Annotated in this window: 105 protein-coding genes, 1 other RNA gene and 2 pseudogenes (2 of these 108 cut by a window edge); 67 read left to right on the plus strand and 41 right to left on the minus strand. The window is 60.1% G+C overall.

All coding sequences use genetic code 11. The features are described from left to right. Positions 1-250, plus strand: partial view of a CDP-6-deoxy-delta-3,4-glucoseen reductase gene (locus AC1DXW_RS02070; RefSeq protein WP_477754651.1) — the final stretch only. The gene continues 719 nt to the left of window position 1, outside the view; 250 of the gene's 969 nt are visible here — the last part of the coding sequence; its start codon lies beyond the left edge, outside the window; it ends in the stop codon at positions 248-250. 12 nt (positions 251-262) lie between these two features. On the opposite strand, the gene AC1DXW_RS02075 is transcribed toward AC1DXW_RS02070, so the two are convergent. After that, positions 263-739, minus strand: coding sequence for a sn-glycerol-3-phosphate transporter (locus tag AC1DXW_RS02075; protein ID WP_477754652.1), 477 nt, complete (start codon positions 737-739; stop codon positions 263-265). A gap of 313 nt (positions 740-1,052) precedes the next feature. Between AC1DXW_RS02075 and AC1DXW_RS02080 the strand changes: the two genes are divergently transcribed. Continuing rightward, positions 1,053-1,721 (plus strand): gamma-glutamylcyclotransferase, encoded by a 669-nt coding sequence (locus tag AC1DXW_RS02080; RefSeq protein ID WP_477754653.1) that lies wholly within the window; start codon positions 1,053-1,055, stop codon positions 1,719-1,721. Positions 1,722-1,844: 123 nt separating this feature from the next. On the opposite strand, the gene AC1DXW_RS02085 is transcribed toward AC1DXW_RS02080, so the two are convergent. After that, a complete protein-coding gene (locus tag AC1DXW_RS02085) occupies positions 1,845-2,822 on the minus strand; it encodes an NADPH:quinone oxidoreductase family protein (RefSeq protein ID WP_477754654.1) in 978 nt (325 codons plus the stop codon). A 150-nt stretch (positions 2,823-2,972) separates the two neighbouring features. Here AC1DXW_RS02085 and AC1DXW_RS02090 point away from each other — a divergent pair, with 150 nt between their 5' ends. Next, complete coding sequence (locus tag AC1DXW_RS02090) at positions 2,973-3,380, plus strand: flagellar basal body-associated protein FliL (protein WP_477754655.1); 408 nt, start codon at positions 2,973-2,975, stop codon at positions 3,378-3,380. A gap of 156 nt (positions 3,381-3,536) precedes the next feature. On the opposite strand, the gene AC1DXW_RS02095 is transcribed toward AC1DXW_RS02090, so the two are convergent. After that, complete coding sequence (locus tag AC1DXW_RS02095) at positions 3,537-3,989, minus strand: EVE domain-containing protein (protein WP_477754656.1); 453 nt, start codon at positions 3,987-3,989, stop codon at positions 3,537-3,539. Positions 3,990-4,184: 195 nt separating this feature from the next. Between AC1DXW_RS02095 and AC1DXW_RS02100 the strand changes: the two genes are divergently transcribed. Beyond that, positions 4,185-4,340: a hypothetical protein gene (locus AC1DXW_RS02100; RefSeq protein WP_007978897.1), complete on the plus strand. Its 156-nt coding sequence runs from the start codon at positions 4,185-4,187 to the stop codon at positions 4,338-4,340. A 35-nt stretch (positions 4,341-4,375) separates the two neighbouring features. Here the strand turns inward: AC1DXW_RS02100 and AC1DXW_RS02105 are convergent, their stop codons facing one another. The 4 genes from AC1DXW_RS02105 to AC1DXW_RS02120 form a co-directional block, all read right to left on the minus strand. Continuing rightward, positions 4,376-4,981, minus strand: a complete 606-nt coding sequence (locus AC1DXW_RS02105) for a 5-formyltetrahydrofolate cyclo-ligase (RefSeq protein WP_477754657.1) — start codon at positions 4,979-4,981, stop codon at positions 4,376-4,378. Positions 4,982-5,067: 86 nt separating this feature from the next. Then, positions 5,068-5,246, minus strand: a non-coding RNA gene (gene ssrS / locus AC1DXW_RS02110) — 6S RNA. A 30-nt stretch (positions 5,247-5,276) separates the two neighbouring features. After that, complete coding sequence (locus tag AC1DXW_RS02115) at positions 5,277-5,594, minus strand: cell division protein ZapA (RefSeq protein ID WP_477754658.1); 318 nt, start codon at positions 5,592-5,594, stop codon at positions 5,277-5,279. Beyond that, a complete protein-coding gene (locus AC1DXW_RS02120; protein WP_007982902.1) occupies positions 5,591-5,800 on the minus strand; it encodes a TIGR02449 family protein in 210 nt (69 codons plus the stop codon). Before AC1DXW_RS02120 ends, AC1DXW_RS02115 begins: the two co-directional genes overlap by 4 nt. Before the next feature lie 240 nt (positions 5,801-6,040). On the opposite strand from AC1DXW_RS02120, the gene AC1DXW_RS02125 reads away from it, so the two are divergent. The 9 genes and pseudogenes from AC1DXW_RS02125 to gcvH all read left to right on the plus strand — a co-directional run bounded on the left by AC1DXW_RS02125 (position 6,041) and on the right by gcvH (position 15,194). Then, positions 6,041-6,595 carry a YecA/YgfB family protein gene (locus AC1DXW_RS02125; protein WP_477754659.1) on the plus strand — a complete coding sequence of 185 codons (555 nt, stop codon included), beginning with the start codon at positions 6,041-6,043 and terminating at the stop codon, positions 6,593-6,595. Between the two features lie 26 nt (positions 6,596-6,621). Then, positions 6,622-7,956 (plus strand): Xaa-Pro aminopeptidase, encoded by a 1,335-nt coding sequence (gene pepP, locus AC1DXW_RS02130; protein WP_477754660.1) that lies wholly within the window; start codon positions 6,622-6,624, stop codon positions 7,954-7,956. Beyond that, the gene (gene ubiH / locus AC1DXW_RS02135; protein ID WP_477759738.1) at positions 7,953-9,140 is read left to right on the plus strand and encodes a 2-octaprenyl-6-methoxyphenyl hydroxylase; all 1,188 of its coding nucleotides are present in this window, start codon (positions 7,953-7,955) and stop codon (positions 9,138-9,140) included. The genes pepP and ubiH overlap by 4 nt, the downstream gene beginning before the upstream one ends. Before the next feature lie 38 nt (positions 9,141-9,178). Beyond that, a pseudogene (locus AC1DXW_RS02140) lies at positions 9,179-9,289 on the plus strand (tetrameric acyl-CoA thioesterase); the annotation flags it as partial. Between the two features lie 9 nt (positions 9,290-9,298). Beyond that, positions 9,299-10,516 (plus strand): 2-octaprenyl-3-methyl-6-methoxy-1,4-benzoquinol hydroxylase, encoded by a 1,218-nt coding sequence (locus tag AC1DXW_RS02145; RefSeq protein WP_477753095.1) that lies wholly within the window; start codon positions 9,299-9,301, stop codon positions 10,514-10,516. 247 nt (positions 10,517-10,763) lie between these two features. Continuing rightward, a complete protein-coding gene (locus tag AC1DXW_RS02150; protein WP_477753092.1) occupies positions 10,764-11,768 on the plus strand; it encodes an extracellular solute-binding protein in 1,005 nt (334 codons plus the stop codon). Positions 11,769-11,906: 138 nt separating this feature from the next. Further along, positions 11,907-13,523, plus strand: a complete 1,617-nt coding sequence (locus AC1DXW_RS02155; RefSeq protein ID WP_477753091.1) for an ABC transporter permease — start codon at positions 11,907-11,909, stop codon at positions 13,521-13,523. A 155-nt stretch (positions 13,524-13,678) separates the two neighbouring features. Next, on the plus strand, positions 13,679-14,761 hold the full coding sequence (gene gcvT, locus AC1DXW_RS02160; RefSeq protein WP_477753090.1) for a glycine cleavage system aminomethyltransferase GcvT: 1,083 nt from the start codon (positions 13,679-13,681) through the stop codon (positions 14,759-14,761). A gap of 49 nt (positions 14,762-14,810) precedes the next feature. Beyond that, positions 14,811-15,194, plus strand: a complete 384-nt coding sequence (gene gcvH, locus AC1DXW_RS02165) for a glycine cleavage system protein GcvH (protein ID WP_477753089.1) — start codon at positions 14,811-14,813, stop codon at positions 15,192-15,194. 113 nt (positions 15,195-15,307) lie between these two features. Here gcvH and AC1DXW_RS02170 read toward each other — a convergent pair whose 3' ends face one another. Further along, positions 15,308-16,447, minus strand: a complete 1,140-nt coding sequence (locus AC1DXW_RS02170; RefSeq protein WP_477753088.1) for a DegT/DnrJ/EryC1/StrS family aminotransferase — start codon at positions 16,445-16,447, stop codon at positions 15,308-15,310. A gap of 154 nt (positions 16,448-16,601) precedes the next feature. Between AC1DXW_RS02170 and gcvP the strand changes: the two genes are divergently transcribed. After that, positions 16,602-19,475 carry an aminomethyl-transferring glycine dehydrogenase gene (gcvP, locus tag AC1DXW_RS02175; RefSeq protein ID WP_477753087.1) on the plus strand — a complete coding sequence of 958 codons (2,874 nt, stop codon included), beginning with the start codon at positions 16,602-16,604 and terminating at the stop codon, positions 19,473-19,475. 110 nt (positions 19,476-19,585) lie between these two features. Here the strand turns inward: gcvP and AC1DXW_RS02180 are convergent, their stop codons facing one another. The 5 genes from AC1DXW_RS02180 to AC1DXW_RS02200 all read right to left on the minus strand — a co-directional run bounded on the left by AC1DXW_RS02180 (position 19,586) and on the right by AC1DXW_RS02200 (position 23,648). Beyond that, complete coding sequence (locus AC1DXW_RS02180) at positions 19,586-19,903, minus strand: DUF2388 domain-containing protein (protein ID WP_477753086.1); 318 nt, start codon at positions 19,901-19,903, stop codon at positions 19,586-19,588. 68 nt (positions 19,904-19,971) lie between these two features. Beyond that, on the minus strand, positions 19,972-20,421 hold the full coding sequence (locus tag AC1DXW_RS02185; RefSeq protein WP_477759739.1) for an NfeD family protein: 450 nt from the start codon (positions 20,419-20,421) through the stop codon (positions 19,972-19,974). 8 nt (positions 20,422-20,429) lie between these two features. Beyond that, positions 20,430-21,350 (minus strand): SPFH domain-containing protein, encoded by a 921-nt coding sequence (locus tag AC1DXW_RS02190; RefSeq protein ID WP_046039079.1) that lies wholly within the window; start codon positions 21,348-21,350, stop codon positions 20,430-20,432. An 84-nt stretch (positions 21,351-21,434) separates the two neighbouring features. Further along, a complete protein-coding gene (gene tfpB, locus AC1DXW_RS02195; RefSeq protein ID WP_477753084.1) occupies positions 21,435-23,219 on the minus strand; it encodes a type IV pilus assembly ATPase TfpB in 1,785 nt (594 codons plus the stop codon). 90 nt (positions 23,220-23,309) lie between these two features. After that, entirely contained in the window at positions 23,310-23,648 is a 339-nt protein-coding gene (locus AC1DXW_RS02200; protein ID WP_477753083.1) for a hypothetical protein, read from the minus strand. Between the two features lie 126 nt (positions 23,649-23,774). Here AC1DXW_RS02200 and AC1DXW_RS02205 point away from each other — a divergent pair, with 126 nt between their 5' ends. After that, positions 23,775-24,245: an Lrp/AsnC family transcriptional regulator gene (locus AC1DXW_RS02205; RefSeq protein WP_007993158.1), complete on the plus strand. Its 471-nt coding sequence runs from the start codon at positions 23,775-23,777 to the stop codon at positions 24,243-24,245. An 87-nt stretch (positions 24,246-24,332) separates the two neighbouring features. On the opposite strand, the gene AC1DXW_RS02210 is transcribed toward AC1DXW_RS02205, so the two are convergent. Next, positions 24,333-25,700 (minus strand): CYTH domain-containing protein, encoded by a 1,368-nt coding sequence (locus AC1DXW_RS02210; protein WP_477753082.1) that lies wholly within the window; start codon positions 25,698-25,700, stop codon positions 24,333-24,335. Between the two features lie 157 nt (positions 25,701-25,857). Here AC1DXW_RS02210 and argE point away from each other — a divergent pair, with 157 nt between their 5' ends. Beyond that, positions 25,858-27,015 (plus strand): acetylornithine deacetylase, encoded by a 1,158-nt coding sequence (gene argE / locus AC1DXW_RS02215; protein WP_477753081.1) that lies wholly within the window; start codon positions 25,858-25,860, stop codon positions 27,013-27,015. A 150-nt stretch (positions 27,016-27,165) separates the two neighbouring features. Beyond that, the gene (gene argA / locus AC1DXW_RS02220; protein ID WP_477753080.1) at positions 27,166-28,464 is read left to right on the plus strand and encodes an amino-acid N-acetyltransferase; all 1,299 of its coding nucleotides are present in this window, start codon (positions 27,166-27,168) and stop codon (positions 28,462-28,464) included. Positions 28,465-28,514: 50 nt separating this feature from the next. On the opposite strand, the pseudogene tauA reads toward argA, so the two are convergent. After that, positions 28,515-28,649 (minus strand): annotated as a pseudogene (gene tauA, locus AC1DXW_RS02225) (taurine ABC transporter substrate-binding protein); the annotation flags it as partial. Between the two features lie 433 nt (positions 28,650-29,082). On the opposite strand from tauA, the gene AC1DXW_RS02230 reads away from it, so the two are divergent. The 10 genes from AC1DXW_RS02230 to AC1DXW_RS02275 all read left to right on the plus strand — a co-directional run bounded on the left by AC1DXW_RS02230 (position 29,083) and on the right by AC1DXW_RS02275 (position 38,853). Beyond that, the gene (locus tag AC1DXW_RS02230) at positions 29,083-30,423 is read left to right on the plus strand and encodes an OprD family outer membrane porin (protein ID WP_477753079.1); all 1,341 of its coding nucleotides are present in this window, start codon (positions 29,083-29,085) and stop codon (positions 30,421-30,423) included. Between the two features lie 412 nt (positions 30,424-30,835). Then, a complete protein-coding gene (locus tag AC1DXW_RS02235; protein WP_477753078.1) occupies positions 30,836-32,179 on the plus strand; it encodes an OprD family porin in 1,344 nt (447 codons plus the stop codon). A 292-nt stretch (positions 32,180-32,471) separates the two neighbouring features. Further along, on the plus strand, positions 32,472-33,110 hold the full coding sequence (locus tag AC1DXW_RS02240) for a peroxiredoxin (RefSeq protein ID WP_477753077.1): 639 nt from the start codon (positions 32,472-32,474) through the stop codon (positions 33,108-33,110). Positions 33,111-33,441: 331 nt separating this feature from the next. Continuing rightward, complete coding sequence (ssuE, locus tag AC1DXW_RS02245) at positions 33,442-34,035, plus strand: NADPH-dependent FMN reductase (RefSeq protein WP_046039099.1); 594 nt, start codon at positions 33,442-33,444, stop codon at positions 34,033-34,035. A gap of 90 nt (positions 34,036-34,125) precedes the next feature. Next, positions 34,126-35,091 (plus strand): sulfonate ABC transporter substrate-binding protein, encoded by a 966-nt coding sequence (locus AC1DXW_RS02250; protein WP_477753076.1) that lies wholly within the window; start codon positions 34,126-34,128, stop codon positions 35,089-35,091. A 25-nt stretch (positions 35,092-35,116) separates the two neighbouring features. Further along, positions 35,117-36,265, plus strand: a complete 1,149-nt coding sequence (gene ssuD / locus AC1DXW_RS02255; RefSeq protein WP_477753075.1) for an FMNH2-dependent alkanesulfonate monooxygenase — start codon at positions 35,117-35,119, stop codon at positions 36,263-36,265. A gap of 9 nt (positions 36,266-36,274) precedes the next feature. Then, positions 36,275-37,057 carry an aliphatic sulfonate ABC transporter permease SsuC gene (gene ssuC / locus AC1DXW_RS02260; protein WP_477753074.1) on the plus strand — a complete coding sequence of 261 codons (783 nt, stop codon included), beginning with the start codon at positions 36,275-36,277 and terminating at the stop codon, positions 37,055-37,057. Beyond that, entirely contained in the window at positions 37,054-37,860 is an 807-nt protein-coding gene (gene ssuB, locus AC1DXW_RS02265; protein WP_477753073.1) for an aliphatic sulfonates ABC transporter ATP-binding protein, read from the plus strand. Before ssuC ends, ssuB begins: the two co-directional genes overlap by 4 nt. A 33-nt stretch (positions 37,861-37,893) precedes the next feature. Beyond that, entirely contained in the window at positions 37,894-38,109 is a 216-nt protein-coding gene (locus AC1DXW_RS02270) for a TOBE domain-containing protein (protein ID WP_007967989.1), read from the plus strand. Between the two features lie 126 nt (positions 38,110-38,235). Further along, entirely contained in the window at positions 38,236-38,853 is a 618-nt protein-coding gene (locus tag AC1DXW_RS02275) for an LbetaH domain-containing protein (protein ID WP_477753072.1), read from the plus strand. Between the two features lie 4 nt (positions 38,854-38,857). On the opposite strand, the gene AC1DXW_RS02280 is transcribed toward AC1DXW_RS02275, so the two are convergent. Further along, positions 38,858-39,496 (minus strand): TetR/AcrR family transcriptional regulator, encoded by a 639-nt coding sequence (locus AC1DXW_RS02280; RefSeq protein WP_477753071.1) that lies wholly within the window; start codon positions 39,494-39,496, stop codon positions 38,858-38,860. 143 nt (positions 39,497-39,639) lie between these two features. Beyond that, positions 39,640-41,016 carry a glutamine synthetase family protein gene (locus AC1DXW_RS02285; protein ID WP_015097275.1) on the minus strand — a complete coding sequence of 459 codons (1,377 nt, stop codon included), beginning with the start codon at positions 41,014-41,016 and terminating at the stop codon, positions 39,640-39,642. A gap of 667 nt (positions 41,017-41,683) precedes the next feature. Here AC1DXW_RS02285 and AC1DXW_RS02290 point away from each other — a divergent pair. The 7 genes from AC1DXW_RS02290 (at position 41,684) to AC1DXW_RS02320 (ending at position 50,051) form a co-directional block, all read left to right on the plus strand. Then, the gene (locus AC1DXW_RS02290) at positions 41,684-43,042 is read left to right on the plus strand and encodes a glutamine synthetase family protein (protein WP_477753070.1); all 1,359 of its coding nucleotides are present in this window, start codon (positions 41,684-41,686) and stop codon (positions 43,040-43,042) included. Positions 43,043-43,101: 59 nt separating this feature from the next. Beyond that, positions 43,102-44,466, plus strand: a complete 1,365-nt coding sequence (locus AC1DXW_RS02295; RefSeq protein WP_477753069.1) for an aspartate aminotransferase family protein — start codon at positions 43,102-43,104, stop codon at positions 44,464-44,466. A gap of 171 nt (positions 44,467-44,637) precedes the next feature. Next, positions 44,638-45,747, plus strand: coding sequence for a polyamine ABC transporter substrate-binding protein (locus AC1DXW_RS02300; RefSeq protein ID WP_442096317.1), 1,110 nt, complete (start codon positions 44,638-44,640; stop codon positions 45,745-45,747). Between the two features lie 187 nt (positions 45,748-45,934). Continuing rightward, positions 45,935-47,032 carry a polyamine ABC transporter substrate-binding protein gene (locus AC1DXW_RS02305; RefSeq protein WP_477753068.1) on the plus strand — a complete coding sequence of 366 codons (1,098 nt, stop codon included), beginning with the start codon at positions 45,935-45,937 and terminating at the stop codon, positions 47,030-47,032. A 72-nt stretch (positions 47,033-47,104) separates the two neighbouring features. Next, a complete protein-coding gene (locus AC1DXW_RS02310; RefSeq protein ID WP_477753067.1) occupies positions 47,105-48,247 on the plus strand; it encodes an ABC transporter ATP-binding protein in 1,143 nt (380 codons plus the stop codon). A gap of 35 nt (positions 48,248-48,282) precedes the next feature. Further along, positions 48,283-49,164 (plus strand): ABC transporter permease subunit, encoded by an 882-nt coding sequence (locus tag AC1DXW_RS02315; RefSeq protein WP_477753094.1) that lies wholly within the window; start codon positions 48,283-48,285, stop codon positions 49,162-49,164. Continuing rightward, positions 49,161-50,051: an ABC transporter permease subunit gene (locus AC1DXW_RS02320; RefSeq protein ID WP_008015386.1), complete on the plus strand. Its 891-nt coding sequence runs from the start codon at positions 49,161-49,163 to the stop codon at positions 50,049-50,051. Before AC1DXW_RS02315 ends, AC1DXW_RS02320 begins: the two co-directional genes overlap by 4 nt. Positions 50,052-50,140: 89 nt before the next feature. Here the strand turns inward: AC1DXW_RS02320 and AC1DXW_RS02325 are convergent, their stop codons facing one another. Further along, positions 50,141-50,782 carry an HD domain-containing protein gene (locus AC1DXW_RS02325; RefSeq protein WP_477759740.1) on the minus strand — a complete coding sequence of 214 codons (642 nt, stop codon included), beginning with the start codon at positions 50,780-50,782 and terminating at the stop codon, positions 50,141-50,143. A gap of 305 nt (positions 50,783-51,087) precedes the next feature. Here AC1DXW_RS02325 and AC1DXW_RS02330 point away from each other — a divergent pair, with 305 nt between their 5' ends. Beyond that, positions 51,088-52,053: a GlxA family transcriptional regulator gene (locus tag AC1DXW_RS02330; RefSeq protein ID WP_477755149.1), complete on the plus strand. Its 966-nt coding sequence runs from the start codon at positions 51,088-51,090 to the stop codon at positions 52,051-52,053. A 144-nt stretch (positions 52,054-52,197) separates the two neighbouring features. Here the strand turns inward: AC1DXW_RS02330 and AC1DXW_RS02335 are convergent, their stop codons facing one another. Further along, positions 52,198-54,597, minus strand: a complete 2,400-nt coding sequence (locus AC1DXW_RS02335; protein ID WP_477755148.1) for a penicillin acylase family protein — start codon at positions 54,595-54,597, stop codon at positions 52,198-52,200. Between the two features lie 103 nt (positions 54,598-54,700). Then, a complete protein-coding gene (locus AC1DXW_RS02340) occupies positions 54,701-55,282 on the minus strand; it encodes a DUF6436 domain-containing protein (protein ID WP_477755147.1) in 582 nt (193 codons plus the stop codon). A 96-nt stretch (positions 55,283-55,378) separates the two neighbouring features. Between AC1DXW_RS02340 and bipL the strand changes: the two genes are divergently transcribed. Then, on the plus strand, positions 55,379-56,326 hold the full coding sequence (bipL, locus tag AC1DXW_RS02345; RefSeq protein WP_477755146.1) for a phospholipase BipL: 948 nt from the start codon (positions 55,379-55,381) through the stop codon (positions 56,324-56,326). 143 nt (positions 56,327-56,469) lie between these two features. Here the strand turns inward: bipL and AC1DXW_RS02350 are convergent, their stop codons facing one another. Beyond that, positions 56,470-57,222 (minus strand): DUF2059 domain-containing protein, encoded by a 753-nt coding sequence (locus tag AC1DXW_RS02350; RefSeq protein ID WP_477755145.1) that lies wholly within the window; start codon positions 57,220-57,222, stop codon positions 56,470-56,472. Positions 57,223-57,330: 108 nt separating this feature from the next. Between AC1DXW_RS02350 and AC1DXW_RS02355 the strand changes: the two genes are divergently transcribed. Both AC1DXW_RS02355 and AC1DXW_RS02360 read left to right on the plus strand, forming a co-directional pair. Continuing rightward, entirely contained in the window at positions 57,331-57,963 is a 633-nt protein-coding gene (locus tag AC1DXW_RS02355; RefSeq protein WP_150757513.1) for a 2OG-Fe(II) oxygenase, read from the plus strand. A gap of 2 nt (positions 57,964-57,965) precedes the next feature. After that, positions 57,966-58,451, plus strand: a complete 486-nt coding sequence (locus AC1DXW_RS02360) for a 2-thiouracil desulfurase family protein (RefSeq protein ID WP_477759741.1) — start codon at positions 57,966-57,968, stop codon at positions 58,449-58,451. A 122-nt stretch (positions 58,452-58,573) separates the two neighbouring features. Here AC1DXW_RS02360 and AC1DXW_RS02365 read toward each other — a convergent pair whose 3' ends face one another. Next, positions 58,574-59,164 (minus strand): transporter substrate-binding domain-containing protein, encoded by a 591-nt coding sequence (locus AC1DXW_RS02365; RefSeq protein ID WP_477755143.1) that lies wholly within the window; start codon positions 59,162-59,164, stop codon positions 58,574-58,576. 135 nt (positions 59,165-59,299) lie between these two features. Between AC1DXW_RS02365 and AC1DXW_RS02370 the strand changes: the two genes are divergently transcribed. Continuing rightward, positions 59,300-59,725, plus strand: a complete 426-nt coding sequence (locus AC1DXW_RS02370) for a DUF4399 domain-containing protein (protein ID WP_477755142.1) — start codon at positions 59,300-59,302, stop codon at positions 59,723-59,725. 61 nt (positions 59,726-59,786) lie between these two features. Here the strand turns inward: AC1DXW_RS02370 and serA are convergent, their stop codons facing one another. Then, positions 59,787-61,016: a phosphoglycerate dehydrogenase gene (gene serA, locus AC1DXW_RS02375; protein WP_056854035.1), complete on the minus strand. Its 1,230-nt coding sequence runs from the start codon at positions 61,014-61,016 to the stop codon at positions 59,787-59,789. A 206-nt stretch (positions 61,017-61,222) separates the two neighbouring features. Here serA and AC1DXW_RS02380 point away from each other — a divergent pair, with 206 nt between their 5' ends. From AC1DXW_RS02380 to AC1DXW_RS02395, 4 genes are all read left to right on the plus strand, one after another. Further along, positions 61,223-62,617: an FAD-binding oxidoreductase gene (locus AC1DXW_RS02380; protein ID WP_033052123.1), complete on the plus strand. Its 1,395-nt coding sequence runs from the start codon at positions 61,223-61,225 to the stop codon at positions 62,615-62,617. Between the two features lie 39 nt (positions 62,618-62,656). After that, positions 62,657-63,322 carry a fumarylacetoacetate hydrolase family protein gene (locus AC1DXW_RS02385; protein WP_008026071.1) on the plus strand — a complete coding sequence of 222 codons (666 nt, stop codon included), beginning with the start codon at positions 62,657-62,659 and terminating at the stop codon, positions 63,320-63,322. Positions 63,323-63,579: 257 nt separating this feature from the next. Further along, positions 63,580-64,506, plus strand: a complete 927-nt coding sequence (locus AC1DXW_RS02390; protein WP_477754007.1) for an SdiA-regulated domain-containing protein — start codon at positions 63,580-63,582, stop codon at positions 64,504-64,506. Positions 64,507-64,612: 106 nt separating this feature from the next. After that, positions 64,613-65,530, plus strand: a complete 918-nt coding sequence (locus tag AC1DXW_RS02395) for an SdiA-regulated domain-containing protein (RefSeq protein ID WP_477754008.1) — start codon at positions 64,613-64,615, stop codon at positions 65,528-65,530. Between the two features lie 120 nt (positions 65,531-65,650). Here the strand turns inward: AC1DXW_RS02395 and rpiA are convergent, their stop codons facing one another. Then, the gene (gene rpiA, locus AC1DXW_RS02400) at positions 65,651-66,325 is read right to left on the minus strand and encodes a ribose-5-phosphate isomerase RpiA (RefSeq protein WP_477754009.1); all 675 of its coding nucleotides are present in this window, start codon (positions 66,323-66,325) and stop codon (positions 65,651-65,653) included. Between the two features lie 295 nt (positions 66,326-66,620). On the opposite strand from rpiA, the gene ilvA reads away from it, so the two are divergent. Then, positions 66,621-68,135, plus strand: a complete 1,515-nt coding sequence (ilvA, locus tag AC1DXW_RS02405) for a threonine ammonia-lyase, biosynthetic (RefSeq protein WP_007982951.1) — start codon at positions 66,621-66,623, stop codon at positions 68,133-68,135. A 39-nt stretch (positions 68,136-68,174) separates the two neighbouring features. Then, entirely contained in the window at positions 68,175-68,600 is a 426-nt protein-coding gene (locus tag AC1DXW_RS02410; protein ID WP_477754010.1) for a DUF2269 domain-containing protein, read from the plus strand. A gap of 120 nt (positions 68,601-68,720) precedes the next feature. On the opposite strand, the gene AC1DXW_RS02415 is transcribed toward AC1DXW_RS02410, so the two are convergent. Further along, positions 68,721-69,377: a histidinol-phosphatase gene (locus tag AC1DXW_RS02415; RefSeq protein WP_477754011.1), complete on the minus strand. Its 657-nt coding sequence runs from the start codon at positions 69,375-69,377 to the stop codon at positions 68,721-68,723. A 143-nt stretch (positions 69,378-69,520) separates the two neighbouring features. Here AC1DXW_RS02415 and AC1DXW_RS02420 point away from each other — a divergent pair, with 143 nt between their 5' ends. Further along, positions 69,521-70,000, plus strand: coding sequence for an RNA pyrophosphohydrolase (locus AC1DXW_RS02420; protein WP_003229203.1), 480 nt, complete (start codon positions 69,521-69,523; stop codon positions 69,998-70,000). Between the two features lie 22 nt (positions 70,001-70,022). Beyond that, complete coding sequence (gene ptsP / locus AC1DXW_RS02425; protein ID WP_477754012.1) at positions 70,023-72,302, plus strand: phosphoenolpyruvate--protein phosphotransferase; 2,280 nt, start codon at positions 70,023-70,025, stop codon at positions 72,300-72,302. 129 nt (positions 72,303-72,431) lie between these two features. Here the strand turns inward: ptsP and AC1DXW_RS02430 are convergent, their stop codons facing one another. Beyond that, the gene (locus AC1DXW_RS02430) at positions 72,432-73,178 is read right to left on the minus strand and encodes an NRDE family protein (RefSeq protein WP_477754028.1); all 747 of its coding nucleotides are present in this window, start codon (positions 73,176-73,178) and stop codon (positions 72,432-72,434) included. 134 nt (positions 73,179-73,312) lie between these two features. On the opposite strand from AC1DXW_RS02430, the gene AC1DXW_RS02435 reads away from it, so the two are divergent. The 3 genes from AC1DXW_RS02435 to AC1DXW_RS02445 all read left to right on the plus strand — a co-directional run bounded on the left by AC1DXW_RS02435 (position 73,313) and on the right by AC1DXW_RS02445 (position 76,025). Continuing rightward, positions 73,313-74,095: a sulfite exporter TauE/SafE family protein gene (locus AC1DXW_RS02435; protein ID WP_477754013.1), complete on the plus strand. Its 783-nt coding sequence runs from the start codon at positions 73,313-73,315 to the stop codon at positions 74,093-74,095. A 97-nt stretch (positions 74,096-74,192) separates the two neighbouring features. Beyond that, on the plus strand, positions 74,193-75,005 hold the full coding sequence (lgt, locus tag AC1DXW_RS02440) for a prolipoprotein diacylglyceryl transferase (RefSeq protein ID WP_047534642.1): 813 nt from the start codon (positions 74,193-74,195) through the stop codon (positions 75,003-75,005). 48 nt (positions 75,006-75,053) lie between these two features. Further along, positions 75,054-76,025, plus strand: coding sequence for a thymidylate synthase (locus AC1DXW_RS02445; RefSeq protein WP_477754014.1), 972 nt, complete (start codon positions 75,054-75,056; stop codon positions 76,023-76,025). Between the two features lie 122 nt (positions 76,026-76,147). On the opposite strand, the gene cadR is transcribed toward AC1DXW_RS02445, so the two are convergent. After that, on the minus strand, positions 76,148-76,597 hold the full coding sequence (cadR, locus tag AC1DXW_RS02450; RefSeq protein WP_477754015.1) for a Cd(II)/Pb(II)-responsive transcriptional regulator: 450 nt from the start codon (positions 76,595-76,597) through the stop codon (positions 76,148-76,150). 93 nt (positions 76,598-76,690) lie between these two features. On the opposite strand from cadR, the gene AC1DXW_RS02455 reads away from it, so the two are divergent. The 8 genes from AC1DXW_RS02455 to AC1DXW_RS02490 all read left to right on the plus strand — a co-directional run bounded on the left by AC1DXW_RS02455 (position 76,691) and on the right by AC1DXW_RS02490 (position 86,421). Next, positions 76,691-78,952 (plus strand): heavy metal translocating P-type ATPase, encoded by a 2,262-nt coding sequence (locus AC1DXW_RS02455; RefSeq protein WP_477754016.1) that lies wholly within the window; start codon positions 76,691-76,693, stop codon positions 78,950-78,952. Positions 78,953-78,968: 16 nt separating this feature from the next. Further along, positions 78,969-79,832, plus strand: a complete 864-nt coding sequence (locus AC1DXW_RS02460; RefSeq protein WP_477754017.1) for a LysR family transcriptional regulator — start codon at positions 78,969-78,971, stop codon at positions 79,830-79,832. A 221-nt stretch (positions 79,833-80,053) separates the two neighbouring features. Beyond that, positions 80,054-81,130 (plus strand): putative 2-aminoethylphosphonate ABC transporter ATP-binding protein, encoded by a 1,077-nt coding sequence (locus AC1DXW_RS02465; RefSeq protein ID WP_477754018.1) that lies wholly within the window; start codon positions 80,054-80,056, stop codon positions 81,128-81,130. Continuing rightward, positions 81,130-82,854, plus strand: a complete 1,725-nt coding sequence (locus AC1DXW_RS02470; RefSeq protein WP_477754019.1) for a putative 2-aminoethylphosphonate ABC transporter permease subunit — start codon at positions 81,130-81,132, stop codon at positions 82,852-82,854. Before AC1DXW_RS02465 ends, AC1DXW_RS02470 begins: the two co-directional genes overlap by 1 nt. A gap of 38 nt (positions 82,855-82,892) precedes the next feature. Then, positions 82,893-83,918: a putative 2-aminoethylphosphonate ABC transporter substrate-binding protein gene (locus AC1DXW_RS02475; RefSeq protein WP_477754020.1), complete on the plus strand. Its 1,026-nt coding sequence runs from the start codon at positions 82,893-82,895 to the stop codon at positions 83,916-83,918. A 142-nt stretch (positions 83,919-84,060) separates the two neighbouring features. Beyond that, a complete protein-coding gene (locus AC1DXW_RS02480) occupies positions 84,061-85,194 on the plus strand; it encodes a TIGR03364 family FAD-dependent oxidoreductase (protein WP_477754021.1) in 1,134 nt (377 codons plus the stop codon). Between the two features lie 17 nt (positions 85,195-85,211). Then, positions 85,212-85,772 (plus strand): phosphonate degradation HD-domain oxygenase, encoded by a 561-nt coding sequence (locus AC1DXW_RS02485; protein WP_477754022.1) that lies wholly within the window; start codon positions 85,212-85,214, stop codon positions 85,770-85,772. Positions 85,773-85,887: 115 nt separating this feature from the next. Then, positions 85,888-86,421: a hypothetical protein gene (locus AC1DXW_RS02490; protein ID WP_477754023.1), complete on the plus strand. Its 534-nt coding sequence runs from the start codon at positions 85,888-85,890 to the stop codon at positions 86,419-86,421. Positions 86,422-86,455: 34 nt separating this feature from the next. Here the strand turns inward: AC1DXW_RS02490 and AC1DXW_RS02495 are convergent, their stop codons facing one another. After that, positions 86,456-87,832: a GTPase/DUF3482 domain-containing protein gene (locus tag AC1DXW_RS02495; protein WP_477754024.1), complete on the minus strand. Its 1,377-nt coding sequence runs from the start codon at positions 87,830-87,832 to the stop codon at positions 86,456-86,458. After that, on the minus strand, positions 87,825-89,195 hold the full coding sequence (locus AC1DXW_RS02500; RefSeq protein ID WP_477754025.1) for a DUF2868 domain-containing protein: 1,371 nt from the start codon (positions 89,193-89,195) through the stop codon (positions 87,825-87,827). The genes AC1DXW_RS02495 and AC1DXW_RS02500 overlap by 8 nt, the downstream gene beginning before the upstream one ends. 85 nt (positions 89,196-89,280) lie before the next feature. Here AC1DXW_RS02500 and AC1DXW_RS02505 point away from each other — a divergent pair, with 85 nt between their 5' ends. Next, positions 89,281-89,793 (plus strand): dihydrofolate reductase, encoded by a 513-nt coding sequence (locus AC1DXW_RS02505; RefSeq protein ID WP_477754026.1) that lies wholly within the window; start codon positions 89,281-89,283, stop codon positions 89,791-89,793. Between the two features lie 116 nt (positions 89,794-89,909). Here the strand turns inward: AC1DXW_RS02505 and AC1DXW_RS02510 are convergent, their stop codons facing one another. After that, positions 89,910-91,301, minus strand: a complete 1,392-nt coding sequence (locus AC1DXW_RS02510; RefSeq protein ID WP_477759742.1) for an L-cystine transporter — start codon at positions 91,299-91,301, stop codon at positions 89,910-89,912. A 255-nt stretch (positions 91,302-91,556) separates the two neighbouring features. On the opposite strand from AC1DXW_RS02510, the gene AC1DXW_RS02515 reads away from it, so the two are divergent. The 4 genes from AC1DXW_RS02515 to AC1DXW_RS02530 all read left to right on the plus strand — a co-directional run bounded on the left by AC1DXW_RS02515 (position 91,557) and on the right by AC1DXW_RS02530 (position 95,694). Further along, positions 91,557-92,612, plus strand: coding sequence for an HAD family hydrolase (locus AC1DXW_RS02515; protein WP_477753559.1), 1,056 nt, complete (start codon positions 91,557-91,559; stop codon positions 92,610-92,612). A gap of 554 nt (positions 92,613-93,166) precedes the next feature. Next, on the plus strand, positions 93,167-93,454 hold the full coding sequence (locus AC1DXW_RS02520) for a DUF6124 family protein (RefSeq protein ID WP_477753560.1): 288 nt from the start codon (positions 93,167-93,169) through the stop codon (positions 93,452-93,454). A gap of 186 nt (positions 93,455-93,640) precedes the next feature. After that, positions 93,641-95,080 (plus strand): PAAR domain-containing protein, encoded by a 1,440-nt coding sequence (locus AC1DXW_RS02525; RefSeq protein WP_477753561.1) that lies wholly within the window; start codon positions 93,641-93,643, stop codon positions 95,078-95,080. Next, positions 95,077-95,694 carry a hypothetical protein gene (locus tag AC1DXW_RS02530; protein ID WP_477753562.1) on the plus strand — a complete coding sequence of 206 codons (618 nt, stop codon included), beginning with the start codon at positions 95,077-95,079 and terminating at the stop codon, positions 95,692-95,694. The genes AC1DXW_RS02525 and AC1DXW_RS02530 overlap by 4 nt, the downstream gene beginning before the upstream one ends. A 521-nt stretch (positions 95,695-96,215) precedes the next feature. On the opposite strand, the gene ilvD is transcribed toward AC1DXW_RS02530, so the two are convergent. From ilvD to AC1DXW_RS02550, 4 genes are all read right to left on the minus strand, one after another. Further along, positions 96,216-98,057, minus strand: a complete 1,842-nt coding sequence (gene ilvD, locus AC1DXW_RS02535; RefSeq protein ID WP_477753563.1) for a dihydroxy-acid dehydratase — start codon at positions 98,055-98,057, stop codon at positions 96,216-96,218. 354 nt (positions 98,058-98,411) lie between these two features. Then, on the minus strand, positions 98,412-98,870 hold the full coding sequence (locus AC1DXW_RS02540; protein ID WP_477753564.1) for an REP-associated tyrosine transposase: 459 nt from the start codon (positions 98,868-98,870) through the stop codon (positions 98,412-98,414). 193 nt (positions 98,871-99,063) lie between these two features. Beyond that, complete coding sequence (locus AC1DXW_RS02545) at positions 99,064-100,260, minus strand: MFS transporter (protein WP_477753565.1); 1,197 nt, start codon at positions 100,258-100,260, stop codon at positions 99,064-99,066. A gap of 277 nt (positions 100,261-100,537) precedes the next feature. Continuing rightward, positions 100,538-101,734 carry a class I SAM-dependent rRNA methyltransferase gene (locus tag AC1DXW_RS02550; RefSeq protein WP_477753566.1) on the minus strand — a complete coding sequence of 399 codons (1,197 nt, stop codon included), beginning with the start codon at positions 101,732-101,734 and terminating at the stop codon, positions 100,538-100,540. A gap of 153 nt (positions 101,735-101,887) precedes the next feature. Between AC1DXW_RS02550 and AC1DXW_RS02555 the strand changes: the two genes are divergently transcribed. Further along, positions 101,888-102,757, plus strand: coding sequence for an HDOD domain-containing protein (locus AC1DXW_RS02555; RefSeq protein ID WP_477753567.1), 870 nt, complete (start codon positions 101,888-101,890; stop codon positions 102,755-102,757). 32 nt (positions 102,758-102,789) lie between these two features. Then, positions 102,790-103,602 (plus strand): bifunctional DNA-formamidopyrimidine glycosylase/DNA-(apurinic or apyrimidinic site) lyase, encoded by an 813-nt coding sequence (mutM, locus tag AC1DXW_RS02560; RefSeq protein ID WP_477753568.1) that lies wholly within the window; start codon positions 102,790-102,792, stop codon positions 103,600-103,602. Positions 103,603-103,745: 143 nt separating this feature from the next. Here mutM and AC1DXW_RS02565 read toward each other — a convergent pair whose 3' ends face one another. The 5 genes from AC1DXW_RS02565 to AC1DXW_RS02585 all read right to left on the minus strand — a co-directional run bounded on the left by AC1DXW_RS02565 (position 103,746) and on the right by AC1DXW_RS02585 (position 108,476). Further along, positions 103,746-103,997, minus strand: a complete 252-nt coding sequence (locus AC1DXW_RS02565; protein WP_003195146.1) for a YfhL family 4Fe-4S dicluster ferredoxin — start codon at positions 103,995-103,997, stop codon at positions 103,746-103,748. A gap of 205 nt (positions 103,998-104,202) precedes the next feature. After that, positions 104,203-104,682: a pantetheine-phosphate adenylyltransferase gene (gene coaD, locus AC1DXW_RS02570; protein ID WP_046039203.1), complete on the minus strand. Its 480-nt coding sequence runs from the start codon at positions 104,680-104,682 to the stop codon at positions 104,203-104,205. Between the two features lie 115 nt (positions 104,683-104,797). Next, entirely contained in the window at positions 104,798-106,393 is a 1,596-nt protein-coding gene (locus AC1DXW_RS02575) for a GMC family oxidoreductase (protein ID WP_477753569.1), read from the minus strand. A 78-nt stretch (positions 106,394-106,471) separates the two neighbouring features. Further along, positions 106,472-107,017, minus strand: a complete 546-nt coding sequence (locus AC1DXW_RS02580; protein WP_477753570.1) for a twin-arginine translocation pathway signal protein — start codon at positions 107,015-107,017, stop codon at positions 106,472-106,474. 28 nt (positions 107,018-107,045) lie between these two features. Beyond that, positions 107,046-108,476 (minus strand): coniferyl aldehyde dehydrogenase, encoded by a 1,431-nt coding sequence (locus AC1DXW_RS02585; protein WP_477753571.1) that lies wholly within the window; start codon positions 108,474-108,476, stop codon positions 107,046-107,048. Positions 108,477-108,621: 145 nt separating this feature from the next. On the opposite strand from AC1DXW_RS02585, the gene AC1DXW_RS02590 reads away from it, so the two are divergent. Both AC1DXW_RS02590 and AC1DXW_RS02595 read left to right on the plus strand, forming a co-directional pair. Next, positions 108,622-109,293, plus strand: a complete 672-nt coding sequence (locus AC1DXW_RS02590) for a TetR/AcrR family transcriptional regulator (RefSeq protein WP_223546881.1) — start codon at positions 108,622-108,624, stop codon at positions 109,291-109,293. A gap of 34 nt (positions 109,294-109,327) precedes the next feature. Then, positions 109,328-110,182 carry a sulfurtransferase gene (locus AC1DXW_RS02595; protein ID WP_477753572.1) on the plus strand — a complete coding sequence of 285 codons (855 nt, stop codon included), beginning with the start codon at positions 109,328-109,330 and terminating at the stop codon, positions 110,180-110,182. A 131-nt stretch (positions 110,183-110,313) separates the two neighbouring features. Here the strand turns inward: AC1DXW_RS02595 and AC1DXW_RS02600 are convergent, their stop codons facing one another. Together AC1DXW_RS02600 and AC1DXW_RS02605 are read right to left on the minus strand one after the other, a co-directional pair. After that, complete coding sequence (locus AC1DXW_RS02600; protein WP_477753573.1) at positions 110,314-111,153, minus strand: helix-turn-helix transcriptional regulator; 840 nt, start codon at positions 111,151-111,153, stop codon at positions 110,314-110,316. Positions 111,154-111,157: 4 nt separating this feature from the next. Further along, positions 111,158-111,838, minus strand: the 3' portion of a protein-coding gene (locus AC1DXW_RS02605; protein ID WP_477753574.1) for a hydrolase. Its footprint extends 339 nt past the window's final position; the window shows 681 of its 1,020 coding nt (coding positions 340-1,020); the start codon falls outside the window, past its right edge; its stop codon occupies positions 111,158-111,160.

Raw genomic sequence — 111,838 nt, forward strand, 5'->3', positions numbered from 1 at the left:
TTGGGACGAATGGCTGAAACTGCCCAACCTGTTCCTGCACAAGGTCGTCAGTGATCAATGCGGTTGGGAAGGGCGTTGCGGCATGTTGCATGAAGCGGTCTGTGAAGACTTCCCTGACCTCAAGTCGCTGCATGTGTACGCCAGTGGCTCTCCGGCCATGGTCTACGGCACGCTGGATGCGCTGGTGGAAGCGGGAATGGATGCGCATCAGATGCGTGCCGACGTTTTTGCCTACGCGCCACGCTCGTAGGTCAGCGTGGGATCAGAAGCGCACGCCAGTGGTCACCATGGCGGCGTTGAAGCCGAGCAACACCAGCTCGGCTGCCACCGGACCGTAATGTGTGCCCAGTGAGGGGATGATCACCGGTGCGACCCCGAAGCGATTCAGGGGGATCTTGTCCTTATGTTTGCCACGGTAGCCTTCCAGCAGGCCGCCCGTGAATTTGATATACACGGGATAGGAGGCGCTTTCGTAGCGTTTACCCGCGTAGACATAATGTGAGCGCTGACTGTACGAATTGCGAAAAGTGGCAGCGCCAAACAGCCAGTCGGACGCGTCGATACGTTCAAGACCAATAAGATCCTGATTGTTGTTGTGCCTGGGGTCGGGCGAATAGTGCTTCGTATAAACACTGGTCTGCAAATACCAGGAGCCGGTGTCCTTTGAGCTTGCATGCTGTGCCAGCGCCAATGGCGCCAAGACCATCAATAGCACTGCGTAAAACCATGGTTTTTTCATCGGCGGCCCCCTGTGAAGGCAGTCTGGCTTGCGCCTGTGTGGCCGTTATACGCGACGCCCGATGGAGGCCAGAAGGCGGCAAATCTGAAGGGGGAGTAGGACGTTTCTGATAAGCGGCTTTATTCCCGGAAGGACTCAATGCTTATGCATATTTCATTCTGGTATTTAAGATATTTGCAGAATGACATTAGGGTATATAAACAGTCAGGCAAACGTCCTTTATCACTTTTCGTTTTACCTTTACTGCTATATGTTCTATTACATTAATAGTGTTTACATTTTGTAATGCTTGCGGGGCCGAACAACTGTTGCCATGAGCGCCATTGAATCTGCTTTTTTGAATCTGGCTTACCCTCCGCGGCTCGATCTGGGGCCGCAACTCACTCACGAACAACTGCTCAGCTCGATGCAATCGACCATGGCGCGCCACAAGGGCGGGCCGGTCTGGTTGTTTGCGTATGGTTCGCTGATCTGGCGCCCTGAATGCACAGCGGTTGAGCGGGTTCGCGGCCGGGTGCATGGCTATCATCGCGGGTTGTACCTGTGGTCCCACGAACATCGTGGCACCCCGGAAATGCCCGGCCTGGTGTTTGGCCTGGATCGCGGTGGCTCTTGCAGCGGTTTCGCCTATCGCTTGCCCGAAGAGCAACTCGAAGCGTCGCTGTACGCACTTTGGCAGCGCGAGATGCCATTCCCTTCCTACCGCCCGCACTGGCTCAACTGCCGTCTCGAAGATGGCAGCCAGGTACAGGCATTGGGCTTTGTGCTGGAGCGACACCTGCCCAGCTATGCCGGCAACCTGCCGGACCATGTGCTGAGCCATGTGTTCGAAAACGCCTGCGGGCGCTACGGCACCACTCGCGATTATGTCGAGCAGACCGCGCATGCCCTGCGCAGCCACGCCATGCCAGACCGGAATCTGGAGGCGCGGCTCAAGCGCTGTAAATCAAAGTCCGCCTGGACGAATGCCACGCTGCCCTGACTGGCGACTGGTTCGTAACACATGAGCTTTTTGCCTGAGTATCTTCGCAAGGTGCTTGGGTCCACGCGCCAATGAAAAGCGATCTGAACGGCGTCTTTCGAAGTTCAGATCGCTTGCCTCGGCTCAGCGAACCTGCACAACAACCTTCCCGACAGCCTTGCGCTGACCAAGATCATTGATGGCCTGCGCCGCATTGTCCAGCGGATAAACCTGTGACACCAGCGGCTTCAATTTGCCTTCGGCAAACCAGCCAAACAGTTGCTGGAAGTTCGCGGCGTTGTCCTGTGGCTGACGTTGGGCGAAGGAGCCCCAGAACACACCGAGTACCGCTGCGCCTTTGAGCAGCGCGAGGTTCACCGGCAATTCGGGAATGCGCCCGCTGGCGAAGCCGACCACCAGCAGGCGGCCGTTCCAGGCGATGGCACGGATGGCCTGGTCGAACAGGTCACCGCCCACCGGATCGTAGATCACGTCAGCGCCCTGGCCATCGGTCAGGCGCTTGATTTCGTCCTTCAGGCTGGTTTCGCTGTAGTTGATCAGTTCGTCGGCGCCGGCGGCCTTGGCCACGGCGAGTTTCTCTGCGCTGCTGGCTGCGGCGATCACCCGGGCGCCCATGGCTTTGCCGATTTCCACCGCCGCCAGGCCGACACCGCCGGAGGCACCAAGCACCAGCAGGGTTTCGCCCTGTTGCAGGTTGCCGCGCTGCTTCAGGGCATGCATCGAGGTGCCGTAGGTCATGCTGAAGGCGGCGGCGGTGTTGAAGTCCATGGACGGCGGGATCGGCAACACGTTGTAGCCCGGCACGGCGACCTGTTCGGCAAAGCTGCCCCAGCCGGTCAGGGCCATGACCCGGTCACCGACTTTCAAGTGGCTGACCTTTTCGCCCACAGCGCTGACCACACCGGACGCTTCGCCACCGGGAGAGAACGGGAAGGGCGGCTTGAACTGGTATTTGCCCTCGATGATCAACGTGTCGGGGAAGTTGACCCCGGCGGCGTGCACGTCCAGCAGGATTTCATTCTTCTTCGCGACAGGACTGGCGACGTCTTCCAGCACCAGCGATTCGGCAGGGCCGAAGGCTTTGCACAGCACGGCTTTCATCAGGGCTATTCCTTTGGAAGTGATGGCCGATAAGTGTAGGTGTGTGAGTTGATGGGTCAACGAGCATGCCTGGCCCTGATAGTCAGCCATAAGCTTGTGCTGGCGTGACGGGTCGTTATGCTAGGCCGCAAACCGGATAAGGAGCGAATTTTGAAAGCGTGGATCATGTTGATGCTGGCCCTGTCTCTGCCTGTGACAGCGGTGGCCGAAGAAGCCAAAGAGGATACAGCTCCGAAGGTCAGTTACATCACCCTGAGCCCGCCGTTCGTGGGTAACTACGGGCTGGACGGCACGCCGAAACTGAAGGTCTACAAGGCCGATGTGGCGTTGCGGGTGACCGGTGACGAGGCGGCCAAAGCGGTGAAGGCCAATGAACCTTTGATCCGCAATCAATTGGTCGCGCTGTTCGCCCAGCAGACTACCGAGACGATGAACAACGTCGAGGCCAAGGAAAAGCTGCGTCAGGAAGCCTTGAAACAGACCCGGCAGATCATGAATGATGAAACCGGTAAGCCGGTGGTTGAGGATTTGTTGTTCAATAACCTCATCATTCAGTAAGTCTTCTATTGCGTGAGCTGGCGTCATCGTCGGAACGCCGCCCGGAGCAAGCTCGCTCCCACATTGGATTTGTGTTGCAGCACAATTACATGTCCACTGCAGAATCCTGTGGGAGCGAGCTTGCTCGCGATGAGGCCAGTCCAGGCGATAAATGACTCAAGGCTTTAAGGCAATCACCGCCGCCCATTGCTCCGGCGTCACCGGCATCACCGAAAGCCGCGAGCCTTTCTGCACCAGCGGCAACTCGGCCAGCGCCGTCTGCTGCTTCAGGTAATCCAGCTTCAACACCCGGACAAACGTCTCGACATGCGCGACATCGATCGCGCTCCAGGCATTTTTGTCCGGGGTGGCCTTCGGGTCAAAATAATGGCTCTCCGGCTCCAGTGCCGTCGGGTCCGAATACGCGGCTTCGACAATTTTGCCGATTCCGGCGATGCCCGGCTCAGGGCAGCTGGAATGGTAGAAAAAGAACTCGTCCCCCACTGCCATGGCCCGCAGGAAATTGCGTGCCTGATAGTTGCGAACTCCGTCCCAGCGCGCTTTTCCGAGCTTTTCCAGTCCTTTTATCGAGAGTTCGTCGGGCTCGGATTTCATCAGCCAATAGGCCATGTCTTTTGCTCCTTGCGAGGTGATTGAGCCGCTTGTCGGCGATTTTATGACAAACCGACAGTCGGTTGACGTCAGCATTTGCGCAGCGGTTCACGTTGTCGCAAAATGCCGGCCTTTAAAGCTTGACGCTGCTGCACGGCCTATAAACGGAAACCGCTGCTGTCATCGTGTAGATATGCCTTTGGGGGGTAATCGATGAAACGCAAACCGGATTTACTATGGATTTTGGTCATTTTGTTTGGCCTTGGCGTCGTGACCACTGGCTATGCCCAAAGCCTGTGGGCCAGCAAGACCGATGCACCAGTCGAGCTCGCCCAATTGCAGCAACAGTCGACCGCCTTCAAGCGCTGATCCTGTTGCCTCGGCGCCGCTGATCGAAGTGGCGCCTAGCCTGCGTAATACCAGGCCTTGTCCGTCACCGTTCCTTGCAGCGGCACATCCCAGCTTGCCTGAGCCAATCGCCCCACCTTCTGACATTCATGGGCCAGCCCCAACAGCGTCGGCTTGCGCCAGTCATTTCGTCGCGCCAGGTAGGCCAGGCTCCGATCGTAGAAGCCGCCGCCCATTCCCAGACGTCCGCCGACATCGTCAAACCCCACCAATGGCAACAGCACCAGGTCCAGCGCCCAGATCTTGCGTTGCCGGGCGAGGTTGGCCCGTGGTTCGAGAATGCGGAAGCGGTTGGGTTTGAGTTTTTCCCCGGGACGGATGCGCTGGAACACCATTTTGGTTCGCGGCCAGGCGCTCAGCACCGGTAGATAGGTGGCTTTGCCCCGGCGCTGCGCGGCGCGCAGCAACAGGCGCGGATCGATTTCACCGTCGGTGGGCAGGTAGAGCGAGATGTGTCTGGCGCGGCGGAACAGCGGTTGCTGGGCCAATTGCTTGTACAGCCCGCGAGCGGCCTGGCGCTGCTGACTGGGTGTCAGTGCGCGGCGGGCCTTGCGCAGCATGCGTCGAAGTTGCGGGCGGGGGAGCAGCGCAGGTTCGGTCATGTATTCGGGCTTCAACAATGCGGATACGTGGAGCGTACCCGTAAAAACGCCAATGCCGGTATCAAAACCGGCATTGGACTGAAATCAGGCTCCCCGAATGTGCCGCTGTCGACTTAGCCCTTGAACCCGAAAGTTCAAGGTGGAAGATGCAGTAGGCTTTAAGGCTTTCCGTCTAGCGGACATGCACACCAGCCCAACGTGCAACCTCCAGGGTATAGCAAATCGGCTCAGGGACATCGCCAACTGGCAAGCACCCCAGGGAGTGAGGGGATTATACCGCAAGTGGTGGCGCGAATCAGCCTTTGGTGACGTCCGGATCGGTGGCAAGCGCCAGATCGACGCGATCGAGCAGGTCGCGCACCTGTTCGCGGGTCGAACCGCTGGCCTGGATATCCGGGCGATCTTCCTTGTGCAGCAGGTCGTGGGTGATGTTCAGCGCTGCCATCACGGCGATACGGTCAGCGCCGATGACTTTGCCGCTGCTGCGGATCTCGCGCATCTTGCCGTCCAGATAACGGGCGGCGCTGATCAGATTACTGCGCTCTTCCTGAGGGCAGATGATCGAATACTCTTTGTCGAGGATCTGCACGGTGACGCTATTGCTTGAACTCATGAGTCTTGCTCCAGGGCCTTGAGGCGCGAAATCATCGATTCGACCTTACGCCGGGCGATTTCGTTTTTTTCAATGAGGTGCGCGCGTTCCTCGCGCCAGGTCTTTTCCTGAGCTAGTAAGAGTCCGTTTTGACTCTTAAGTTGCTCGACTCGGGTAATCAGTAGTTCGAGTCTGGCCATCAGCGCTTGCAGATCGGTGTCTTCCATTGTGTCCACTGAGTTCGTGTCTGACCGGAGGTAGCGGGCGGACCCCTGTAGGAGCGAGCTTGTTCCGGGCGGCGTTCCGACGATGAACTTGAGAACGCCGCGGAGTGTCAGGTACCCAGCGTTATCGTTGACGACCATCGTCGGAACGCCGCCCGGAACAAGCTCGCTCCTACAGGGGTAGTCGATGTAGGATACAAGGCCTTCATTCTAGACATAGCGCCGTCTGGCGCCTAGCTACCCATGACCATTCAGAATTCCCCGTACCAAGCCTTCGCCACCCTGCTGACTTCCAGCGGTCACAACGTCTCGCCTGCCGAACTGCACGGCCTGCTGCTCGGTCGCAGTTGCGCCGGTGCCGGTTTCGATGCCGAAGGCTGGCTGATCGACGCCGCCGAACTGCTCGAAAGCGAGCCTCAAGCCAACGTTCGCAGTGCCCTGATCGGCCTGCAAGAGATGGTTGAAGGCGAGCTCACTGGTGATGACGTGACGGTCGTTCTGTTGCTGCCAACTGACGACGCTCCGCTCATCGAGCGTGCCGCCGCACTGGGCCAATGGTGCCAGGGCTTCCTCAGCGGCTTCGGCCTGAACTGCCGTGACAGCAGCGCACTGAGCACCGAGGCCACCGAAGTGCTGCAGGATCTGGCCGCCATTTCCCAGGTGCAAGACGCGCTGGAAGAGTCCGAAGACGGCGAAACCGACTATATGGAAGTCATGGAGTACCTGCGCGTCGCGCCGTTGCTGCTGTTCTCCGAGACCAAAAAAGACATGCCGGCCGCCAAACCGTCGCTGCACTAATCGTTGCCAGGGAACGCCATCTGCCCATGATCCACATCCCGAAATCGGAATACAGCCGTCGCCGCAAGGCCCTGATGGCGCAGATGGAACCCAACAGCATCGCCATCCTGCCCGCCGCCGCGGTGGCCATTCGCAACCGCGACGTCGAGCACGTCTACCGCCAGGACAGCGACTTCCAGTACCTCAGCGGTTTTCCCGAGCCCCAGGCCGTACTGGTGTTGATGCCGGGGCGAGTGCATGGCGAATACATTCTGTTCTGCCGCGAGCGCAACGCCGAGCGTGAGTTGTGGGATGGCCTGCGTGCCGGGCAAGAAGGCGCGATTCGCGACTTCGGCGCCGACGACGCCTTTCCGATCACCGATATCGACGACATCCTGCCGGGCCTGATCGAGGGCCGTGACCGGGTGTATTCGGCCATGGGCAGCAACCCCGAATTCGACCGCCACCTGATGGAGTGGATCAACGTGATCCGCTCCAAGGCCAACCTCGGTGCCCAGCCGCCGAACGAATTCGTTGCCCTGGATCATCTGCTGCACGACATGCGCCTGTATAAATCGGCGGCAGAAGTGAAAGTGATGCGCGAGGCGGCGCGGATTTCCGCCCGGGCGCACGTGCGGGCAATGCAGGCCTGTCGCGCCGGGTTGCACGAATTCAGCCTGGAAGCCGAGCTCGATTACGAATTCCGCAAGGGCGGGGCGAAGATGCCGGCCTACGGGTCGATCGTCGCGGCGGGGCGCAACAGTTGCATCCTGCATTACCAGCAGAATGACGCAGTGCTCAAGGACGGGGATCTGGTGCTGATCGACGCCGGTTGCGAGATCGACTGCTACGCCAGCGACATCACCCGGACCTTTCCGGTCAGCGGCAAGTATTCAGCGGAACAGAAAGCGATTTACGAATTGGTGCTGGCTTCCCAAGAGGCTGCCTTTGCCGAAATCGCCCCGAACAAACACTGGAATCAGGCGCATGAAGCCACGGTCCGGGTCATCACGGCCGGGCTGGTCAAGCTGGGACTGCTCCGGGGCGACGTCGACGAACTGATTGCCAGCGAAGCCTACAAAGCGTTTTACATGCACCGCGCCGGCCACTGGCTGGGTCTGGATGTACATGACGTCGGCGAATACAAGGTCGGCGGCGAATGGCGCGTGCTGGAAGTCGGCATGGCGCTGACCGTGGAGCCGGGGATCTATATCGCTGCGGACAACCAGAGCGTGGCGAAGAAATGGCGCGGCATTGGCGTGCGCATCGAGGACGACGTAGTGGTCACCAAAACCGGTTGTGAAATATTGACGGGCGGCGTGCCGAGAACGGTCGCCGAGATCGAGGCCCTGATGGCCGCCGCGCGGACACAAACGGCATGAGTCGAGTCAATCTGGCAATTATCGGTGGCGGGCTGGTCGGTGCGAGTCTGGCGCTGGCCTTGCAAGCTGGAGCCAAGGCCCGGGGCTGGAAAATCGTGCTGATCGAACCGTTCGCCCCCGGCGACACGTATCAACCGAGTTATGACGCCCGTTCTTCGGCGTTGTCCTTCGGCTCCCGGCAAATTTATCAACGGCTGGGTGTCTGGCAGGAAATCTCCCGCCGCGCCGAGCCGATCAAGCAGATTCATGTTTCCGACCGTGGGCGTTTCTCGACGGCGCGGTTGTCGGCGATGGAAGAGGGCGTTCCTGCGCTGGGTTATGTCGTTGAAAACGCCTGGCTCGGCCAATGCCTTTGGCAAGGCGTGGACAAGGACGTGATCAGTTGGCGCTGCCCGGCGGAAGTCACCCGCATGGAGCCGCTGACCGATGGCTATCGCCTGACCCTCAACGATGAAACCACTCTGGAATGCGACCTCGCGGTGCTCGCCGATGGTGGCCGCTCCGGTCTGCGCGAGCAATTGGGGATCGGCATCAGGAAGCGTCCGTACAACCAGAGCGCGCTGATCGCCAACATCACTCCGAGCGAAGCCCACAACGGCATGGCTTTCGAGCGTTTCACCGACGAAGGCCCGATGGCGTTGCTGCCGCTGCCGGAAAACCGCTGCGCACTGGTCTGGACCCGCCTGGGGATGGATGCGCAACGTTTGGCTTCGCTGGATGAACGCAGTTTCCTTAGCGAGTTGCAGGCGGTGTTCGGATATCGCCTTGGTACGTTGAAACAGGTCGGTGCGCGGCATCTGTATCCGCTGACACTGGTCGAGGCTGAAGAACAGGTGCGCCCGCATTTGGCGATTCTCGGCAACGCGGCGCACAGCCTGCATCCGATTGCCGGCCAGGGGTTCAACCTGTCCCTGCGCGATGCCCAGGCCCTGGCCGATACCTTGCTCGCCAGCGAAAAACCATTGGGCGACTTCGCCACGTTGCAGGCCTATCGCGAACGCCAGCGTCTCGATCAGGACCTCACCGTGGGTTTCTCCGATCAGGTCACGCGCCTGTTCGGCAGTACCCAGCCGCTGGTATCCCTGGGGCGCAACATCGGACTGCTCGGCCTCGACCTGTTGCCACCGGCCAAACGCTGGTTTGCCCGACAGGCGATGGGTTTGGGTACGCGTCCAGGTGCGTAACTGGTTGATCCGCCGATTCGGCAAGGCGCGATTGATAAAAATACCTGCCGCAATTGCAGGTCGACATTCATGACGGCGCCGGCCACTTGGTGGCGCGGGTCGGAAAAACCCTTTACGTGCGGCTCAAGCCGCAAGAGAGACAGGCTTAAAGCATGGAAATGCGCGCAGATCTGCTGATTGTCGGAGCCGGAATGGTCGGCAGCGCCCTGGCGCTGGCGTTGCAGGACAGCGGGCTGGAAGTCCTGCTGCTGGACGGCAGCCCCATGAGCGTCAAACCGTTTAACGCTCAGGCCGCGTTTGAACCGCGGGTGAGCGCCCTGTCGGCCGCCAGCCAGCGGATTCTCGAACGCCTCGGCGTCTGGGATGGTATCGCCGGGCGGCGCAGCAGCCCCTACACCGACATGCAGGTCTGGGATGGCAGCGGCACCGGGCAAATCCACTTCTCGGCGGCCAGCGTGCATGCCGAGGTGCTGGGGCATATCGTCGAGAACCGCGTGGTCCAGGATGCCTTGCTCGAGCGCCTGCACGATTGCGATTTGGGGTTGCTGGCCAATGCGCGCCTGGAACAGATGCGCCGCTCCGGCGATGACTGGCTGCTGACCCTGGCCGATGGCCGCACCCTGCGCGCGCCGCTGGTGATCGCAGCGGATGGCGCCAACTCGGCGGTGCGGCGCCTGGCCGGGGTCGTGACTCGCGAATGGGATTATCTGCACCATGCCATCGTCACCAGCGTGCGTTGCGCCAAACCGCATCAAATGACGGCTTGGCAGCGTTTCACCGACAACGGTCCGTTGGCATTTCTGCCCCTTGAGCGCGATGGCCAACAGAATTGGTGTTCGATCGTCTGGTCAACCACGCCCGGCGAAGCCGAACGTCTGATGGCAATGGATGACCAGGGTTTCTGCAAGGAGCTGGAGCGGGCCTTTGAAGGTCGGCTCGGCGAAGTACTGAGCGCCGACCCGCGCCTGTGTGTCCCCCTGCGTCAGCGGCATGCCAAACGTTATGTGGCTGAAGGTCTGGCGTTGATCGGTGACGCGGCCCACACCATTCACCCGTTGGCTGGGCAGGGTGTGAATCTCGGATTCCTCGATGCCGCCGTGCTGGCCGAAGTGTTGCTGCAAGCGGCAACACGAGGCGAACGTCTGGCAGATGTGAAAGTCCTCAGTCGTTACGAGCGTCGGCGCATGCCTCACAACCTGGCACTGATGGCGGCGATGGAAGGCTTCGAGCGACTGTTCCAGGCCGATCCGTTGCCGGTGCGTTGGTTGCGTAATACCGGGTTGAAAATGGTTGAGAAAATGCCGGAAGCCAAGGCGCTGTTCGTGCGTGAGGCGTTGGGGTTGACCGGGGATTTGCCGGCGTTGGCCAAGGCCTGAAATTTTTGTTGAGGTTAAAGGCCCCATCGCGAGCAAGCTCGCTCCCACAGGAATTCAGGTGTTAATGCAATTTGTGTGAACGCTGGAGAACCCTGTGGGAGCGAGCTTGCTCGCGATGGTGGCAGCTCGGTCACCTCATACTCCAGCTCAAGCAACATCTCGTAACTCCTCCGCTGGCAGCTTCGATTGAGAACCTAAATGTGAGTCCTTATCATTTGCCCTCATTTTCAATCGAGGGACCGCTCCCATGTTGGCACCAACGCGTCTACTGACCGCACTGGCCCTGACCCTGATCGGCAGCACCGCCGCCCAGGCCGCTGACGAGGTGGTGGTCTACTCCTCGCGAATCGACGAGCTGATCAAGCCAGTATTCGATGCCTACACCGCCAAGACCGGTGTGAAGGTGAAGTTCATCACCGACAAGGAAGCGCCGCTGATGCAGCGGCTCAAGGCCGAAGGCGCGAATACGCCGGCCGACCTGCTGCTCACCGTCGATGCCGGCAACCTCTGGCAGGCCGAGCAGATGGGCATCCTCCAGCCGTTCACCTCGAAAACCATCGACGCCAACATTCCGCTGCAATACCGGGCCGCCTCTCATGCCTGGACTGGCCTGAGCCTGCGGGCGCGGACCATTGCCTACTCCACTGATCGGGTAAAGCCGGGTGAACTGACCACCTACGAAGCGCTGGCCGACAAGCAATGGGAAGGCCGCCTGTGCCTGCGCACGGCGAAGAAGGTCTACAACCAGTCCCTGACCGCGACCATGATCGAAGTGCACGGCGCCGAGAAGACCGAGGAAATCCTCAAGGGCTGGGTCAAGAACCTGTCCACCGACGTGTTCTCCGACGACACCGCCGTGCTGGAAGCGATCAACGCCGGCCAGTGCGACGTTGGAATCGTCAACACCTACTACTACGGTCGCCTGCACAAGCAGAAACCAGACCTGCCGGTGAAACTGTTCTGGCCGAACCAGGCTGACCGTGGCGTACACATCAACCTGTCAGGTATCGGCCTGACACAACACGCGCCACACCCGGAAGCGGCCAAGGCCCTGGTGGAGTGGATGACCACCCCTGAAGCGCAGAAAATCTTTGCCGACGTGAACCAGGAGTTCCCGGCCAACCCGGCGGTGGCACCGTCTGAAGAAGTGGCGGCCTGGGGCAAATTCATTGCCGATACCTTGCCGGTGGAAATTGCCGGCAAGCGCCAGGCTGAAGCGATCCGCATGATGGACAGGGCTGGCTGGAACTGAGTCGGTTTTAAAAAAGCTAAAGATCGCAGCCTTCGGCAGCTCCTACAGGGTGATCATCAACCCAATGTAGGAGCTGCCGCAGGCTGCGATCTTTTTGCGTTTTCCCTAAACTCCAAGATTTATCCAGAGAGCTTTTCCTTGGCCCATCCCGCCCAACGCCGCTGGTATCCAGTCGTCTTCGCCATCGCGGCTTTGGTCCTGTTGCCCCTGAGCGTTCTGCTGCTTTCCTGGCAAACCATCGACGTTCAAATCTGGTCCCACCTGTGGGACACGCAGATGCCGCGCCTGCTGGGCAACACGCTGACGCTGGTGCTTGGTGTCGGTGCGGGAGTCACCCTGCTGGGCGTCAGCCTCGCCTGGCTGACCAGCCTTTGTGAATTCCCCGGCAGGCGCTGGCTCGATTGGGCGCTGATGCTGCCCTTCGCGATACCGGCCTACGTGCTGGCGTTCGTGTTTGTCGGCCTGCTGGATTTCGCCGGGCCCGTGCAAAGCCTGCTGCGCGAGTGGTTCGGTAGTGGTCTGCGACTGCCACGCGTGCGCTCCACGGGCGGGGTGATTGTGGTGTTGGTGCTGGTTTTCTATCCCTATGTATATCTGCTGGCCCGCACGGCCTTCCTCGCCCAGGGCAAAGGCCTGATGGAGGCGGCGCGGGTCCTTGGCCAATCGCCCTGGCAAGCGTTCTGGCGGGTAGCTCTGCCCATGGCGCGGCCAGCCATCGGTGCAGGGGTGGCATTGGCACTGATGGAAACCCTGGCGGACTTCGGCGCCGTGTCGGTGTTCAATTTCGATACCTTCACCACGGCCATCTACAAGACCTGGTATGGTTTTTTCAGCCTGTCATCCGCCGCGCAACTGGCCAGTCTGTTACTGCTGGTGGTGATGCTAGTGCTGTATGGCGAACGGCGTGCTCGCGGGGCCAACCGGGCGAGCAACGAGCGACCACGGGTCAAGGCGCTGTATCACCTGCGAGGCTTCAAGGCACTGGCAGCCGTGACATGGTGCGGGCTGGTATTTGCCTGCGCCTTTGTCATTCCAATGCTGCAACTGATGGTGTGGTTCTGGCAGCGTGGGCGCTTCGATCTCGACGAGCGTTATACCGGGTTGATCGTCCATACCTTGTATTTGGGGGCGATGGCGGCGTTGATCACCGTAAGCGTTGCCTTGTTACTGGCATTCGCCCGACGACTGGCGCCCACCCGGGTCATTCGTTCCGGGGTCAGTCTGGCCAACCTGGGTTACGCCTTGCCCGGTTCGGTGCTGGCGGTGTCGATCATGCTGGCGTTCAGTTACCTGGATCGCGAGCTGGTGATCCCGCTCTCGGGCTGGCTCGGTGGCGCGGGCAAGCCGCTGCTGCTGGGCAGTCTGTCGGCGTTGTTGCTGGCCTATCTGGTGCGCTTCATTGCGGTGGCCTATGGGCCACTGGAAAGCAGTCTGGCACGTATACGGCCATCTTTGCCCGAAGCGGCACGTAGCCTGGGCGTCAGTGGGCCACGACTGTTTTTCAAAGTGTATCTACCGTTGTTATTACCCGGCACGCTGAGCGCCGCGCTGCTGGTGTTCGTCGATGTGCTCAAGGAAATGCCCGCAACCTTGCTGATGCGCCCGTTTGGCTGGGACACGCTGGCGGTGCGAATCTTCGAAATGACCAGCGAAGGCGAATGGGCGCGGGCGTCTTTGCCGGCATTGACCCTGGTGCTGGTCGGGCTGTTACCGGTCATCGGGTTGATTCGGCGTTCAGCACATCGAAACAGCTAGGTGTCAGTCCTACACCTTGCGGCTACAATGCGCGGCATTCGGTGCGGTCCGTCTGACAGACCAGGTAGCTGAAATCGGCTGAAGGCCCTTGTTTCAAGGCATTCAGTCCGTGCAGCACCTGCCCGCACCTTCGCCACGCCCGGAAGGAGAAACCCATGGGACAGCGTACGCCTCTGTATGACCTTCATCTCGCACTTGGCGCGAAGATGGTCGATTTTGGCGGTTGGGACATGCCTCTGCATTATGGATCGCAGGTCGAGGAACACCATCAGGTGCGCCGCGATTGCGGTGTCTTCGATGTATCCCACATGACCGTGATCGACGTCGGTGGCTCCCAGGCAAAAGCCTGGCTTCAGCATTTGCTGGCCAATGATGTCGAACGCCTGCACAGCCCCGGCCGTGCGTTGTACAGCACCATGCTCAACGAGCAGGGCGGGATCGTCGACGACATGATCGTCTACCGTCTCGATGCGGGTTATCGCCTGGTGGTCAACGCCTCCACTCGCGATCAGGACCTTTCCTGGATGCAAGCGCATCTCGACGGTTTCGACGTGCAACTTCGCGAACGTTCCGAGTTGGCGATGCTGGCCATCCAGGGCCCCCACGCCCGGCAGAAAATTGCCGAGCTGGTCAGCCAGTCCCGCGGCAACCTGATCCAGCTACTCAAGCCCTTCGAAGGCCTGCCCGATGGTGACTGGTTCATCGCGCGCACCGGTTATACCGGCGAAGACGGCCTGGAAATCATTCTGCCCGCTGATCAGGCGCCCGGCTTTTTCAACGATCTGGTCGGAGCCGGGATTTCTCCCATCGGCCTTGGCGCACGGGATACCTTGCGGGTCGAAGCCGGCATGAACCTTTACGGTCAGGACATCCAGCAAGATGTTTCACCATTGGCCTCCAATATGGCCTGGACCATCGCCTGGGAGCCTGCCACCCGGCAGTTCATCGGGCGCAAGGCCCTGGAAGCCGAAAAGGCCGCCGGTGTGCAGCACAAACTGGTCGGTCTGGTCCTTGAGGAGCGCGGGGTTTTACGTGCTCATCAGGTGGTCCGTATCGCCGATGTTGGCGAAGGGGAGATCACCAGTGGTAGTTTCTCTCCTACGCTAAGCAAGTCGATTGCACTGGCGCGCGTGCCGATGGCTACTGCCGACCGCGCTGAAGTGGAAATCCGTGGCAAGTGGTACCCGGTCCGAGTGGTCAAACCGACCTTCGTACGTCACGGCAAAACCTTGATCTAACCTTTTCTGGCGGGCATGCCCGCCGACCCTTTTCCTGAGGACACAGAACATGAGCGATATCCCTGCCGACCTGCGTTTTGCCGAAAGTCACGAATGGGCACGTCTGGAAGCCGATGGCACCGTCACCGTGGGCATCAGCGATCACGCGCAGGAAGCGCTGGGTGATGTGGTATTTGTCGAGCTGACTGAAGTCGGCAACGTGTTTGCTGCCGGTGATCAGTCGGGTGTCGTTGAATCGGTTAAAGCCGCTTCCGACATCTACTCCCCGATTGCCGGTGAAGTGATCGCGGTCAACGAAGAGCTGAGCGCTTCGCCGGAACTGCTCAACAGCGACCCGTACGGCGCGTGGATCTTCAAGATCAAGCCAAGCAACACCGCCGAGCTGGAAAAACTGCTGGATGCTGCCGGCTACAAGGCTGCCATCGGCGAGTAATGCTCGCCCCGTAGGAGCTGCCGAAGGCTGCGATCTTTTGATCTTGTTTTTAAAATCAAAGTCAAAAGATCGCAGCCTCCGGCAGCTCCTACAAAGGCCGAATCAAGGCTGAGTCAAGGCCGCAAGACGGCCTTCACGGCCGCCACCGAACGCTCGACATCGGCTTTGCTCATCGCCGTGAACATCGGCAGCGAGACAATCAGCCGACCGACCCGCTCGGCGACCGGGAACATGCCTTCCTTGAATCCACGCTCGCGGTAAAGGCTCAACAGGTGAATCGGCGGGTAGTGATAGCCGATCCCGACACCCAATGCCTGCATCTGCTCCATGAAAGTCGCCCGCGCCGGTTTGCCGTCCGTACGTTCCGGTAATACCAGCTGGAACAAATGCCAGTTGCTGTGGGTAAAATCCGCCGGAGGCAATTGCGCGCCGTACTGCGCTTCGAAATCCTCGCCAAAGCAGGCGAAATAGTGCCGGGCCAGGTCACGGCGATGAGCGGTAATGGTTTCGATATGAGCGAATTGCCCAAGGCCAATGGCCGCGGCGACGTCGGTCATGTTGAATTTGCCACCCAGCACGTCGACGTCCAGGCCATCGAAGCCGTTGCGGGTAACGCCCTGCAGCCGGTACTTCTCTGCCAGTCGTACTTCTTCGGCCGTATTCAGCACCAGGCAACCGCCCTCGGAGGAGGTGACGTTTTTGTTCGCCTGGAAACTGAAGGACACGAAATCCCCCGTCGAGCCAATGCGCTGGCCGTTCCAGCTGGAGCCGAGTGCCTGGGCCGCATCTTCGACGATCCGCAGGCCGTGCTTTTTCGCCAGGGCGTACAACCGCGTCATGTCCACCGGCAACCCGGCGAGGTACACCGGGATGATGGCTTTGGTGCGAGGGGTAATCGCCGCTTCCAGTTGATCCAGATCGATATTGCGGGTCACCGGGTCGATGTCGGCAAACACCGGGGTGGCGCCGACCTCCAGAATGACGTTGGCGGTGGCCACCCAGGAAATCGGCGTAGTGATCACTTCATCGCCCGGCCCGACCCCGGCAATGCGCAAGGCGATTTCCATGGTGCAGGTGCCGGAATTGAAGGTGCGTACCGGGCGCCCACCGAAATACTCCGAAAGTTGCGCTTCGAAGGCCTGGACCTTGGGGCCGCTGGTAATCCAGCCCGAGCGCAATACCTCGCCGACGGTGGCAATCGTGGCTTCATCGATGGTGGGTTTGGAAAACGGCAGGAAAGGCAGTTGGCTCATGGATACAGTCACCCGATCAGCGGACATTAAGTTGGCGACGGACATGATGATCCGGATTGGTCGACCGCGCCACGTCATCCACGCGAAGATCGACTGCTATGCTGTTTTGACCGTGTTGCATCGACGCCGAGCGCCAGTCAAGAGAGAGCCCGTCATGTCCCAATTGCCGTCCCTGAGCCAGTTACGCGACCCCAATGCCTTTCTGCGCCGTCACCTCGGACCCGATGCCGCCGAGCAACAGGCGATGCTCGACAGCCTCGGCCTGGGCAGTCGGGTCGAATTGATCGAGCAAACGGTGCCGCCGGGCATCCGCCTCAACCGGGCGCTGGACCTGCCCCCGGCACTCGATGAAGAGGCCGCGCTGGCCAAGCTGCGTGGTTATGCCGAGCAGAACCAGGTCTGGACCAGCCTGATCGGCATGGGCTACCACGGCACCCTCACACCGGCCGTCATACTGCGTAACGTGCTGGAAAATCCCGGCTGGTACACCGCATACACCCCCTATCAGCCGGAGATCGCACAAGGGCGGCTCGAGGCGCTGCTGAACTTCCAGCAACTGACCATCGACCTGACCGGTCTGGAACTGGCCAATGCCTCTCTGCTCGATGAGGCCACCGCCGCGGCGGAGGCCATGGCCCTGGCCAAGCGGGTCGCCAAGTCCAAAAGCAACCTGTTCTTTGTCGACGAAAACTGCCACCCGCAAACCATTTCCGTGGTGCAGACCCGCGCTGAAGGTTTCGGCTTCGAGCTGATCGTCGACGCTGTGGATAACTTGAAGCAGCACCAGGTGTTCGGCGCGCTGCTGCAATACCCCGACACCCACGGTGAAATCCACGACCTGCGGCCGCTGATCGATCACCTGCACGCGCAACAGGCCCTGGTATGTGTCGCCACGGATTTGCTGAGCCTGTTGTTGCTGACCCCGCCGGGTGAACTGGGTGCCGATGTGGTGTTCGGCTCGTCCCAGCGATTTGGCGTGCCCATGGGTTACGGCGGGCCGCACGCGGCATTTTTTGCCAGTCGCGATGAATACAAGCGAGCGATTCCCGGGCGGATCATCGGTGTTTCAAAAGATGCGCGGGGCAACACCGCCCTGCGCATGGCCCTGCAAACCCGCGAGCAACACATCCGCCGGGAGAAGGCCAACTCCAATATCTGCACGGCCCAGGTGCTGCTGGCCAATATCGCCAGTTTCTATGCGGTCTACCACGGCCCGGAAGGGCTCAAGCGGATCGCCCAGCGGGTTCATCGACTGACCTGCATCCTTGCCGCCGGACTTGAACGCAACGGTATCACCCGGGTCAACCGGCACTTCTTCGACACCCTGACGCTGGAGGTCGGCGGAGCCCAGACAGCGATCATCGAAAGTGCCCGGGCCGCACAGATCAACCTGCGCATTCTCGGGCGCGGCCAACTGGGCCTGAGCCTCGACGAGGCCTGCGACGAAGGCACCGTGGCGAAGCTGTTCGACGTGTTTCTGGGAGCCGATCACGGGCTCAGCATCGACGCCCTGGATGCCGAAGTCTTGCCTGGCGGAATTCCCGAAGGGCTGGCGCGAACTTCGCCTTATCTGCGCCATCCGGTGTTCAGCGCCCATCACAGCGAAACCGAGATGCTGCGCTACCTCAAGCAACTGGAAAACAAGGACCTGGCGCTCAATCAATCGATGATCCCGCTGGGCTCCTGCACCATGAAGCTCAATGCCACCAGCGAGATGATCCCGATTACCTGGCCGCAGTTCGCCAACCTTCATCCGTTCGTGCCCAAGGAACAGGCCGTCGGGTACGGGCTGATGATCGAAGAACTGGAACGCTGGCTGTGCGCGATCACCGGTTTCGACGCGATCTGCATGCAGCCCAACTCCGGTGCTCAGGGCGAATACGCCGGGCTGCTGGCGATCCGCAAATACCATGAGAGCCGTCAACAGGGTGGCCGCGACATTTGCCTGATTCCTTCGTCGGCTCACGGCACCAATCCGGCGTCGGCGCAAATGGCCGGGATGCGCGTGGTGATCGTCGAATGTGACGAGGCGGGCAACGTCGACCTCGATGACCTCAAGGAAAAAGCCGCGCAGGCGGCAGACAAACTTGCCTGCCTGATGGCGACCTATCCTTCGACCCATGGCGTGTATGAGGAAGGCATCAGCGAAATCTGTGAAGTGATCCACCATCACGGCGGTCAGGTGTACATGGATGGCGCCAACCTCAACGCCCAGGTCGGGCTGGCGCGGCCGGCCGATATTGGCGCCGATGTCTCGCACATGAACCTGCACAAGACCTTCTGCATTCCCCATGGTGGCGGTGGGCCGGGCATGGGGCCGATTGGTGTTCGGGCGCATCTGGCGCCGTTCGTGGCCAACCATCCGGTGGTGCCGATCGACGGACCGCACCCGCAAAATGGCGCCGTCAGCGCAGCGCCCTGGGGCAGCGCAAGCATTCTGCCGATCAGCTGGATGTACATCGCCATGATGGGGCCGCAACTGGCGGACGCCAGCGAAGTGGCTATCCTCGCCGCGAACTACCTGGCGCGGCATTTGTCCGGTGCCTTCCCGGTGCTCTACACCGGGCGCAACGAGCGGGTGGCCCACGAATGCATTCTCGACCTGCGACCGCTCAAGGCGTTGACCGGCATTACCGAAGAGGACGTGGCCAAGCGCCTGATGGACTACGGCTTCCATGCCCCGACCATGTCGTTTCCGGTGCCGGGGACGCTGATGGTCGAGCCGACCGAAAGTGAATCGAAGGCGGAACTGGACCGTTTCATCGGGGCGATGCTGAGCATCCGCGCGGAAATCAACGAGGTGCAAAATGGTAACTGGCCGGCTGAAGAGAACCCGTTGAAAGGTGCGCCGCATACGTTGGCCGACATCACCGGCGTGTGGGAGCGGCCGTACAGCATCGTGCAAGCGGTCACGCCGGACGCGCACACCAAGGCTCACAAGTATTGGCCGGTAGTGAACCGGGTGGACAATGTGTATGGGGACCGGAATCTGTTTTGTGCCTGTGTGCCGGTGGATGATTACCGCTGACCTCCCAGGCAACACATGACTCCCACAGGGGGGGCTCGGTGAACATGGGATTTGTGTTCGCAAGGCAAAAAAATGCCGCTCATGTGAGCGGCATTTTTCATTCGCAACGCTTACTTCGAAGCCACGGCATTCTTCGCCAGAATCGCGTTCGCCAACTCCATGTCCGTGGCTTGCAGGCCAGGATTGTCGGCGCGGACTTTCTGCATGGCCGCTTCCAGGTACGGGCCGCGGATACTGCCATCACTGGCGACGAAGCTGCTGGCATCGTCCTGAGCCGCGACGACCATCTTGTTATCCTTGGATGTCAGATAGCTCGAACCGGTGGTTGCACCGGAGGTAAGAACGTTACGCCAAAAAGTATCGGCCATCGCCGAACCGACAGGCAGGGACAACAGCGCGACGGTAGCGACAGCAAGTTTGAAACGCATGACAGGGTGACTCCACTGGGTTGACTACGCGGTTGGATTGCCAACCCCCAATCGAGTTCCGTGGTCGCCTATTCCGCTGCTTCGACCAGCAGGATCGCGCCTTGCTGGCCAACCACCCGCACGCGGCTACCAAGTGCAGCGTCCGGTCCTCGGGCCATCCACACGCCGTCGGCCACCTTGATTTTGCCGCGACCGTCGATAATCGCTTCATGCACCACAAAGGTTTTGCCGATCAGTTCCTGGCCGCGCAGATTCAGGTGCGGCTGATCGCTCGGACGCATCGCCGTGCGCTGACGCCGCCACCAGTACAACGCGGTGGTGATCGACAGCAGGCCGAACAACAGAAACTGCCATTCCCAGGACAAGCTCGGCAGCAGGAAGGTCAAGACGCCCACGGCTGCCGCGGCCATGCCGATCCACAGCAGGTAACCGCCGGCGCCGAACACTTCGAGAATCAAAAGCACCGTGCCCAGCGCCAACCAGTCCCAGAACGAAAGGTGCTGCAAAAATGCCCACATGGCGCGCCTCAGGCTTTCTTGTTATCGAAAGTGGCCTTGACGATTTCGCCAATGCCGCCGACTGCGCCGATCATTGAACTGGCCTCGAGCGGCATCAGGATCACTTTGCTGTTGTTGGCCGAAGCCAGCTTGCCCAGCGCATCGATGTACTTCTGCGCCACGAAGTAGTTGACCGCTTGCACGTTGCCGCTGGCGATGGCTTCGGACACCACTTTGGTCGCCTGGGCTTCTGCCGCGGCTTGCCGCTCGCGGGCTTCGGACTCCAGGAAGGCGGCCTGGCGACTGCCTTCGGCTTCGAGGATCTGCGCCTGCTTCTTGCCTTCGGCGGTCAGGATCGCTGCGGCGCGCAGGCCCTCGGCCTCGAGGATCTGGGCACGCTTGATCCGTTCGGCTTTCATCTGCCCCGACATCGCCGCCATCAGGTCGGCGGGTGGGCTGATGTCCTTGATCTCGATCCGGGTGATCTTGATGCCCCACGGCGCGGTCGCTTCGTCGACAGTGCGCAACAGTTTTTCGTTGATCCCGTCACGCTGGCTGAGCATGGCGTCGAGTTCCATCGAGCCGAGTACCGTACGGATGTTGGTTTGCAGCAGGTTGCGGATGGCATGTTCGAGGTTGTTCACCTCGTAGGCAGCCTGGGCCGTGTTGACCACCTGGAAGAAACACACGGCGTCGATTTGCACTGTGGCGTTGTCGGAGGTGATGACTTCCTGCGGCGGAATATCCAGCACGCTTTCCATCACATTCATCTTGCGGCCGATGCGGTCCATGACCGGAATGATGACGTTCAGCCCCGGCTTGAGCGTGTTGGTGTAGCGCCCGAAACGCTCAACGGTCCATTCAAAGCCCTGGGGCACGACCTTAAAACCCATGAACAGAATGGCGACCACCAGGCCGACAAAAAGTAAAAGCACACTACCGATCTGCATAACGATTCCTTGTTGATGTGTGGGTCTGTGGAGTTGCAATCGCTGGAGTGTAGCTGTGCCGATGTCGGATAAGTACAGCCGGGCTCAGCTCTGCTCGCTCTGGGGCGTCACCCGCAGAACTTCCTCAATGGTCGTCAGCCCGGCGCCGACCTTTTGCGCTCCTGACAGCCGCAGGCTGCGCATGCCTTCCTTGAATGCCTGCCGCCGCACGGCCAGCAGATCGGTGTCGGGACTGATCAGCGCTTTGATGCTGTCGCTGAGCTGCATGATTTCGTAGACCCCGGCGCGACCGCGATAACCGGTGTCGCGGCATTCCACGCAACCGATGGCACGCTGGGCATTGGCCGGCAACGGTGCTTGCCAGGGCCGGGTCAGGGTTTGCCAGTCGTCTTCGCTCAGCGTCAGCGGCGCCTTGCAGTGCGGGCACAGGGTTCGCACCAGTCGCTGGGCCATGACGCCAAGCACTGTGGCCTTGATCAGGTAATGCGGCACACCGAGTTCCAGCAGGCGGCTGATGGCGCTGGGCGCGTCGTTGGTGTGCAGGGTCGACAGCACAAGGTGCCCGGTGAGCGCCGCCTGGATCGCCATCTCCGCGGTCTCGAGGTCGCGGATCTCGCCGATCATGATGATGTCCGGGTCTTGCCGCATCAGCGCGCGCACGCCGGCGGCGAAGGTCAGGTCGATGTTGTGCTGGACCTGCATCTGGTTGAACGCAGGCTCGACCATTTCGATCGGGTCTTCGATGGTGCAGAGGTTGACCTCCGGCGTCGCCAGCTTTTTCAGGGTGGTGTAGAGGGTTGTGGTTTTGCCCGAACCTGTCGGCCCGGTGACGAGGATGATGCCGTGGGGCTGGCGGGTCATGTCCTGCCAGCGGCGCAGGTCGTCGGCGGAAAAACCAAGCTGGTCGAAGTCCTTTAGCAGGACTTCCGGATCGAAGATCCGCATGACCATTTTTTCGCCGAAGGCCGTGGGCAGTGTCGACAAGCGCAGTTCGACTTCACCGCCGTCCGGGGTCTTGGTTTTCACCCGGCCGTCCTGGGGTTTGCGTTTCTCCGCGACGTTCATGCGCCCCAGGGTTTTCAGGCGACTGACGATGGCCATGGTGACCTGGGGAGGGAATTGATAGACGTTGTGCAGCACGCCGTCGATGCGAAAGCGCACCGTGCCTTGCTCGCGCCGGGGCTCGATGTGGATGTCGCTGGCGCGCTGCTGGAACGCGTACTGGAACAGCCAGTCGACGATATTGACGATGTGTGCGTCGTTGGCGTCCGGCTCCTGGTCGCTGGCGCCGAGGTTGAGCAGCTGTTCGAAATTGCCGAGGGTACTGACTTGCGGGTCGGCGCTGTTCGCCCCGGTGACCGATTTGGCCAGGCGGAAGAATTCGACGCTCAAGCGCTGGATGTCCACCGGGTTGGCCACCACACGCTTGATCGGCAACTTGAGCACGTGGGTCAGGTCAGCCTCCCAGCCACTGACATATGGCTGGGCGCTGGCCACGGTGACCGCCTCGCGGTCGATTGCTACCGCGAGGATCTTGTGGCGCTGGGCGAAGGCATAGGACATCAGCGGGGTCACGGCCGCGACGTTGATTTTCAGTGGGTCGATGCGCAGGTAAGGCTGGCCGGCCTGCCGGGATAGCCACAGGGTCAGGCTCTCGAGGTCCAGCGGTTTGCCGGGACGGCTGAGATCGTCCAGTTGCTGGCTGGCAATGAACTCCAGCGGATGCATCTGGCCAAGGGAGGCGTTGCGGCGGCGGGCATTGAGCGCGTGTTCGGCCGAATCCTGGCTGATAAAACCCTGGGCGACCAGTTCGCGCAGCAGGTCATTGAGATCCAGCCAACGGTCCTGAAAGGCGATTTGAACGGACATACGGGCTCCTTTTGAACGACAGTCGGCAAAGGATAGCCGTGGCCCGGCTGACCGCTGGGCCACTACCCGACGAAGCCGTTTCGGAGTTTTTCAACCCGCCGCTTGAACCGCTTCGGCCCATGTGGAATCAGCTTCTTGCAGCTCCACCGAGCAGACGCTGATCAGGTTACGAAGTTTTTCCGCAATCACTTCCGCGCGGTGCCAGCTCAAACCGTCGATGACGATCTCGATGCTCAGCCAGTCGTCCTGGCGCTGCGCGTTGACCTGTTCCGGCGTGAGCAATTGCAAAGCGAACAGATTGAGAGTGCGACACAGCAGGTCCGGTTCTGCCTCGGCCAGCATTTGATAGCGAACCCGGCAATGGGCGTTGCCGACGTTCCAGACATCGGCGCGGGCAGGTGGGGTGTTCACGGCTTCGAGATACGGCATGGTCTGGCTCCAAAATCATTGGAGAAATGTTTACATCCTGTGCCGGGTATTTCTTCTCTATGATTGGCTGTATTGCAGAAATGAAGAATCAATCAATTCACTTGTTATTCGGTTAGGGGTTTTTTTATGCAAAGCGAACTGGATAGCTACGACCGCAAGATCCTCGCCTTGCTGCAAGAGGATGCTTCGCTTTCCAGCGCACAGATCGCCGAGCAGGTGGGTCTCTCGCAATCGCCGTGCTGGCGGCGGATTCAGCGGATGAAGGAGGAGGGCATCATTCGCGGCCAGGTGACCTTGCTCGACCGCAAGAAAATCGGCCTGAACACGCAGATCTTCGCGGAGGTGAAACTCAATGCCCACGGGCGTTCGAATTTCACCGAATTCACCGAGGCGATTCGCGGCTTTCCGGAGGTGCTGGAGTGTTACGTGCTGATGGGGGCGGTGGATTTCCTACTGCGGATTGTCACGGCGGACATCGAGGCGTATGAGCGCTTCTTCTTCGAGAAGCTGTCGATGGTGCCGGGGATTCAGGAGGTCAATTCGATCGTGGCGTTGTCGGAGATCAAGTCGACGACCAGTTTGCCGGTGGTGCGATAAAGCAAAAAAGATCGCAGCCTGCGGCAGCTCCTACATTCGGATGGAGTACACCCGTAGGAGCTGGCGAAGCCTGCGATCTTTTCGGTATTACAGGCGCAGCAACATCTTCCACGCACGGTTCTGATACACCGCAATCGCCTGTTGCTTGCGCGCATCCAGGACTTCGTCGGTGATCGATTCGTTGGCCAGTTGCGCGAGTTTGTTCAGCTCACCGTACAGGCGATCCATTTCCGGGATCTCCAGTACGTTGCGCGCATGGTGCAGCCAGACCTGGATGCGTTCGATGCGCGGCAGTTGCTCGGCCAGATCTTCCGGTTGTTGCTGGTAGCGCTGCAATTGCAGCGAGTTGGCTTCTTCGCCCAGCAGGCGCGGCAACCAGCTGCCCAGTTGCGCAGCGCCCTGGCGATTGCCACGGGTGTTGCGGTCGGCGGCCCAGGTACGGGCCAGCAACCAGCGCGAGGTGGTCAGGGAGAACAGGCCCCAGCGCGGGTCTTCGAGCTCTTCGAGGAACTGCTCGGGCGCCGCTTTGCGCACGTCTTCATCTTCCAGGCCGGCCTGGACCAGCGGGCGCCAGTCTTCCAGCAAGGCATCGAGGGCGATACGCAGGTCGTGGGTCGACTGACGTGGTGCGGCCTGGCCCAGGCTGCTGATCAGCGCGCGCATTTCCGCGAGGCATTCGACCCAGTCCTGCAACAGGCGCCAGTGACCGTTGAAGCGATACTGCTCGGCCAGACGCTGGCTGCTGCCCAGCAAATGCCAGCTCAGCGCGGCGAACGCGTCGTCCAGCGGCGTTTCGGCGGTGATCTGCGGCGCCGGCAGGCTCAACGAATAGCTGTGGGCGTCGTACAGGCGATAGCCGCGCTCGGCCTTGCTGATGTCGCAGGGCATCAGGGCCAGTTTCTCGGCCAGCTCGGCGGCCAGTTCCAGCAGGGCTGCCGGCTCGCCTTCGCGCAGTTCCAGTTCCAGCTCGCAGATTTCTTCTTTCTGCTTGCCGACCACGACGTGACCCAGATCCAGCGCGGCTTCGATGACCACTTTGGTCTTGCCGCGACCCCAGGCGATTTCCGCGCGTTCGCGCACGAAGTCGGTGGTGAAGATCGGCTTCAGGGTCTTCTTGTCGAGCTCGGCCAGTTCCTCGGGCCAGCATTCGCCGTCGAGTTTCTTCAGGTCGAGCTTGGCCTTGGGCAGGGGCCAGTTGAATTCATTACGCTCGGACAAGCCGGCGACGCTCTGGCCGCGGGTCTTGAGGGTTTGAATCACTTCTTCGCCATCCTTGCGCAGGCGCAGGGCGACTTTGGCCTGGGCCAGGTCGCGCTCGGGCGTGTCGAAGTACTGATTCATCAACTCACGGCGTTCCCAGCCACTTTTGTTGCGTTTTTTCAGTAACGGGTGCTCGCGCAGGGCGGCGAGGGTTTCGCGGCTGACGCGGAGTTTGATTTCGGTTTCTTTCTGCATGGCCGGAAAATCCAGGATCGGGAGCGCAGCCGGGGGAATGTGTGGCTGCCAAGGTCGTGCAGTGTACAGGACTCAAGGTTAGTCCGCGTCGCGACGGTTTATTCCTGCCATCGGTTGGTTCTATGATGGACTTCAATTCGGGTGCCGGGAGTCAGCGATGCCATTGCCGTCGATGAAAGAACAATTCGCTGCGTTGATCGCTGCACCGTCGGTCAGTTGCACCCAACCCAGTCTCGATCAAACCAATCGCCCGGTCATCGATCTGCTGGCGACGTGGCTCGCAGAGCTGGGCTTTACCTGCGAGATCCAGCAGGTCAGCCCCGGCAAGTTCAACTTGCTGGCCAGTTTCGGTTCCGGCCCCGGCGGTCTGGTGCTGGCCGGGCACAGCGACACCGTGCCGTTCGACGGTGCGCTGTGGCAAACCGACCCGCTGAAGCTGACTGAAGTCGACGGTCGCTGGGTCGGCCTGGGCAGTTGCGACATGAAGGGTTTTTTCGCCCTGGCCATCGAGGCGGTCAAGCCGCTGCTCGATCAGCCGTTCAAACAGCCGTTGCTGATTCTCGCCACCTGCGATGAAGAAAGCTCGATGTCCGGCGCCCGCGCGCTGGCCGAAGCGGGGCGACCGCTGGGGCGGGCGGCGGTGATTGGCGAGCCGACCGGGCTCAAGCCGATCCGCATGCACAAAGGCATCATGATGGAGCGCATCGACATCCTGGGGCAGAGCGGTCATTCCTCTGACCCGCGCCTGGGCCATAGCGCCCTGGAAGCCATGCACGATGCCATCGGTGAATTGCGTGGCCTGCGCTTGTTATGGCAGCGCGAATTCCGCAATCCTCAATTCGGCGTGCCGACACCAACGATGAATTTCGGCTGTATCCATGGCGGCGACAACCCCAACCGCATTTGCGGCCAGTGCTCGCTGGAATTCGATTTGCGGCCGTTGCCCGGCATGGACCCCAAGGTCCTGCGCGCCGAGATCCTGCAAAAGCTCAAGCCGGTTGCCGAGCGGCATCAGGTCAAGATCGATTACGCGCCGTTGTTCCCCGAAGTGCCGCCATTCGAGCAGGCCGAGGATGCAGAGTTGGTGCGCCTTGCTGAAAAGCTCACCGGTCATAGCGCCGAAGCAGTGGCGTTCGGCACCGAAGCACCTTATCTTCAGCGCCTTGGCTGCGAAACGCTGGTGCTTGGCCCGGGTGATATCGCCTGTGCCCACCAACCGGGGGAATACCTCGAAATGTCACGTTTGCAGCCTACGGTGCATCTATTAAGACAACTGATCGAACACTATTGCCTGACACCGGCGCCGTTCGTATAAAGGGCGGGCATTTAAATTGCCGGTACCCCAACCCGTATTCATGAGGAGAGCGCGCGTGTCGCCAAGCCTGTTCCGACGATAACCATCAGCCCGCTGTGCGTTTTCAGTTTCGCCCTTTTTTCGGCTGCTATTTATTACAGGCCCAGGTTCATGCCCGAATACGTCAATTGGCTTCGTCACGCTTCGCCTTACATCAACGCCCACCGCGATTGCACCTTTGTCGTCATGCTGCCCGGCGACGGCGTTGAACACCCGAACTTCGGCAATATCGTCCACGACCTGGTGCTGTTGCACAGCCTGGGTGTGCGTCTGGTGCTGGTTCACGGTTCCCGGCCGCAAATCGAAGCGCGCCTGGCGGCCCGTGGCCTGATCCCGCATTACCACCACGGCATGCGCATCACCGATGCCGCGACCCTGGAGTGCGTGATCGACGCGGTTGGCCAGTTGCGCATTGCCATTGAAGCTCGCCTGTCGATGGACATGGCTTCGTCACCGATGCAGGGCTCACGCCTGCGGGTGGCCAGCGGCAACCTGGTGACGGCACGCCCGATCGGCGTGCTCGAAGGCGTCGACTATCACCACACCGGCGAAGTGCGCCGGGTCGACCGCAAGGGCATCAACCGTCTGCTGGACGAGCGCTCCATCGTGTTGCTGTCGCCGCTGGGCTATTCGCCGACCGGGGAGATTTTCAACCTCGCTTGCGAAGACGTCGCCACGCGCGCGGCCATCGATCTGGGCGCGGACAAGCTGCTGCTGTTCGGCGCTGACCTGGGCCTGATCGACGAACACGGGCGCCTGGTGCGCGAACTGCGTCCACAGCAAGTGCCAGCGCATCTGCAACGGCTGGGCAGCAACTATCAGGCAGAATTGCTCGATGCCGCGGCCGAAGCTTGCCGTGGCGGCGTGGCTCGTAGCCATATCGTCAGTTACGCCGAAGACGGTGCACTTTTGACTGAGCTGTTCACCCGCGACGGTGGCGGCACCCTGGTCGCCCAGGAACAGTTCGAAGTGGTGCGCGAAGCGGCCATTGAAGACGTCGGTGGTTTGCTGGACTTGATCAGTCCGCTGGAAGAGCAGGGCATCCTGGTGCGCCGTTCCCGTGAGGTGCTGGAGCGCGAAATCGAGCAGTTCAGTGTGGTTGAACGCGAAGGAATGATCATCGCCTGTGCGGCGCTGTACCAAATCGCCGATTCGGACGCGGGCGAGCTGGCGTGCCTGGCGGTGAATCCGGAGTACCGCCATGGCGGTCGCGGCGATGAGCTGCTGGAACGCATTGAAAACCGCGCGCGGGCTCAGGGGTTGAAAACCTTGTTCGTCCTCACCACGCGCACCGCGCACTGGTTCCGCGAACGTGGCTTTGAACCCAGCAGCGTCGACCGGCTACCGTCGGCGCGGGCGTCGCTGTACAACTATCAGCGTAATTCGAAGATCTTCGAAAAAGCCCTTTGATGTTTTAGCTGTGAGTTTCTTTGTGGCGATGCGGCGTTCCGACAAACCCCCTCGCCAATCGCTTTGGCCGTGTCGCTATCCAGCAGCGCAGCGCTCTGTTGCGCCCTGGCATCCGGAAAAGCGGAACCGGCCACGACCTCCGGATGTTTTTCGGCGTAATCCTTGCGCGTCACCCAGACCTCAAAGTGAAAGAAAATGCGAACGATACACAAACTGTAACAATTGGTCCGGATAGTGCGCGTTTGGACGTCATGGGACCGCCTTTCGGTATAAGATTTGTTTCCAAATTGCGTCAGAAACTAATCGATCTAAAAAATCAAAAATAAATACCGATTAGGAATTGGCTTATGTGCCAAACCTTCTATTCTGGGATGGTTGGGGAGTGGGGAGCTAAATTCCTAAACGGTATTGGAAAAGAATCGGGTAATTCTTTTCAGGTTCATGACGAATTCATGACCCTGCAGGGACCAAAAAACCGGGGGATTAGACTATGGTCGTAGACACACATGGTTACGATTGACTTGTGGGTCACGGTCTGGCGCTAATCGCACATCTTAGGATTTCGGGCGTCGACTCGAGACCAGGAATACAAGAATTAGAATCGAGAGGAGCTACACAATGAACAAGTCCACCTTGGCTCTGGCCGTGGCCGTAGGGGTTTTGGCGCAGCAGGCAGGCGCCGCCGGTTTCCTGGAAGACAGCAAGGCTTCCATCAGCTCTCGCACCATGTATTACGACGCCGATATGCGTGAAGGTGCGAGCACTCCTGCCAACCGTCAGCGCGAAACCGCTGAGGGTCTGAAGTTCGATTACCTGTCCGGTTTCACCCAAGGTACCGTAGGTTTTGGTATCGACGCCCAGGCTCTGGTGGGTATCCACCTGGATGGCGGCAAGGGGCATCACCCGATAGGTAACAGCAACTCATTCTTCCCTAGCGATGGCAATGAGGCGGCCAACGAGTGGAGCCGTCTGGATGGCAACGTCAAGGCTCGCTTCTCGAAGACCGAAGCCCACCTGGGTGGCGCTCTGGCACCTAACCTGCCGATCCTGATCGCGAACGACAGCCGTGTGCTGCCGCAGACCTTTGAAGGTGGCACCATCACCTCCAAAGAAATCGACAACGTGACCTTCAACTTGGGTCAACTGGAGCACGCGTCGGGTCGCGCCTCCTCGAACTCCACTGGCCTGTCTGTGGCTGGCGCTACTCAGGACAGCAACAAATTCCAATACGCCGGTGCTGACTGGAAGGTCACCAAAGACCTCTTGCTGCAGTACTACTATGCGAACCTGGAAGACTTCTACAAGCAGAACTTCCTCGGCCTGGTGCACGTCTACCCGATCGCGGCCAATCAGTCGTTCAAGACCGATATCCGTTATTTCGATAGCAGCTCCGACGGCAAGAACGGCGATCCGGGTTTCCGTTTCAACAACAACAACGGTTTCGCCAAGACCCCGGGTGAGGTCGATAACAAGACCTGGAGCGCCATGTTCACCTATACCCTGGGTGGCAACGCGTTCCTGCTCGGGCATCAGCGTGTCAGCGATGACGGCGGCTTCGTTTTCTTGAACCAAGGCAGTCTTATTGATAGCAACGGTCGTCAAGAAGGTGCCGGCGGCGCGAGCTTCTACTCGTTTACCGACGCCACGGTTGGCAGCTTTATCCGTGCCGGTGAAAACACCACGTTCGGTCAGTACTCCTATGACTTCGCCTCCCTGGGTGTACCAGGCTTGAAAGCTTCGATTGCTTACTTGAATGGCCAGGACATCAAGGCTACCAGCGGTGTTGGTAAAGACCTGAGTGAACACGAGACCGACGCGCGTATTGATTACGTGATTCAAACGGGCGCACTGAAAGGGTTTGGTACGACGCTGCGTCACGGTACCTACCGTGGCAACACCAGCACCCTCGATCAAGACCAGACCCGTCTGATCTTCAACTACACCTACAGCTTCATGTAATAGCCGTAAGAAAAGAGCCCCGTCGATTGGCGGGGTTTTTTTTCGCGTCGAATTTCATATTCCATAAGAAAAGGTTCTATTTCTTTTTTATTCTTTTTAGTTTTTTAATCCGCACCTTAAAGTGCACCTGTCCGACACTCATCCATGAGCTCGGATTTGGCATTTTCCTCCCTCGACAATTGATCAGTTACAGGAATTGGCCTCGCTGCCGATACCTCGGATCTGTTGTGGGAAGTCATATTCCAAAACGGCATTAAAAACCGCTAAAAAATTCTTTTGGCTTTAAGGCCATGTATCCTGCGGCCCGCCAAACGACCGGCCTAGACGGTTTGCCGCGAATTTATGCATTCAGGATCCCGGGCAATCGATTCGGGACCAGGAACATCAGAACTAGAAACGAGAGGAGCGAAACATGAACAAGTCCACCTTGGCCATGGCTGTGGCCGTCGGGGCATTGGCCCAGCAGGCAAACGCCGCGGGTTTTATCGAAGATAGCAAGGCAACACTGGGGCTGCGTAACTTCTACATCAACACCGATTACCGTGACGGCACTGGCCCGAACAAAAACGAAGAGTGGGGCCAAGGCTTCGACCTGCGTTTCATCTCCGGTTACACCCAAGGCACCGTCGGCTTCGGTATCGATGCGATCGGCCTGTTGGGCGTCAAGCTGGATTCGGGCGGCGGTACCAACGGCGCCACGGCGACCTCTTACGGTGGCACGGTTTTCCCGAGCAAAGCCAACGGCGAGGCAGTTGATGATTTCTCCAGCCTGGGCCTGACTGCCAAAGCCAAGGTTTCCCAGACCGAACTGAAGCTGGGCACCCTGCAGCCAAAACTGCCGGTGATCGTGACCAACGACGGCCGCCTGCTGCCGCAAACCTGGCAGGGTGGCCAGATCACATCCGGCGACATCAAGGATCTGACCCTGGTCGGTGGCCAGATCGAAGCCGTTAAAGGCCGTAACTCCAGCAACAATGAGCAGATGTCGATTTCGGGCGCGAACTCTCGCGGCACCAAATTCCGCGACAGCAACAAGTTCATCTATGCCGGTGGCGACTACAAGATCACCAAGGACCTGACGGCCCAGTACTACTACGGCAACCTGGAGGAGTTCTACAAGCAACACTTCCTGGGTCTGGTGCATAACTGGGCCATCGGCCCTGGCGTGTTGAAGTCAGACTTCCGTTATTTCAACAGCTCCGACGACGGTGCCAACGGTCACGACCCTCTGTTCTTCACCACTGGCAATTACAGCGGTGCAGCCAACGGTAAAGGCAAGGTCGACAACAACCTGTACAGCGGCCTGTTCCTGTACTCCGTTGCCGGTCACACCTTCGGCGCCGGTTACCAGGTCAGCAACGGCGACAGCGACTTCCCTTGGCTGAACCAGGGCGACGGATCGTCGGCCTACATCATCACCGACTCGCAAATCCAGAAGTTCGGCCGTGCCGGCGAGAAAACCTGGCAGGCACGCTACGCGTATGACTTCGCCAAGGTCGGCGTACCTGGCCTGACGGCGGGCCTGGTGTACCTGCATGGCGACAATATCGATACCGTTAACGCCAAGGGTGGCGAGGCGGCCAATGGTGCCTCCGAGTGGGAGCGCGATCTGAGCGTGGCTTACGTCGTTCAGGAAGGTCCGCTGAAGAACCTGGGCCTGGCGTGGAAAAACGCTACCTGGCGCACCGACCTGCCGAACACCCGTTCGCAGGACGAAAACCGTGTGATCCTCAGCTACTCGATCCCGCTGTTGTAATAGCGCTCGCGTAATCGAGACAAAAAAAGCCCCGCCCGGTATTACACCGGGCGGGGCTTTTACATTTTCAAGACGGGTTCACCCCCGTAATCCCGCCTTGAAGTTCCCTCTTTGCAGCAACTCAAGGCCTTCTCGAACCTCGTGGCCGATGTTCGGCGGGTTGTGCGTGCACGTCCAGTGAACAGATCTTTAATATTTCTTTATGATCTAAATAAATCGATATTTATTCTTTTTAATAGATAAAAAACACAGGCACAGTTGAACCCATCTAGCACTCACAAGGAGCAGCACCATGGGCCTCAGACTTGGCGATATCGCCCCCGATTTCGAACAGAACTCCAGCGCCGGCATCATCCGTTTTCATCAGTGGCTGGGCGATAGCTGGGGCGTGCTGTTTTCCCATCCGGCGGATTTCACGCCAGTGTGCACCACCGAGCTGGGCTTCACCGCCAGGCTCAAGGATGAATTCACCCAGCGTGGCGTCAAGGCTATCGCCTTGTCGGTGGATCCGGTGGAGTCGCACCACAAGTGGATCGAGGACATCAACGAAACCCAGGATACCGTGGTCAACTTTCCGATCCTGGATGACGCCGACCGCAAGGTCTCGGATCTCTATGACCTGATCCACCCCAACGCCAACGACACCCTGACCGTGCGCTCGCTGTTTGTGATCGACCCGAACAAAAAGGTCCGGCTGACGATTACCTACCCGGCGAGCACCGGCCGCAACTTCAATGAAATCCTGCGGGTGATCGACTCGCTGCAACTCACCGACAACTACAAGGTGGCCACACCGGCCAACTGGCAGGACGGTGATGAAGTGGTGATCGTGCCGTCGCTCAAGGATGAGGATGAAATCAGGCAGCGCTTTCCCAAGGGGTATCGGGCCGTTAAACCGTATTTGCGTCTGACGCCGCAGCCGAATCGGTAAGTCTTCAGCATTTTCGGCGCAGCTGATGCCGCCATCGCGAGCAAGCTCGCTCCCACAGTTGACCGCGTACCCCCTGTGGGAGCGAGCTTGCTCGCGATAGCGGCGGATCAGGCGCAACAGAATTCAAGATGTGTACCCACAAAGCAGGGGATTTTCAGGCCGTTTCGACGGCCTGTTTTTTTGCCTGGAGAATACGAATCTATATATCTCTTAAACGAATAACCAAATGAATAAATATGATTTATGGATATATAAATCAGCTGTTAAGGTCACTCCATCGAAGCGAGATCGCAAGCCGCGAATCGCCAACACCGTGCAAGGAATCGTCTGAATGTTGGTCGTCTCACTCGGTGGCAGTCCCAGTCAGCGCTCTCGTTCCGGGGTGCTGCTGGATCGCTCCCAGCGTTGGTTACAAGGGCAGGGCGTGGAAGTGGTGAGTTACCAGGTACGGGACTTCCCGGCCGAGGACTTGCTGCACGCACGCTTCGACAGCCCCAAGGTGATCGACTTGCTGCAACAGATTGAAAGCGCCGATGGCCTGCTGATCGCCACACCGGTTTACAAGGCATCGTTTTCCGGAGCACTGAAAGTCGTGCTGGATCTGCTGCCCGAACGCGCCTTGAGCCACAAGGTGGTTCTGCCGATGGCCACTGGCGGCAGCATCGCCCACATGCTGGCGGTGGATTACGCACTCAAGCCGGTGCTGTCGGCATTGAAGGCCCAGGAAATGCTGCAAGGGATTTTCGCCGTCGACAGCCAGATCGCCTACGGCGAAGGCAGCGCCCTGGCGCAGTTGGCGCCGGAGCTGGAACAACGACTGAATGAATCGCTGGAGCTGTTTTTCAGCGCCATGGCGCGACGGCCCAAGCCGCTTGATCCGAACCTGTTGAATGATCGTTTGTTGAGTGCTCGCTGGAGCATTTGAGCCTCACCGAAAAATTGAAGTACTGGCCTTACTCGCCCGCCAACGGGCAAGCAGGTGCAGCCAAAACCCAACTGCAAAAAGGAGAGCGCCATGCGCCCTGTCATTTTGCGTCGTGGTCTGGTCGCTCTGTTTGCTGCGGCTGTCACCTTCGGCGCCATTACTCAAGCTCAGGCCGAGACCTTACGAATCGGCTATCAAAAGTACGGCACCCTGGTGCTACTCAAAGCCAAAGGCACCCTGGAAAAGCGTCTCGCCGCCCAAGGCGTGGACGTGCAATGGACTGAATTCCCCGGTGGCCCGCAACTGCTTGAAGGCCTGAACGTCGGCTCCATCGACTTCGGTGTTACCGGTGAGACTCCGCCCGTGTTCGCTCAAGCGGCCGGCGCCGATTTGCTCTATGTCGCCTATGAGCCGCCAGCGCCGCACAGCGAAGCGATCCTGGTGCCGAAGGACTCGGCGATCAAGTCGGTGGCGGATCTCAAGGGCAAGAAAGTCGTGCTCAACAAGGGCTCCAATGTGCACTACCTGCTGGTGCGTGCACTGGAAGACGCCGGCCTCAAATACACCGACATCCAGACCGTATTCCTGCCACCGGCCGATGCCCGCGCCGCGTTCGAGCGTGGCAGCGTCGACGCCTGGGTGATCTGGGACCCGTACCAGGCTGCCGCCGAACAACAGCTGCAAGCGCGCACCCTGCGCGATGGCCAGGGCATCGTCGACAACCATCAGTTCTACCTGGCGACCAAGCCTTATGCGCAGAAGAATCCCGAGGTAATCAAGACCCTGGTGGAAGAAGTGCGCGCGGTTGGCGAGTGGTCCAAGGCTAACCCGCAAGAGGTGACCCAACAGGTTTCACCGCTGCTCGGCCTGCCTGCCGACATCACCCTGACCTCGGTGAAACGCCAGGGCTATGGCGCGCTGTTCCTCACCCCGGAAGTGGTCGCCGCACAGCAGAAAATCGCCGACAGCTTCTACCAGCTCAAGCTGATTCCCAAGCAGTTGAGCATCAAAGACGTGATCTGGACGCCGCCGGCTGCCGTTGCCAAAGCCCAATAAATCGATTCCCCAAGGAGACCACTCCATGAGCCTCAATATTTTCTGGTTCCTGCCTACCCACGGCGACGGCCATTACCTTGGCACCGCTGAAGGCGCACGTGCCGTCGATCATGGTTACCTGCAACAAGTCGCACAGGCAGCGGATCGCCTGGGGTTTGGCGGGGTACTGATCCCTACCGGTCGTTCCTGCGAAGACTCGTGGCTGGTGGCGGCGTCGCTGATTCCGGTGACCCAGCGCTTGAAGTTCCTTGTCGCCCTGCGCCCCGGGATCATTTCCCCGACGGTGGCGGCGCGTCAGGCCGCGACCCTGGATCGGCTGTCTGGTGGTCGTGCGCTGTTCAACCTGGTGACGGGCGGTGATCCGGAAGAGTTGGCGGGCGACGGTCTGTTCCTCAGCCACGAAGAACGCTACCAGGCCTCGGTGGAGTTCACCCGTATATGGCGTCGGGTGCTGGAAGGCGAAACCGTCGATTACGATGGTCAGCACATCAGCGTGAAAGGCGCGAAATTGCTCTATCCACCGATCCAGCAACCGCGTCCGCCACTGTACTTCGGCGGCTCTTCGGATGCCGCGCAAGACCTGGCCGCCGAACAGGTGGAAATGGTCCTGACCTGGGGTGAGCCACCGGCCGCTGTGGCGGAAAAAATCCAACAGGTCCGCGCCAAAGCCGCCAAGCTTGGCCGCACCGTGCGCTTCGGCATTCGTTTACATGTCATCGTTCGCGAAACCAATGAAGATGCATGGAACGCCGCGGATCGGCTGATCTCCCATCTCGACGACGAGACCATCGCTCGTGCCCAGGCCTCGCTGGCGCGTTTCGATTCGGTCGGTCAGCAACGCATGGCCGCGTTGCATGGCGGCAGCCGCGACAACCTGGAAGTCAGCCCGAACCTGTGGGCCGGCGTCGGCCTGGTGCGCGGCGGTGCCGGTACGGCGCTGGTGGGCGATGGTCCAACCGTGGCCGCCCGCGTGAAGGAGTACGCGGACCTCGGCATCGATACCTTCATCTTCTCCGGTTATCCACACCTGGAAGAGTCGTACCGGGTGGCCGAACTGCTGTTCCCACACCTCGATATCGAACGTCCCGAGCTGCCGAAAAGTGCCGGCTACGTCAGCCCGTTCGGCGAGATGGTCGCCAACGACATTCTGCCCAAAGCCGCGTCCCAGAGCTGAGGCGCGGTCATGAAGAAAATCATCCACAGCCTGGCGCCCTGGGCATTGCCGGTGTTGCTGCTGGCGGTGTGGCAGTTGAGTGTGTCGGCGGGCTGGTTGTCGACACGGATCCTGCCGGCACCGATCGCCGTGATCGAAGCCGGCGTGAACCTGGTGCGCAGCGGCGAAATCTGGACACACTTGGCCATCAGCGGCTGGCGTGCCGCGCTGGGTTTCACCATTGGCGGCGGCATCGGTTTGACCCTGGGCTTTATCACCGGCCTGTCGAAGTGGGGCGAGCGTCTGCTCGACAGTTCGGTGCAGATGATCCGCAATGTGCCGCACCTGGCGCTGATTCCGCTGGTGATTCTTTGGTTCGGTATCGACGAGTCGGCGAAGATTTTCCTGGTGGCGCTGGGCACGTTGTTCCCGATTTACCTCAATACCTATCACGGCATCCGCAACGTCGACCCGGCGCTGGTGGAGATGTCGCGCAGTTATGGCTTGTCCGGTTTCGGTCTGTTCTGGCAGGTGATTCTGCCGGGGGCGCTGCCTTCGATTCTGGTCGGCGTGCGCTTTGCCCTGGGTTTTATGTGGCTGACGTTGATCGTGGCGGAAACCATTTCCGCGAGTTCCGGCATCGGCTATCTGGCCATGAATGCCCGGGAGTTTTTGCAGACTGACGTGGTGGTGCTGGCGATTCTGTTGTACGCGGTGCTCGGCAAACTGGCCGACCTCGCGGCCCGTGGACTTGAGCGTGTGTGGCTGCGCTGGCACCCGGCGTATCAGGCTGCCAAGGGAGGTGCAGCATGATCGCGGAACAACCTCCACGCCTGCTGCGCGGGATTCCGCTGGCGGTGCGCAAGCTGCAAAAAACCTTTGGCTCGCGACAGGTGCTGCGCGAGATCGACCTGCACATTCCGGCGGGCCAGTTTGTCGCTGTAGTGGGCCGCAGTGGTTGCGGTAAAAGTACCTTGCTGCGCTTGCTCGCTGGCCTCGATCAACCCACGGGCGGTGAGTTGCTCGCCGGTGCTGCGCCCTTGAGTGAGGCACGGGAAGACACGCGGTTGATGTTCCAGGAGGCGCGTTTGCTGCCTTGGAAAAAGATCATCGACAACGTCGGTCTGGGCCTCAAGGGCAACTGGCGGCCGCAGGCGCTTGAAGCTTTGGAAGCGGTGGGCCTGGCCGATCGCGCCCACGAGTGGCCTGCAGCGCTGTCCGGTGGACAGAAGCAACGCGTGGCTTTGGCCCGTGCGTTGATTCATCAGCCGCGCCTGCTGTTGCTCGACGAACCCTTGGGTGCGCTGGATGCCCTGACCCGAATTGAAATGCAGCAACTGATCGAACGGCTCTGGCAACAGCATGGCTTCACGGTGTTGCTGGTGACCCATGACGTCAGTGAAGCCGTGGCGATTGCCGATCGGGTGATCCTGATCGAAGACGGCGAAGTCGGCCTCGACTTGCACGTGGAACTGCCGCGCCCCCGGGTCCGTGGATCCCATCGGCTGGCGGTGCTGGAAACCGAAGTCCTCAATCGCGTGCTGGCGCTGCCCGGCCAGCCGCCGGAACCGGAACCTGTTTCACCCTTGCCCACGCAATTGCGCTGGGCTCAATAACTCAAGTCTTACCCAACGACAGGAATCAACATCATGACGATCAAGGCCATCAACGTTCGCAACCAGTTCAAAGGCTCCATCAAGGAAATCGTCCTCGGCGACGTGCTCTCGGAAATCGACGTGCAAACCGCGTCCGGCATCGTCACTTCGGTGATCACCACACGCTCGGTGAAAGAGCTGGAACTGGCGGTCGGCAGTGAAGTGATTGCGTTTGTGAAATCCACCGAGGTGTCGATCGCCAAGTTGTAAGCCGTATGCGTAAACAACAACCCCGGACGGTTTTAGCCCTTCGGGGTTTTTGTTGGCCTTGCTGGCGGTGGTAGAGTCCGGTGTGGATTTTTTTCGCAGCAAGGATTGGCGACAAGGAGATCAAAGATGACAGTCAGGATTTCGGATTACATTCATGGTGTGGCCCTCTCGAAGCTTGCCCGATGGGCCGACCTGACGCCCTGGGAGCTGGTGAGCAATGCCCCCGAGCGTGTGCGCGAGCTACTCAAGCAGTTGCCGGATGATGATTACCAGGTATTGGATGATATTGCCGTCCACCGCACGGCGCAGGTCGAAGAGGGCGCCATTCTCAAGGCGCCGCTGATCATTGGCGCTGGCTGTTTTATCGCCGCCGGTGCTTATCTGCGTGGTGGTTGTTGGCTGGATGAGCATTGCATCATCGGCCCCGGCGCCGAGCTCAAGTCTTCCTTCGTGTTCGGCGGCAGCAAACTGGCGCACTTCAATTTTGTCGGTGATTCGGTATTGGGTGCCGGAGTCAATCTGGAAGCGGGCAGCATCGTTGCCAACTATCGCAACGAGCGTGCTGACAAAGCTGTGAACGTGCGGGTCGATGATGTGCTGGTGCCGACCGGTTGCGACAAGTTTGGCGCGCTGCTGGGCGACGGATCGCGGCTCGGTGCCAACGCGGTCGTCGCACCAGGCGGGTTGTTGCGACCAGGAACAGTGATTCGACGCCTGGCACTTTACGATTGCGAAGTGATTTAGTGCATCAGTCGCCGAGGGTGCGCTTGGGCAGGTAAGGCGGCAGGTACAACCCCAGGTAAGCATCAAACACCCGCATTCCTTCCTCGGCCATGCGCGGCGTGATCTGTCCGTGCTGTTGCACTGAGCGCGCATACACCCGGTCACCCAGCTCCATGGCCAGGGCAAACACATCGACATCGTCGGGAAGCTTCGGCAGCTCGAAGTGATGATCGAAGAGTTTGTGCATCAGGTCGCCCAGTTCGATGTCGTGCTGGCGGTCGGCCTGGGTGACTTCGGTCAGGCCATGCTGGGCCAGAATGAGTTGGCGGGCGGCAGCGTCCTCTGCGTAGATGTCGAGCATGCGTTGTTCCACCAGTCGCGACAGATCGCGCCAGCCGTTCAAGGCAGGATGATCGATAGGGGCTTGCAGGCAGGCGCGGAAGGCGGCGTGGACATCGGCGGTCAGGGCTTCGAGCAGGGCAGGCACGCTGGCGAAGAAGTGGTAGACCGAGGAGGGCGGAATCTCCGCGCGCTCGGCGACACTATAGATCGACAGGCTGGCCACGCCCTCGGCAGCCAGCAGCGTACGGGCCGCATCGAGTATCGAATCGATCCGGGTCTGGCTGCGTGCGCGGGGTTTGCGGGGGGTGGCTACGCGTGTCATTGGAGTCTCCTGCGGGGCAGCGGGCATTGTACGAGTCGGGTTGTGTGTTGTCTTCTCGGCCGCCTTCGCGATCCGCCGAAGGCGGCCATAAAAAAACGCCGCAGGCTATGAGGCCGGCGGCGTTTCTTCGCTACTGCAACCGATTAAACGGTATGCAGGTACCAGTTGTACTCGAGGTCGGAGATGGAGTGTTCGAACTCCTCCAGCTCGCTCTCTTTACAGGCCACGAAGATATCGATGTATTTCGGATCGATGTACTTGGCCATGACTTCGCTATCGTCCAGCTCGCGCAGTGCATCACGCAGGTTGTTCGGCAGGCTCTGCTCGTTCTGCTCGTAGCTGTTGCCTTCGACCGGAGCGCCAGGCTCGATCTTGTTGACCAGGCCGTGGTGCACGCCCGCCAGGACCGAAGCCATCAGCAGGTAAGGGTTGGCATCGGCGCCGGCCACGCGGTGTTCGATGCGCACGGCATCGGCGGAACCGGTCGGTACTCGAATCGCCACAGTGCGGTTATCCAGGCCCCAGCACGGCGAGTTCGGCACGTAGAACTGTGCGCCGAAACGACGGTACGAGTTGACGTTCGGGCAGAGGAACGCCATCTGCGCCGGTAGGGTCTCGAGCACACCGCCGATCGCGTGACGCAGTGCGGCGTTCTGCTCGGGATCCTCACTGGCAAAAATATTCTTGCCGTCTTTGTCGAGAATCGAGATGTGGACGTGCAGACCATTACCCGCCTGGCCCGGGTAAGGCTTGGCCATGAAGGTGGTGTCCATTTCATGGTCGTAGGCGATGTTCTTGATCAGTCGCTTGAGCAGGACCGCGTAGTCGCAGGCCTTGATCGGGTCAGCCACGTGGTGCAGGTTCACTTCGAACTGCGCCGGGGCACTTTCCTTGACGATGGCGTCGGCCGGAATCCCTTGCTCTTTTGCACCTTCCAGAATGTCCTGGAGGCAGTCGACGTATTCGTCGAGGTCGTCGATCAGGTAGACCTGAGTCGAGTGCGGACGTTTGCCGGAAACCGGCGAGCGAGGTGGTTGCGGACGACCGTTCACGTTCTCCTGGTCGATCAGGTAGAACTCCAGTTCGAACGCGGCGCAGATGGTCAGGCCCATTTCGTCGAACTTGCGTACCACATTGGCCAGCACTTCACGCGGGTCGGCGAAAAATGGCTCGCCTTCGAGTTCGTGCATGGTCATTAACAGTTGCGCGGTCGGGCGCTTCTGCCATGGCTCGTTGCATAGGGTATCGGGGATTGGATAGCAGATTCGGTCAGCATCACCGATGTCCAGGCCCAGGCCGGTGCTTTCCACCGTCGAGCCATTGATATCCAGAGCAAATAGAGAGGCCGGCAGGTTGATGCCTTTCTCGTAAACCTTGTGGAGGCTGGTGCGTTCGATGCGCTTGCCGCGCACCACACCATTCATATCCGCAATCAGAAGGTCAACGTACAGAACCTCAGGATGTTCCTTAAGGAACGCGTTCGCTTCGTTAAGCTGAACGGCACGCGGGGGTACCGACATGATGCAACACCTTTGTTGTTAAAAATATCAATCATTGATCTTTTCGGATTCCAGTCAACCCGAATGGCATGCCGAAGTCAAGCGAGGCCTTTTTTGCCCTAAAAAAGCGCTCGTGGGGCTTTTTTGAGGCGCTTTTTGGCGTTTTTATGCCCTTGGCCCCTGTGGCGCCCGCAGGCTTGAGCGGGCCGTGTTGTATTTTTTACGGGGGTGTTGTGTAAAAAAATGAACAAGGCTAAGCTCGAATCAAACCCATAACAGCAATAATACCGGGGTGCTTCATGTCTCGCCTGCCGATAATCGGCGTCACCGACTGCTCAAGACAGGTCGGTCGGCATGTTTGTCACATCAGTGATGACACGCCCGTCCGTTCCGTGGCCTCAGCGGTACCGGTGATCCTCCCATCCGTGACGGTTCAACCGTCCCCGTCCGTTATTCTGGACGGTCGCGATGGCACCCCCATTACGGTTACTCCATTCAATATAGAACCGATTCACAATAGCGGCCTGACCATCGTTCAGGGCTCCGCTCGCGATTCAGCACGCCCGGCCTCTGCAGCCGTGTTGGCAAGCACGATAATCTGCCGCGCAAACGCTCTACAACGCGACGCCGATGCGTCAAACAACGCCTGACCTTAAAAGGGTCAGACAACTCAAGCCTAGAGGCATTTATGAGTAACAACCTCGACCAGCTCACCGATTGGTTGAAAAACCACAAGATCACAGAAGTCGAATGCATGATCGCCGACTTGACCGGGATTACCCGGGGCAAGATTTCGCCGACCAACAAATTCATCGCCGAAAAGGGCATGCGCCTGCCAGAGAGCGTGCTGTTGCAGACCGTGACCGGCGATTACGTCGAAGACGACATCTATTACGAACTGCTCGACCCGGCCGACATCGACATGATCTGCCGTCCCGACCAGAGTGCGGTGTACCTGGTGCCATGGGCCATCGAGCCGACCGCCATCGTCATCCACGATACCTACGACAAGCAAGGCAACCCGATCGAGCTGTCGCCGCGCAACGTGCTCAAGAAAGTCCTGAAACTCTATACCGACAAAGGCTGGCAGCCGATTGTGGCGCCGGAAATGGAGTTCTACCTGACCAAGCGCAGTGACGACCCGGACTACCCGTTGCAGCCGCCGGTCGGTCGCTCCGGTCGCCCGGAAACCGGTCGTCAGTCGTTCTCCATTGAAGCGGCGAACGAGTTCGATCCGCTGTTCGAAGACGTCTACGACTGGTGTGAACTGCAGGACCTTGACCTCGATACGCTGATCCACGAGGACGGCACGGCGCAGATGGAAATCAACTTCCGTCACGGCGATGCCCTGTCCCTGGCCGACCAGATCCTGGTGTTCAAGCGCACCATGCGCGAGGCCGCGCTCAAGCACAACGTCGCCGCGACCTTCATGGCCAAGCCGATGACCGGCGAGCCGGGCAGTGCCATGCACTTGCACCAGAGCATCATCGACATCGAGACCGGCAAGAACATCTTCTCCAATGAAGACGGGACCATGAGCCAGCTGTTCCTGCACCACATCGGTGGCTTGCAGAAGCTCATTCCCGAGCTGTTGCCGCTGTTCGCTCCCAACGTCAACTCGTTCCGCCGCTTCCTGCCGGACACCTCGGCGCCGGTGAACGTGGAGTGGGGCGAAGAAAACCGCACGGTGGGCCTGCGGGTGCCGGATGCGGGGCCACAAAATCGTCGGGTGGAAAACCGCCTGCCAGGCGCCGATGCCAACCCGTACCTGGCGATTGCCGCGAGCCTGCTCTGCGGTTACATCGGCATGGTCGAAGGCCTGAACCCGAGTGCGCCGGTGGTGGGACGTGGCTATGAACGCCGCAACCTGCGCCTGCCGCTGACCATCGAAGACGCGCTGGAACGCATGGAAAACAGCGCGATCGTCGAGCGTTACCTGGGCAAAAATTTCATCACTGGCTACGTCGCGGTCAAGCGGGCCGAGCATGAAAACTTCAAGCGCGTGATCAGTTCGTGGGAAAGGGAATTCCTGCTCTTTGCCGTCTGATACGTCGGGCGCCGCCGCTACCTGGCGGCGCTTTCACCTGATTTTTTTAGGAGATTCGTATGACCAGCAACAATCCGCAAACCCGTGAATGGCAAACCTTGAGCAATGATCACCACCTGGCTCCGTTCAGCGACTTCAAGCAGCTGAAAGAGAAAGGCCCGCGGATCATTACCAACGCCAAGGGCGTTTACCTCTGGGACAGCGAAGGCAACAAGATTCTCGACGGTATGGCCGGCCTGTGGTGTGTCGCGATTGGTTATGGTCGCGATGAACTGGCCGATGCTGCCAGCAAACAGATGCGCGAGCTGCCTTACTACAACCTGTTCTTCCAGACCGCGCATCCACCGGTACTGGAGCTGGCCAAGGCTATCGCCGACATCGCGCCGCAAGGCATGAACCACGTGTTCTTCACTGGTTCCGGTTCCGAAGGCAACGACACCATGCTGCGTATGGTTCGTCACTACTGGGCGATCAAGGGCCAGCCGAAAAAGAAAGTCATCATCAGCCGCAAGAACGGTTACCACGGTTCTACTGTGGCCGGCGCAAGCCTGGGCGGCATGACGTACATGCACGAGCAGGGCGACTTGCCGATCCCGGGCATCGTTCACATTGCCCAGCCGTACTGGTTCGCCGAAGGCGGCGACATGACTCCGGAAGAGTTCGGTGTATGGGCGGCCAACCAGCTGGAAGAAAAGATTCTGGAAGTCGGCGTCGACAACGTCGGTGCCTTTATTGCCGAGCCGATCCAGGGCGCCGGCGGCGTGATCATTCCGCCAGACACCTACTGGCCGCGCATCAAGGAAATCCTCGCCAAGTACGACATCCTGTTCGTGGCTGACGAAGTGATTTGCGGTTTCGGCCGTACCGGCGAGTGGTTCGGTTCCGATTTCTACGGCCTCAAGCCAGACATGATGACCATCGCCAAAGGCCTGACCTCGGGCTACATCCCGATGGGTGGCCTGATCGTGCGCGATGAAGTGGTGGACGTGCTCAACGAGGGCGGCGACTTCAACCACGGTTTCACCTACTCCGGGCACCCGGTGGCGGCGGCTGTGGGGCTGGAAAACATCCGTATCCTGCGCGACGAAAAAATTGTCGAGCGTGTGAAGGCAGAAACGGCACCGTATTTGCAAAAGCGTCTGCGGGAACTGAACGATCACCCGCTGGTGGGTGAAGTTCGTGGGGTCGGGCTGTTGGGGGCCATCGAACTGGTCCAGGACAAGGCCACTCGCAAGCGTTACGAGGGCAAGGGCGTCGGCATGATCTGCCGTCAGTTCTGCTTCGACAATGGCCTGATCATGCGCGCAGTCGGCGACACCATGATCATCGCTCCGCCACTGGTGATCACGCCGGCGGAAATCGATGAGCTGGTGACCAAGGCTCGCAAGTGCCTTGACCTGACCCTGAGTGCATTGCAGGGCTAGGTGCTAGGCTCAGAGCGAGGGAGCTGCGGCGCTCTCGCTCAAAGCTGTCACAAAGGCCGGTCTTTTCTTGAAAGACCGCCTCGGATCTTGCCAGACTAGCCGCAGTTCCAGTTGTCAGGGTTCGGTCGCTGAACAAAGTGGTTCAAAAAAGAAAAATTTGGAGCATGACGCATGAAGGCATTAGGTAAAAAGCTTGCTGGCAAGACACTTCTCGCCCTGTCCGTCGCGGGCATGATGGCGGGTGCGGTTCAGGCGGACGACAAGGTGTTGCACGTCTACAACTGGTCTGACTACATCGCTCCGGACACCATCGCGAACTTCGAGAAAGAGTCGGGGATCAAGGTCGTTTACGACGTATTCGACAGCAACGAGACCCTGGAAGCCAAACTGCTGGCGGGCAAGTCCGGCTACGACGTGGTCGTGCCATCGAACAACTTCCTGGCCAAGCAGATCAAGGCCGGCGTATATCAGGAGCTGGACCAGTCCAAGCTGCCTAACTGGAAAAACCTGAACCAGGATCTGCTCAAGGCCGTTTCGGTCAGTGACCCTGGCAACAAGCACGCCTTCCCGTACATGTGGGGCTCGATCGGCATCGGTTACAACCCGGAGAAGGTCAAGGCTGCGTTGGGCGTCGATACCATCGACTCCTGGGACGTGCTGCTCAAACCGGAAAACATTGCCAAGCTCAAGGGGTGCGGTGTGAGTTTCCTCGATTCGCCGACCGAAATGCTCCCGGTCGCGCTGCACTACCTGGGCCTGCCAACCGACAGCCAGAAGAAAGAAGACATCAAGAAAGCCGAGGAACTATTCCTCAAGATTCGTCCTTCGATCACCTACTTCCACTCGTCCAAGTACATCTCGGACCTGGCCAATGGCAACATCTGCGTAGCGGTTGGCTACTCGGGTGACGTTCAGCAGGCCAAGTCCCGTGCCGCAGAGGCGGGTGACAAGGTCAAAGTAAGCTACGCCATTCCGAAAGAAGGCGCTGGCAGCTTCTTCGACATGGTCGCGATTCCCAAGGATGCCGAGAACGTTCAGGGCGCCTACAAGTTCATGACCTTCCTGCAGAAGCCTGAAGTCATGGCCGCTATCACCAACGCCGTACGCTTCCCGAACGGTAACGCCGCTGCAACCGCTCTGGTAGAAAAAGACATCACCAGCGATCCAGGCATCTACCCGCCAGCCGATGTGCAGGCCAAGTTGTATGCCATCGCCGACCTGCCAGCGGCGACCCAGCGTGAAATGACCCGCAGCTGGACCAAGATCAAATCCGGTAAATAAGCCGGTTTGATGCAACGGCCTGTTGTCGCCACCTGCTCGGTGGCGGCAACAGGTTGAATTAAATGACAAAAGTTTTGCTGGGACGGTTTTTCGAGGGTAAGTTGCGCGCCGGTTTTGTTGCCGGGCAACCACGGTTGTCATGTAACGCGGGGCAACTTGGGCCCAACTAATTTCAGAGGACCTCCACTTGCCTGTTTTTTCTTTCTTGCGCAAAGCCATGCTGGTCGGCGCCGGGCTGACGATTGCTGTCAGTGTCCAGGCCGCCGGCACCGTGCATATTTATAACTGGTCGGACTACATCGGTGAGACCACCCTGGCCGACTTCCAGAAAGAGACCGGTATCAAGCCGGTTTATGACGTCTTCGATTCCAACGAAACCCTGGAAGGCAAGTTGCTGGCCGGGCGTACCGGTTATGACGTGGTCGTGCCGTCGAACCACTTCCTCGGCAAACAGATCAAGGCCGGGGCATTCCAGAAGCTCGACAAGTCGCAGTTGCCGAACTACTCGAACCTCGATCCGGTGCTGCTCAAGCGTCTGGAACAGAACGATCCGGGCAATCTGTACGCCGTGCCGTACCTGTGGGGCACCAACGGCATCGGTTACAACGTCGACAAGGTCAAGGCTGTGCTGGGCGTCGACAAGATCGACTCCTGGGGGGTGTTGTTCGAGCCGGAAAACATCAAGAAACTGCACAGCTGTGGCGTCGCGTTCCTCGATTCCGCCGATGAAATGATGCCGACAGTGCTCAACTACATGGGCCTGAATGCCAACAGCACCAACCCTGAGGACTACAAAAAGGCCGAAGCCAAGTTGCTCGCGGTGCGGCCTTACGTGACCTACTTCCACTCTTCGAAATACATCGCGGATCTGGCCAACGGCGACATCTGCGTGGCGATCGGTTTCTCCGGCGACATCTTCCAGGCTAAGCACCGGGCCGAAGAAGCCAAGAAAGGCGTGAACATCGCCTACTCGATTCCGAAAGAGGGCGGCGCGCTCTGGTTCGACATGCTGGCGATTCCGAAGGACTCGGCCAACGTCAAGCAGGCCCACGCCTTCATCAACTATTTGCTCAAGCCTGAGGTGATTGCCCAGGTCAGTGATTACGTCGGCTATGCCAACCCAAACCCTAAGTCGGACAAACTGATGGAACAGTCCATTCGCACCGACGAAGCGGTTTATCCACCGCAAGAGGTGCTCGACAAGACCTACGTGTCCATCGAGCTACCGCCGAATATTCAACGTTTGATGACCCGCAGCTGGACCAAGGTCAAGTCGGGTAAATAGTTTCAAGGCTCAAACTATCCAGGTTGGCTCACCTTGAGCGAACTGCACTCTTTTTTTCTGGGAGTTTCGTAAATGGCAGTTGCCTCCGGCGCCTATAAGAAAGCCCTCGAGGGCGACCAGTTACCTAAACAGGTGCTGGTCAAAATCGACCGGGTCACGAAGAAGTTCGACGAGACGATTGCCGTGGACGATGTGTCCCTGGAAATCAAGAAAGGCGAAATTTTCGCCCTGCTCGGCGGTTCGGGATCGGGCAAGTCCACGTTGCTGCGCATGCTCGCAGGTTTCGAACGGCCCACGGAGGGGCGCATTTTCCTCGATGGCGAAGACATCACTGACATGCCGCCCTACGAGCGGCCGATCAACATGATGTTCCAGTCCTACGCCTTGTTCCCGCACATGACCGTGGCGCAGAACATCGCCTTCGGCCTCAAGCAGGACAAGCTGCCGAACGCTGAAGTCGATGCCCGCGTGGCCGACATGCTCAAGCTGGTACAGATGAGTCAGTACGCCAAGCGCAAGCCGCATCAGTTGTCCGGCGGCCAGCGTCAGCGTGTGGCCCTGGCCCGCTCCCTGGCCAAGCGTCCGAAGCTTTTGCTGCTCGACGAACCGATGGGCGCACTGGACAAGAAGCTGCGTTCGCAAATGCAGCTGGAGCTGGTGGAGATCATCGAGCGCGTCGGCGTAACCTGCGTCATGGTGACCCACGACCAGGAAGAGGCCATGACCATGGCCGAGCGCATCGCGATCATGCACCTGGGCTGGATCGCCCAGATCGGCAGCCCGATCGACATCTACGAAACCCCGACCAGTCGCCTGGTCTGCGAATTCATCGGTAACGTGAACATCTTCGAAGGCGAAGTGATCGACGACGCCGAAGGCCACGCGATCATTACCTGCCAAGACCTGGATCGTCAGATCTACGTCGGCCACGGAATCAGCACTTCGGTGCAGGACAAGTCGGTTACCTACGCGATACGTCCGGAAAAACTGCTGGTCACCGCCGACATGCCGACCTGCCAGTACAACTGGTCCAGCGGCAAGGTGCACGACATCGCCTACCTCGGCGGCCATTCGGTGTTCTACGTCGAACTGCCAAGTGGCAAGCTGGTGCAGTCGTTCGTGGCCAACGCCGAACGTCGCGGGCAGCGTCCGACCTGGGGTGATCAGGTCTACGTGTACTGGGAAGACGACAGCGGCGTGGTACTTCGCTCATGAACATGCGCAAATTCAAACGTCGTCTCGATCGAATAATTCCCGGTGGCCGTCAGATGGTCATCGGCATTCCATTCATCTGGCTGTTCCTGTTCTTCATGCTGCCGTTTTTCATCGTCCTGAAGATCAGCTTCGCCGAAGCGGACGTGGCCATTCCGCCGTACACCGAAATCTACAGCTACGCCGAGCAGAAGCTGCAGTTGCTGCTTAACCTGGGCAACTACGCGATGCTGGCCGGTGACGAGCTGTACATCGCCGCTTACCTCGGCTCGTTGAAGATGGCGCTTTTCAGCACCATCCTCTGCCTGCTGATCGGCTACCCGATGGCCTACGGCATCTCCGTTGCCCGCAAGGAAATGCAGACGGTGCTGGTGCTGCTGATCATGATGCCGACCTGGACCGCGATCCTGATCCGCGTTTATGCGTGGATGGGCATCCTCAGCAACAACGGCCTGCTCAACGGTTTCCTGATGAGCATGGGCTGGATCGACGAACCGCTGCAGATCCTCAACACCAACCTGGCGGTCTACATCGGCGTGGTCTATTCCTACCTGCCGTTCATGATCCTGCCGCTGTACGCCAACCTGGTGAAGCACGACCAGAGCCTGCTGGAAGCCGCGTCGGACCTGGGGTCGAGCACCTTCAACAGCTTCTGGAAAATCACCGTGCCGCTGTCGAAAAACGGCATCATCGCAGGCTGCATGCTGGTGTTCATCCCGGTGGTGGGCGAGTTCGTGATCCCGGAACTGCTGGGCGGTCCGGAAACCCTGATGATCGGTAAAGTACTCTGGCAGGAGTTCTTCAACAACCGTGACTGGCCGGTGGCGTCTGCCCTGGCGGTGGTGATGTTGGCGATCCTGATTGTGCCGATCATTCTGTTCAACCGCAGTCAGGCCAAGGAAATGGAGGGTAAAGAATGAAGCGCTTCCGTTTCTCCAGCCTGATGCTGGTACTGGGTCTGTTGTTTATCTACCTGCCGATGCTGATCCTGGTGATCTACTCGTTCAACGCCTCCAAACTGGTAACGGTGTGGGGCGGCTGGTCGATCAAGTGGTACGTCGGCCTGCTCGACAACACCCAGCTGATGGGCTCGGTGGTGCGTTCGCTGGAAATCGCCTGCTACACGGCGGTGGCGGCGGTGGCACTGGGTACATTGGCAGCGTTTGTCCTGACGCGCATCACCCGTTTCAAGGGCCGTACCCTGTTCGGTGGCCTGGTGACTGCGCCACTGGTGATGCCTGAGGTGATCACCGGTCTGTCGCTGTTGCTGCTGTTCGTGGCCATGGCGCAGATGATCGGTTGGCCGCAGGAACGCGGCATCGTCACCATCTGGATCGCCCACACCACGTTCTGTGCGGCCTATGTGGCGGTGGTGGTCTCGGCGCGTTTGCGCGAGCTGGACCTGTCCATCGAAGAGGCGGCCATGGACCTGGGCGCGAAACCGTGGAAGGTGTTCTTCCTGATCACCATCCCGATGATCGCCCCATCGCTGGCAGCGGGCGGCATGATGTCCTTCGCGCTGTCCCTCGATGACCTGGTGCTGGCGAGCTTCGTGTCGGGTCCGGGTTCCACGACCCTGCCGATGGAAGTGTTCTCGGCGGTGCGTCTGGGCGTGAAGCCCGAGATCAACGCCGTGGCCAGCCTGATCCTGCTGGCGGTGTCGATCGTGACCTTCATGGTCTGGTTCTTCAGCCGCCGTGCCGAAGAAAGCCGCAAGCGTGCGATCCAGCAAGCGATCGAAGAAGCGGCAGCCGATTCGTGGAAGCAACCGGACGTGCGTCGCGCACAGGCACCGGAAGCGGCTTAACAGCAAAAGATCGCAGCCTGCGGCAGCTCCTACAGAGGAATACGGTTCCCTGTAGGAGCTGCCGCAGGCTGCGATCTTTTGATTTTTGGTTAGGTCACCCAAGGGGATTTGCGAATGACCTCGACGAAATTCATCGGCTTGAACCCCGGCTCCTGATCTACCAATACGTCAGTCTTCACATTACCGAACGTGGTCTGCGGACGATGGCGCAAACCGTCGGCAAATGCGCAGATGATGCACTCCTTGAATCCCTCGCCCCGTGGATGCGCATGCACCACTGCTTCGCGCTGCACGCTGGAAAACGCCGCGTAGTCCATGCCCAGCACGTCCATCTCGACGCCAGCCGTGACCAGCGCCACGGTGGGCCGCAAGTGCTGAGGCACGCCCGGTGTGGTGTGCAGGGCAATCGATAGCCAGACCTGTTCGATGTCGTCATCGCTCAATCCGTAAGGCTTGAGAAATGCGGCTGCCGCATTGGCACCGTCGACTTCGAAGCGCTCGTTGTCGCTGCGATGACCTTGCACCAGGCCCAGGTCATGGAACATCGAGCCGACGTACAGTAACTCCGGGTTGTAGGCCAGTTGCTTGCGCTCACCGCTCAGTGCACCGAACAGGAAGACCCGGCGCGAGTGGTGGTAGAGCAGGTCCGATTCGATGTCACGGATGTATTCGGTGGTGGCCTTGGCCAGTGCGCTGTCCGGGATCCTGATGCCGGCGATGGTGGTGCTCATGGAGTATTCCTCGTCGTGAACGCCCTGGTGGCGCTGAGGGATTCAGTCTGTTCCGGGCCCCAAAACCGGACAATCGATCCATGGCTGCGATCCCGGCCAATGAGCGTGCATATCGCGCCAACCTCGCTTGTTGGACCTGGATTGGCTAGGGTGCATGCAGACCCTGTAGGAGCGAGCCTGCTCGCGATGCACGTGAGGGCGCCGCGTACATCCAGGTAGCCCCCGTCATCGTTGATGTCCATCGCGAGCAGGCTCACTTCTACAGGTGAGCGTTGCAATCAGTAGCATGAGAGGCGCTTCGAACCATGAGTAAAACCGTTGCCATCGTGGTGTTCGCCGGTGTCCAGTCGCTGGATATCACTGGCCCCATGGATGTGTTTTCCGAGGCCAATCGTTTCCTCGCCCCGCAGGATCACTACCGGCTGGAAGTGATCGGCGTCGAGCACGGAATGATGGCGTGCTCCAACGGTTTGGCGCTCAATGCCCATCGGCATTTCAGCGAAGCGCTGGAGGCGTATGACCTGTTGCTGGTGGCCGGGGGGCCGCAGTTGCCGTTCATGGATTTCGGTGTGGCATTCGATGGCTGGTTGCGCGATGCCTGTGCGCGGGCCAAGCGCTTCGGCTCGATCTGCAATGGAGCGTTTATGCTCGCTCGGGCGGGGTTGCTGGAAGAGCGCACGGTCACTACCCACTGGAATGATGCGTCGGCGCTGGCAATGTTGTGCCCGTCGACCCGGGTTGAAGCGGATCGCCTTTACGTAGAGGACGGGGAGCTGTTCACCTCGGCCGGGGTCACTGCGGGCATCGATCTGTCCCTGTACCTGCTGGGCCGGGATCACGGGCCGGAAGTGGCGCTGAATGTCGCCAAGCGGCTGGTGGTGTTCACCCAGCGTTCGGGTGGGCAATCGCAATTCAGCCCGTTCCTTACGCCCCACGCCGAACCGACTTCGGCGGTGGCGATGGTCCAGCATTACGTGCTGGCCAACCTGACGGGAGATTTGACCATCGCCGACCTGGCCAATGCCGCCAATATGAGCGCACGCAACTTCTCCCGGGTGTTCGCCAGGGAAGCGAAAATCACCCCGGCCGAGTTCGTCGAGCGGGCACGGGTCGATGCGGCGCGGGTGATGCTCGAAAGCACCCGCGCGCCGCTCAAGACTGTGGCCTATCAATGCGGCTTTCGCGATGCCCAGCACATGCGCAGTGTGTTCAATCGTAGATTGGGGGTGACGCCTCAGCAGTTCAGATTGAACTTTGCGGCGATGGTTTGAGCTGATTTTGTGGGTGCCTTTCAGGGCCCCATCGCGAGCAAGCTCGCTCCCACAGGGATCTGTGTTGAACACAAACTTTGTGAACACCAGAAAACCTGTGGGAGCGAGCCTGCTCGCGATGTGGCCAGCCCGGCCAGCAAAAATCTATGGCGCAGCCCGCGCCGGCAACAGCTTCAAGGTGCTGCGGGTATTGGCCGTGACTTCTTCGTCATTGAGATGCGCCTGGAAGTACATCCCCTCGACGTAGGCCTCGGCCTGATCATCATAGTGACTGTCGAACAGTACGCCGCTCTGGCCGACCGGGTTGACGGTCAGGCTGTGGGCCGGGTCGGCGAAGTCGATCAGGCGCCGGGTCGAAGGGCCGTAGGTGACAGGCCACGGAGCCGGGCCGATCTTCGCCGAGAGGTTGTTCGGTACTTCATGGGTGCCGGGTGCGGCGAAGGGGCCGATATTGAAGAACAGGTCCAGCGGCTTCTGCTGCCCCAGCGGATGGCCATGGGTCAATGTGTGCGCCTTGCCCCACTGCCATTGCGCGGAGTCTGCACCGAGGGTGGTCTTGAGGTGCGCGATGCTGGCTTGCCAGGCTGCCTTGACCGTGTCGACACGGGTTTCCTTGCCGGGTGTGCCGCGGTTGTCCCACCACGGCGAATCGGCGCTGGCGGTCAGGCGGGGCAACGCGGCGTCGATCACCCGGGTCGAGAGCAGCGTCTCGAAGAAGTCGTTGCCCAGCTCATCGTGCATCGTCGCGTCAGCCAGGTTGAACAGGAACTGGTTGAACAGCGTGGCGCTGGTGGAGTCGAGCGGGTAATCGCCTTTCCACTGGGCCAGTTGCTCCACCAGTTTGAGTTCGGCGGGATCGCTCACCACTTCGCGCAACACCGGCAACAGCGGTGCCAACAGGCGCGGGCCGTAGGCGGTGGTGGTGCCCAGTTGCAGCAGCTGGCTGTTTTCCAGGTCCCATTTGACGGCCTTTTCGCTGAGCTGGCGATTGAGTTGCTGACCGCGATCGGCAAGGTTGTAGTAGCCGGGAATCTCCATGCCGGTCGGCGACACCGGCTGGAAGTTGGCCGAGACGATGTAGCCCCGCGCCGGGTTTTCTTCCTGGGGGTTGGCCGTGAACGGGTAGAAGCCATCCTTGTCCGCCTCGGCAGTGCTGCCGTCGAGGATGAACCACGGGCGTACGCCCGCCGGACGTTTAGGCAATTGCGCCGCCGCCCACCAGCCGATGTCACCCTTGGCATTGGCCCAGACAACGTTCAGGCCCGGGGCCTGGATTTTTGCCGCGGCACCACGGGCCTTGGCCAGGGTGTCGGCGCGATTGAGCTGGTAGAAACCCTCCAGGATCGGATTCTGGCTTTCGAGAAACGCCCACCACATGGCAATCGGTGTCTTGCCGACGCCGTTGCCCAAGGCATCGTTGACGATCGGACCGTGGGGCGACTGGCGCAGCACCTGCGTCACCGGTGCCTGGCCCTTGACCGCGATTTGCTGCTCGCTGGTCGTCATGTCCACCCACTTGCCGCGATACCAGACCTGATTGGGGTTGTCCGGGTTGACCTTCTCGGCGATCAGGTCGAGGTCATCGTTCTGGAACATGGTGATGCTCCAGCCGAAGTCGTGGTTCATGCCCAGGGAGGCGAACGGCATCAAGGCCTGATAGTGGCCGTAGAGTTCAAAGCCCGGCGCCGAGAGCTGCGCTTCGTACCACACCGACGGCGCGGAAAAACGGATATGCGGATCACCCGCCAGCAGCGGCTTGCCGCTTTGGGTCCGGCTGCCCGCGACGACCCAGGCGTTGCTGCCCTCGAACTGTGGCAGGCCGCTGTCAGCCAGGGCCTGTTCGCTCAGGCGGGCGAGGGCGTTGAGGTCTTTCCAGTCGGCGCTGGCCAAGGTGGTGCCGGTCCCGTTGAGCACGCCCTTGGGCTGCCAGTCGAGATCGAAGATGTTCAAGTATTCGGGCCCCAGTTGATCGCGCACGAATGTCAGCAAGGGTTCGGTACGAAATGCGGCAGCAAAACTGTAGGCCATGTAGCCGGCGATGCTGATGGTGTCCTGGGCCGTGAATGGGCGTTTTGGAATGCCCAGCACATCGAACTCCACGGGTTTTGCGTGGCTGTCCTGATACTGGTTGATGCCGTCCAGATAAGCTTGCATGGCGATGAAGGAGGGCGACTGTTTGTCGAGGTTCGCGAAGTAGGTTTCGGCGCGTTCGCGAATGCGCAGGCTGCGCATCAGTTTGTCGGTGTCGAGCAGTTTCGGCCCGAGCACTTCAGCCAGTTCGCCACGGGCCAGGCGACGCAGGACTTCCATCTGGAACAGGCGGTCCTGGGCATGGACGTAGCCGAGGGCGCGGTACAGGTCGGTTTCGTTGTCGGCGCGGATGTGCGGGACACCGCGCTCGTCGTAGCGCACGGTGACCGAGCCTTGCAGGTGTTGCAGTTCCACCATGCCCTGGCGTGACGGCTGCTTGCTGTAGAGGTATCCGCCGGCCCCGGCGGCCAGCACGACGGTCAACAGAGCGAGAGCGGTCAGGCTACGTTTCATGGCGACTCCTTGTTGTTATTGTGATTCCTGGCGCCACTGTGTAACACGGCGCGCCGATATGGCGCATCGCCCGTAGGAGGGATTCGTATTGGCGCGTTTTTCCCTATTTCGCGGGATCGACAGGCCACGGGCAATAACACCCCACGGCCAGTGTGTGCGTGGCACTCACCGCACGGCCTTCATCCAGCGCTTGCAGGATGGGTTCGATAAAACTGTTGCTCGAATTACAGGTCAGGCCTTCGCTGTACGGGCCGAAGTACGCCAGTTTGCCGCTGCGATCCCAGATCGCCACGGCCGGGCTGGCGGGGATCTGTTCGGAACCGGGCAGGATGTCGATGGATTTGAGGCTGCTCAAGGTGCCCGGCAACTGGCCGTGGCTTCCGGGTTTTTGCACGACATAGAATTCCACGCCATGGGGTACATAGCGCTCGACCAGTTCGGTCAGGTGTTGTTGATTGCCGACATTGCACGGGCAGGCCGGGTCCCAGAAATGCACCAGGCGGATGGCGCCAGGGCCGGCGAGGGATTCGGGAAGGCGTAGCGGATCACCCGAAAACATCGCGGTGTGCTCGCTGAACGTGCGCAGGTAACGCCCCTGGAACCAGTCGTAGGCCGCCCACAACACGCCGGCACACACCACGGCGAGCAGGCAGGCAAACAGGGCGGCGCGAAAGGGCGAGTGCATCGGTTCAGTCCTCGAAGGTCGGCTAGCTTGCCATGCTTGCCGCGACAGAAGAATATCGCAGGCCTATAAAGTCCGTTTCACGTTCTGGAATCGTCCATGCCGGCTACTTTCGACCCTGATCTTCTACGCGCCAGCTTGCTGCCTCTGGCAGCCGGGCAGCCGTTGTCAGCACAGGCGCAGGCTTACCGGCGATTCTACGGGCTGGATTTTGCGCAGCGTCAGGTGCGCAGTGGCCTTGGGCGGTTCGAGGTCGATGGTTATGAGCTGGTCAGCCAGTTCTGGTGGCCCGAGCGAGCCAAGGCGACGCTGTTTGTCATCCACGGTTTCTACGATCACACCGGGCTCTACCGGCATGTGATCGAGTGGGCGCTGGACCAGGGCTTTGCGGTGATTGCCTGCGACTTGCCGGGGCACGGCCTGTCCAGTGGCGAACGGGCGAGCATCAAGGATTTCGCCGAGTATCAGGACGCGTTGCAAGGGTTGTTCGGCGAGGCGCAATCCCTCGACTTGCCGCAACCGTGGCACCTGTGCGGGCAGAGTACCGGCGGGGCGATCGTGATTGATCATGTGTTGAATGCGGGGGCGAACAGCCCGGCGCAGGGTCAGGTGATTCTGCTGTCGCCGCTGGTGCGGCCGCGGGCGTGGGGTTGGTCGCAACTGAGTTACTACCTGCTCAAGCCTTTCGTTAAAGCCATCGCCCGGCGTTTCAGCGAGAACTCCAACGACCCGGCGTTTTTGCCGTTCCTGCAAGCAGATCCGTTGCAGCCGCTTCGCCTGCCGACGGCCTGGGTGGGTGCATTGGCGCGCTGGATCAAACGCATCGAGGCCGCCCCCATGAGTACCCGCCGGCCGTTGATCGTGCAGGGGCAAGCCGATATGACGGTGGATTGGGAGCACAACCTGGAAGTGTTGCGGGGCAAGTTTGATCGGCCGCAGGTGCTGATGCTGCCCGAGGCACGGCATCATCTGGCGAATGAAACGCTGGTGATGCGGCAGGAGTATTTCGGGTTTTTGACCAGGCGGATCAAGGGTCGGAATCCTTAGCGCCAGTTCCGGACTCATCGCGAGCAAGCTCGCTCCCACAGGGGGCGGTGTAAGCCCGCAACTGTGTGATCAGCACAGAACCTGTGGGAGCGAGCTTGCTCCGGGCGGCGTTCCGACGATAGCGATCTGTCAGGTGCCGAAGATCACTGGGTCAGGTTCGAATTGCTCTGCCCCACCGCCAACCCCGCCCGAATCGCCGCCAGCGCCGCCTGATAATAAGCCTGGCCTTCCGAAGATTCGGCAAAGGTCGCGAACTCTTCCAGCTCGTCGTCCGACAGGTCGCGATAGACATACAGCAGTGTGTTGTTGAGGTCGCTGCCGATCTGGTCCATCAGGCGCTGGCGCTGGCCGTTGAGCATGCCCTGGGCCTGGCCGGCACCGAGCAACCCCGGGATCATCGAACTCAAGCTGTCGGCGGCAACACCGGCAATCGCCAGGCTGACTTCCGCGCCGGCCTCGCGTGCGGGCAGGGATTGTGCCAAGTGGCCGATGATCAGCAGGCGGCTGTCGCTGGCCTGCATCTTCGGCAGGCCCTTGGCGTTTTTCGCCAGTTGGTCGCGACGGGTCGCCAACAGCTCGGCGGCGACGATTTTCTTGCCCAAGGGCGATTGGAAAAACGTCAGCGCGGGTTTGGGGTTGGCGAGGTTCTTGCGCAATTGCGCTTCGGCACGCTGGTCCACCGCTTTGGCGGAAAAACGCTGATTGCTGTTATTGACCAGTGCCTGAAACACCGCCGGAGGCAGGCTGCCCTGGTAGCGTTGCTGAGCAGCCGAGAGGGCGTCGTTGAAATGCGCGCGTTGTTCCGGCCAGCCGGCGACCTTGTACAACTGGTCGTGGCCGTCTGCCCAGGCGGGCAAGACGCAGAACAGCAACAGTGATAAAAGCAAACGGCGCATAGGGACTCCAGTCAGCAGGCGACTATTCTCCGTGCGGCATCCGTACTTGTCGAGAATTCGTATCAACCCGCTGCGCGGCTCTGTCGGATTTTCGGGCACAGGAATACTATGCGCGGCATGCAAATATCCTCTGATCACCCGCTGCTGTTACGAATCGTCGATGACCTGGCCGAGCACGGCTGGTCGCAGCAGAATATTTTCCTGCCTCTGGATCTGACCCGAGCGCTGGCGGGCGAGTGTCGCAAACGTGCTGCCGAGGGTGAGCTGGCTCCGGCCGCTGTGGGCCGTGGGCCGTCATCGGAGATCCGCGAAGGGATTCGTGGCGACCATATCCAGTGGATCGACCCCGGCCAGGCCGAGGCTTGCGACAGCTACCTGAGTTTGATGGACAGCCTGCGGGAGGCGATCAATCGCGGTCTGTTTCTCGGCCTGGAGGATTTCGAAAGCCATTTTGCGATGTACCCGCCCGGGGCGTTCTACCTGAAGCACGTCGACCGCTTTCGCGATGACGACCGGCGCATGGTTTCGGCGGTGGTTTACCTCAATGACGCCTGGCTTCCCGAACACGGCGGCCAGTTGCGCATGTACCTCGACAATGATCGCGTCCACGACGTGCAACCTATTGGCGGCTGCCTGGTGGTGTTTCTCTCCGGAGAGGTTCCCCACGAAGTCCTGCCCGCGACCCGGGATCGCCTGTCGCTGACCGGCTGGTTCCGCCGGCGCGGCAACGAGCCGTTTTGATCATGCAGAAAATTCTCGTCAGCCGCTGCCTATTGGGTCACCGCGTCCGTTACGACGGCGGGGCCAGCGGGCCGTTCGATCAGCTCCAGCAGTGGCTGGATGAAGGTCGGGTCGTGCCATTGTGCCCAGAGGTCGCCGGTGGCTTGCCAACGCCACGGCCGGCAGCGGAAATTCCAGGCGGGCAGGGCGCGCAAGTTCTCGACGGCCAGGCGTTGGTGATCACTACCGAGGGCGAGGACGTCAGTGCGCAGTTTCTGTCGGGGGCGTATCAGGCGCTGGAGCTGGTACAAAAGCATGGCATCCGCATCGCAGTCCTCAAGGCCAACAGCCCGTCCTGCGGCAATCTGCTGACCTATGACGGGACGTTCAGCGGCGTGAAGGTCAGTGGCGAGGGCGTGACAGCGGCGCTACTCAAGCGCCACGGGGTGCAGGTGTTCAGTGAGCTGGAGCTGGCTGAAGCGGCTCAGGCATTGGCAATGCTGAACTGACAACCGACACAAAACCCTGTGGGAGCGAGCTTGCTCGCGATGGGGTCATAACAGTCAGCATTGATGTTGAATGTCAGGCCGCCATCGCGAGCAAGCTCGCTCCCACAGGTTCTGCATTTACTTCAGTTCTGCAGCTTGGGCACCACACCGGCGTCCGCCCCCAACCACTTCTGCTCCAGCGCTTGCAGTCGCCCGTCATCCTTGATCCGCTGCAATGCGTTTTCCAGGCTGGCATGGAACGCCGGATTACCCTTCTGAAACGGAATCGCCAGGTTTACGGCCGGGTTGGTTTTGGGCTTCTCTTCTGTCAGCGACTGCACCAGCAGAATGGAGCGCGGCTCTTCTTTCTGCGCGATCAATTGCGCATGGGTTTGAATGTAGGGCTCGCTGAAGTCGAAACGATCCTGGAGATCCGGGGTCGCTGCTATGTGGTTGATGGCGATGTCATATTTGCCGCTTTCGACGCCGGTCAGCAGATCGCTGCCGTCGGTGACGACAAAGTCGGCCCGGACATCGAGCTCACTTGCCAGCAGTTGGCCCAGCTCGACTTCGAAACCGGTGAGCTTGTCGTCATCCTTGAAGTTGAATGGGGGAGTGTTGGCTTCAACGGCAATGCGCAATTCGCCCCGGTCGTTGACGTCATCTATCAGTTCGGCGTGAGCCAAAGGGCTCAAAAGGGGTAGCAGGCAGATCAGGCCAGGCAGAAAGCGCATGGTCACTCCTTTGAATTTTTATCGCGGACCCTCTGATTCAGGCTCGCTTTGCTATGGTTGTCGAGTGCCTTCGACAACGAATGGCCATGAAGTTGTCATGGCCACGCGAATTTTATGGAAAAACTGGAGAAGAGAATGAAAACCTTTATGTCACGTGCTGCTTTGGCTGGCCTGTTGATGGGTGTTTCGGTGCTGGCCAGTGCTGCCACGCCGGCTCCGAAAGGCGCCGAAGTGTCCATTGTTTCTCCCACGGACGGTGCGACGATTCCACAGACAGTTGTCGTCAAGTTCGCGGTCGAGAACATTGCCCTGGCACCGGCGGGCGATACCACCAAGAACACCGGTCATCACCATGTGCTGATCGACGTCGATGAGCTGCCAGCCGCCGGTGCGCCGATCCCCAAGGATGCCAACCACCTGCATTTCGGCGGTGCGCAGACCCAGGCTGAAATAACGCTCACGCCGGGCAAACACACCTTGCAGCTTGAACTGGGCGATAGCAACCATATGCCGTTCGAGCCGCCGATCGTTTCCAAGAAAATCACCGTCAATGTGAAATAAAAAAAGGGAGCCCCCTTCGCAGGGGCTCCCTTTTTATTACATGCAAGCTCGCCGCTGTTCTTTAGAACAGCACGCGGCTACGGATGGTGCCGTTGACGTGTTGCAGCTTCTCTTGCGCCAGGTCCGAGTATTCGGCGTCGACGTCGATTACCACATAGCCGACCTTCTCGTTGGTCTGCAGGAACTGACCGGAGATGTTGATGCCGTTTTCGGCGAAGACCTTGTTGATCTCGCTCATCACACCCGGGATGTTCTCGTGGATGTGCAGCAGGCGGTGCTTGCCAGGGTGAGCCGGCAGGGCCACTTCCGGGAAGTTCACGGACGATACCGAAGTACCGTTGTCGCTGTACTTGACCAGTTTTTCCGCCACTTCCAGACCGATGTTGGCCTGAGCTTCAGCAGTGGAGCCACCGATGTGCGGGGTCAGGATCACGTTGTCCAGGCCACGCAGCGGGCTTTCGAACTCTTCGTCGTTGGAGCGTGGCTCCACCGGGAATACGTCGATGGCTGCGCCGATCAGGTGCTTGTCCTTGATGGCAGCAGCCAGGTGGTCCAGTTCGACCACGGTGCCGCGGGCGGCGTTGATCAGGATGCCGCCTTTCTTGATAGCGCGGATTTCTTTCTCGCCCATCATCCACTGGGTAGCGGCGGTTTCCGGTACGTGCAGCGAAACGATGTCGGACATCGCCAGTAGTTCGTGCAGGTTGCCTACTTGAGTCGCGTTACCCAATGGCAGCTTGGTGATGGTGTCGTAGAAGTACACCTGCATGCCCAGGCCTTCCGCCAGGACCGACAGTTGAGTACCGATCGAACCGTAACCGACGATGCCCAGCTTCTTGCCACGGATCTCGAAGGAGTTGGCCGCGCTCTTGATCCAGCCGCCACGGTGGCAGGAAGCGTTCTTCTCAGGGATGCCGCGCAACAGCAGGATTGCTTCGGCCAGCACCAGCTCCGCTACGGAACGGGTGTTGGAGTACGGTGCGTTGAACACCGCGATGCCGCGTTCGCGGGCAGCGTCCAGGTCGACCTGGTTGGTGCCGATGCAGAAACACCCTACGGCCACGAGCTTCTTCGCGTGATCGAAGATCTCTTCGGTCAGTTGAGTGCGGGAGCGAATGCCGATGAAGTGAGCATCAGCGATCTTTTCCTTGAGCTGGGCTTCAGGCAGAGAACCAGTGAGGTACTCGATGCTGGTGTAGCCCGCCGCCTTGAGGACGTCGACAGCCGATTGGTGGACGCCTTCGAGAAGAAGGAACTTGATCTTGCTCTTATCGAGAGAAGTCTTGCTCATCTGCGTAAACCTGTATCCCGGAGAAAAATGGCAGGAAAGGGAGCAGCCCGGAGCTGACCCGCACGGCAGGAAAGCCGTCACCGCAGAACAGCCCTTGGGCACTATCCTGCGGGGTCGGTATGCTAGCATATGCACCCCGCTAAACACTCATTCCTGCGACGTGAAGCGTTCTCAGGATGACCATGAATTGTTCGAGAGTTCTGTCGATGACCAATCCTGCCCTGATTGAAGAGCTGAAGACCCTGGTTGAGCCTGGCAAGGTGCTGACCGATGCCGACTCCCTGAATGCTTACGGAAAGGATTGGACCAAGCATTTCGCCCCCGCTCCGACCGCCATCGTGTTCCCCAAGACCACCGAGCAGGTCCAGGCCATTGTCCTTTGGGCCAATAAACACAAGGTGGCGCTGGTGCCATCCGGCGGTCGTACCGGCTTGTCCGCCGCTGCCGTGGCGGCCAATGGCGAAGTGGTCGTGTCGTTCGACTACATGAACCAGATCCTCGACGTGAACCTCACTGACCGCACGGCCGTTTGTCAGCCGGGCGTGGTCACCGAGCACCTGCAGAACGTGGCTGAAGAAAAGGGCTTGTACTACCCGGTGGACTTCGCTTCGGCAGGTTCGAGCCAGATTGGCGGCAATATCGGCACCAATGCCGGCGGGATCAAGGTGATTCGCTACGGCATGACCCGTAACTGGGTCGCTGGCATGAAAGTCGTCACCGGCAAGGGCGACGTGCTGGAACTGAACCGCGACCTGATCAAGAACGCTACCGGCTACGATATGCGTCAGCTGTTCATCGGCGCCGAAGGCACCCTCGGTTTCGTCGTCGAAGCGACCATGCGCCTGGATCGCGCCCCGAAAAACCTCACCGCGATGGTCCTCGGTACCGCCGATTTCGACTCGATCATGCCGGTGCTGCACGCCTTCCAGAGCAAGCTTGACCTGACCGCCTTCGAATTCTTCTCCGACAAGGCCCTGGCCAAAGTCATGGCCCGTGGCGATGTCCCGGCGCCGTTCGAATCCGACTGCCCGTTCTACGCGCTGCTGGAATTCGAAGCGACCACCGAAGAAGTGGCCAACCACGCCCTCGAAACCTTCGAGCATTGCGTCGAGCAGGGCTGGGTACTGGACGGCGTGATGAGCCAGAGTGAAACCCAGCTGCAAAACCTGTGGAAACTGCGCGAATACATCTCCGAAACCATTTCCCACTGGACGCCGTACAAGAACGACATCTCGGTCACCGTGTCGAAAGTCCCGGCGTTCCTGAAGGAAATCGACGCGATCGTCGGCGAACACTACCCGGACTTCGAAATCGTCTGGTTCGGCCACATCGGCGACGGCAACCTGCACTTGAACATCCTCAAGCCGGATAACCTGAGCAAGGACGAGTTCTTCGCCAAGTGCGCCACCGTCAACAAGTGGGTGTTCGAAACCGTCGAGAAGTACAACGGTTCGATTTCCGCCGAGCATGGCGTGGGCATGACCAAGCGTGACTACCTGACCTACAGCCGCTCCCCGGTCGAGATCGAGTACATGAAAGCGGTCAAGGCAGTGTTCGACCCGAACGGCATCATGAACCCGGGCAAGATCTTCGCGGTTTGATCTGCAATCCTTAAGCATCCATGAAGGCAGGAGTCGGTAATGAGCTATCAGCACCAGTATGTCGACGGTACGCGTATTCATTTCCCGCTGGGGAAAGTGGTGTGCATCGGCCGTAACTACGCCGAACACGCCAAGGAACTGGATAACCCGGTGCCGACCGAGCCACTGCTGTTCATCAAGCCGGGCAGTTGTGTGGTGCCGCTGGAAGGTGGTTTCAGCATTCCGACCGAGCGTGGTTCGGTGCATTACGAAGCGGAAATCGCGGTCTTGATCGGCAAGCCGTTGTCGACCAAACCGAGCCGTGAAGAAGTGCTCGACGCCATCTCCGGTTTCGCCCCGGCCCTGGACCTGACCCTGCGCGACAAGCAGGCCGAGCTGAAATCCAAGGGCCTGCCCTGGGAAATCGCCAAGTCCTTCGACGGCGCGGCAGTGATTGCCCCGTTCGTGTCCGGCAGCACGTTTGCCGACCTGACCGACATCGGCATCCGCCTGACCATCAACGGCGAAGTACGCCAGGACGGTAACAGCAGCGCCATGCTCAACCCGATCGTGCCGATGATCCAGCACATGGCCGGCTGCTTCTCGTTGCAGGCCGGTGATGTGATTCTGACTGGCACACCAGTGGGCGTCGGTCCGCTGAATGTCGGTGATGAGATCGTTCTGGAGTTGCCGGGCGCCAGCAGTTTCACCAGCAGCGTTCGCTAGTCCAGACACCGCCAAACCCTGTGGGAGCGAGCTTGCTCGCGATGAGGCCGCGTCAGTCAGCAGATATGTTGAATGACGGACCGCTATCGCGAGCAAGCTCGCTCCCACATTGGTTTTGTCGTGGCCTGTAAAAGGCTCACCCTGTCATTTCCCGTTTTTTTCACATCCAGTCTGGATAATTTCAGGGCTATTGGCCTCTGAGCCGGCCCCAAACTGTGCTATTACCGCTAGCCTGAATTTCTGGAACGCATTCCCCAATGGCCACTCCTCCGCTTTCCACGCTTGAACCTGCCCGCCGCTCACGCTTCGCCCTGCGTTGGCACACCTGGCTGCTGCTGGTGGCCGTTGTCGCCTATGGCGTCGCCTTTGCCATGCATTGGGATGCGCGGGGCCTGCTCTGGGTGAAAGAGCAATTCAAGAGCCCGGCCGAGCGTCAGGCCAGTATCTGGCTTCCGGACTACCGCGCGGTGATCGATGCGAAGCCGTTGCCGGGCATGGAAAAGGACGAAGCGTCGGATCTGTCCTACGACCCCCAGACCAAGACCCTGTTTTCGGTCATGGGCAAGAACCCGTTTCTGGTCGAATTGAACTTGCAGGGCGATGTGCTGCGCAAAATGCCGTTGGTCGGCTGGAGCAACCCTGAAGGCGTCACCGTGCTGGGTGACGGCCGAATGGCGATTGTCGATGAGCGCGACCACCTGATCGCCATCGTCAAGGTCGATGCCGACACCCGCGAACTGAACATCACCGATTTCCCGACATACGACCTCGGGCCTTCCAAAGACCAGAACAAGGCCTTTGAAGGTGTCACCTGGGATCAGCGCAATCAGCAGCTGCTGCTGGGCGAAGAGCGCCCGCCGGCATTGTTTGCCTGGAAAGGTGACGGCAAGGTCCTTACCGGCGACAAGCTGAAGTTAGCCAGTCATGCGCTGGACATGCGCAACCTGTCGGCACTGGCCATCGACCCGCGAACCGGCCATATGCTGGTGCTGTCCGCCGACTCGCACCTGCTGCTGGAGCTGGACAAGAAGGGTGAGCAGGTCAGTTTCATTACGCTGCTGCGTGGCTTCAACGGCCTGAAAAATACCATTCCCCGTGCCGAAGGCGTGACCATGGATGAAGCGGGCACGCTGTACATGGTGAGTGAGCCGAACCTGTTTTATCGCTTCGAAAAACAGAAGTAACCAGCGCCTGCGCTGATTGCCTGTACGTAAAAGGCCGGCGGCCATTAAGCTTCAGTTCAGACAGGCGTGATATTTCATCCGCCTGTATTGAACCTGAGCCCCCCGAATGCGTCGATTTGCCCGCCTCAAATTCCTGATTCTGATCCTGTCGGTGGTCTCGCTGATTGCGTTGATTGCACTCGGCCAATACCAGCGCCTGTTCGAGCGTGCCTGGTTCAATCTGCACGCGCTGTGGCAGCCGGTGAGTTCCCGGTCCATGGGGCTGGACCATTATCAGGTCGTGACCGAGGCGCGGGTGATCGATGGCCAGGTTGACAACGTTTCAGCATTGACCTACGACCCTGTGCGCGACAGCCTGTTCACCGTTACCAATAAGCGAAGCGAGTTGATCGAGTTGTCCCTCGACGGCAGGATCTTGCGTCGTGTGGCACTGGTCGGTTTCGGCGATCCCGAGGCGGTGGAGTTCATCAGCGCGGACACCTACGTGGTCACTGACGAAAGCCAGCAACGGCTGATCAAAATTCATCTGGAGCAGGACACGACCTTCGTCGACGCGGCAGACGCCGAACAGATGACTGTTGGTGTACACATGGGCAGCAACAAGGGCTTCGAGGGCTTGGCTTACGATTCAGCGGGCAAGCGCCTGTTCGTGGCCAAGGAGCGCGACCCGATGCTGATCTATGAGGTGTACGGTTTTCCGCGATTCAATCCTGAAGAATCCTACTCGGTGCACGTGATCAACGACCCCAAGCGTGATGCCGGGATGTTTGTGCGGGACCTGTCGGGTTTGCAATACGACGAGCGCAGCGGGCATTTGCTGGCACTATCGGATGAGTCGCGATTGATTCTGGAACTGGATGTGGATGGGCGTCCGCTGAGTACAATGTCATTGAGCAAGGGGCAGCACGGCTTGCAGAAAAACGTACCGCAAGCGGAAGGGGTTGCCATGGATGACGACGGTACGCTTTACCTCGTCAGTGAGCCAAACCTGTTTTACGTTTTCAAGAAACCGGGACAACCCTGAAGCTTGCCCTGCTTGTGTAGGAGCTGGCTTGCCAGCGATGAGGCCATGACATTCAGCATGTTTGTTGGCTGTTACACCGCTATCGCTGGCAAGCCAGCTCCTACAAAGGCTGTGTGTGGCTTACTGCGCGCGCAGAGTCTTCACACCTTCGCTGGTACCCAGCAGCAGCAGATCCGCCGGGCGCGCCGCGAACAAACCATTGGTGACCACGCCGACGATCGCATTGATCTGCGTCTCCAGCTCCACCGGATTGGTGATCTGCATGTTGAACACGTCGAGGATGATGTTGCCGTTGTCGGTCAGTACGCCTTCGCGGTAAACCGGGTCGCCGCCGAGCTTCACCAGCTCGCGGGCCACGTGGCTGCGGGCCATCGGGATCACTTCCACCGGCAACGGGAAGGTACCGAGGATCGGCACCAGTTTGCTGGCATCGGCGATGCAGATGAAAGTCTTGGCCACGGCCGCGACAATCTTCTCGCGGGTCAGGGCAGCGCCGCCGCCCTTGATCAGGTTCAGGTGTTCGTCGCTCTCATCGGCGCCGTCGACATAGAACTCCAGGTCGCTGACGGTGTTCAGTTCGTACACCGGAATGCCGTGGCCCTTGAGGCGCGCGGCGGTGGCTTCGGAACTGGCGACCGCGCCGTCGAACGCACCTTTGTGCTGGGCCAGGGCGTCGATGAAGCAGTTGGCGGTGGAGCCGGTGCCGACCCCGACGATGCTGTTGTCGTCGAGTTTCGGAAGGATGAAGTCGACGGCGGCCTGAGCCACTGCCTGTTTGAGTTGATCCTGGTTCATGCGGGCTCCGGGGTGCCGAGGAGGGAACGAAAGGCCGGCATTATAGGCTTCGGGGCGGGGAAGGTCATTGCCCGATTGGCAGATCGACCGTTCCTTGTAGGAGCGAGCTTGCTCCGGGCGGCGATCCGACGATGGTCGTGAACGATAACGCGTGAAAATAGATGTGCAGCGGTGCCATTGCGTTTTTCGTCGGAACGCCGCCCGGAGCAAGCTCGCTCCTACAACTGGTGGTCGTGCGGCCAAAATGCGGGTTAGACTCCTTGATCCTGCCCAACCCGCTCAGTGATGCTTTCCGATGCTTGAACAGTACGTCAAAAAGATCCTCACCTCGCGCGTTTATGACGTTGCCGTAGAAACCCCGCTGCAGACTGCCCGCCAGCTCTCTGAGCGGCTGGGCAACAGCATTTGGCTCAAGCGCGAAGACTTGCAGCCGGTGTTCTCGTTCAAGATTCGCGGCGCCTACAACAAGTTGACCCAGTTGAGCGACGAAGAACGCGCTCGCGGCGTGGTCACCGCGTCGGCGGGCAACCATGCCCAGGGCCTGGCCCTGGCGGCGAAGGTGCTGGGTGTGAAGGCGACCATCGTCATGCCCAAAACTACTCCGGAGATCAAGGTCGAAGGCGTGCGCTCACGTGGCGGCAAAGTGGTGCTGCACGGCGATTCGTTCCCGGAAGCCCTGGCTTACTCGCTGAAACTGGTCGACGAAAAAGGCTACGTCTACATTCACCCGTACGACGATCCCCACACCATTGCCGGGCAGGGCACCGTGGCAATGGAGATTCTGCGCCAGCACCCGCAGCCACTGGATGCGATTTTCGTCCCGGTGGGCGGCGGCGGGCTGATCGCCGGCATCGCGGCGTACGTGAAGTACCTGCGCCCGGACATCAAGATCATCGGCGTCGAACCGGATGACTCCAATTGCCTGCAAGCCGCCATGGCGGCGGGCGAGCGTGTGGTGCTGCCGACCGTGGGCCTCTTTGCCGACGGCGTTGCGGTGGCCCAGATCGGTCAGCACACCTTCGATATCTGCAAAGACCATGTCGATGAAGTGATCACCGTCAGCACCGACGAAATCTGCGCAGCCATCAAGGATATCTACGACGATACCCGCTCGATCACCGAACCTGCCGGCGCTCTGGGCGTGGCCGGGATCAAGAAGTATGTCGAGCAGCGCGGCGTCAGCGGCCAGACCTTCGTGGCCATCGACTCCGGGGCCAACGTCAACTTCGATCGCCTGCGCCACGTCGCCGAGCGTGCGGAACTGGGCGAGGGCCGCGAAGCGATCATCGCCGTGACCATTCCCGAGAAGCCGGGCAGCTTCAAGGCGTTCTGCGAGGCCATCGGCAAGCGCCAGATCACCGAATTCAACTACCGCTACAACACCGGCAGCGAAGCGCACATCTTTGTCGGTGTGCAGACCCACCCGGAAAGCGACCCGCGCAGCGCGTTGATTGCCAGCCTGAGCGAGCAGGGTTTCCCGGTGCTGGACCTGACCGACAACGAACTGGCCAAGCTGCACATCCGCCATATGGTGGGTGGGCGTGCGGCGCATGTGGTCGATGAAGTGATCCTGCGCTTCGAATTCCCGGAGCGTCCGGGCGCGCTGTTCAACTTCCTCAACAAGCTTGGCGGGCGCTGGAACATCTCGATGTTCCACTACCGCAACCATGGCGCGGCCGATGGCCGTGTCGTCGCGGGCCTGCAAGTGCCCCATGACGAGCGCCACCTGGTACCGGCGGCGCTGGAAGAAATCGGTTACCCGTACTGGGACGAAAGCGACAATCCGGCCTATCAGCTGTTTCTTGGCTGAGGGGCTACGCTGATGGGCGGGTCATAAGGAAATCGAACAATGGAAACGTTAACTGCCCTGAAAGCGGCGCACATGGTGGCAACTGTTGTATTGCTGGCTTGTGCGCTGGGTCTGGGAGCCTGGGTTTTGCTTGCGCGGCGCAAGGGTGATGCGACGGCGGGAAGCCGCACCCTGCAACGGCCACGTGTATTTGTCTGGCTGTTGATGGGGTTGGCGCTGCTGAGCATGCCGTTTACCGGCTGGTGGATGGTGCATCTGGTGGGCTGGCCATTGGGGCAGACCTGGTTGCTGGCGTCCAGTGTGCTGTACGCCGTGGCGGCGCTGGCTTGGTTCTGGTTGCTGGTACGCCTCAATAAACTGCGCAAGACGCCGGGGGGTGTAGGTAAATTCACCTTTGCCTTGGCGTTGTTCAGTTTTGTGTGTTTTATCGCGATTGCCGGGTTGATGGGGGCCAAGCCTGTTTAAGGCTTGAAACCGAGTCGCCCCGATCGCGAGCAAGCTCGCTCCCACAGGTTTTTGTGGAGTTCACAAAATTTGTGTTCGACATAGATCCCTGTGGGAGCGAGCTTGCTCGCGATAGCGGTTTCAGCCGCGCAGACTGATTACCGGCCAACCCCGCTTCTCGGCCTCGGCCCGCAAGTTCGGATCAGGATCAACCGCCACCGGATGGGTCACCTGCTCCAGCAACGGAAAATCATTCATCGAGTCGCTATAGAAGTAGCTGTCTTCCAGCGTATACCCGGTTTCCTCCAGCCAGCGATTCAAGCGCGTCACCTTGCCTTCGCGGAAGCACGGCACATCAATGCTGCGCCCGGTGTAGCGGCCGTCGACCATCTCGCACTCGGTGGCGATCAGGGTTTCGACGCCCAGGCGCACGGCAATCGGCCCGGTGACGAAGCGATTGGTGGCAGTGATGATCACCAGTTTGTCGCCGGCTGCGCGGTGTTTGGCCAAAAGGTCGATGGCCTTGGGCAGCACGATCGGTTCGATGCAGTCACGCATGTAATCGCTGTGCCACTGATCCAGCGTGGCCATTTCGGTGCGGCCGAGAACTTCCAGGCAGAAGTTCAGGTAAGCGGCATTATCGAGTTTGCCGGCCAGGTAATCCTGGTAGAACGCATCGTTGCGAGCCTTGTAGGCGACGGCGTCGAGAAAGCCGCGCTCGCACAGGTAATCGCCCCAAGCGTGATCGCTGTCACCGCCCAGAAGGGTGTTGTCCAAATCGAATAAAGCCAGGCGCATTGCAGTTACCCGCTGAAAAGTCAGTAAAAAGGCGACAAGAATACGGTCTTTTCACAAGAGTGCACATAAGGTAGGAACCTTCGTTGCCGCCTTCACAACCTTTGTGGAACAATGCGGCGACATGCGTTTGCGAGGTTGTTGCCGTGATCGACCCCGATGGTTTTCGCCCCAATGTCGGGATCATTCTGACGAATGACGCCGGCCAGGTGCTATGGGCTCGCCGAATCAATCAAGATGCCTGGCAATTTCCGCAGGGGGGAATCAACCCCGAAGAGACACCGGAAGACGCCTTGTACCGCGAGCTGAACGAAGAAGTGGGCCTTGAGCGCGAAGATGTTGAAATTCTTGCCTGCACCCGGGGCTGGTTGCGCTATCGTTTGCCGCAACGTCTGGTGCGTACCCACAGCCAACCGCTGTGCATCGGCCAGAAACAGAAATGGTTTCTCCTGCGCCTGATCTCCAACGAGCAGCGGGTGCGGATGGATTTGACCGGTAAACCGGAATTCGATGGCTGGCGCTGGGTCAGCTATTGGTATCCGTTGGGCCAGGTGGTGACATTCAAGCGCGAGGTGTATCGACGCGCTCTCAAAGAGCTTGCCCCGCGCCTTTTAGCGCGCGACTGACGACGGAGTTCGACCCCGAGCCATGCTCAATACGCTGCGCAAGATCGTCCAGGAAGTTAACTCCGCCAAGGATCTCAAGGCGGCGTTGGGGATTATTGTGTTGCGCGTCAAAGAGGCCATGGGCAGCCAGGTCTGCTCGGTCTACCTGCTTGACCCCGAGACCAACCGCTTCGTGCTGATGGCCACCGAGGGCTTGAACAAGCGCTCGATCGGTAAAGTCAGCATGGCACCCAACGAAGGTCTGGTTGGCCTGGTCGGTACGCGCGAAGAACCCCTGAACCTCGAAAACGCTGCGGATCACCCGCGCTACCGATACTTCGCCGAGACCGGTGAAGAGCGCTTCGCCTCATTCCTCGGGGCACCGATCATTCACCACCGCCGCGTTGTCGGCGTGTTGGTCATCCAGCAAAAAGAACGTCGCCAGTTCGATGAAGGTGAAGAAGCTTTCCTCGTGACCATGAGCGCGCAGCTCGCTGGCGTTATCGCCCACGCCGAGGCCACCGGTTCGATCCGCGGCCTGGGCCGTCAGGGTAAAGGCATTCAGGAGGCCAAGTTCATCGGCGTTCCGGGTTCGCCGGGTGCGGCAGTCGGTACGGCGGTGGTCATGCTGCCGCCCGCCGATCTGGACGTGGTGCCGGACAAGAACATCACCGACATCGACGCCGAACTCGGTTTGTTCAAGACCGCCATCGAAGGCGTGCGCGCCGACATGCGCACCTTGTCCGCCAAACTCGCCACGCAGCTGCGCCCGGAAGAGCGGGCCTTGTTCGACGTCTACCTGATGATGCTCGACGATGCCGCGCTGGGCAGCGAAGTCACCACCGTGATCAAGACCGGGCAGTGGGCCCAGGGCGCTTTGCGCCAGGTGGTCACCGATCACGTCAACCGTTTCGAATTGATGGACGACGCCTACCTGCGCGAGCGGGCCTCGGACGTCAAGGACCTTGGTCGGCGATTGCTGGCTTACTTGCAGGAAGAGCGTCAGCAAACCCTGGTCTACCCCGACAACACCATTCTGGTCAGCGAAGAACTGACGCCGGCGATGCTCGGCGAGGTGCCGGAGGGCAAGCTGGTCGGCCTGGTGTCGGTGCTCGGCTCAGGCAACTCCCACGTCGCCATCCTCGCCCGCGCCATGGGTATTCCGACCGTGATGGGCCTGGTCGACCTGCCGTACTCCAAGGTCGACGGCATCCAGATGATCGTCGATGGCTACCACGGCGAGGTCTACACCAACCCGAGTGAAGTGCTGCGCAAGCAGTTCGCCGAGGTGGTCGAGGAAGAGAAACAACTGGCCCTGGGGCTGGATGCGCTGCGCGATCTGCCGTGCGTGACGGTCGATGGCCACCGCATGCCGCTGTGGGTCAACACCGGTTTGCTGGCGGATGTGGCGCGGGCGCAGAAGCGCGGTGCCGAAGGCGTGGGCCTGTACCGCACCGAAGTGCCGTTCATGATCAACCAGCGTTTCCCGAGCGAAAAGGAACAACTGGCGATCTACCGCGAGCAGCTCGCCGCGTTTCATCCGCAACCGGTGACTATGCGCACCCTGGACATCGGTGGCGACAAGTCACTGTCATACTTCCCGATCAAGGAAGACAACCCGTTCCTCGGCTGGCGCGGCATTCGCGTCACCCTCGACCACCCGGAAATTTTCCTGGTGCAGACCCGCGCCATGCTCAAGGCCAGCGAAGGTCTGAACAACCTGCGCATCCTGCTGCCGATGATCTCCGGCACTCACGAGCTGGAAGAAGCCTTGCATCTGATCCACCGCGCCTGGGGCGAAGTCCGCGACGAAGGCTGCGACGTGCCGATGCCGCCGATTGGCGTGATGATCGAAATTCCGGCAGCGGTGTATCAGACCAAGGAGCTGGCTCGGCAAGTGGACTTCCTTTCGGTCGGTTCCAACGACCTGACCCAGTACTTGCTGGCCGTGGACCGCAACAATCCGCGGGTGGCCGATCTTTACGACTACTTGCACCCGGCAGTGCTTCAGGCGCTGCAGAACGTGGTGCGTGATGCCCATACCGAAGGCAAGCCGGTGAGCATCTGCGGCGAAATGGCCGGTGACCCAGCGGCGGCCGTGCTGTTGATGGCGATGGGCTTCGACAGCCTGTCGATGAACGCCACCAACTTGCCGAAAGTGAAGTGGATGCTGCGCCAGATCAACCTGAGCAAGGCCAAGGAATTGCTGGCGGAACTAATGACCATCGACAACCCGCAAGTGATTCACAGCTCGTTACAGCTGGCGCTGAAGAACCTCGGGTTGGCGCGGATGATCAATCCGGCGGCGATCAAGCCCCTCTGAAAGGCTGATGACCCCATCGCGAGCAAGCTCGCTCCCACAGGATCTCTGGCGTTCACAAAATTTGTGTTCACTGGATATCCTTGTGGGAGCGAGCTTGCTCGCGATGGGGCCAGTCCAGACAGCACACAACTACAGCCTGATCTCCACTTCCCCAAGATGCCCGCCATACGGCCCGAAACTGCGCTCGACCATATGCCGCGCCCTATCCGCCTGCACAATCAACGCCGTACTCGCCCGCGTTCCATAACTCTGACTGGCAATGAACACGCTCGACAGCAACGTCTCGGTGGCCAGCCCCACGCCGGTATCTGGCAACTCGGCAAGCGGTGCGGTCTGCGCATCGCTCAATAACGCCAACAGCGCCTGAGGCTGCGGATCATCCAGCACCTCGCTCAACGCCGCCTTGGCTTTGAGCAGTTTCGGCCACGGCGTATCCAGCCCGGCATTGGATAACCCGTAGACCCCCGGGGCCAGCATCACCGCTTCCGATTCCAGTTGATTGAAGTGCCAGAGCTCATTGGTATTGCCGACCAGCAGGTTAAAGCCACCATATTCCAGCGAACGGTCGACAACATCGGCTAAATAGTCGTCAATTGGCATTTCCCCTGTGAGAAAACGCGCCACCAGCTCCCCACGAGACTTGCGCCCCGGCGGTCGATGGGGATCGCGAATATTGGTCAGCGCCGCAAAACGTCCCTGGGCACCGACACCGAGCCAGGTGCCACCGGCCTCGAGGTCGCGCCCCGCATGTACGTGCGGCGCTTCGGGCCATGGCGCCAGAGGCAGGCTGGGGCGGGCGTAGAACTCATCGCGATTGGCCGCCACGACCAGCGGTTGGGCATGACCCGGGCGCCAGGCAAAGACAATCAGGCACATAAGGCTGTCCTTGTGTGTTTTTTGCTCACTGTACGCAGACATCGCTCATCGATCCATCGCCTTGCACAGTGGAGCTCGAGGCCATGCATCCGTTACCATGCCGCTCCGGTTTTGGGGATGCGGGCGGGACGACAATGGAATTTCTGCTCTATCTGGCGCTCGGCGCCTGTGCAGGTGTGCTCGCCGGGCTGTTTGGCGTGGGCGGCGGGATCATCATCGTCCCGGTGCTGGTGTTCAGCTTCAAGGCCCAAGGGTTCAATCCGTCGATCCTCACGCATCTGGCAGTGGGTACCTCCCTGGCGACGATCATCTTTACTTCGGTCAACGCGGTACGCGAGCATCACCGCCGTGGTGCCGTACGTTGGCCGATCTTCATGTGGATGACCGTCGGCATTCTGATCGGTGCCGGGTTCGGCGCGCTGACGGCGGAAGCGATTTCCGGTCCCAATCTGCAGAAACTCATTGGTGTATTTGCCCTGGTGATCGCCGCTCAGCTGGCGCTGGACGTTAAACCCAAGGCCAGCCGAACCGTGCCGGGCAAACTCGGTCTGACCGTGGCCGGCAGCGTGATTGGCTGGGCTTCGGCGATTTTCGGCATTGGCGGCGGTTCGTTGACCGTGCCATTCCTGACCTGGCGCAGCGTGCCGATGCAGCAAGCCGTGGCCACTTCATCGGCCTGCGGTCTGCCGATTGCCCTGGCCAGTGCATTGAGTTTCATGATTCTGGGCTGGCACGATCCGTTGCTCCCGGCCCATAGTCTCGGTTTCATTTATTTGCCGGCGTTGCTGGGCATTGCCCTGACCAGCATGGTCTTCGCCCGCTTCGGTGCGCGACTGGCCCACAACCTGTCGCCAAAGTTGCTGAAACGGCTGTTTGCCGCTTTGCTGTTCTGCGTCGGTCTGAACTTTCTAGTCTGAAGCATCTGCTCTGACGGGCAGCGCAATCCTGGCTTAATCCTGAGGTGGCAGCGTCGCCCGGGAATTTTTAAGATTTGAACTCTAACGAGGAGTCGCAATGCTGCCTTACCCGCAGATCGACCCGGTGGCCCTGGCCATCGGTCCGCTGAAAATCCACTGGTACGGTCTGATGTACCTGATCGGCATCGGCGGCGCCTGGCTGCTGGCGTCCCGCCGGTTGAACCGCTTCGACCCGACCTGGACCAAGGAGAAACTCTCCGACATGGTGTTCTGGATGTCGATGGGGGTGATCGTCGGCGGGCGACTGGGTTACGTGCTGTTCTACGATCTGAGCGCTTACCTGGCCAACCCGACGCTGATTTTCGAAGTGTGGAAGGGCGGCATGTCGTTCCACGGCGGTTTCATCGGTGTGATGCTGGCGGCGTTGTGGTTCGGTAAAAAGAACAACAAGTCGTTCTTCCAGCTGATGGATTTCGTTGCGCCGATGGTGCCGATTGGCCTGGGTGCCGGTCGTATCGGCAACTTTATCAATGCCGAGCTGTGGGGCAAGCCGACCGACGTGCCGTGGGCAATGATCTTCCCGCCGTTCAGCGACCCGGCGCAGTTGCCGCGTCACCCGTCGCAGCTGTACCAGTTCGCCCTCGAGGGCGTGGCACTGTTCCTGATCCTCTGGCTGTTCTCGCGCAAGCCACGTCCGACCATGGCGGTATCGGGGATGTTCGCGCTGTTCTATGGCATCTTCCGCTTCATCGTCGAGTTCGTCCGCGTACCGGACGCCCAGCTGGGCTATCTGGCCTGGAACTGGCTGACCATGGGCCAGGTGCTGTGCGTGCCGATGATCGTCGGCGGGCTGTTCCTGATCTGGCTGGCCTATCACCGCGCCCCGGCGACTCCAGCGGCAGCCGTATAAAATCGAACCCCGGGGCTTGGGTCCCGGGTTCAAGGACACAGGTAATTCATGAAGCAATATCTCGAACTGGTCGCCCACGTCATCAAGAACGGCACCAAGCAGGCCAACCGTACCGGCGTGAACACCATCAGTTTTCCCGGTGCGATGCTGCGTTATGACCTGCAGGAAGGTTTTCCGGCGATCACCACGCGCAAGATGGCGTTCAAATCGGCCATCGGCGAAATGTGCGGATTCCTGCGTGGCGTGAACAACGCTGCCGAATTCCGCGCATTGGGCTGCAAGGTCTGGGACCAGAACGCCAACGAAAACGCCCAGTGGCTGGCCAACCCGTTCCGCCAGGGCGAAGACGACCTCGGCGAAATCTACGGCGTGCAATGGCGCAAATGGCCGGCGTACAAGCAGATCCCGGTCAGCAACCCGGCTGCCATCGAGCAGACTCTGAAGCAAGGCTACCGCCAGATTGCCGAAGGCGAGGAGGACGGCCAGACCTACGTGGTGCTGTACAAGGCCATCGACCAGGTCCGCCAGTGCGTCGATACCATCATCAAGGACCCGGGCAGCCGCCGTATCCTCTTCCACGGCTGGAACTGCGCCCAGCTCGATGAAATGGCCCTGCCACCGTGCCACCTGCTGTATCAGTTCCACCCGAATGTCGAGACCAGGGAGATTTCCTTGACCCTCTACATCCGCTCCAACGACCTGGGCCTGGGCACGCCGTTCAACCTCACCGAAGGTGCTGCTCTGCTGAGCCTGATCGGTCGCCTGACGGGCTACACGCCGCGCTGGTTCACCTATTTCATCGGTGATGCCCACGTCTACGAAAACCACCTGGACATGCTCAACGAACAGCTCAAGCGCGAGCCGTTCCCGATGCCGAAACTGGTGATTTCCGAGCGTGTGCCGGAGTTTGCCAAGACTGGTGAGTATCAGCCGCAATGGCTGGAGCTGGTGGAACCGAGCGATTTCTCGCTGGAAGGCTACGAGCACCACGCGCCGATGACCGCGCCGATGGCGGTCTAAAAAACCACCAACGACCCTGTGGGAGCGAGCTTGCTCGCGATAGCGATTTGTCAGTCACATCAATGTTGAATGTGCCGCCGTCATCGCGAGCAAGCTCGCTCCCACAGGGTTTTGCGGTGTGCTTAGTGGCCGTGACTGCGGCCCACATGGGAATGCCCCACCTCCGTCGCCACCACCCCGCCGCTCACTTCCAGCCGCTGCAAAATCCCGCATTGATCGATACCCGGTCCCTCGTCGCAGCGTTGGCGCAGCTCGAGCAGTTGTGTCTGCAAGGCCAGCAAGCCGTCGATCCGCGCCCTGACGTGGTGGATGTGCTCGTCGATCAGTGCGTTGACGCTTTCGCACTGGTCTTGCGGGCTGTCGCGAAACGCCAGCAGGCTGCGGATTTCTTCAAGCGTCATGTCGAGGGTGCGACAGTTACGGATGAAGGTCAGGCGCTCGGCGTGGGCCTGGGTGTAAACGCGATAATTGCCGTCACTGCGGGCTGGTTCCGGCAGCAGGTACTCGCGCTCGTAGTAGCGGATCGTTTCCACGGCGCAGTCCGTGAGTTTCGCCAATTCTCCAATTTTCATGACAACAATCTCCAAAACTCCAGAATGGGTGCTTGACCCTATAGTGGCTACAGGGTCTTTACTTGGCAACAGGCACTCTTATGGACGTAACCAATGAGCGATTCCCTGCACTCCCACAAACCCGGGGCTGAACACGAGCACAGCCACAAGCTCAAGCCCGTGCAAAAACATGGGCACGGCGGTCACGACGACTCCTGCTGCTCATCTAAAGCGGCAGCGCCTGCGCTGGTAAAACTGAGCGAATCGCCGACGATTGGCGCTAGGCTGAGTAGTTTCCGTATCGAGGCAATGGACTGTCCGACCGAACAGACGCTGATCCAAAATAAGCTAAGCAAACTGACCGGGGTACAGCAGCTGGAGTTCAATCTGATTAATCGGGTGCTTGGTGTGACCCACGATTTGCCCGGTATCGAGCCGATCGTCGAGGCCATCAAGTCCTTGGGCATGCAGGCCGAGCCGATGGACCAGGGGGCTGAAACCCCGACCCCGGCGCCCCGGCAAAAGCCGTGGTGGCCCTTGGCGCTGTCCGGTGTTGGTGCATTGCTGGCAGAAGTTATCCACTTCACCGGTTCCGCCCCGAACTGGTTGGTGGCGGTCATCGCGCTGGTCTCGATTCTCAGTGGCGGCCTTGGTACTTACAAAAAAGGCTGGATCGCCCTTAAAAACCGCAACCTGAACATCAACGCCCTGATGAGCATTGCCGTGACCGGCGCGGTTCTGATCGGCCAGTGGCCGGAAGCGGCGATGGTGATGTTCCTGTTCACTGTGGCCGAGTTGATCGAAGCCAGGTCCCTCGACCGTGCGCGTAACGCCATCGGCGGCCTGATGCAGATGACCCCGGACACGGCGACGGTGTTGCAGGCTGACGGGGGCTGGCTTGAGCAGGGTGTAAAAACCATTGGGCTTGGCGCGCGGGTACGGGTCCGTCCCGGTGAGCGTATCGGCCTGGACGGCGAAGTGCTGTCCGGTCGCTCGACCATCGACCAGGCGCCAATCACCGGTGAAAGCCTGCCGGTGGAAAAAACCGTCGGCGACAAAGTCTTCGCCGGCACCATCAATCAGGCCGGATCCCTGGAATATGAAGTAACCGCTGCGGCTGACAACTCGACCCTGGCGCGCATTATCCACGCCGTCGAGCAGGCTCAGGGCGCGCGGGCGCCGACCCAGCGTTTCGTCGACAGCTTCTCGAAAATCTACACCCCGGCAGTGTTCATCCTGGCCTTGGCCGTGGCGGTGATCCCGCCAATGTTCATGGGCGCGTTGTGGTTCGACTGGATCTACCGGGCGCTGGTGCTGCTGGTGGTGGCCTGCCCCTGTGCGCTGGTGATTTCCACGCCGGTGACCATCGTCAGTGGCCTCGCGGCGGCGGCGCGCAAAGGCATCCTGGTCAAGGGCGGCGTCTATCTGGAAGGCGGTTACAAGCTCGACTACCTGGCCCTGGACAAGACCGGCACCATCACCCACGGCAAACCGGTGCAGACCGATTACCTGTCGCTGGATCCGACCGCCGACGATTCGGCGCCTGCCATTGCCGCCGCGCTGGCCAGGCGCTCGGATCACCCGGTTTCCCAGGCCATTGCCAAAGCGGCTGTGGATAACCAAACAGCGACGCTGATTGTGGATAACTTCGAAGCGCTGGGCGGGCGCGGTGTGCGCGGCGAAATCAACGGCCAGCTCTACCATTTGGGCAACCATCGACTGGTGGAGGATCTGGGGCTGTGCTCGCCGGCGCTGGAAGAGAAACTGTTCGCCCTTGAAAAACAGGGCAAGTCGGTGGTGCTGCTGCTTGATCAGTCCGGGCCATTGGCGCTGTTCGCCGTCGCCGATACGGTAAAAGCGTCCAGCCGCGAAGCCATCCGGCAACTGCATGACCTGGGCATCAAAACCCTGATGCTCACGGGTGATAACGTCCACACCGCGCAAGCCATTGCCGCGCAAGTCGGCATCGACGAGGCCAAGGGCGACCTGTTGCCAGGCGACAAATTGCAGGCTGTCGAGGCTCTTTATGCCCAAGGGCATCGGGTCGGCATGGTCGGCGACGGCATCAACGACGCGCCTGCACTGGCGCGTTCCGAGATCGGTTTCGCCATGGCCGCCGCTGGCACCGATACCGCGATCGAGACCGCCGATGTCGCCCTGATGGACGACGATCTGCGAAAAATTCCGGCATTCATTGGCCTGTCGCGGCAGACATCAAGCATCCTCAAGCAGAACATCGCCCTGGCTTTGGTCATCAAGGCGATCTTTCTTGGGGTAACCTTCGCCGGGCTCGCTACCATGTGGATGGCAGTGTTCGCCGACATGGGCGTGAGTTTGCTGGTGGTGTTCAACGGTTTGCGCCTGCTGCGCAAGTAAAGGATGAGGGACGGTTGTGCTGAGTGCGGAGCTGAAGGCGTTTTACATGGTGGCCCGCCTGGGCAGCATTACCCAGGCTGCAAAAAAGCTTGGCCTGAGCCAGCCGACGGTGACGACGCAGATCCGCAACCTCGAAAGCCAGTATTCGGTCGAGCTGTTCTACCGTGGTGGCCGGCGTCTCAGTGTCAGCGAGGAGGGCGCGCGGCTGCTGCCGATGGTCAAGGTGCTGATGCAGCAGGAAGCCGACATCGAGTTTTTCCTGCGTAACTGCGGCCAGGTCCAGGGCACATTGCGCATTGCTGCCACGGCGCCGTATTACATCCTCGACCTGGTAAAAACATTCCGCGAACGTCTGCCGCAAGTGGAGGTGTCGGTGGAAATCGGCAACTCCCAACAGGTGCTTGAAGCGCTGGAGGATTATCGGGTCGATGTCGCGGCGTCGTCGCAGTTACTCGATGACGCACGGCTGATTCGCCGGGTACTCGGCAGCGATCCGCTGGTGTTGGCCGTGCATCGCAATCATCCGCTGGCGGTTCACGATCACGTTTCGCTCAGTGCATTGGCCGGGCATACCCTACTGATGCGCGAACCGGGTTCGACCACCCGTCGCCTGACCGAAGAGTTGCTGGCCAGTGCTGGCGTATGTTTTGGGCCGCTGCTGGAAATCGGCAGCCGCGAATCGATCCGCGAAGCGGTACTGCGCAACATCGGTATCAGCATCATTGCCCGCCAGGAAGTGCCCCATGATCCGCAGCTGCGGGTGCTGACCATCGAGAATGCGCCGCAGATTCCCGAATACCTGTACTGCCTCAAGGAGCGCAAAAACGCGCGACTGCCGGCGGCGTTTCTGGGGTTGGCGCAGGAAATGGCCCCGGTCTGAGATCTTTGGCGGCTGTTCAGGCCTCATCGCTGGCAAGCCAGCTCCTACAGGGGAATGCGAAACCTTGTAGGAGCTGGCTTGCCAGCGAAGGCGTCAGTCCTGACAACACAGCACCTGAACCAAAATCCTTGAATACCACTATCGGCGGTTTTTGCCTTACTGCCACATGACGGACTCATTACAACTCTAGGATGGCCCCATCTGCCAGATGAGGTCCGTCCATGAACAACCCGATCGCAACTGCCTTGACCAACCCCGGCGCACCGATGAAAGTGCGCGGAGTGCAGAAGCGCTTTGGCGCCTTCACGGCGCTGGATAACGTTTCCCTCGACGTGGCGGCCGGTGAGCTGGTGTGTCTGCTCGGCCCTTCGGGCTGTGGCAAGACCACCTTGCTGCGCTGCATCGCCGGTCTTGAGAAGCAGGACAGCGGCGAGTTGTACTTGGGTGATCGCGACGTTTCCCACCTGGCACCCCAGGCGCGGGACTACGGCATTCTGTTCCAGTCCTACGCCTTGTTCCCCAACCTCACCGTCGAAGCGAACATTGCCTATGGCCTCGCCGGCAGCGGTCGCGACGAAGTGCGCCGTCGTGTCGGTCAGATGCTGGAACTGGTCGGCCTGACCGGTAGCGAGAAAAAATACCCGGGCCAGTTGTCCGGCGGGCAGCAGCAACGTGTGGCGCTGGCCCGCGCCCTGGCGCCTGCGCCTTCGTTGTTGTTACTGGACGAACCGATGTCGGCCCTCGATGCCCGGGTGCGCGAGCATCTGTGCACCGAACTGCGCCAACTGCAACGCAACCTCGGCATCACCACCCTGATGGTCACCCACAATCAGGACGAGGCCATGCTGATGGCCGACCGTATCGCCGTGATGAACAACGGCAAGGTCGAGCAGTACGCCACGCCGCAGGAAATCTACAACCGTCCGGCCACGCCATTCGTGGCGGAGTTCGTCGGCCAGGGTAACTGGTTGCCGTTCCAGCGCAGTAGCGACAGCCACGCTCAGGTCGGCGGAATGAGCATGCGACTGGCCGATGGCGGCGCCAAGACCGCCTCGGGCCGTTTGTTCTGCCGTCCGGAAGCGATCAACGTCAACCCGCTGGTGCATGAGGAAAACCTGTTCCCCGCCAAGGTTCGTGAAATCACCTTCCTCGGCAACCGCTGCCGCATGAGCTTCGAGCTCGATCAATTGCCGGGCCACGCACTGTTGGCGGAACTGGCGCCGGAAGCCATGCCGCGCCTTGGCGCCCAGCAGATCATGGTCGCCTTGCCGCCGCGCAGCCTGCAGGTGTTTGCCTGATGAGCGCGAACATCGCGCTGCCGCTGCCACACAAGCAGTTGCGGCAGACCACCCGTGCCGAAATCGGTGACCGGCTTTTCGTGGTCGGCGGAAAAGTCCTTCTGTTGGTGTTGTTGGGTGTTGCCGTATTGATGCCGTTGCTGGCGATCTTCTGGCGTGGTTTCAGCGCCGAGGCCGGGCAGGGCGGTGGCTGGGTCGCCGCGAAAGAGCTGGTGACCAGCGAGAACTTCCACTGGCTCCTGGGCAATAGCCTGAAAGTTTCCCTCAGCGTCGCGGCCATCGTCGTACCGCTGGCCTACCTGTTTGCCTACGCCCTGCAACGCACCTTGATTCCGGCTAAAGGCATCTGGCGTGGCATTTCGCTGCTGCCATTGATGGCGCCATCAATGCTGCCCGGCATCGCGTTGGTTTATCTGTTCGGCAATCAGGGCATGTTGCGCGGCCTGCTTTCGGACAACATCTACGGCTTCTGGGGCATTGTGCTCGGCGAGGTCATCTACACCTTCCCGCACGCCTTGATGATTCTTCTGTCGGCCCTGTCCCTGGCCGATGCGCGACTGTTCGACGCCGCCTCCAGCATGGGCGCCAGCCCGGCCAAAGCCTTCCGCAGCATCACTTGGCCGGCGACCCGTCAGGCCGTGTTCGCCGCGTTCTGTCTGGTGTTCACCCTGACCATCACTGACTTCGGTGTACCGGTGGTGGTCGGTGGCGACTATCAAGTGTTGGCGCTGGAAGCCTACAAGGCGGTGGTCGGCCAGCAACAGTTCGGTCGCGGGGCGTTGATCGGCATGGTGTTGTTGCTGCCGGCGCTGTTCAGCTTCGGCGTCGATGCCTGGTTGCGTCGTCGTCACGGCGACTCCATGAACGGTCGCGCCCAAGTGTTCAAACCCGCGCCGTCGAAGCTGCGCGACAGCTGCTACCTGGCCATCGTGTTGCTGATCTGCGCCGCGCTCCTGCTGGTGTTCAGCATGGCGGTGTTCTCCTCGCTGGTGAAGTTCTGGCCGTACAACCTGTCGCTGTCGCTCAACCACTATCAGTTCAACGAAACCGCCGGCGGTGGCTGGCTGGCCTACGGCAACAGCCTGAAGATGGCCCTGGGCACGGCGTTGATCGGCAGCCTGCTGATTTTCACCGGCGCCTACCTGATGGAAAAAACCAGGGGCCAGCGCGGCCTGAACCTGACCTTGCGCATGCTCAGTTTCGTACCGATGGCGGTGCCGGGCCTGGTGCTGGGGTTGGGTTACGTCTTCTTCTTCAATCTCACCGGCAACCCGTTGCATGTGCTGTACGGGACCATGACCCTGCTGATCGTCTGCACCATTGCCCACTATTTGACCACCGCGCAAATGACCGCCACCACCGCGCTGCGCCAACTCGACGCCGAGTTCGAAGCCGCCGCGCTGTCGCTCAAGGCGCCGCTGTACCGACACTACCTGCGAGTCACCGTGCCGATCTGCCTGCCGGCGTTGCTGGACATCGTGCGCTACCTGTTCGTCTCGGCCATGACCACCGTTTCGGCGGCGATCTTTCTCTACAGCCCCGACACCATCCTCGCGGCGGTGGCGGTGCTGAACATGGACGACGCCGGCAACGTCGGCGGTGCGGCAGCGATGTCGACCCTGATCCTGATTACCTCGGCGGGCGTGTCCCTGCTGCTGGCCTGGGCCTCGCGGGGTTTGCTGCGCCGCTCCCAGGCCTGGCGGCAGACGGCACCCGGTCAATGATCTGTACAACCCACTCAACTCAACAACAGGAAAAGATCATGTTCAAGCCTATGGCCCTGGCCGCTGCTGTCCTCACCGCTTTCAGCCTGAACGCCTTCGCGGCGAAAACCGAGTTGACGGTGTACACCGCCCTCGAAGCCGAACAACTGAAGACCTACAAAGAGGCTTTCGAGAAGACCAACCCGGACGTCGAAATCAAGTGGGTGCGTGACTCCACCGGCATCATCACCGCCAAACTGCTGGCCGAAAAAGCCCGTCCACAGGCGGATGCTGTGTGGGGTCTGGCCGCTTCCAGCCTGGCGATCCTCGATCAGCAAGGCATGCTGCAAAGCTATGCACCGAAGGATCTGGGCAAGATCGGCGCGAACTACCGCGACGCCGCCAACCCGCCAGCCTGGGTCGGCATGGACGTCTGGGCCGCAACCATTTGCTTCAACACCGTTGAAGCCGAGAAGCTGGGCCTGACCAAGCCAGTGAGCTGGCAGGACCTGACAAAGCCTGAGTACAAAGGCAAGATCGTCATGCCGAACCCGGCATCGTCCGGCACCGGTTTCCTCGACGTCAGCGCCTGGCTGCAAACCTTCGGCGAGAAGCAGGGTTGGGCCTACATGGACGGCCTGCACCAGAACATCGGGCAGTACGTTCACTCCGGCTCCAAGCCTTGCAAACTGGCGGCGGCTGGCGAATTCCCGATCGGTATTTCCTTTGAATACCCAGCCGTTCAGCTGAAGCGCCAGGGCGCACCGCTGGACATCATCCTGCCGAAGGAAGGTTTGGGCTGGGAGATCGAAGCGACTGCCGTGATCAAGGGCACTACCCACGAAGAAGCGGCGAAGAAACTGGCTGACTTCTCCGCCAGCCCTGAGGCAATGGAGCTCTATAAAGAAAACTTTGCCGTACTCGCCCAGCCTGGCATCGCCAAGCCACAGACCGAACTGCCAGCCGACTACGAACAGCGCCTGATCAAGAATGACTTCGTCTGGGCTTCGAAGAACCGCGACGAGATCCTGACCGAGTGGCGCAAGCGCTATGACGGCAAGTCCGAGAAAGTGGCGGCCAAGTAAGGTCTTTATCGGCTGACAGGGCCTCATCGTCGGAACGCCGCCCGGACCAAGCTCGCTCCCACAGGGGATGTGCGTCGAACACAAAACCAATGTGGGAGCGAGCTTGCTCGCGATGGCGGTCTCGAACTCAGGACAAAACTCCATGACACAACACAACGACATGCTGATCGTCGGCGCCGGCATCCTGGGTTTGTCCCATGCGTATGCCGCCGCCAAACGCGGTCTCAAGGTCACGGTTTTCGAGCGCAGCGAAACGCCCCTCGGCGCTTCGGTGCGCAACTTCGGCCAGGCACTGGTCACTGGCCAACCGCCGGGACCGATGCTGGAACTGGCCCGCGCCAGTCGCGGAATCTGGGGCGACTGGGCACAGCTCGCCGGCCTGCAACTCAGGCGCAATGGCTCGTACCTGTTCGCCCGCACCGAAGCGGAAGAACAGTTGCTGGAAGCCTTCTGCGAGGGCCGCGCCGTCGAACACGGTTACCGCGTCGACCTGTTGCGCGGCGCTGCGCTGCGCGATTTGTACGGCGGTCAGTTCCGCCATCACCGCGCTGCGTTGCATGGCATGGACGATCAGCAACTGTATTCCCGCGAAGCGATTCCGGCGCTGATCGACTTCCTGCGCCGCGACCTGGGTGTCGAGTTTCATTTCTCTACCCTGGTGCACGATATCGAGCCGGGTCGCCTGCACAGCACCGCCGGCAGCTTCAGTGCCGAGCAGATCATCGTCTGCTCCGGCCACGATTATCAGACGTTGCTGGCCGAACAGATCGCCGAACTCGAGCCGCAAATCTGCCGCCTGCAAATGCTCCGCGCCCGCCCGCGAATCAACCTCAACCTGCAACACGCGTTGCTCACCGGTTTGAGTTGCGTGCACTACGGCGCCTTCGCCGACTTGCCGGAGGCTGCGGCGGTGCAGGCAGAAATCCTGCAGTACGCGCCGCATCTGCACGAAAACGGCATCCACCTGCTGATCAGCCCGACGCCCTATGGCGAATTGATCATTGGCGATTCGCACCATTACGGCAGCGATCCGTCGCCCTTCAATGCCGAGCAGGTCGACGACTGGATGATCGAACTGGCCGAGCAGACCCTGGGCTGCAAGGTGCAAGTGGTCGAACGCTGGCAGGGTGTCTATGGTTCACGGGGGCCGGGACCGTTCTCGTTCCTGCGCCCGGCAAAAGGCCTGGGCGTGGCGTTGATGCACACCGGTGTCGGCATGAGCGTCGGGCCGGCGATGGCTGAACGAAACATCGCAGCTGTGTTGGGGGAAATCTGACGGAGCGCAATGAACAAGTGATTGCCGAGGTGTTCGGTTTGTACGAGCGTTTTGGCGACAGCGATTACATCGGCGAACCGGTGTCGCAGATCGAGCACATGTCCCAGGCGGCGGAGCTGGCCATGGCCGAAGGCTTCGACGATGAAGTGATTCTGGCGGCGTTCTTTCACGACATCGGGCATATCTGCGCGGAAAGTGCGGAGAATATGGGCGGCTTCGGTGTGGTCGGCCATGAGCGCCTGGGGGCCGACTACCTACGCCGCGCCGGCTTCAGCGAGCGCATGGCGCGGCTGGTCGAATACCACGTACAGGCCAAGCGTTATCTGACGCTAGTGGAGCCTGGCTACTACCAGCGCCTGAGCGAAGCCAGTTGCCGGACCCTGGAATATCAGGGCGGGGTGATGACGACTGTAGAGGCTGAAGCGTTCGGGCAGGACCCGCTGTGTGCCGTGAGTTTGCGCATGCGCCAGTGGGATGAACTGGCCAAAGAGATGCATGTGCCGGTCATCGATTTGGCAATCCTGAAACGTAAGGCCGAGTCATTGCTGGAACGGAATCAGGAGTCCCGTGTTCAGTGAACAAGGCAGACAAACAATAGCGAAACACCTTACGCAGTGTGTTGGCTTGCGCTGACAGAACCGGGATCTGCGGTGGGGGTAGGTTTGACATTCATTTAACAGGCAAGGAATGCTCATGCGCTATTTGAAAGTCACCGCCCAGGATCGCGTCGGCAACGGTTGCGCCGATTCCGTGTTGCTGCAGTTTTACGAACAGGTCGGAAAATCGTGGGAAGACCAGGAAATGAACAAGGCTTTCGCCGTGGACTTCAACGCCGACGGCAAAGTGGACTACAAGATGGGAGATGTCACCAACAATGGTAGGGAAAACACAGTTGACCAACGTTTACTGGAGACCTTCGCCAATACCTATCTGAAGTTTCACTGGTTCAATCGTGGCGCCACCTGGAGCCGCTATCTCAAGATTTTTGCCGAAGATTTTCACCGCGACGGAACGCCAAATGTGGTTCGTCTGCAATTGCATGAAGGCACTGGTCTGGCGTCGGATCGCACGCAGGTGTCCTGGAGTGCAGTGTTCGACGTGGACAATGACGGCACGCTCGATTGCAGCGTTCAGGGCGATGTCAATCGCGATGGTCTGTTCGACAAGGTTGACCAGGTTCTGGTGAAACAGTTGGCAGGCACGTTTCTCAAGTTCAACTGGCGCTGATCATGAGAGCGGCAGAGGGTTGTGCTTTGCAGGGCTAAAGCTGCTGCGCCAACGCCTCAACCTGTTCCTGCCGCTCCGCCTGATTTAGTTTGGAATGAGGATTGAGCGAGGACCACTGCGGATGTGCCCGGGCTTTGTTCAGAGCCTCGGGCAGTTTGCCTTCACGCCAGCTCTTGTCCTGTGGCGCGGCGACCTGAATGCTGTCCATCGCCGCATGCCCACGGGCGTTGAGCGCTTGCAGCAATTGCCGCTGACGCAGCGCCAACAGCCGCAGCACGTTGTCGTCCACCGTCAGTTCGCGCTGGCCCTTGACCTTGCCGAGCAAGCGCCTGCCGTAACTGCGCGCGGTTTGCAGCGCACCGCCGGCGATGGCACCGGCCAGTGCGGCGGTGCCGAGGGTAATGCCGCCCACCAGCAAATCGACCCCGGCCCCCGCAGCAGCACCCGCCGCGATCCCGCCGCCGACGCGCACGCCCAGTTGCTTGAGAGTTTCCGGGTTGAACAGGTCATTGCCCCAACGGCCGTCGAGCAGCGGTAAATCACTGGCCGCGGCGTCCTGTGGGCGGAAAGCGTAGAGTTTGAGCAGGGCCTCGACGCAACGCTGTTCCCGTTGTCGCACGGACTTGCGCAGTTCGCTGATGGCTTGTTGTTCCTGCTCGGCTTCACTGACCACACTGCGTCGGCAAGCCGCGCAATCAATCAGCAATTCGGCAATCAATCGCTCTGCGCTTTGTTGGCGGGCCAGGCGTTGAGCCTGCTGATCGGCGATCAGGCGTTCCAGTTGCGGTCGGGCAGACTCCAGCAGCAGGGCGAGACTTTCATAAAGTCGACGCTCGCCATCCTCCGGCGGCGCGACGCTGTCAAAGCGCACCAAGGCATGCAAACCCAGCCGCGCCAGCGCTTCACGCCATGCCGGCTCGCGATGGTTGGCGCTGCTGACGAAGTTCAGCACCGGCAGCAAGGGTTTGCCGCAACTGGCCAGCACTTCCAGTTCGTCGCGATACTTGGCCAGCACCGGCTCCCGGGCGTCGATCACATAAAGCCCGGCGTCCGACGCCAGCAACTGGCGCAGCACCTTGGCCTCCTGTTCGAAGCGTTGCCGGGCTTCGCTACCCTCGAGGAAGCGCGCCAGGCGTGCCGGGCCGTCGAGGCGTTCACCGGGACGCTCCAGGCGTTCGAGGTAATCGAGCAGGGCTATGGCGTCTTCCAGTCCGGGGGTGTCATAGAGGTCGAGCAACGGCTCGCCGTCCACTGACAATCGTGCGCCCTCGACATGCCGTGTGGTGCTGGGGCGATGGGACACTTCACCGAAGCCGACGTCACGAGTCAGGGTACGCAGCAACGAGGTTTTGCCGACATTGGTGTGGCCGACCACGGCGAGTTTCAGAGGCTGTTTCCAGGCGTCAGTCATGACCCGTCTCCAGCCAGTTCATCGGTGCACAATCGGCAAACGGCAGCTCAAGCTGTTGCAGCGCCACGTGCCAGTCGCCCAGGCGTTCGGCGTCCAGCGCTTCACCGGGGGGCGCCTGCAACAACCACACGCGGGTGGCGCTGGCGCTGCGGGCCAGTTCGGCAATCAAGGCCAGGCTGCCGCGATCCGGCGAACGCCGTGGATCGCACGCAATGGCCAGGCGCGCCGGGGGAAAGCGGCTCAGTTGTTCGAGGAGTTTGTGCCGCGATTCGCGGCTGTCGAGGATGCCGACGTTGCTGACGTTTTTCGGCAGTTGTGGCGGCCACGGGCGGTCGTCGTCCAGCTCGATGGCGACCAATAGAGCACCATCACTTTGTTGTTCGCTGACGCCGCCTTCCACGCGATGCAGTTGCGCCGGTGCCGCATCGCTGACGCCGAGGCGCTCGCTGGTGGGCATCAAGCGCTCGCGCAGTTGTGCGTAACCGGGCAGGTTCAAATCCAGACGTAGCGCCGTTTGCCCCGTTTTCCAGCGCCACAGGCAAAACAGCGCCAGCAGCAGGCGCGGCACAACGCCGTAGACCAGCAAGATGCCGACCAGCCACGCAGCCCAGGCCTGACGGGCACTTTCGATGTTCAGTGCGGCATCGCCACTGGCGCGGATCATTTCTTCGGTCGGCACGCTGAAGCCGAGCAGAGCCGGTAGCACGCCAAACGCCTGAGTGACGGCGATAAAGGTGTCGGCACTGAGGATCGTGGTTTCCCAGACAAAACCGTAGCGCCGGGTCGCCATCAGCGTCAGCAGAATGACCAGGGCGCTGAGCATCGCCAGCAACCACAGGCCGTTGACCAGCACGCCGATAGCCCAGCGATTGAGTTTCTGGCGTTGCAGCAACAGGAGCAGGGCCGGTGCCAGTTGTGCGGCTTTGGCATCACGCGCAAGTTTTTCACTTAGCCACAGCCACAGGCGTCCGAGGCTGGCGCCTTGTTCGCCGGCGAACACCAGTCCCAGGGCCCAGCTCAGCAGCAGGATCAGATTGAGCCCGAGCAGGCTGCCCAAGGCCCAGAACACATTCACCGGGTGCAGGCCGTCGCCCATTGCAGCAAAGGCCAGGCCGGCGCCGCTGATCACCGCCAGCACCGCCATTACCATCAGCGCCAGTCGCGCGCCTTGCAGCCAGTGTTTGAGAGCATCGCTCAAGCCATCGCGCTCGGCCAGCCACAGGGCCCGGCGTTGAATGCGCGACGGCAAATCGCCGCCGGCGCTGCGGGCCAGCCGGTTGGCTTCAAGGTCTTCCAGGGGGCCTGCGTGTTCTTCGCGCAGTCGAATGGTTTCTGTCAGCCAGAGGGTATTGAGTTCAGTCACGCGGCATCCCGTCGCTTAATTGAGCTGTGAGCATAACCGCTGTGGCGCTTATCGGCGAAAGCGAGGCTCTGGTATCCTCGCGGGCATGACTAAATCACTCCCCCTCAGCCTGATCGCAGCCCTCGGTGAAAACCGTGTGATCGGCGTCGACAACAGCATGCCCTGGCACTTGCCGGGGGACTTCAAATATTTCAAGGCCACCACGCTCGGCAAGCCGATCATCATGGGCCGCAAGACCTGGGACTCCCTCGGTCGTCCGTTGCCGGGCCGCTTGAACATTGTGGTCAGCCGTCAGGTGGATCTGGTGCTGGAAGGCGCGGAGGTTTATCCGTCGCTGGAAGCTGCCGTCGTTCGCGCCGAAGAATGGGCGAAGGAACAGGGCGTTGATGAGCTGATGCTGATTGGTGGTGCGCAGTTGTATGCGCAAGGGCTGGCGCAGGCTGATCGGCTATACCTGACTCGCGTGGCGCTGAGCCCGGAAGGGGACGCTTGGTTTCCGGAGTTTGATTTGAACCAGTGGAAACTGGTGTCGAATGTGCCGAACCCGGCCGAAGGCGAAAAACCTGCGTACAACTTCGAAGTCTGGGAAAAAGCCTAAAAGCATCGCGAGCAAGCTCGCTCCCACAGTGTTTTGAGGTGAATCACAAATTGTGTGAACACCACAGATCCCTGTGGGAGCGAGCTTGCTCGCGATAGCGGTCTATCAGGCGCCGATCAAGCCTGCGCCAACGCCAAATGCTCATCCGCATCCAACAGCGCTTTATCAGTCTGCTGCATCACCTGACTGGTAATCGCCCCCGCCGTCATCGACCCACTGACATTCAACGCCGTACGCCCCATATCAATCAGCGGCTCGACCGAAATCAGCAACGCCACCAGTGACACCGGCAAGCCCATCGCCGGCAGCACGATCAGCGCGGCGAACGTCGCACCGCCGCCAACCCCGGCCACACCGGCCGAACTCAGCGTGACAATCGCCACCAGCGTTGCGATCCACAGCGGGTCCAGCGGGTTGATGCCCACAGTCGGCGCTACCATCACCGCCAACATCGCCGGGTACAGGCCGGCACAACCGTTCTGGCCAATGGTTGCGCCAAACGAAGCGGCGAAACTGGCGATGGACTGCGGAATGCCCAGACGACTGGTCTGCGCCTCGATGCTCAACGGAATCGTCGCAGCGCTGGAGCGGCTGGTGAAGGCAAACGTCAGCACCGGCCAGATCTTGCGGAAGAAACGCAGCGGGTTGATCCCGGCGGCCGACACCAGCACGCCATGCACCACAAACATCAGACCGAGGCCGATGTAAGAAACCACGACAAAACTGCCGAGCTTGATGATGTCTTGCAGGTTCGAGCCGGCGACCACTTTGGTCATCAGCGCCAACACGCCGTACGGGGTCAGCTTCATCACCAGGCGCACCAGTCGCATGACCCAGGCTTGCAGGGTGTCGATGGCGTTGATCACCTTCTGACCTTTCTCGACATCATCCTTGAGCAACTGCAGGGCCGCGACACCCAGGAACGCAGCGAATATCACCACGCTGATGATCGACGTCGGCTTGGCCCGCGCCAGATCGGCGAACGGGTTTTGCGGAATGAACGACAGCAACAGCTGCGGCACATTCAGGTCGGCGACCTTTCCTGCGTAATCGGTCTGGATGGTTTGCAGCCGGGCCATTTCCTGGGTGCCGGCCACCAGGCCTTCGGCGGTCAGGCCGAACAGGTTGGTCAGGCCGATGCCGATCAAGGCCGCGATGGCCGTGGTGAACAGCAGCGTGCCGATGGTCAGGAAGCTGATCTTGCCCAGAGACGAAGCATTGTGCAGACGGGCCACGGCGCTGAGGATCGAGGCGAACACCAGCGGGATCACGATCATTTGCAGTAGCTGCACATAACCGTTGCCCACCAGATCGAACCAGCCGATCGAGGTTTTCAGCACCGGGTTGCCGGCACCGTAGGCAGTGTGCAACGCCACACCGAACGCCACGCCCAGCACCAGCGCGAGCAGGACTTTTTTCGCCAGGCTCCATGTGGTGTGGCGGGTTTGCGCCAGGCCCAGGAGCAGGGCGAGGAACACCAGCAGATTGAGGATCAGCGGCAGATTCATGAAAACTCCGAGTGAGACTTGTGCCAGCTACCGTCCGGGGCAGCTGCGAACCGGCAAGCCTAACAGCTTGAAAACTAATGAATTAATATCAAAAACGCATGGTTTCCGTCGTTTTTGGAATAAGCGGATGTCGCTGTCAGAAATGCAACTGGCGCGAAAGGGACGCGGGCGGTCGCTGACAGACGAGGACTGTCACACTTATTTGTTAGCGTCGATGTCTTTCATTCAGGGTCTTTTTATAAGGGAAGCATGCCAATGAAGTTCGCACCGAAATTGCTGGCAGCAGCACTTTGCCTGGGCCTCGCCGGCCAGGTGCTTGCAACGGATCTGAAGCACTGGCCCGCCGATCAGGCCAAGGCGCTGGACGCCATGATCGCCGCCAACGCCAACAAGGGTAACTACGCGGTGTTCGACATGGACAACACCAGTTACCGCTACGACCTCGAAGAGTCGTTGCTGCCGTTCATGGAGAACAAGGGCCTGATCACCCGCGACAAGCTCGATCCCTCCCTGAAACTGATGCCGTTCAAGGACACCGCCGACCACAAGGAAAGCCTGTTCAGCTACTACTACCGCCTCTGCGAAGTCGACGACATGGTCTGCTATCCATGGGTCGCCCAAGTGTTCTCCGGCTTCACGCTCAAGGAACTCAAGGGCTATGTCGACGAGATGATGGCGTCCGGCAAACCAGTGCCGGCCACGTATTACGAAGGCGACGTGGTCAAGAAACTCGACGTCAACCCGCCGAAAATCTTCACCGGCCAGCAAGAGCTGTACAACAAATTGATGGAGAACGGCATCGAGGTCTACGTGATGACCGCTGCCTCCGAAGAACTGGTGCGCATGGTCGCGGCCGATCCCAAGTACGGCTACAACGTCAAACCGCAGAACGTGATCGGCGTGTCGCTGCTGCTCAAGGACCCGAAGACTGGCGAACTGACCACCGCGCGCAAGCAGGTCACCGCCGGCAAATATGACGAGAAGGCCAACCTCGGCCTGGAACTGACCCCGTACCTGTGGACCCCGGCAACCTGGATGGCCGGCAAGCAGGCGGCAATCCTGACCTACATCGACGAGTGGAAAAAACCGGTGCTGGTTGGCGGTGATACCCCGAGCAGCGACGGTTACATGCTGTTCCACAGCGTTGACGTGGCCAAGGGCGGCATCCACCTGTGGGTCAACCGCAAGGACAAGTACATGACCCAGATCAACGGCATGATGGCCAAGAACGCCGCGGCCCAGGCCAAGGAAGGGTTGACGGTGACTGCGGACAAGAACTGGGTGATCGTGAAGCCTGAAGAAATCCAGTAAGACCAGGCTTTAGATTCTCTGTAGGAGCGAGCTTGCTCGCGATGGTCGTTAAACGATAACGCGGGCTTTCTGATTTAGCGCGGTGTCTTTGCGTTCATCGCGAGCAAGCTCGCTCCTACAAGATTCTACGGTCCAACATAAATCGTAGGCATACCCACAATCCCTGTGGGAGCGAGCTTGCTCGCGATGAGGCCAATCGGTGCAATGAAAGCCTCCGCTTGAACGACATCTCCTGACAGTCGCAACCTACGCATTCTTGCGTAAGGGACTACGACTACGCCAGAATCCGCCGGCTTGTGCGCCTGGGGGGCGGCTTCTATCGTTTCCGCGTCACTGAACATCAGTGATCGGGTTTGGTAGCCCGTGTTCACCTCGGCGCATTGCGCCACCCTTTGCAGGGTTCGTTTCTGTCTCTGCTCATATGGTGGCCATGCGCAGGGCATCTTCGGACGCGCCGGGTTCCTGGTGACCGGTCTACCAACCTGCGTGTGGCCGCCACCCATCGTTTGGTAGCGAGGGTGATGGCTCCTTTTTTCTCACCCGGAGTTCCATCAATGCTCAAAATTACCCCCGATCCCCCAAATACCGACAACCTCTCCGCCCACATCAACACCACCCCGCGCAAACCCAACCGAACATTCTTGATCGCGCCCGGCCTCGATACCGAAACCCTGTTGGCCCACGCCTGCGAATCCCTCGCCTCGGCCAATGTGATGGCCAGCGATTTCGCCGGCCTGCTGGAAGGCTCGCAACGCAGCACGATGCTGGGGATTGCGCAGGTGATCATGTTGGGCGAGCTGGCGGTGAATCAGGCGTTGGATAACCTCGACCCGCAGGAATAGCGCGGACAAAAAATGCCCCGCACTTGGCGGGGCATTTTCATGTTCGACGGTTATCGCGAGTACACAGTTGTCCATATCCAGTCTCATTTCAGAATTGACTTACATCAATCAAGGAAACGTCTGATTTATCCTCCACTTCGCCTCTTCTAGCGTGCGTCCTTTCGATCTGACAAGGACATATTTCGCATGAGGCGCTACTACATCACCGTCGGGGCCAAAACCACCGTCAAGGGAACCGTCGTCAGCGGTTGGCATCGCGGCAGCATCAATGGCCAGGCACTGGCCCGCGAAGGCGATGAGGTCAAGTGCCCGGAATGCGACAGCACCGGGACAATCATCTGCGTCGGCCCACGCCTGTCGGAGGATTGGGAAGGACGCAAGCCCGCGCTGGATGGCGACCTGTGCAAGTGCAAGTGCGATCCATCGCCCAAGTTGATCGCCAATCAGACCATGAGGAGCCAAACGATCGAAGGCGGCAGCATTGCGTCGTCTGCCCGAGCCGCGGCTCAATCCGCCGCACCGGTCGAAGCTCGTAAGCCGACAGCCGAACCGAGCCCCTCCAGCGTCCGTCCTGCAACGAGCTACGGCGAGCAGTCGGGACAGGTCTGCCAGAACCTTTGGCGCAGCTATCAGCAAAGAGCCGAAGCCATCGTGGCACCGGGCGGTATCCTGATCGCCGACCCCAAGGCGCGTAATCGGGCGATCAATGCGGCGTACGCCCGATTGTGGCTGGAGGATCAGCGCTTCCAATGGGCGGGCCTCGCGGCGTTCGCCTCCAAGCAGGTGGGGTGTGGGTTGTTACATGCGGCTGAATCAGTCGAGAGGATTCAGAATGAATACGAGGCGGGAAAGCGCATGGTCGACAGCGCCCAGCGTCGCTGGAAATTCTTTGGGATTGAATTGTTCGGCAAGACAGACAAACAGTCGCAACGCGACTACGAGCTAACCCGAAGCAATAATCCGATACCGGGCATTGACCTGCGTAACGACAGCGAATCATTGTCGTACGTGCAGAAGCAACTCCAGTACGTGCACGACATGCTGGCGCTGGGCAATACCACGCTGTTTCTGGATGTGTTTCCGCTACATGCTTTTTACAAGGAGCGTGGGTTGTGGGCGCTAAAGACATGCCTCGCTTCACGAAAAAACATATTTGGGCATCTACAACAACCAGTGTTATGGCCGATCGAGCAGGAAAAACTGGAGTTTGGCACTTACCATGAGGAAATACTGCAAGCCTTCGCTGCCATTGAGGCTGGCAACATTGCCGAAAGCGTTGTGCATCTGGCTTGGCACGAACAACAGAACATTCTGCAATCAGCAATGTACAGCGACGCGCAGCTGGTATCTCTGCTACGTGACAATCAATTTGCCTATGTCACGAACTTCCCCACCGGCGCCGCTGCAGCCGTCGAACTGACCCTGGCCAGCCAGTGCCGTCCCAGCGAAGACGGACGTACAGTTGGCTTCAGCAGCGATTACTTTGCCAACCTGGCCGATATCGATCAGCGCATGCCCTTTGTGCTCAAGGCCGCGACGCAATTTGATGATCTGCTACGACGCTCTGATCGCCACCTGATCGAACAGGCGATTCTCGACATTGCCGCAGGCCGGGGCGTGCGATGAGTCTGCTGCGACGCATGGATTGGCGACGCAGGATCTTGTCACTCGCAGTCGCGGCGCTGCTGATAGTGGCAGCAGTCCGAGCGCTTTCGGGCGAGCCGGAGATTGCACTGGTGATTGGCGAGCCTTGGGAAATCATGCGTCAGCGCTCCAGCGCGGTCATTGATCCAGCCATTGCTGGGCATTTTTGGGGGAGATTGCCCAAGTCGGATGCTCGTCTTCGTTTCCTGGATTCTCAGTTCGGATTCGTGACCCCATTAGCTCGCTTTTTCACGGTTAGTTTCGATCGTGATGGGTTAGTCAGAAGTCTCCGCATGTCCCCACAAATCGAGCCGCTGTTACTCGACGATACCCTCAAGGTCGTGCTGGATTTGCAGGCGCAATGGCGCCACGGTGGCTGGATACCCATTCGGGTCAACGACGACCCACCGTTTGCTGACACTCCCGAATGGCGGGCTCGGTTGCGAGACGTGAACAAAGGCGGCACGTCTACTTGGCAAGCGGGTAATCAGTATCAAGCGATGCTGGTGGTCAATCGTTTTAGAGACGACAAGCGTCCCAAAGAGGAGCGTTATCTCATCAAGCTACAAGTAGCTAGGCCGTGGGTAAATCCTTGACTCGCGCTTCCGAGAGTTTATGCAGCTCGAGAGCTTTTTAATGGAATAGATATACATGGTTGTATGCATTCTTCGGTCGGCTATGTATATAGCTGGAGGCGTCCTGCCTGCCTTAGGACTGGCGTTTCTCAGCCTGGTTTTTATGGGGTCCGGTGAGGTTTTTTACGTGTTGCTCAGCACGCTCGCATGGCTGGGAACCTGCGGACTTGTTTTGGCGGCGTTAAACAGACCCGCTACTACCGAGTTGCGACGTAGGCTGGCTATAACAGCAATGTTAATGATGGGATTACTGGCGATGTCTCCTCCGTTGCTGATTTTGTTTACATACCCCGACCACGACATATGGATTAGCTGGGCAATCTTGGGGCCAACACTGTTGGCACTTCACTACATTTGGCAAGTTGCGCGGATCTCATGCTCCGGAAAATGACGAGGTCACAAGAAGGATATGATCGGCTGGTAATTGATCCAAAATAAATGCCCCGCACTTGGCGGGGCATTTTTTGTTCGACGCTTAAGCCTTACAGCCCGTCAAGCATCGCCTTGTTACGCACAGCACCCTTGTCGGCACTGGTGGCCAGCAGGGCGTAGGCTTTCAGCGCGGTGGTCACTTTACGTGGACGCACTTCCACCGGTTTCCAGCCCTTCTTGTCCTGCTCGACCCGGCGTGCAGCCAACTCGGAGTCGCTGACCAACAGGTTGATCGAGCGGTTCGGAATGTCGATCAGCACCTTGTCGCCGTTCTGCACCAGGCCGATCGCGCCGCCAGCAGCCGCTTCAGGCGAAGCATGGCCGATGGACAGGCCCGAGGTGCCGCCGGAGAAACGGCCGTCGGTGAGCAGGGCGCAGGCTTTGCCCAGGCCTTTGGATTTCAGGTACGAAGTCGGGTAGAGCATTTCCTGCATGCCCGGGCCGCCTTTCGGGCCTTCGTAGCGAATGATGACGATGTCGCCTTCTTTCACTTCGTCAGCGAGGATGCCGCGCACGGCGCTGTCCTGGCTTTCGAAGATCTTGGCGTTGCCTTCGAACACATGGATCGATTCGTCGACGCCAGCGGTTTTCACCACGCAGCCGTCCAGGGCGATGTTGCCGTAGAGCACGGCCAGGCCGCCTTCTTGCGAGTACGCGTGCTCGACACTGCGGATGCAGCCGTTTTCACGGTCGTCGTCCAAGGTTTCCCAACGGGTCGACTGGCTGAACGCGGTTTGCGTCGGGATGCCCGCCGGACCGGCCTTGAAGAAGTGGTGCACGGCTTCGTCGGTGGTCTGGGTGATGTCCCACTTGGCGATGGCTTCTTCCATGCTGCGGCTGTGCACGGTCGGCAGCTGGGTGTGCAGCAAGCCACCACGGGCCAGCGAACCGAGGATGCTGAAGATGCCGCCGGCGCGGTGCACGTCTTCCATGTGGTACTTCTGAATGTTCGGCGCGACCTTGCACAGTTGCGGCACGTGACGGGACAGGCGGTCGATGTCGCGCAGATCGAAATCGATCTCGGCTTCCTGGGCAGCGGCCAGCAAGTGCAGGATGGTGTTGGTGGAACCGCCCATGGCGATGTCCAGGGTCATGGCGTTTTCGAACGCCTGGAAGTTGGCGATGTTGCGCGGCAACACCGACTCGTCGTTCTCGCCGTAGTAACGCTTGCACAGCTCGACGATGGTGCGGCCGGCCTGCAGGAACAGCTGTTCGCGGTCACTGTGGGTGGCCAGGGTCGAACCGTTGCCCGGCAATGCCAGGCCCAGTGCTTCGACCAGGCAGTTCATCGAGTTGGCGGTGAACATGCCAGAGCACGAACCGCAGGTCGGGCAGGCGCTGCGCTCGTACTCGGCGACTTTCTCGTCAGAAGCGCTGGAGTCGGCGGCGATCACCATGGCGTCGACCAGGTCGAGGCCGTGGGAAGCGAGTTTGGTCTTGCCGGCTTCCATCGGGCCGCCGGAGACGAAGATCACCGGGATGTTCAGGCGCAGGGACGCCATCAGCATGCCTGGGGTGATCTTGTCGCAGTTGGAGATGCACACGATGGCGTCGGCGCAATGGGCGTTGACCATGTACTCGACGGAGTCGGCGATGATCTCGCGGCTCGGCAGCGAATAGAGCATGCCGTCGTGGCCCATGGCGATGCCGTCATCGACAGCGATGGTGTTGAATTCCTTTGCCACGCCGCCAGCGCGTTCGATCTCGCGGGCGACCAGTTGCCCCAGGTCTTTGAGGTGCACGTGGCCCGGTACGAACTGGGTGAACGAGTTGGCAATGGCGATGATCGGCTTCTTGAAGTCGTCATCTTTCATCCCCGTGGCGCGCCACAGTGCACGGGCGCCGGCCATGTTGCGGCCATGGGTGGATGTTTTCGAGCGGTAATCAGGCATGAAGCACTCCGGGCGGCTAATCAGGTATCAAAAGGGAAGTGAGCTTCTATTGACGTCTGGAACACTCAGAAATGGCCGCGTGTCCGGAAGTTGCCGATAACTTTGCGGGATCGCCGCGCGCTTCAGCTTGAGCTCATAAACCCGCCGGGGATGACTGGCGATGAATGTTCGCGATTCTACACGGCTGGCGGCTGGAGGGAATGGCCGCAAGCATTCACGAGACGTGTGGAAAGACGCAATCCTGTAGGAGCGAGCCTGCTCGCGATGAACCTGAGAACGCCGCGGGGTGTCAGGATGCCAGCGTTATCGTTGGCGACCATCGCGAGCGAGCTCGCTCCTACAGTGGGCTGTGTTTCAGAGCCAGATGGCGTCCCATAGCGGATATTTGCCGATATGGTCGACTAGCCTTGCTCGCAATGGGTTGGCAACGATGTATCGGGCCATCGCTTTCAGATCGTCCTCGCGACGCAACGCCCGGTCAAAATAACCTTTTTGCCATAGCGTCTCGTGACAGCCTCTCGCTTTGTTGATAGCGCGGGCGCTTCGAGATTTGGTGGCTTGCATCAATTTCGGCAAATCACCGCTATGCAACTCGACGAGCCAGTGAAAGTGATCTGGCATGATCACCCAGGCAATAGAGGAGGCTTGGCCGTCCTCAGTTGCCTTCCTGAATTCGCTTACCACCAGGCGTCCAATACGCCAGTCCTCGAAGATTGGTTGTCGCTGGTGGGTGACCGCTGTGAGCAAATAAGTCCGACCGGTTTCCGAGTAGCGGCCGGTGCGTAAGTGATGGGCATGGGATGTGTTGGACATTCCTTGGTCCTCTTCTGCGATTGGAAGAGAAACGGTAGGTGAGGAGGGGAAGCTTGTCGGTCCGACAGTAGTTCCAGATGTGTCTTATGTCTGTAGGAGCGAGCTTGCTCGCGATGAACCAGAGGGCAACTCGTTCATCCAGAATGAGCGCGTTATCGTTCACGACCATCGCGAGCAAGCTCGCTCCTACAAGTCAGCGTCCGATCCTGGTGTTCGTCAGCAAACCCCAAAGACTGAACACGATGTAGCTGACAGCAATGGTCATCAGCAAATTGTCCCCGGTTTGTGCGAGGGCGGCGCTGCTGAGAGCCGCAGTGATGAACATGATGCTGTTGCCTGAGGATGCGGCCGTCCCGGCGCTGTTTGAGTACAGCAACATGGCTGCGGAAATGGCGGCAGGCCGTACCAGGGTTACCGCCAGAGCACTGATCACCATCGGTATGAGCAGGGTAATGGTTGTCATCGCCTCAGAACGGATGATCAACGCCAACAACAGGCCGGCGGCACCCAGTAATCCGAGGCCGATGTTGATTTGCACAGAGAGGGAGATATGTTTCTGCACGGTGGTAGCAACGACTCCACCCAGGAAATAGGCGATCCCATACACCATAAGTACCCACGCGTACTGGTACTCGGACAGTTTCAACTCATCCATGAAAATCAGCGGTGTCACGCTGATCAACGCGAAATAACAAGCGAACACTAACGCGGCTATCCACCAATAGCGGATGAAGTCTTGATTTTCAGCGATGGATTTCAGCGTGCGGATGACTGAAACGGGTGTTTTTTCTGGGAGGGCTGCCTTGGAAGGCAGTATCAGTTGGGCATGGATCAGCATGCCGAGCGCCATGAGCGCAAAACCATAAAAACTACCCTGCCAATCGAAAGTGGTTTGTAGCCAAGAGCCTAACAGCGGTGCCAGTGCAACAAAGGAACCGCTCAGCGTCATGTAATAAATGCGCACCCGGGCCCTATCCTGTTCATCGAACAAATCCTCCACCAGTGCATGACCCAACACAAAAAAACCACACCCGATGGCTTGGACTGCACGAAACGCCAGGAAGCTTGGGAAGTCCGTCGCCAGCGCGCAACCTATCGAGCCGAGGGTAGAAACAACGATGCAACCAAGAAGAACTTCCTTGCGCCCCCACTTATCTGAAAGCGGGCCGGTTATTAATTGAGAAAACGCAAAAACCAGCGTGAACAGGCTGATAGAAAGGGCGATGTCAGCGGTTGAACTGTCGAACTTCGCGGCCAGGGCAGGAAAAGAAGGCAGGAGGATGTTCAGTGGGAAAAAACTGATTAGCGAGATATTGGTAATCAGGATAAAGCGGGAGACTCGTTGGCGTTTCAGTTCGCCACTTAGAGCTGGGTAAGAGGACTCAGACATTGTTTTTGTTTTCCGGAGTGATCAAGCGTTCATGCTTGAAACCAGAAACCGATACTAGTCTGGGACGCAGGCAATTCAATCAAAAGCGCTGTAGGAGGCTTCCTGTTTTGAAGCAGGGAACCTCTGTAGGAGCAGCCGGTCGACGCTCGATTGCTCCGGGCGGCGTTCCGACGATGAGCCTGAGAGCGCCGTGGGGCGTCAGGCTGCCAGCGTTATCGTTGACGACCATCGCGAGCAATCGAGCGTCGACCGGCTGCTCCTACAGTGGGTTGCGGTTTTAGCTGTTAGGCAGCAACCGGCAGGTGATGCTCTTGATGTAGCGGGTTTCAGCGATAGCCGGATGCACCGGATGATCCGGACCCTGACCGCCACGTTCCAGGATCTGGATATTGCGGTCCAGGTGGCGGGCGCTGGTCAGCAGGATGTTCTGCAGGTCGTCTTCCGGCAGGTGCATCGAGCATGATGCGCTGACCAGGATGCCGTCCTTGGTGAGCAGGCGCATGGCTTGCTCGTTCAGACGACGGTAGGCGCCTTCGCCGTTCTTCATGTCTTTCTTGCGTTTGATGAACGCCGGCGGGTCGGCCACGATCACGTCGAAGCGTTCTTCGCTGGCTTTCAGCTCTTTCAGGGCTTCGAACACGTCGCCTTCGATGCAGGTCATTTTCTCGGCGAAGCCGTTCAGTGCGGCGTTGCGCTCGACACCATCAAGGGCGAAGGCCGACGCATCAACGCAGAACACTTCGCTGGCGCCGAACGCGGCAGCCTGCACGCCCCAGCCGCCGATGTAGCTGTACAGGTCGAGCACGCGTTTGCCTTTGGCGTAGGGTGCCAGGCGTGCGCGGTTCATGCGGTGGTCGTAGAACCAGCCGGTTTTCTGGCCCTGGATGACCGGTGCTTCGAATTTCACGCCGTTCTCTTCGAGGGCAACCCACTCCGGCACCAGGCCGAACACGGTTTCGACGTAGCGGGTGAGGCCTTCGGCGTCACGGGCAGCGGAGTCGTTCTTGAGCAGGATGCCGCTTGGCTTGAGCACTTGGGTCAGCGCCGCGATCACATCGTCTTTATGGGCTTCCATGGTGGCCGAAGCGATCTGTACTACGAGGATGTCGCCGAAACGGTCGACCACCAGGCCCGGCAGCAGGTCGGAGTCGCCGTAGACCAGGCGATAGAACGGCTTGTCGAACAGGCGATCGCGCAGGGACAGGGCCACGTTCAGGCGGTGTACCAGCAGCGATTTATCCAGCGGCAACTTGATGTCGCGCGACAGCACACGGGCACAGATCAGGTTGTTCGGGCTCATGGCAACGATGCCCAGCGGCTTGCCGCCAGCGGCTTCGAGGATTGCCTGGTCGCCGGCCTTGAAACCGTGCAAAGGCGTAGCGGCTACATCGATTTCGTTGCTGTAGACCCACAAGTGACCGTTGCGCAGACGACGGTCGGCGTTGGCTTTGAGGCGCAGGCTAGGCAGGGACATGTCGTCGCTCCGGAAAAAAGAGCGGGAGTATAGCGTGTTGAGACCCCGGATTGGCCTGCAAGTGGACATGTGGCGAGGGTTGTCTTGCGATTTGGTATGTCGGATCCAACTTCATAAAGGTTAGAATCACCGCCTGACCCTGAGTGTGCACAAATGTCCCAAGAGCTGACTTCCGAACAGATCCAACAAGCCCTGCAGGGCATCAGCGTACCGGCCCAGCCGCAAATCATGGTGGATTTGCAGATGGAGCAGTACATGCCCGACCCGGATCTGGAAGTCATCGCCAAGCTGATTTCCCAGGACCCGGGTCTTTCCGGTTCCCTGCTGAAGATCGTCAATTCGCCGTATTACGGCCTGAGCAACAAGATTGCCTCGATCCAGCGCGCGGTAAATCTGCTGGGCAGCCGCTCGGTCATCAACCTGATCAACGCGCAGTCGATCAAGGGCGAGATGAATGACGACACCATTGTCACCCTGAACCGTTTCTGGGACACCGCCCAGGACGTGGCCATGACCTGCCTGACCCTGGCCAAGCGCATCGGCGTTGAAAATGGCGACGAAGCATATGCCCTGGGCTTGTTCCACGACTGCGGCGTCCCGTTGATGCTCCAGCGTTTCCCCGACTACATGGGCGTTCTTGAGCAGGCCTATGCCAGCGCCAGTGCCGAATGTCGGGTGGTGGATACGGAGAACCAGGTGTTCAATACTAACCACTCCGTGGTCGGGTATTACACGGCCAAGTCCTGGCGTCTGCCGGAGCACGTGAGCGCGGCGATCGCCAATCACCACAATGCCCTGGCGATCTTCAGCGATGAGTCGTCGCGCAACAGTTCACTGAAGAACCTGCTGGCGATACTGAAAATGGCCGAGCATATTTGTGCTTCTTATCGGGTACTGGGCAGCCAGACCGAAGATCACGAGTGGAACAGCATCGCGGCGCTGGTGCTCGATTATGTCGGCCTCTCGGACTACGATTTCGAGACCCTCAAGCAGACGATCCGCGACCTCGGCACTCATCGCTGAGTGTCGGAATTTTCTTCTTTCAAGAGCGCACCATGCCTGAACTGCCAGAAGTCGAAACCACCCGTCGCGGCATCGCGCCGTACCTGGAAGGCCAGCGCGTCAGCCGGGTGATCGTGCGTGATCGGCGCCTGCGCTGGCCGATTCCCGAGGACCTCGATGTGCGCCTGTCCGGCCAGCGCATCGTATTGGTGGAGCGGCGCGCCAAGTACCTGCTGATCAATGCCGAAGTCGGCACCTTGATCAGCCACTTGGGCATGTCAGGCAATTTGCGGCTGGTGGAAGCCGGGTTGCCGGCGGCCAAGCATGAGCATGTGGACATCGAGCTGGAGTCGGGCCTGGCCCTGCGTTACACCGACCCGCGGCGCTTCGGCGCAATGCTCTGGAGTCTCGATCCGCTCAATCATGAATTGCTGATCCGCCTGGGGCCTGAGCCGCTGACCGACCTGTTCGATGGTGAGCGCCTGTTCCAGCAGTCCCGTGGCCGCTCGATAGCGGTCAAGCCGTTCATCATGGACAACGCGGTGGTGGTGGGCGTTGGCAATATCTACGCGACCGAAGCGTTGTTCGCCGCCGGGATCGACCCGCGCCGCGAAGCCAGGAGCATTTCCCGTGCGCGTTACTTGAAGCTGGCCATCGAGATCAAGCGCATCCTGGCGGCCGCCATCGAGCGCGGCGGTACCACGCTGCGGGACTTCATCGGTGGTGATGGACAGCCCGGTTATTTCCAGCAGGAACTGTTCGTGTACGGCCGTGGCGGTGAGCACTGCAAGGTTTGTGGCACGGGGCTGCGGGAAGTGAAGCTCGGGCAGCGCGCCAGCGTTTTTTGCCCGCGTTGTCAGAGCTGATACGCGCGACAATCCGTTAGAGATTCGGCGTGGCTGATGGCCTCATCGCGAGCAAGCTCGCTCCCACAGGGGTTTGTGAACGACACAGATCCAGTGTGGGAGCGAGCTTGCTCGCGATGAGGCTCGAAAGAGCACTACATCATTCAAGCCTTCCCGGTAATTTTCCGGTACTTCTCCATCAACTGTTCTTCAGTCTCCGGATGAGCTTCGTCCAGTGGAATGCAATCCACCGGGCAGACCTGCTGGCACTGCGGTTCGTCGTAGTGGCCGACGCACTGGGTGCACAGGTTCGGGTCGATCACGTAGATCTCTTCGCCTTGGGAAATGGCGGCGTTCGGGCACTCGGGTTCGCAAACGTCGCAGTTGATGCAATCGTCGGTGATGATCAGGGACATGCTAACTCCAGCCAGGGCGACAGGCCCGGGCGCAATAAACCAATGCGCACAATTGTGCCGCATTGGCGCCTGCGTTGCACGCAGGCGCGACGTACTGTAGGAGCCAGCCTGCTGGCGATGAACCCGAGAACGCCGGGGGGTGTCAGGTTTCCCGCGTTATCGTTGACGTCCATCGCGAGCAGGCTCGCTCCCACAGTTGCCAGATTTACTTCTTGAAGCGCTCGGTCAGGGCGTCCGCCACCACAGGGTGGACGAACTTGGTGATATCGCCGCCCAGGGCTGCGATTTCACGGACCAGCGTCGAGGAAATGAACGAGTAACGCTCGGACGGGGTCAGGAACAGGCTTTCCACATCCGGCGCCAGCTGGCGGTTCATGTTGGCCAGCTGGAATTCGTATTCGAAGTCCGACACCGCGCGCAATCCACGCAGGAACACGTTGGCGTTCTTCTCTTTGGCGAAGTGCGCCAGCAGCGTCGAGAAACCGACGACTTCAACGTTCGGCAGATGTTTAGTGACCTCGCGCGCCAGTTCTACCCGTTGTTCCAGAGGAAACAGCGGGTTTTTCTTCGGGCTCGCGGCGACGGCGATGATCACGTGATCGAACAGGCGCGAGGCGCGTTCGACCAGATCGCCATGGCCCTTGGTAATAGGGTCGAAGGTACCTGGGTACAACACTCGGTTCATCGCGTCGTCCTGGCGGGAATCCGTTGGGGAGTCGGATGGTATCGCAGCCTTCCCGGTCGGCCAAGTCGCCTGTTGGGTAAGAAAGCACTATAGACGATAGAAATTATCGTCATTTTCATGGGTTTTTTAAACGTTCGGCCAGGGATGTCGCCAGTTGCGCTGTCAGTCCGTAGACCGACAACTGCGGATTGGCGCCAATGCTGGTGGGGAACAGCGAGCCGTCGTGAATCGACAGATTGCCCAGTTGATGATGCCGGCCGAGGCTGTCGGTCACCGCGATTGTCGGGTCTTCACCCATGGCGCAACCGCCCATCACATGGGCGCTGCCCAGCCGTGTGCGATACAACTCCAGGCTCAGGTCGTCGATCAGCGTGCGCGCTTCGGCGAGGGTCTTCACGTAGCGGGCGTCGGCGTGCATCGGCATCACGGCCTTGGCGCCACCGGCAAACTGGATCTCGGCCATGGTATGGAACGCCCGGCGCAATCCATCCCAGGCGTAAGGCGAGAGCTGATAATCCAGCACCGGTGTGTCATCGCTGCGCAATTCGACGCTGCCACCGGGGCTGTCCGGGTGAAAACCGTCCCGCAGTAACGCCAGCATGGCGTGGGTATGCGGCAGATTGGCCATGTGCTGCGAGTTTTCCTGGCCGAAACCACCGAGCAACGTCGTGGCCAGCGCCGGGTGCAGGGGTGGGACTTCCAGTTTGAAGGACATCTTGCCGGTGGTGCCGTCCTGCCATTGGAAATGGTCGGAGTAAATCGACTGCGGCGCGCCGTAGAACGGGTTGACCACTTCGTCGAACAGCGCGGCGGACATGTTCACCGGGTGCAGGAAGGTGCGTTTCCCCAGGCGTTTGTGCGGGTCGGGTGCCCCGGAGCGCATCAGCAAGGCCGGGCTGTTGATGCCGCCACCGGACAGCACGAAATGCCGCGCCTTGACCGTGACGGTGCGCCCGGTCGGTGCGACGCAGCGTTCATCCATCGTCGAACATTGCAGGCCGGTGACCTTGTCACCGCTGATCATGAGTTTTTCGGCGCGGGCCAGGTAAAGCAGCTCGCCACCTTTTTCCAGGGTTGCTGGAATGGTGGTGACCATCATCGATTGCTTGGCGTTGGTCGGGCAGCCCATGCCGCAGTAGCCGAGGTTCCAGCAGCCGCGAACGTTGCGCGGGATGACGTGCCATGAGTAATTCAGTGCTTCGCAGCCCTTGCGGATCACATCGTTGTTGGCGTTGGGGGGCACCATCCACGGCGCGACACCCAGGCGTTGCTCCATTTTCTCGAACCACGGCGCCATTTCCGCCGGGCTATGACCCTTGACGTTGTGCTCTTTGGCCCAGTGTTCCAGGGTCGGTTCCGGAGTGCGGAAACTGGAGGTCCAGTTGATCAGCGTGGTGCCGCCCACCGCCCGGCCCTGGAGGATGGTGATCGCGCCGTCTTTGCTCATGCGGCCGATGCCTTCCTGATAAAGGCTGCTGTAGGCCTGGTCTTCGAGCAGCTTGAAGTCGCTGCTGGTCTTGAGTGGGCCTTCTTCGATCAGCAGCACTTTGTAGCCGGCCGCGCTGAGAATTTCGGCGGTGGTGCCGCCACCGGCTCCGCTGCCGATGATCGCCACGTCCACTTCGAGTGTCAGGTCCTGGGTCAGTTGCGAGCCGTTGTAGGTTTTCCAGCCTCGGGCCATGCCTTCGCGGAACGGATCAGGTACGGGCATCTTCGGGTTCTCTTTTTATTATCGGGGTACACGGTCAAGTGTGGGAGCGAGCCTGCTCGCGATAGGGGCGACTCGATTTCAGACTGTTGGCGGCCCGGGATACCCGCAATGCGCCCACGATTCCTTGCGGCCGTACCAGGCCATCATCACCAGTTGCAGCAGGGAACTGTGGCCCATGCGCAGCAGGCTCAACGAGCTGTTTTCCCAGCGGTTCAGAAACTGCCGGGTATCATCGGCGCTGGCGTTTTCCCAGCTGCCCCAGATCCCGGTCAGCGGTCCGCGGGTCACGGCCATGCCCAGTACATCGAACAGTTGCCTGGTCAGCTTGAGCATTTCCGGTGACAAGTGAGCGAGGTTGTAATCAAGGCTTTTCAGTGTGCCCTCGACAGCCTCGGGCATCCGTTCGGCGGTCACGGCACCTTCGAGCATGACCGGTATCAACGCCCGCAAAAACAGCAGGTCGCCGCTGCGTAACGTGACGAAACCATTGGCCGGGACACTCGACGAGCAACCGCTGAGGCTGGCTCCGAGCCCGGCGGTGGCGAGGAATGCTGTGGCGCCGAGGCTGAATTTGAGCAGCCCGCGCCGTGACAGCGCGGGTGTATCGGACAGGCTGGGGTTCATTATTGTTATTACCCGACGGTGACGATCGTTAGCGGATGAACAGCTTCTGGATCAGCTTCTGGATGGTTTTGCCGTACGGTGGGTAAATCAGTTTCGCAGCGTTGAACCGCTGTTTGATCAACACGCCCTTGGCTTTGCTGAAGGTCAGGAACCCTTCATGGCCGTGGTAGTGGCCCATGCCCGAGGCACCGATGCCGCCGAACGGCATGTCGTCCTGGGCGACGTGCAGCAGGGTGTCGTTCAGGCACACGCCACCGGAATGTGTTTCGTGCAGAACGCGCTGTTGTTCGCGCTTGTCGTAGCCGAAGTAATACAGCGCCAGTGGGCGTGGGCGCTGGTTGATGTAGGCAAATGCCTGGTCCAGATCCTTGTACGGCACGATCGGCAGCAGCGGCCCGAAGATCTCGTCCTGCATCACCGTCATCTCGTCAGTGACATTGAGCAGCAGGCTATGGCTCATGCGTCGGCCCTGGCCCTGGTCGAACAGCGGCATCAGCAACGCACCCTTGCTGGTGGCATCGCTGACGTAGCCGTTTAGGCGCGCCAGTTGTCGCTCATTGATGATCGCGGTGTAGTCCGGGTTGTCGGCCAGCGTCGGATAAAACCCGCGGACGGCAGCGCGATAGGCTTCGACGAAACCTCCGACGCGATCTTCCGGCACCAGTACGTAGTCAGGGGCCACACAGGTCTGGCCGGCGTTCAAGGTTTTGCCGAAGGCGATACGCTCGGCGGCGTCCTTGAGCGGCACGTCGCGGGAAACAATGGCCGGGGACTTGCCGCCCAGTTCCAGGGTTACCGGGGTCAGGTTTTCCGCGGCGGCGCGCATGACGTGTTTGCCGATGCTGGTGGCGCCGGTGAACAGCAGGTGATTGAACGGCAGGCGTGAAAACGCCACGCCCATATCAGCCTCACCCAGGACCACGCAAACCAGGTCTTCGGGGAAGATTCGCGCCAGCAGTTGCTTCATCAGCAGGCCGGTCGCGGGGGTCGACTCACTGAGCTTGAGCATCACCCGATTGCCCGCCGACAGCGCGCCGACCAGCGGGCCGATGGCCAGGTACAGCGGGTAGTTCCACGGCACGATGACCCCGACCACGCCCAGCGGTTGGTAAACGACTTTGGCCGAAGCCGGCTGGAAGGCGGCACCGACCTTGCGCCGCGACGCTTTCATCCAGCCTTTGAGGTGTTTGCTGGCGTAATGGATGCCGTGCAGGCTGGGCATCAGTTCGGCGAGCAGGGTTTCATCGGCGCTGCGATGGCTGAAGTCCTGGCTGATCGCATCGATCAGGGCCTGGCGTTCCTTGTTCAACAAATCCTTCAGCGCCTTGAGCCATTGTTGGCGCTGCGCGGCGGGTGGCATCGGGTTGGCGGCGTAGGCGGCACGCTGGGCGTCGAACAGGGCCTGAAGCTCTTCCAGCGGCTGCTGTAGTTTCTGCAGGTAGGAAATTTCAGCAGTCATGGTCGGCTCCGGATTTATTGTAATGAGGCATTTTTTAGAGTCTATGCTCTAAAAAGTCAAATGACATCCTGAAACAGCTTTGTTTTATCCGCTCGCGGATAGATCTAAGATGCCCGTCAACGCACTCTGAATTAAAGCTCAAGCCATGGCCCCACGGATCAAAACCAGCGAGCGCATCGTGCAGAACAGCCTGGAGCTGTTCAATCAACAGGGCGAGCGCAGCATCAGTACCAACCACATTGCTGCCCACATGGAAATTTCCCCGGGCAACCTGTACTACCACTTCCCTAACAAGCAGGCGATCATCGCTGTGCTGTTCAGCGAGTACGAAAGCCTCGTGGACAGCTTCCTGCGCCCGCCCCAGGGCCGTGCTGCCACGGTGGAAGACAAACGCTTCTACCTCAAGGAGCTGCTGGCGGCGATGTGGCGTTACCGGTTTCTGCATCGCGATCTCGAACATTTGCTCGACAGCGATCCGGACCTGGCCGACCGCTATCGACGCTTCTCCCAGCGCTGCCTGATCCAGGGTTCGGCGATCTACGAAGGTTTTGTCGCCGCCGGCATCCTGAAGATGGACAAGGTGCAGATCGAATCCCTGACCCTCAATGCCTGGATCATCCTCACGTCCTGGGTGCGCTTCCTGTGCACCACGCGGGAGAATTCCAGCCACCTCAGCGAGCAGGCCATTAAACGCGGGGTGTATCAGGTGCTGGTGCTGGAGGCCGGGTTCGTCACGGATGAGGCCCGCGATGCGGTCAACGCCTTGTTCGAAGAGTTTTACGTGCCCCTGGCCCAGGCGCTTGAGGAAGTGTCGTAGGATCGAAGTCCGATAAAAATCACAGGAGCCTGTTATGCCCATTGCGCAACTGATCACCCCGCAAGCACTGGACCTGAAAAAGGATCAGCCGGGGCTGGTGATTCTGGATTGTCGTTTTGCCCTCGAAGACCCGGATTACGGTCAGCGCAGCTATGCCGAAGGGCACATTGCCGGTTCGAGCTATGCCGACCTTGAGCGTGATCTGAGTGGCGCCGTGGTCAAGGGTGTGACCGGACGTCATCCGTTACCCGAACCGGCGCAACTGATCGAGCGCCTGCAAGCCTGGGGTATCAACGCCGACAGCGAAGTGGTTCTGTATGACGACGGTCCGGGTGCCTATGCGGCGCGGGCCTGGTGGTTGCTGGCATGGCTGGGCAAGCGCGATGGCGTATTCATCCTCGATGGCGGGCTCAAGGCCTGGCATGCGGCGGGGTTGCCGTTGAGCCTGGATACGCCGGCGATCACCCGTGGTTCCTTCACCGGCAGTCCTGACACGGCGTTGCTGATCAGTGCCGAGCAGTTGCAAAAGCGCCTCGCCCGGCCGGAACTGACCCTGCTCGATGCCCGCGCACTGCCGCGTTTCAAGGGTGAAGTGGAGCCGATCGATCCGGTGGCCGGGCACATTCCCGGCGCCCAGTGTGCGGCGTTTACCGACAACCTGGGCAGTGACGGGCGCTTCCTGCCGGCCGATCAGCTCAGGCAGCGTTTCGCTGCGAAACTGGGTGATCGTTCGCCGACCGATTTGGTGGCGTACTGCGGTTCCGGCGTGACGGCGTGCCACAACCTGTTTGCGTTGTGCCTGGCCGGTTATCCGTTGGGTTCGTTGTATGCCGGGTCGTGGAGCGAATGGATCAACGAGCCTGCGCGGGGCATTGCCACCGGCGAATGAGCACCACGAAACCCTGTGGGAGCGAGCTTGCTCGCGATGGGGCCATCACATTCAGTATTGATGCTGATTGTTAAGCCGCCATCGCGAGCAAGCTCGCTCCCACAGGGATGGACGGTGTTTATGAGACTTCGTTAAGCCTCAAGTCCCCGCTTTGCACTGCGATACGCCCCCGGCCCAACCCCATACACTTGCTTGAACTGCCGGCTCAGATGGCTCTGGTCGGCAAACCCAAGTTGCATTGCGACCTCCAGCGGTAAACAACCACGTTGCAGCAACGTCCGCGCCCGGGCGATGCGCTGTTGCATCAGCCAGGTGTGCGGCGGCATGCCGGTGGCGCGGCGGAACACTCGGGCGAAATGGAATGGCGAGAGATTGACCGCCGCCGCCAGCGCCTCCAGTGAGGGCGGTGCTACCAGTTGCGCCTGCAGCAATTCCTTGGCCAGGCTCACAGCCCGGTGTTCCTTGCCGGGTTTGCCGGCATCGGGCACCGCCGCATGACGCTGCAACAGCGACAGCACCAGTTCGCGCCAGACCGTTTGTTGCTGCAATGCCGTGGCGGGGCTTTCCAGCAGGTGGTGGAGTTGGCAGAAACCGTTCACCAGATCCTGATCGCGATACAGTGTGGCACCGAAGGCCGGCAAGTGGTGGGTTGGTAATTCGAGTTCGGCCAGCAGCGAGGTTATCTGTCCGCTGTCCGGATAAAACGCCCGGTAAAGCCAGCCATCCTCGGTACCTTTATGACCGGTGTGCAATTCATCGGGGTTGATCAGCACCAGCGTGCCGCTGCCCGCCAAGTGTTCGGCACCGCGATAACGATAACGCTGGGCGCCGGCCATGATCATGCCGATCACATAGCCGTCATGCACATGGGGCGCGAAACGATGATCGATGTAGCGTGCGGACAATAATTCGACCCCGGCCAGTGGCGCGGTTTGCCAGAAATGAATCGACTCGCCCTGATCGCTGACCATGGCTTTACTCGCGAGCCACGGCGGCCAGCCACTCGGGGATGCGCCGTTCCAGGTAGTAACCCGGTTGCCTGAGCGTGCCGTCTACGAAACCGACGTGCCCGCCCTTGGCTTGCAGTTCAAATTGCGTACAGGCGGACAATTCATCGACGTGCGGCAGGCTGTGGGGAAATACGAAGGGGTCGTCGGCCGCCTGAATCATCAGGGTCGGGGTGCGAATTTCGCCGAGGAAGTAGCGGCTCGATGCGCGGCGATAGTAATCCTCGGCATCGACAAAGCCGTTCAGCGGTGCGGTAACCCGGCCATCGAAATCCCAGAACGTGCGCATGTTTTCCAGCGAGCCAAGTGCGGCCAATGCGGCCAGGCCATCCTCGTGTCCGTCATGCTGGAACTGCCGCTGTTTGTTCTTGATGTAGGCGAGCATCTCGCGCATGAAATGCGCCTGATAGACCTTTGAGAAACCCTGGTCGATACGGTCGGCGCACTGGTCCAGGCGGAACGGCACCGACACCGCCACGGCGCCCATCAAGTCGCTGTCGCTACCGGTTTCGCCCAAATGCTTGAGCAGGATATTGCCGCCCAATGAGTAGCCGACAGCATACAGCGGAGCGAGAGGCCGTTTGGCCCGCAAGTGTTTGATGGTTTCGGCCAGGTCTTCGCTGGCACCGGAATGGTAGCTGCGCGGCAA

Source organism: Pseudomonas sp. P4_C4 (assembly GCF_056402055.1).

Excerpts from the sequence above, each read along its gene's own strand:
- AC1DXW_RS02075 (WP_477754652.1), bottom strand. The coding sequence starts at position 739 with ATGAAAAAACCATGGTTTTACGCAGTGCTATTGATGGTCTTGGCGCCA.
- AC1DXW_RS02080 (WP_477754653.1), top strand. The coding sequence starts at position 1,053 with ATGAGCGCCATTGAATCTGCTTTTTTGAATCTGGCTTACCCTCCGCGG.
- AC1DXW_RS02085 (WP_477754654.1), bottom strand. The coding sequence starts at position 2,822 with ATGAAAGCCGTGCTGTGCAAAGCCTTCGGCCCTGCCGAATCGCTGGTG.
- AC1DXW_RS02095 (WP_477754656.1), bottom strand. The coding sequence starts at position 3,989 with ATGGCCTATTGGCTGATGAAATCCGAGCCCGACGAACTCTCGATAAAA.
- AC1DXW_RS02100 (WP_007978897.1), top strand. The coding sequence starts at position 4,185 with ATGAAACGCAAACCGGATTTACTATGGATTTTGGTCATTTTGTTTGGC.
- AC1DXW_RS02105 (WP_477754657.1), bottom strand. The coding sequence starts at position 4,981 with ATGACCGAACCTGCGCTGCTCCCCCGCCCGCAACTTCGACGCATGCTG.
- AC1DXW_RS02115 (WP_477754658.1), bottom strand. The coding sequence starts at position 5,594 with ATGAGTTCAAGCAATAGCGTCACCGTGCAGATCCTCGACAAAGAGTAT.
- AC1DXW_RS02120 (WP_007982902.1), bottom strand. The coding sequence starts at position 5,800 with ATGGAAGACACCGATCTGCAAGCGCTGATGGCCAGACTCGAACTACTG.
- AC1DXW_RS02125 (WP_477754659.1), top strand. The coding sequence starts at position 6,041 with ATGACCATTCAGAATTCCCCGTACCAAGCCTTCGCCACCCTGCTGACT.
- pepP (WP_477754660.1), top strand. The coding sequence starts at position 6,622 with ATGATCCACATCCCGAAATCGGAATACAGCCGTCGCCGCAAGGCCCTG.
- ubiH (WP_477759738.1), top strand. The coding sequence starts at position 7,953 with ATGAGTCGAGTCAATCTGGCAATTATCGGTGGCGGGCTGGTCGGTGCG.
- AC1DXW_RS02145 (WP_477753095.1), top strand. The coding sequence starts at position 9,299 with ATGCGCGCAGATCTGCTGATTGTCGGAGCCGGAATGGTCGGCAGCGCC.
- AC1DXW_RS02150 (WP_477753092.1), top strand. The coding sequence starts at position 10,764 with ATGTTGGCACCAACGCGTCTACTGACCGCACTGGCCCTGACCCTGATC.
- gcvT (WP_477753090.1), top strand. The coding sequence starts at position 13,679 with ATGGGACAGCGTACGCCTCTGTATGACCTTCATCTCGCACTTGGCGCG.
- gcvH (WP_477753089.1), top strand. The coding sequence starts at position 14,811 with ATGAGCGATATCCCTGCCGACCTGCGTTTTGCCGAAAGTCACGAATGG.
- AC1DXW_RS02170 (WP_477753088.1), bottom strand. The coding sequence starts at position 16,447 with ATGAGCCAACTGCCTTTCCTGCCGTTTTCCAAACCCACCATCGATGAA.
- gcvP (WP_477753087.1), top strand. The coding sequence starts at position 16,602 with ATGTCCCAATTGCCGTCCCTGAGCCAGTTACGCGACCCCAATGCCTTT.
- AC1DXW_RS02180 (WP_477753086.1), bottom strand. The coding sequence starts at position 19,903 with ATGCGTTTCAAACTTGCTGTCGCTACCGTCGCGCTGTTGTCCCTGCCT.
- AC1DXW_RS02185 (WP_477759739.1), bottom strand. The coding sequence starts at position 20,421 with ATGTGGGCATTTTTGCAGCACCTTTCGTTCTGGGACTGGTTGGCGCTG.
- AC1DXW_RS02190 (WP_046039079.1), bottom strand. The coding sequence starts at position 21,350 with ATGCAGATCGGTAGTGTGCTTTTACTTTTTGTCGGCCTGGTGGTCGCC.
- tfpB (WP_477753084.1), bottom strand. The coding sequence starts at position 23,219 with ATGTCCGTTCAAATCGCCTTTCAGGACCGTTGGCTGGATCTCAATGAC.
- AC1DXW_RS02200 (WP_477753083.1), bottom strand. The coding sequence starts at position 23,648 with ATGCCGTATCTCGAAGCCGTGAACACCCCACCTGCCCGCGCCGATGTC.
- AC1DXW_RS02205 (WP_007993158.1), top strand. The coding sequence starts at position 23,775 with ATGCAAAGCGAACTGGATAGCTACGACCGCAAGATCCTCGCCTTGCTG.
- AC1DXW_RS02210 (WP_477753082.1), bottom strand. The coding sequence starts at position 25,700 with ATGCAGAAAGAAACCGAAATCAAACTCCGCGTCAGCCGCGAAACCCTC.
- argE (WP_477753081.1), top strand. The coding sequence starts at position 25,858 with ATGCCATTGCCGTCGATGAAAGAACAATTCGCTGCGTTGATCGCTGCA.
- argA (WP_477753080.1), top strand. The coding sequence starts at position 27,166 with ATGCCCGAATACGTCAATTGGCTTCGTCACGCTTCGCCTTACATCAAC.
- AC1DXW_RS02230 (WP_477753079.1), top strand. The coding sequence starts at position 29,083 with ATGAACAAGTCCACCTTGGCTCTGGCCGTGGCCGTAGGGGTTTTGGCG.
- AC1DXW_RS02235 (WP_477753078.1), top strand. The coding sequence starts at position 30,836 with ATGAACAAGTCCACCTTGGCCATGGCTGTGGCCGTCGGGGCATTGGCC.
- AC1DXW_RS02240 (WP_477753077.1), top strand. The coding sequence starts at position 32,472 with ATGGGCCTCAGACTTGGCGATATCGCCCCCGATTTCGAACAGAACTCC.
- ssuE (WP_046039099.1), top strand. The coding sequence starts at position 33,442 with ATGTTGGTCGTCTCACTCGGTGGCAGTCCCAGTCAGCGCTCTCGTTCC.
- AC1DXW_RS02250 (WP_477753076.1), top strand. The coding sequence starts at position 34,126 with ATGCGCCCTGTCATTTTGCGTCGTGGTCTGGTCGCTCTGTTTGCTGCG.
- ssuD (WP_477753075.1), top strand. The coding sequence starts at position 35,117 with ATGAGCCTCAATATTTTCTGGTTCCTGCCTACCCACGGCGACGGCCAT.
- ssuC (WP_477753074.1), top strand. The coding sequence starts at position 36,275 with ATGAAGAAAATCATCCACAGCCTGGCGCCCTGGGCATTGCCGGTGTTG.
- ssuB (WP_477753073.1), top strand. The coding sequence starts at position 37,054 with ATGATCGCGGAACAACCTCCACGCCTGCTGCGCGGGATTCCGCTGGCG.
- AC1DXW_RS02270 (WP_007967989.1), top strand. The coding sequence starts at position 37,894 with ATGACGATCAAGGCCATCAACGTTCGCAACCAGTTCAAAGGCTCCATC.
- AC1DXW_RS02275 (WP_477753072.1), top strand. The coding sequence starts at position 38,236 with ATGACAGTCAGGATTTCGGATTACATTCATGGTGTGGCCCTCTCGAAG.
- AC1DXW_RS02280 (WP_477753071.1), bottom strand. The coding sequence starts at position 39,496 with ATGACACGCGTAGCCACCCCCCGCAAACCCCGCGCACGCAGCCAGACC.
- AC1DXW_RS02285 (WP_015097275.1), bottom strand. The coding sequence starts at position 41,016 with ATGTCGGTACCCCCGCGTGCCGTTCAGCTTAACGAAGCGAACGCGTTC.
- AC1DXW_RS02290 (WP_477753070.1), top strand. The coding sequence starts at position 41,684 with ATGAGTAACAACCTCGACCAGCTCACCGATTGGTTGAAAAACCACAAG.
- AC1DXW_RS02295 (WP_477753069.1), top strand. The coding sequence starts at position 43,102 with ATGACCAGCAACAATCCGCAAACCCGTGAATGGCAAACCTTGAGCAAT.
- AC1DXW_RS02300 (WP_442096317.1), top strand. The coding sequence starts at position 44,638 with ATGAAGGCATTAGGTAAAAAGCTTGCTGGCAAGACACTTCTCGCCCTG.
- AC1DXW_RS02310 (WP_477753067.1), top strand. The coding sequence starts at position 47,105 with ATGGCAGTTGCCTCCGGCGCCTATAAGAAAGCCCTCGAGGGCGACCAG.
- AC1DXW_RS02320 (WP_008015386.1), top strand. The coding sequence starts at position 49,161 with ATGAAGCGCTTCCGTTTCTCCAGCCTGATGCTGGTACTGGGTCTGTTG.
- AC1DXW_RS02325 (WP_477759740.1), bottom strand. The coding sequence starts at position 50,782 with ATGAGCACCACCATCGCCGGCATCAGGATCCCGGACAGCGCACTGGCC.
- AC1DXW_RS02330 (WP_477755149.1), top strand. The coding sequence starts at position 51,088 with ATGAGTAAAACCGTTGCCATCGTGGTGTTCGCCGGTGTCCAGTCGCTG.
- AC1DXW_RS02335 (WP_477755148.1), bottom strand. The coding sequence starts at position 54,597 with ATGAAACGTAGCCTGACCGCTCTCGCTCTGTTGACCGTCGTGCTGGCC.
- AC1DXW_RS02340 (WP_477755147.1), bottom strand. The coding sequence starts at position 55,282 with ATGCACTCGCCCTTTCGCGCCGCCCTGTTTGCCTGCCTGCTCGCCGTG.
- bipL (WP_477755146.1), top strand. The coding sequence starts at position 55,379 with ATGCCGGCTACTTTCGACCCTGATCTTCTACGCGCCAGCTTGCTGCCT.
- AC1DXW_RS02350 (WP_477755145.1), bottom strand. The coding sequence starts at position 57,222 with ATGCGCCGTTTGCTTTTATCACTGTTGCTGTTCTGCGTCTTGCCCGCC.
- AC1DXW_RS02355 (WP_150757513.1), top strand. The coding sequence starts at position 57,331 with ATGCGCGGCATGCAAATATCCTCTGATCACCCGCTGCTGTTACGAATC.
- AC1DXW_RS02360 (WP_477759741.1), top strand. The coding sequence starts at position 57,966 with ATGCAGAAAATTCTCGTCAGCCGCTGCCTATTGGGTCACCGCGTCCGT.
- AC1DXW_RS02365 (WP_477755143.1), bottom strand. The coding sequence starts at position 59,164 with ATGCGCTTTCTGCCTGGCCTGATCTGCCTGCTACCCCTTTTGAGCCCT.
- AC1DXW_RS02370 (WP_477755142.1), top strand. The coding sequence starts at position 59,300 with ATGAAAACCTTTATGTCACGTGCTGCTTTGGCTGGCCTGTTGATGGGT.
- serA (WP_056854035.1), bottom strand. The coding sequence starts at position 61,016 with ATGAGCAAGACTTCTCTCGATAAGAGCAAGATCAAGTTCCTTCTTCTC.
- AC1DXW_RS02380 (WP_033052123.1), top strand. The coding sequence starts at position 61,223 with ATGACCAATCCTGCCCTGATTGAAGAGCTGAAGACCCTGGTTGAGCCT.
- AC1DXW_RS02385 (WP_008026071.1), top strand. The coding sequence starts at position 62,657 with ATGAGCTATCAGCACCAGTATGTCGACGGTACGCGTATTCATTTCCCG.
- AC1DXW_RS02390 (WP_477754007.1), top strand. The coding sequence starts at position 63,580 with ATGGCCACTCCTCCGCTTTCCACGCTTGAACCTGCCCGCCGCTCACGC.
- AC1DXW_RS02395 (WP_477754008.1), top strand. The coding sequence starts at position 64,613 with ATGCGTCGATTTGCCCGCCTCAAATTCCTGATTCTGATCCTGTCGGTG.
- rpiA (WP_477754009.1), bottom strand. The coding sequence starts at position 66,325 with ATGAACCAGGATCAACTCAAACAGGCAGTGGCTCAGGCCGCCGTCGAC.
- ilvA (WP_007982951.1), top strand. The coding sequence starts at position 66,621 with ATGCTTGAACAGTACGTCAAAAAGATCCTCACCTCGCGCGTTTATGAC.
- AC1DXW_RS02410 (WP_477754010.1), top strand. The coding sequence starts at position 68,175 with ATGGAAACGTTAACTGCCCTGAAAGCGGCGCACATGGTGGCAACTGTT.
- AC1DXW_RS02415 (WP_477754011.1), bottom strand. The coding sequence starts at position 69,377 with ATGCGCCTGGCTTTATTCGATTTGGACAACACCCTTCTGGGCGGTGAC.
- ptsP (WP_477754012.1), top strand. The coding sequence starts at position 70,023 with ATGCTCAATACGCTGCGCAAGATCGTCCAGGAAGTTAACTCCGCCAAG.
- AC1DXW_RS02430 (WP_477754028.1), bottom strand. The coding sequence starts at position 73,178 with ATGTGCCTGATTGTCTTTGCCTGGCGCCCGGGTCATGCCCAACCGCTG.
- AC1DXW_RS02435 (WP_477754013.1), top strand. The coding sequence starts at position 73,313 with ATGGAATTTCTGCTCTATCTGGCGCTCGGCGCCTGTGCAGGTGTGCTC.
- lgt (WP_047534642.1), top strand. The coding sequence starts at position 74,193 with ATGCTGCCTTACCCGCAGATCGACCCGGTGGCCCTGGCCATCGGTCCG.
- AC1DXW_RS02445 (WP_477754014.1), top strand. The coding sequence starts at position 75,054 with ATGAAGCAATATCTCGAACTGGTCGCCCACGTCATCAAGAACGGCACC.
- cadR (WP_477754015.1), bottom strand. The coding sequence starts at position 76,597 with ATGAAAATTGGAGAATTGGCGAAACTCACGGACTGCGCCGTGGAAACG.
- AC1DXW_RS02455 (WP_477754016.1), top strand. The coding sequence starts at position 76,691 with ATGAGCGATTCCCTGCACTCCCACAAACCCGGGGCTGAACACGAGCAC.
- AC1DXW_RS02465 (WP_477754018.1), top strand. The coding sequence starts at position 80,054 with ATGAACAACCCGATCGCAACTGCCTTGACCAACCCCGGCGCACCGATG.
- AC1DXW_RS02470 (WP_477754019.1), top strand. The coding sequence starts at position 81,130 with ATGAGCGCGAACATCGCGCTGCCGCTGCCACACAAGCAGTTGCGGCAG.
- AC1DXW_RS02475 (WP_477754020.1), top strand. The coding sequence starts at position 82,893 with ATGTTCAAGCCTATGGCCCTGGCCGCTGCTGTCCTCACCGCTTTCAGC.
- AC1DXW_RS02480 (WP_477754021.1), top strand. The coding sequence starts at position 84,061 with ATGACACAACACAACGACATGCTGATCGTCGGCGCCGGCATCCTGGGT.
- AC1DXW_RS02490 (WP_477754023.1), top strand. The coding sequence starts at position 85,888 with ATGCGCTATTTGAAAGTCACCGCCCAGGATCGCGTCGGCAACGGTTGC.
- AC1DXW_RS02495 (WP_477754024.1), bottom strand. The coding sequence starts at position 87,832 with ATGACTGACGCCTGGAAACAGCCTCTGAAACTCGCCGTGGTCGGCCAC.
- AC1DXW_RS02505 (WP_477754026.1), top strand. The coding sequence starts at position 89,281 with ATGACTAAATCACTCCCCCTCAGCCTGATCGCAGCCCTCGGTGAAAAC.
- AC1DXW_RS02510 (WP_477759742.1), bottom strand. The coding sequence starts at position 91,301 with ATGAATCTGCCGCTGATCCTCAATCTGCTGGTGTTCCTCGCCCTGCTC.
- AC1DXW_RS02515 (WP_477753559.1), top strand. The coding sequence starts at position 91,557 with ATGAAGTTCGCACCGAAATTGCTGGCAGCAGCACTTTGCCTGGGCCTC.
- AC1DXW_RS02520 (WP_477753560.1), top strand. The coding sequence starts at position 93,167 with ATGCTCAAAATTACCCCCGATCCCCCAAATACCGACAACCTCTCCGCC.
- AC1DXW_RS02525 (WP_477753561.1), top strand. The coding sequence starts at position 93,641 with ATGAGGCGCTACTACATCACCGTCGGGGCCAAAACCACCGTCAAGGGA.
- AC1DXW_RS02530 (WP_477753562.1), top strand. The coding sequence starts at position 95,077 with ATGAGTCTGCTGCGACGCATGGATTGGCGACGCAGGATCTTGTCACTC.
- ilvD (WP_477753563.1), bottom strand. The coding sequence starts at position 98,057 with ATGCCTGATTACCGCTCGAAAACATCCACCCATGGCCGCAACATGGCC.
- AC1DXW_RS02540 (WP_477753564.1), bottom strand. The coding sequence starts at position 98,870 with ATGTCCAACACATCCCATGCCCATCACTTACGCACCGGCCGCTACTCG.
- AC1DXW_RS02545 (WP_477753565.1), bottom strand. The coding sequence starts at position 100,260 with ATGTCTGAGTCCTCTTACCCAGCTCTAAGTGGCGAACTGAAACGCCAA.
- AC1DXW_RS02550 (WP_477753566.1), bottom strand. The coding sequence starts at position 101,734 with ATGTCCCTGCCTAGCCTGCGCCTCAAAGCCAACGCCGACCGTCGTCTG.
- AC1DXW_RS02555 (WP_477753567.1), top strand. The coding sequence starts at position 101,888 with ATGTCCCAAGAGCTGACTTCCGAACAGATCCAACAAGCCCTGCAGGGC.
- mutM (WP_477753568.1), top strand. The coding sequence starts at position 102,790 with ATGCCTGAACTGCCAGAAGTCGAAACCACCCGTCGCGGCATCGCGCCG.
- AC1DXW_RS02565 (WP_003195146.1), bottom strand. The coding sequence starts at position 103,997 with ATGTCCCTGATCATCACCGACGATTGCATCAACTGCGACGTTTGCGAA.
- coaD (WP_046039203.1), bottom strand. The coding sequence starts at position 104,682 with ATGAACCGAGTGTTGTACCCAGGTACCTTCGACCCTATTACCAAGGGC.
- AC1DXW_RS02575 (WP_477753569.1), bottom strand. The coding sequence starts at position 106,393 with ATGCCCGTACCTGATCCGTTCCGCGAAGGCATGGCCCGAGGCTGGAAA.
- AC1DXW_RS02580 (WP_477753570.1), bottom strand. The coding sequence starts at position 107,017 with ATGAACCCCAGCCTGTCCGATACACCCGCGCTGTCACGGCGCGGGCTG.
- AC1DXW_RS02585 (WP_477753571.1), bottom strand. The coding sequence starts at position 108,476 with ATGACTGCTGAAATTTCCTACCTGCAGAAACTACAGCAGCCGCTGGAA.
- AC1DXW_RS02590 (WP_223546881.1), top strand. The coding sequence starts at position 108,622 with ATGGCCCCACGGATCAAAACCAGCGAGCGCATCGTGCAGAACAGCCTG.
- AC1DXW_RS02595 (WP_477753572.1), top strand. The coding sequence starts at position 109,328 with ATGCCCATTGCGCAACTGATCACCCCGCAAGCACTGGACCTGAAAAAG.
- AC1DXW_RS02600 (WP_477753573.1), bottom strand. The coding sequence starts at position 111,153 with ATGGTCAGCGATCAGGGCGAGTCGATTCATTTCTGGCAAACCGCGCCA.